Raw genomic sequence first — 102334 nt, 5'->3', positions numbered from 1 at the left:
ATTTCGATTCACCAACAACTTTCCCCGGACAGCCCTGCCACAAGGGGGAGGGGGACCTCGTGTCCGCCATGCCGCACGAAATCGTCGACAATTAGCGCCTGGCGGACATGCCAGCCAGTCCCCCTCCCCCTTGTGGGGAGGGGTTGGGGGTGGGGGTAAACTCAGATGCGATTGCCCTACCGGTAAGGGTGAGGGGCGGGATCGACGGTTCCAGTCCTGCGCTAACGCCGCCGCGCCGGGCCTGGCTTCGGGCGGTTGGCGAGGAAGGCGCGCACGCGGCTGCCCGGACCCGGCTTGCGGTCGACGGGCGGGCGCAGCACGAGGAAAGCCTCGAGGTCGACGGTCGGGCGCTCGCCGACCGCGTCGAAATGCTCCTCCAGCCAATCGCCGGCGGCGTTGCGGCCGAGGTCGCGCAGATATTCGAGGAAGGCCCATTCGGCGCTGACCTTCGAGGAGGCGGACAGTTCCCTGAACGCCTCGTCGGCGTCGATGCGGTGCAGGCGGATGTCGCGGTACTCATCCTTGGGCAGCCGCCCGGCGGCGATCAGTTCCTTGACGAAGGCGATCGCCCGGAATTCGCGCAGCAGCCCGGCGTTGAAGGTGATCTCGTCGATGCGGTTCTGGATCTCGTTGGCGCTGCGCGGCGTGCCCTCGCGCACGACAGGGTTGATCTGCACCAGCAGCACGTCCTCGGTCCTGTTGGCGTAGAAGAACGGGAAGATCGCCGGGTTGCCGCCATAGCCGCCGTCCCAGTAGGGCACGCCGTCGATCTCGACGGCGCGGAAGAGCTGCGGCAGGCAAGCCGAGGCCATCACCGCGTCGGCGGTGATCTCGTCGGGATTGAAGACGCGGATCTGGCCGGTCTCGACATTGGTGGCCGAGACGAAAACCTTCATCGCCCGGCAGGCGCGCACCCTGTCGAAATCGATCTCGGCCTCGACCACGTCGCGCAGCGGGTTGATGTCGAGCGGATTGACCAGATAGGGCGAAAAGGCCCGGCTCATCATGTCGTACCAGTAGTAGCCCGGCGAGTTCTCCACCGACCAGTTGCCGAGCAGCATGTCCCAGGGCGTCCGCTGGATCGGGCTGAAGCGGCCGTTGCGCGCCACCGCCTTCCAGAAGTCGTGCAGTTTTTCGCGCGCACCTTCCGGTCCGCCGCGCATCCAGCCGTCGACCAGCGCCACGGCGTTCATGGCGCCGGCGCTGGTGCCGGAGACGGCGTCGAAGGAGAGCCGGCCGTCCTCCAGGAGCCGATCGAGCACGCCCCAGCTGAAGGCGCCGTGCGAACCGCCGCCCTGCAGCGCGACGTTGATCGGCTTCTTCGCCGGGGTTTTGCCGTTGGCGGTCATGGCGCGTCCTTGTTCACGAGTTGGCGCGGCGGCGCGGAGCGTTTTTCCCCCCGTGAATGGCAGGGCAATCGCCTATGGAGTTACCCCCACCCCTAACCCCTCCCCTCAAGGGGGAGGGGGATCTTGCCGCAGTTGAGACAGCCATGAATCGATGACGATTTCGCTCGGCAATGGCGGCCGCAAAGTTCCCCTCCCCCTTGAGGGGAGGGGTTAGGGGTGGGGGTAACCCGCCGGCCGACGCTTCCAGAACTTCCATATGCGATTGCCCTGCCATGAAAGGAGAAGGGGCCTCACGCCGCCGTCCAGCCGCCGTCGACGGAGATATGCGTGCCGTTGACCTGCGCGGCCGCCGGCGAGCACAGGAACGACACGGTTGCGGCGATCTGCTCGACCGTGACGAACTCCTTGGTCGGCTGCTTGTCGAGCATGACCTCGCGGATGACGGTCTCGCGGTCCATGTTGTGCGCCTTCATCTGGTCGGGGATCTGCGCCTCGACCAGGGGGGTCAGCACATAGCCGGGACACACCGCGTTGCAGGTGATGCCGTCGCGCGCCACCTCCAGCGCGATGGTCTTGGTCAGGCCCATGATGCCGTGCTTGGCCGACACATAGGCCGACTTGAACGGCGAGGCGACCAGGCCGTGCGCCGAGGCGATGTTGACGATGCGGCCGTAGCCGGCCTTCTTCATCAGCGGGATCGCCGCGGCCGCGGTGTGGAAGGCCGACGACAGGTTGATGGCGATGATCTGGTCCCATTTGGCGATCGGGAACTCCTCGACCGGCGCCACATGCTGGACGCCGGCATTGTTGACGAGGATGTCGACCGTGCCGAACGCCTCGGCCGCCTGCGCCACCAGCGCCCGGCACTGGTCGGGCTTCGACATGTCGGCCTGCACGTAGATCGCCTTGACGCCGTGCTCCCTGGCGAGGCCGTCGGCGATGGCGCGGTCCCCGGGGCTGTCGCTGAAGGAGTTCAGCACCAGGTTGCAGCCCTCGGCGGCGAACTGTCTTGCGATGGCGAGGCCGATGCCGGAGGTCGAGCCGGTGACGACGGCGGTCCGGGGAGAGGTCTGGGCGGCAGGCATGGAAGCGGTCCTTCTGTCCGGGATACTGCACTGCAACACATATTGCGCCGCACAAAAATTGCCAGTGCGGCGTGCTGCGCCATCTGCTTGCCCGGCGGTCAAGGGTGCAACGGTTAGGATCGCCCGACGTTCTGGGCCAGCGGGTTCCACGCCTAGCCTGAAGACGCTATGACATCATGACACGCCAACGCGCCGTCATCCACGAGGAGGAAAGCCGCCGGTGACCGAGCGAACGTCGTCCCTGGCGCCCATGGGCTATCCGGTCTTCCGTGGCGTGTGGGCGGCGAGCCTGGCCTCCAATCTCGGTGGCCTCATCCAGGCGGTCGGCGCGGCCTGGCTGATGACCTCCATCTCCGGCTCGGCCGACATGGTGGCGCTGGTGCAGGCCTCGACCTCGCTGCCGATCATGATCTTCTCGCTGGCGTCGGGCGCCATCGCCGACAATTTCGACCGGCGTCGGGTGATGCTGATCGGGCAGGTGTTCATGCTGGTCGTGTCGCTGGGGCTGGCGGCGTGCACCTATGCCGGGGTGATCACGCCGTGGCTGCTGCTCGGCTTCACCTTCCTGATCGGCTGCGGCACGGCGCTCTACAACCCGTCCTGGCAGGCCTCCGTCGGCGAGATGGTGCCGCGCAGCGTGCTGCCGTCGGCGGTGGCGCTCAACAGCGTCAACTTCAACCTGTCGCGCAGCGTCGGGCCGGCGATCGGCGGCATCATCGTGGCGAGCTTCGGCGCCGCCGCCGCCTTCGCCGTCAATGCCGTCAGCTATCTGCCGCTGCTCTTCGCCATCGGCCGCTGGAAGCCGGCGGTCGCGGTGTCGACGCTGCCGCCCGAGACGCTCGGCTCGGCGATGACGGCGGGGCTGCGCTACGTCGCCATGTCGCCGCATATCGAAAAGGTGCTGCTGCGCGGCTTCGCCTTCGGCTTCACGGCGATCGTAGTGCTGTCGCTGCTGCCGCTCGCCTCGCGCGACCTGCCCGGCGGCGGGCCGCTGCTCTACGGCCTGATGCTCGGCTGCTACGGCATCGGCGCCATCGGCGGCGCCTTCCTCGGCGGCCGGGCGCGCGAAAGATGGTCGAACGAGACGGTGGCGCGCGCCGCCTTCATCGGCTTCGCCGTCTGCGCGGCCACCGTCGCGCTCAGCCCCAACGCCTGGATTGCGGGTCTCGGCATGGCGATCGGCGGCGTCTGCTGGGTGCTGGCGCTCGCCATGTTCAACGTCACGGTGCAATTGTCGACGCCGCGCTGGGTGCTCGGGCGGGCGCTGGCGCTCTACCAGACCGCCACCTTCGGCGGCATGGCGCTGGGAAGCTGGATATGGGGCGTGGTCGCCGACCGCTACGGCATCGACGCGGCGCTGCTGTCGGCCGCCGTGCTGATGCTGGGCGGCGCGGCGATCGGGCTTTGGCTGGCGCTGCCGGCCAAAACGCCGGACAATCTCGACCCGCTCGGCCGCTGGCAGATGCCGCATGTCGCGCTCGACCTGCGCGGCCGCAGCGGCCCGGTGGCGGTGCTGATCGAATACATCATCCGCGAGGAGGACACGCGCGCCTTCCTCGAAGCCATGCATGAGCGCCGCCGCATCCGCCGGCGCGACGGCGCCCGCCAGTGGGAGCTGCTGCGTGACACCGAGAAGCCGGAGGTGTGGATCGAATCCTACCATGTGCCGACCTGGACCGATTACGTCCGCCACAACCAGCGGCGCACCCAGGCCGACGCTGGCGTCGCCGACCGCATCCAGGCGCTGCACAGCGGCACGGAGCCGCCGAGGGTGCACCGGATGGTGGTGCGTCCGACCGACTGGACGGAGCCCGGCCTGCAGACCCGGACGCCTGTGGATCTGGGATAAAGGCGAGGTGCGGCTTCACCGCCGGACGCCGGTCCGGCGCAGCACCATGAGCGCCACGTCGATGAAGGCGCGCAGCTTCGGCTGCGTCTGGGCGCGGCTGGGAAAATACAGGAACAGGCCGGGAGACGTCGGCGAAAACGGCTCGAGCACCCGGACCAGGCGGCCGTCGCGCAGCTCGGCTTTTGCGCCTTCGCGGCCCTCGCCCTGGCCGGCGCATGGCCGCTTGCCCCGGCCGCCGGCGCAGCCGCGCTCCTGAAGGGACCGGTGGAGGCGCGCGTGCTGTCCGTTCTCGACGGCGACACCTTCCTGGCCGAGGCGCATGTCTGGCCGGGGCAGTATGTCGTCGTCAATGTCCGGGTGCGCGGCATCGATGCGCCGGAGATGAAGAGCCGCTGCGCCGCCGAGCGGCAGGCCGCTGAAGCGGCGCGGGACCTGCTGTCGGGCCTGCTCGCCCCGGGAACCGTATCGATCTCCAACATCGGCAGCGCCAAATATTACGGCCGGGTGCTGGCCGACGTGGTCACCGGAGACGGCAAGGTCGTCGCCCGCATGCTGCTCGACCGCGGCGCCGTCCGGCCCTATCGCGGCGGCAAGCGGGGCGGCTGGTGCGGATAGGACAAGCCGCGCTTCGCCGACATCCCTACAGCACGTCGCCTGAAAGGGACTCATGCGACGTGCCGTGGGCCTCGATTGCGCGCATATCTTTGCTTCCAAACCGCTGCACTCCTCGGGAGGCATTGCGATAGCGGGCTAGTCCCGGCGCGGCGCGGGAAGCATGGAAGGGGTCATCCGCCGTTCCATTGCGAGCGCATCAACTCGTACCAGACTTCGCCGTGCTCGCTGCCCGGAATGGGATCGGGCCAGTCGACGAAAACCGTGCGCGCGTAGTTCATGCCGATCTTTTCCATCACGCGGCGCGACGCGTGGTTCGCCGCCATCGTGGTCGCGACGATCTTGTCGTAGCCACCCGTTCCGAATCCCCAGTCGACGAGGGCCGAGGCCCCTTCCGAGGCCAACCCCTGCCCCCACGCCGCCCGGCGTAGGCGATAGCCGAGTTCGGCCAGTGTCGCGCTCTCCGGCCACAGGCAGAACCACCCGACGAACGCGCCGTCGGTCGTATGACGCGCCGTCCAGACGTGAGGCTCCGTTCCCCTCGGCCTGAGGAACGTCGCGTTCGGCTCGCCCCGCTCGGGGTCGACGGCATGTCCGCCGTTGAGAAAGCGCATGACCTCCGGGTCGAGCTCGAGATCGATGAAGTCGGCGCGGTCGCTCGGGCGGCAGGGACTGAGCGTCAGGTGCGTCGTCTGCAAAACGGTCACGTGCGAATATCCATCCATCGACCTAGAAAGGTGCCGCCGTCGAGCCGCGCCGGCCCGCCCCAAAAGAAAAGGACCGCTGCCTCCATAAGACAACGGTCCTTCCGTGGCTTTCGTCCAGCGCGGCCGTCAGCGGCGATCCATCAGGATTGCCAGCCGCACGTAATCGCGCTTCAGCGGGAAGGCTGCTCCCCGAAAAGGCGATCCGCCGAGACCTGACGCTGGGAAACGAAATCACTCGACATCGGATCACCTCCTTTCGATTGGTTGAACACGGCCTTATGATGGGGGCTCGCGACGGGTTTGACAAGGGCATCCGGTCGAGCCGGTTCGAATGTGGGTGGCAAATTTTCGCCGCCATCGTTCCCGCCGGCCCCGATGCTGCCCGATCCGGGGGGGACGCATGGACACAGGCAAGAGGGCCGTCCGCATCGTTCGCACCGTCATCGAGACGCTGAAGCCGGCGTTCGCGGTCAGGCTGTGGACCGGGGAGCGGATCGGCCCGGCGGCCGGGCCGGTTCTGGTCCTCAACGACAAGGACATCGTCTGGCGGGCGCTGCGCCGGCCCAACCTGTCGACGCTGATCGAGATGTGGGTGTCCAAGGCGGTCGACGTCGAGGGCGGCACGCTGTTCGACCTGTTCGAGCGGCGGGCAGAAGGCAAGTTGCGGGCGAAGCTCAAAACGCTGCCCAAGCTGCAGCTGCTGCGCGACCTGCCGGCCGTGCTCATCTCCGGAAGGCCGCGGGCGGGCCCGGCCGACCTCGCCGGCCGCGACCCGTTCGCCAGCGGCTCGAATGCCGAGGCGATACGCCACCACTACGACATCTCCAACGCCTTCTACCGGCTCTTCCTCGACGAGCGCATGGTCTACAGCTGCGGCTATTTCACCGATTTCGCCAATGGCATCGACCAGGCGCAGACGGACAAGCTGGAGCATATCTGCCGCAAGCTCCGGCTGAAGCCCGGCGAGCGCCTGCTCGACATCGGCTGCGGTTGGGGCGCCATGCTGATCTACGCCGCCAAGCACTACGGGGTGACCGGGCATGGCGTGTCGCTGTCGGAGCGGCAGACCGAGCTGGCGCGCGAGCGCATCCGCGCCGAAGGCCTGGAGGACCGCATCACCATCGAGATCAAGTCCTATGCCGACCTCGACGGAAGCTTCGACAAGATCTGCTCGATCGGCATGTTCGAGCATCTCGGCATCGCCAACCACGCGGCCTATTTCTCGGCGGTCCGGCGCTTGCTGAAGCCCGACGGCATCTACCTGCACCACGCGATCACCCGCCGCTCGAAGGGCACGATGCGCAGGACGCTGCGCAAGGGCGCCGAATACCGGGCGCTGATCAAATACATCTTCCCCGGCGGCGAGCTCGACACGATCGGCATGACGCTCTCCGGGCTCGAGACGCACGGCTTCCTCGTCTACGACGCGGAGAACCTGCGCGAACACTATGCCCGCACCTGCCGCCTGTGGGCCGAGCGGCTGCGGGACCGGTTCGAGCAGGCGATCGCCGAAGTCGGCGAGCCCCGGGCGCGGCTATGGCTGCTCTATCTGACCGGCTGCTCGATCACCTTCCAGCGCGGCTCGACCCAGATCTTCCAGACGGTCGCCGTCAGGCGCGGCAAGGGCCTGAGCATCCTGCCGCCGACGCGTGCCGACCTCTATCGGTAGCGACGCCTACAGGAAGCGCATCGGCGCGCCGGTCTCGATGCGGGCCGGCTGGTCGACGGTGCAGTAGATGCCGAGATTGTGGCCGTTGTGGCGGACCAGGTTGCGCAGGATGTTCGGATCGTTGTCGAAGCCGTCCTGGGCGATGATGGTGAAGCCGCAGCGGCGGCAGGGCTCCGCCACCGTGAGCTGCAGATCGCCGAGCGCGAGCCGCCGGCCGATCCATTCGGTTTCCGGAAACGACCCGTCGACCTCGGGCATGTCGACGACGATGTTCGGCCGGAAGCGGCGCTGGTCGGGATCGCCGGCCGGATGCAGCGCCTTCAGCCGCGCCAGCGAGGCGGTGGTGATGAGATGGATGGGCGATTTGCTGTAGCGCGCTTCCGTCAGCGGACCGGAGTAGCCGGCGTGCCGATGGAACGGACGGACCGACGCGGCGAAGCCGAGAAAGTCCGAGACGGCGCGGTCGCAGGGTTCGCCCGGCGCCGGCAGCCAGTCGCTTCCCGGCACCGCGACCTCCAGGCGCCCCTCGGCCGACAGCCGCGCCTTGATGCGCGGCACCGGATGCCATCGGCTGGCGCCATCCGGCCGGGCGATCTCGCCGCTCTCCGCATCGACCAGACCGAACAGCCGGTCGCCGACGACGCCGTCCGTGTCCACCGACAGGCTCGACATGGGCTCGCCGCCCAGCGAGCTCGCCGGATAGCGCCAGAGACCGGAGACATGGCCGAGTTCGCTCATTTCCGATCTCTCACGATGTGAAGGCGGCACCCACTACTGCAAGTGCCGAGCGATCGCCAGCAACGCGGAAGCTTCCGGGCTGATAACCTCGATGTGGTTACGTTCAAAAAGTGTGGAGACTTCCTGGAAAGCCTCGTCGGATGGGCCTGGTCCTGCGGGTCCCTCGACTGCAAATGTCACGTGTTCGGGCAATTGCCTTCTTAGGCGATTGACTCGAAAGAGCCACTTATTGGCGTGATCAAAAATGTTCATCGGCTCCTTCTGCCCCAGGTAGATGGGCTTGAGGACAATTCTGTCTTCGCCGTCTTTGTCGCCGACGAATGGAAACCGTGCGGTATAGAGTCCGTCGCTGTAAACCTTGCTCCTGAACCGCGCGCTGATTTGCTGGTTGCTCAGCAGCTGGCGGACATGCCGCTCCAGCAGCCTCTCCTTGTATTCGACATCCGCGAAGGCACGCGCGACGTAGTGATCGAACAGTTGGTCAAGCAGCGCTGCTGGATCGAGGTGCATTGCATAGCGAACGTCGCTATAGCGTATGATGCCTTCGCGATCCTTGGTCAGCGTGGCGAATAGGTGTTCAGCGCTTTCGCCTGGCATGAGGCTGAGGCGCGACTGTCCGGTACGATCGTACCCTGCAAGTGCTCGCAGCCGCTGAAGTTCAGATCGGCAATCACCCAAAACCTGCCGGATCAGGCGAGCGTCCAACGCATCGAAAAATGCCGTCAGACGTCCTATCCGTCTCGTCTCGATGCGAAAATCCAAGTAGCCCATTTCTGGGGCCACCAGGACTACGCCGATGTTGGCGAACTCCTCCGTCTCCACATGCGGCTGGAAGCGGATAATTGCGTAGCGTACGGCCAACCTGTTCATCATCGAGACCACATCGCGGCAGTATCAAATCGCCTAAGGATTGCCAAAGCCGCCGACGGATCAAAGCCACTGTCGACGGTAAGTTGATCGTCAAGATAACTCCAGCGCTCGGGAAGCGCACCGCAAAAGTCGTTCCATCTCCCCAAACACCGATCGCATTGTTCCGACCAAATGTCCTGGAGGGAAGGCGTATCGATGACCTCGGTAAGGAAAGTACCGAAGAGATGCTGGGCCTCGAGCCCAGCAAGGCTCACCGATTGGTCGAAGGCGAGATTGTGGTCGATCACGAACGGGCAGCCGAGGGAGACTTCCCAAAGGATATTGGGATTGCCTCCGTGTTCGGACAAGGTCCGATCCCCATTCATGATCCACCAGTCAAAGACCGCGATCCGTCGCTTCATTGCGTCGGGTATTTTTCCTGCTTCCGTCGTCGTTATCTCGTTCACGTTAGGAATCGCTTTCGATCCGAACACTGGACCATGCCCGAGATCGGCCAGCAGGCCATGGCGTCCCAACTCGTAGAGACCGCGAGGCACGTTGAGTATCGAGAAATTCGGGATAGGCAGCCCGAACACTTCCGCCAGCGAACCCGCCAACCATTCCTTTGCAAGTGACGCAAAACCGGCGCCCTTGCCCTTCACGAAATAAAGCGCGCCGTCCTCCGTCTTGCAGATATAAGGCTGTGTGACGCCCTGCTCCGTGCGGCGAATGACCTCTATGATGTCGATTGCCGTCTACCCCTTCTTGTTCTGCCGGTTCGTCACAAGGTCGTCGACCACCGCCGGGTCGGCCAGCGTCGAGGTGTCGCCGAGCGCGCCGAAATCGTCCTCGGCGATCTTCCTGAGGATACGGCGCATGATCTTGCCGGAGCGGGTCTTCGGCAGGCCGGGCGCGAATTGCAGCTTGTCCGGCGAGGCGATGGCGCCGATCTCCTTGCGCACATGCGCGACCAGCTCCTTGCGCAGCTCGTCGGAACCCTGCTCGCCAGCCATCAGCGTCACGTAGCAGTAGATGCCCTGGCCCTTGATGTCGTGCGGATAGCCGACGACCGCCGCCTCCGACACTTTTGGATGGCTGACCAGCGCCGACTCGACCTCGGCCGTGCCCATGCGGTGGCCGGAGACGTTGATGACGTCGTCGACGCGCCCGGTGATCCAGTAGTAGCCGTCCTCGTCACGGCGGCAGCCGTCGCCGGTGAAATATTTGCCCTTGTAGGTGGAGAAATACGTCTGCACGAAGCGCTCGTGGTCGCCATAGACGGTGCGCATCTGCCCCGGCCACGAATCGACGATGCAGAGATTGCCGTCGGTGGCGCCCTCCAGCACCTTGCCTTCGTTGTCGACGAGCTGCGGCTGCACGCCGAAGAACGGCCGCGTCGCCGATCCGGCCTTGAGGTCGGTGGCGCCGGGCAGCGGCGTGATCAGGATGCCGCCGGTCTCGGTCTGCCACCAAGTGTCGACGATCGGCACGTTGCCGTCGCCGACGACGTTGAAATACCACTCCCAGGCCTCGGGATTGATCGGCTCGCCGACCGAGCCCAGCACGCGCAGGCTCTTGCGCGAGGTCTTCTTAACCGGCGCGTCGCCGGCACCCATCAGCGCGCGGATGGCGGTGGGGGCGGTGTAGAAGATGTTGACCTTGTGCTTGTCGACCACCTCCCAGAAGCGCGACACCGACGGATAGTTGGGCACGCCCTCGAACATCAGCGTGGTGGCGCCGTTGGCGAGCGGCCCGTAGAGGATGTAGCTGTGGCCGGTCACCCAGCCGACATCGGCCGTGCACCAGTAGATGTCGCCGTCATGGTAGTCGAAGACGTATTGGTGGGTCATCGAGGCGTAGACGAGATAGCCGCCCGAGCTGTGCAGCACGCCCTTCGGCTTGCCGGTCGAACCCGAGGTGTACAGGATGAACAGCGGGTCTTCCGCGTTCATCCGCTCCGGCTCGTTGTCGGCCGACACCGCCGCGGTCTCCTCGTGGTACCAGAGGTCGCGGCCGTCGGCCCAGCCGATCCTGCCGCCGGTGCGGCGCACCACCAGCACGTTCTTCACCATGACGTGATGCCGGGCGGCGATGTCGACCGCCTTGTCGGTGTTCTCCTTCAGCGGGATGGCCTTGCCGCCTCGCAGGCCCTCGTCGGCGGTGATCACGAAGGTCGATTCGGCGTCGACGATGCGTCCGGCCAGCGAATCCGGCGAGAAGCCGCCGAACACCACCGAGTGCACGGCGCCGACGCGGGTGCAGGCGAGCATCGCATAGGCCGCCTCGGGGATCATCGGCATGTAGATGGTGACGCGGTCGCCTCGTCTGACGCCGTGCTTCTTCAAGACGTTGGCCAGCCGGCAGACTTGCTCGTGCAGCTCGCGATAGGTGATCTTCCTGTCCTCGGCCGGGTCGTCGCCCTCCCAGATGATGGCCACCTGGTCGCCGCGCGTCGCCAGGTGCCGGTCGATGCAGTTGTGGGAGACGTTGAGCTCGCCGTCCTCGAACCACTTGATCGAGACGGGGGCGTCGAAGGTGGTGTTCTTCACCTTGCCGTAGGGCTTGAACCAGTCGATCCGCTTGCCGTGCTCGGCCCAGAACCGCTCGGGATCCGCGACGCTCTCGGCGTACCATTTCTGATAGGTCTCGTTGTCGATCAGCGCGCGCTCCCTCCAGGCGGGCTGCACCTTGTGGACATGGACCTCGGACATGGAATTCTCCTCCCTTGCGGTCGATATGGGCGTGCCCTGCCGCCACATTCCGGACCGGCGATGCGGTTTTCGGGCGGCATTTATTATCAATTCGCCGGGAACCACAACATTAGACGTTCGGCCCGCGCGGCGGGATGCCGCAGCGCGTCATCGGGGAGATGCGCCGCACCTGTCAGCACTCGCTCGCATCGGCTGCTAAGACGTTGTTTTTGATGACGGAACCATGACAGCCGGGTAACATCGTTAACGTACAGGCAACGATTGCGTCGCACAATTTTCCTCAGGACGATTGTCCGGCGCTCTGAAGAGGACTGCCATGCGAACGACACCCGAAATGGAGCTGATGCTGCAGGGCTACGGGCTGACGACCGCCGAGATCCTGTACCGCTATCCCGACCACCCGCACCTGCTGCAGACCTATGTCTGGCAGGACTACGATCTTGCCCCGAAATTCCCGATCCTGTTCAGGTTCCTCGATTTCTGGACGAAGAAGCTCGACGGGCCGCTGCACTCGGTGGCCTATACGCATCGGCGGCTGATCGCGCCCAACGAGTGGCGCAATGTCAAGGGCGAGATCGCCCTGCACTGAGCCGTGACAATCGAAACCCGCCGGCTGGCCGATTGGCGGGTCGGCTCCCATGCATCATGTGCCGGGCTTCTACTCCAGTCTTGTGAGGAAAGAGCCATGAACAAGAAACTTTTCGCGGGCGTCGCACTCGCCGCCCTGCTGGCCCACGCGCCGCTTGCCTGGGCCGATATCGTGATCGGCGTCGTCGCCCCGCTCACCGGCCCGGTCGCCGCCTATGGCGAGCAGGTCAAGAACGGCGCCGAGGCCGCGGTCGAGGCCATCAACAAGAATGGCGGCATCGCGGGCGAGCAGGTGGTGATCAAGCTCGCCGACGATGCCGGCGATCCCAAGCAGGGCGTGTCGGCCGCCAACCAGCTGGTCGGCGAAGGCGTGCAGTATGTGGTCGGCCCGGTGACCTCCGGCGTCGCCATTCCGGCCTCCGACGTCTTCGCCGAGAACGGCATCCTGATGGTGACGCCGACCGCGACCGCCCCCGACCTGACGGCGCGCGGCCTGACCAACGTGCTGCGCACCTGCGGCCGCGACGACCAGCAGGCCGAAGTCGCCGCTGCCCATGTCCTGAAGAACCTGAAGGACAAGCGCGTGGCCATCATCCACGACAAGGGCACCTACGGCATGGGCCTGGCCAACGCCTTCAAGGCGGCGATCAACGCCGGCGGCCTCACCGAGGTGGCCTATAATTCGCTGACGCCGGGCGAGAAGGACCTGTCGGCGCTGGTCACCCGCCTCAAGGCCGACAATGTCGAGGTCATCTATTTCGGCGGCTATCATCCCGAGGGCGGCCTGCTCGCCCGCCAGCTCCAGGATGTCGGCGTCAAGGCGCTGATCATCGGCGGCGAGGGCCTGTCCAACACGGAATACTGGGCGATCGGCAACGAGGCCGCCGCCGGCACGCTCTTCACCAACGCCACCGACGCGCTGCAGAACCCGGATTCGGCCGAAGCCGTGAAAGTACTGAACGAAAAGGGGATTCCGCCGGAGGCCTTCACGCTGAACGCCTATGCGGCGGTCGAGGTGATCAAGGCCGGCATCGAGAAGGCGGGCAAGGCCGACGATCCGGCTGCGGTGGCCACCGCGCTGAAGTCTGGCGAGCCGGTGCAGACGGCCATCGGCAAGCTGACCTATGGCGAGAGCGGGGATCTCAGCTCGCCGAGCTTCTCGCTGTTCAAGTGGGAAGGCGGCAAGATCGTCGCGGCGGAATAACCGGGCCTATCTGCCCGATTCAAGCAAGGCCGGGGACTTTCCCCGGTCTTTTTTGTTTGTAAGAACACCAAAATTTCACTTAATCTTCGAACTTAATTGAAGGCCTCTTGCTATTTAGAACGGAAAGTACAAGAATTAATCAATCCCCATGCCTGCAGCATCTTGAATGCTTGCTGGATTCATATGATTATCTCTCAGAGAGGCCCAGAAGAAGCTTTCCGTCTATCATGCGGAGGAAAAGATGTCTGGGGTGCAGGATGAGTGGGTACTGATCTTCTCCGACGGCACCGGGCAGCGCGGCGTCCGCGCTGACGAGGTCCAGGAGCTCGAAGGGGAGAAGATCAAGAATACGAACATCTTCCAGATGTATTCGGCGATCGACGGGCAGCCGGGTATCAAGACTTTCTACGATGCCGGGCTCGGCGCGCCGGAAAAGGGCGAATGGGACTGGACGCGCACCTGCCGCAATCTGTGGAGCAAGGCGACCGGCTGGGGCATCACCGCCAATATCGTCGATTGCTACGAGGCGCTGATGAAGGATTGGCGGCCCGGCGCCAGGATCGGGCTGTTCGGCTTCAGCCGCGGCGCCTACACGGTGCGCTGCCTCGGCGGCGTCCTGGCGGTCTGCGGCGTCGCCGCTACGGATCGAGGCGCCCCCATCTCCAGTGACAAGACCGGAGCCGGTGCCGAGCGGCGGCGCGCCATCGCCCAGGAGGCGGTCGCGGCCTACAAGATCAAGGACGAGCACGAGCGAAGAAAGGCCGGCGATGCATTCGCGGCCCGCTATGCGTCCGAGGAAGTCGTGCCGTCGGTCGTCGGCGTGTTCGACACCGTGAAGGCGCTCGGCCTGCCGGGCATGATGAACACCATCAATCCCTACAAGCACGAATTCCACAACAGCGAGCTGTCGACCCGCGTGCCCGTCGGCTTGCAGGCGCTGTCGATCGACGAGAACCGCAAGGCCTTCGCCCCCGAACTGTGGGATGATGCCGACGGCAAGGGCAAGGCGGCGGGCCAGGTGATCGAGCAGATCTGGTTTCCCGGCGTGCATTCCGACATCGGCGGCGGCTACGAGGACGACACGCTGGCCAGTCTGAGCCTCGCCTGGATGCTGGAGCGGCTGCGCGTGCTCACCGGCCTGCATTTCCCGATCGTCGTCAACACCGACGGCAAGGTGCTCGGGCCGGCGCATGACGAGCGCACCGGTTTCGGCCAGTTCTGGCTGCCGGCGGCGCGTTCGATCCGGGGGATGGCGAAGGACACCGATCCGCTATGCGTCGACATCGAGAAGCGGTTCGCGCAGTTTTCGCCCGAATATCGGCCGAAACCGTTGCGGATTCACCCGAGAGTGAGGCATTTTTACCCTGAAAAACCCCGCCCGTCGGGCCTTTTCCGAGCGTTTTTCCGCACCGCCTGCTGACTCGCCTGTCAGGAGACGGCCGCGCCGGCCGTTGGCGGGCAGAACGGCGCGCGCTAGTCCTTGCCGCATCGCAACAGCAGGGGCGAAGCAGATGATCGCGGAAATGTGGCCGGCCGGCAGCGTGCCGCCGAATCCTGTTTTGAGGCCCGGCTACCGCCTCGACTTCGCCGAGGCCTTCAACGGCCCCGCCCTCGACCGGCGCAAATGGCTGCCCTACCATTTGCCGCACTGGAGCTCGCGCCGCCAGGCCGCCGCGCGGTACCGCTTCGCCAAGGGTTCCGTCGTGCTGGAAATCGACGACGGGCAGCAGCCCTGGTGCCCCGAATTCGACGGCACGGTGCGTGCGTCGTCGCTGCAGACGGGCGTCTATTCCGGGCCCGTGGACAGCGCCGACGGGCAGGCGCGGTGCAATCCCGACAGCCGCGTGCGCGAGCCGCAGGACAGGCAGCGCCTCTACGTGCCGCGCTACGGCTATTTCGAGATGCGCGCCAAGGCCGCGGCATCGCGCCTGAACCAGGTCGGACTGTGGCTGGTCGGTTTCGGCGACCGGCCGGAGCGGTCCGGCCGCATCTGCGTGTGCGAGATTTCCGGCGGCTTTGCCGGCACGCGGTCGACACGCATCGGCTATGGCGTCCACGCAGCCGGCGACCCGGCGCTGGCCGACGCCTGGTTCACCGATTTCGTGCCGATCGACGCCACCGAATTCCACATCTACGCGGCGGAATGGACGCCGCGCCATGTCGACGTCTTCGTCGACGACCGGCTGCTCAGGCGCATCCCCCAATCGCCCGCCTATCCGATGCAGGTCATGCTCGGCATCTATGAGCGGCCCGACGCTCCCGCCGGCCCGCTCAACCGCCAGCCGGGCTATCCGAAAACCTTCACCATCGACTATTTCCGCGGCTACCAGCCGCTGGACGGCTACGGACGTCGGTCGCCGCGCGCGGCGCCGTGAGCCGGGAGGCAGGTGAGGGGCAGCGCCAACGGCCAGGGTTACAGGAAGCCTGGCACGATCCAGGGATTGACCTCGATTCCCGAGCGCACCCGCGGTTTGGCGGGCGCCGCCGGGCTTCCGGTCTTCGGTGCGATCGACTGCGTGCTGGTCTGGTCGAGCACCGGCCGCTCGGCCGCGACGGGACGCTGCACGGGCGCCTTTTCGGCGGCGGTCCCCGCCGGACCGGCAAGCACCGGTCCGGTCGCACCCAGCACGAGAGCGACTGCAAGCGCGATCTTCTTCATTTCCGCGTCCTTTCTGGAGTCCGTACATGTATGCGATAATGTACATGTACAGAATGGAGATGCGGAAAGCAAGCTGTTTCGTACATGTACGAAGTTCGTGGTCAACCTGCCGGGCGGGAGACGAAAGGCCGCCTCGCTCAGCAGCGCGACGCCGTGCCGAGCGGCGCGACGGGGGCGCTGCGCAAGCCCGCCAGCACCACCTCGATGGTCCGCTCGACATAGGCGTCGCGCTCGCCGAACGGATAGCCGGGAAAGCTGATCAGCAGCGACACGGTGCCGTGGCCGAACGTCCACAGCAGGGTGGAGATGGCGAAGACGTCCCCTTCCAGCACACCGGCGTCCACGCAGGCCTGGACGCGCTTCAGCAGGAGTTGCAGCGCCGGGTTTTCCTTCTGCAGCTCGGCGGGATCTTCGTGCGGCATGCCGGCAGGATCCCGCGAGGTGAAGACGGTGCGGTATTCGTTGGGGTTGTCGAAAGCGAAGGCGGCGTATTCGCGCATCATCTTGATGAGCGCCTGCAGGGGATCGGCCGGGGCCTCGCGCTCCATGCGCCTTGCGAGGATGGCAAAGGCGTCCCGCGCCAGCGCGAACAGGATGGCGTGCTTGTCGGGAAAGTAGGAGTAGACGGACATCGGCGCGTAGCCCACGCGGGCCGCCAGCTTGCGGATGGTCAACCCCTCATAGCCTTCCTCCCTGACCAGGGCGTGCGCCGCCTCGACCAGCTCGGCCCGGACCTCGGCCTTTTGCAGTTCCCTGCGGCTGCGCGCATTCGCCATCGTTGCGCCCTCCCGGAATCACCATACACCGTACGGAAAATGCCTCAACGCGCCGCCGGTTGCGAGACGTCGCGCTTGACCGGCGGACGATTCCGGCCAGACTGGCACCGCCAGCCTGCACAGCGCATCCGAAGGGAAGCCAAAGATGTCCGGCGAGACCGACCTTGCCGCCCTGATCTCCGGAATGCGTCCGGACTTGCAGCCCGGCCTTTTCGTCTTCTGCACCCTGCCGGCGGACAGGCCCATACCGGCCGGAACGGATCCGGTCATGATCTTTCGCGAGGCGGAGGGCCGCACGCTGATCCTGCGCGAGGAGGAAGCGCGGGGCGCCGGGCTGCGGGAGACGTTCCCCTGCCGGATGATCACCCTTGAGATCCACTCAGCCCTCGAAGCTGTCGGCTTCCTGGCGGCGATCACCGCACGGCTGGCGGCGGCCGGCATGGGCGTCAACCCGGTCTCGGCCTTCTTCCACGACCATCTCTTCGTCCCGGCCGACCGGGCTGGCGAGGCAGTCGCCATCCTGGAGGCCATAGCGACGCCGCCGGCGGCGGAACCATCGCCGGACTGATCACCAGAGGTCGTAGCGCAGGCCCACCCGGACCTGATGGTAGTCGAGGCCCTTGCCGTATTCGGCGCCGTCATCGCCGATCTTCACGAAGGGCGCGTCGGGGGAGGACAGATACTGGTAGCCGACATCGACCGAGACGTTCTTGGCCACCTGGTAGGACGCGCCGGCGTTCAGCGTGTAGAGGAAGTTGTAGTCGCGGTCGCTATAGCTCGCGCTCAGGTCGCCGAGACGCGCGTCCAGCTCGATCTTCGAATAGAGCACGCCCACGCCGGCGCCGACATAAGGCGTCAGCCCGGCATAGGTGCCGAGGTCGATATAGCCGTTGGCGATGCCGGTCCAGTAGGTGTTCTCGGCGCTCGCGGAAGCATCGATGCCGTCGATCCGGCCGCCCGTGCTGAACTTCTCCCGCGGCAGCAGGCCGAGATTCACGTCGGCGCGCAGGAAATCGTTGAAGTGGTAACCGAAGCCGACGCTGCCGAAGACCGGCGTGTCGTCCTCCTCGAAGGAAAGGATGCGGATCGGGTCGAACGGCGCGAACTCGTCGACGGCGGTCACCGCGAGCTGGGTGTCGTCATAGCTATTGTCGAAGATGTAGCCGATGTCGCCGCGCAGATACCATCCGGAGCCGACCTCGACCGGCACGTATTCCTCGGCCTGCTCTACGAAGATCGGCGGCTCGTAGTCCGCCGCCCCGGCACCGGCAACCGGCATGAGGGCGCTGGCCGCGAACAGCAGGACGACACGTCTGACAAGGATCATACTGATAGCTCCCCTGGCGATGACGGCGCATAACTGTCGATCGCTACCGGGACCATTGTTAACCATAACGGTTAAGTGCCGGTTAACCCTAACGAAACGTCATCCAGGCCGCGGATTGGTGTTCGCACGGGACTGCCGGATTCCCAATCCCGGATTCGGCCCGGCGTACCATCGTGGAACTTCTTCGTCGGCTTTGGCTTCGCCATCTCCGAGGCCTGGATTCCCGACACTCTCCGCTCGCTTCGCTCGCTCACGAGGCCGGGAATGACGACATTGACTGAGGCCTCCGACAATCGCCACCGCCGGTGATCAGCCGAAGCGGCCCATGACTGTCGTCATTCTCGACCTCGTGAGCGAGCGAAGCGAGCGGAGAGTGTCGGGAATCCAGGCCTCGGAGTCGAAGAAACAAGGCCGGCGAGGAATCGGTTGCGTCGGGACCGTCGGAGAGCGAACGCCAGCCGGTGCGTGGGCGGAGACGCCGAGTTCGCGATAGATTCAGAGCTCGCTCGGGGGCCTACAAAAGCGGAACCGCCCGGCTTTCGCCGGGCGGTCGATGCATGCGGGACGATCGGGACTACTGCTTGTAGACCGGCGGCGGCTCGTAGGCGATCGGCTGCGGAGCAGGCTCGCAGCCATTGCTGCCGGTGAACTGGTAGCGCAGGCCGCCGCGCACCTCGTGCACGTCGAAACCGTCGTCGAAGCCGGGGCCGGCATTGTTGGCGTAGCCGAACATGTCGCCGCCCTCGATGCGCGAGTAGCGATAGCCGAAGTCGAGCTTGGTCCTGTTGGTCAGGCAGTAGGACACGCCGGCCATCGCCGCGTAGGCGAAGCGCCATTCGCTGCCGCCGTCATGCTCGGTGCGGCCGTTGTCGTCGTCGTTGACGAGCTTGTCCCATTTGATGTGGGCGCCGCCGATGCCGGCGCCGACATAAGGCGTGAAGCCGTGATAGGTGCCGAGATCGACATAGGCGTTGGCCAGAAGCAGGAACGCCGACATCGACGAGCGGTCGGTCGAGGTGCAGGGCACGCCGGCGCAGAAGCCGGAGGTGCTGCCTTCGAAATCGGCGTCGAAGAAGTAGTCGCCCGTCAGGTCGACGCGGAAATAGTCGTTGACCTGGTAGCCGATGCCGGCGCCGAGCGACATCGCGCCCTTGAGGTCGCCGTCGTCGAACTTGCCGCGCTGGCCAGGCGCGCCGTAGAGGATGTAGTCGCCGTTGCGGAAATTGGTCCAGTGATAGTCGATGTCGCCGCGGATGTACCAGCCGCCGACGTCCGGCGCGGCGTAGACCTCCTCGACCACCGGAGGCGCCTCGATCACCGGCGGCTCGATATAGTCCGCCGCCAGGGCGGGTACAGCGACGCTGCTTGCCAGGATGGCCGCGAGGCCTGACATTCCAAGTCTCACCATTTCCGATACCCCAGATTCCCTCGGGATCGAGCGTGCGCCCGAGCAAGGTTGAACTCATCGTGGATAATGAACGGCAAAGGTTAAGGCGCGCTTAACCCTGTTCCTTAACCACGATTCGGGTTCGATTCGACGCGCATCTCGTTCGCGGAAACGGCTGCGGGGCCGGCGCGCGTTCATCGCGCCGGCCCCGCAAGCGAGTGGTTCAGGACAGAGACGGCGCGCTGCGGGCGCGCCGACACATGGCCGCTACGCGGCCGAGCGAAGCTCCGAAATGACGCCGACCAGGTCGTCGACCACGGCCTCGACAAGCTTGTCGTCGTCGCCCTCGGCCATCACGCGGATCAGCGGCTCGGTCCCGGAGGGACGGATCACCAGCCGGCCCGCCTGGCCGAGCCGGCCGCGCGCCTCTTCGATCGCCGCCTGCACCGTGCTGTTCTCCAGGGGCTTGCCGCCGGATACGCGCACGTTCTTGAGCAATTGCGGTACCGGCTCGAACTTGCGGCACAGCTCGCTGACCGGCTTGTTCGAGCGCTTGACGCAGGCCAGCACCTGCAGCGCCGAGACCAGTCCGTCGCCGGTGGTCGAGAAGTCGGAGAGCACGATGTGGCCGGATTGCTCGCCGCCGACGTTGAAGCCGTGGGCGCGCATGTGCTCGACCACGTAGCGGTCGCCGACCTGGGTGCGGTGCAGCTGCAGGCCGAGCTCCGTCATGAAGCGTTCGAGCCCGAGATTGGACATCACCGTGGCGACCACGCCGCCGCCGGCGAGGCGGCCGTTCTGCTGCCAGGTCTCGGCGATCAGCGCGATGATCTGATCGCCGTCGATGACGGCGCCGTTCTCGTCGACGATGATCATGCGGTCGGCGTCGCCGTCGAGCGCGATGCCAATGTCGGCGCGCACCTCGTGAACCTTCTTCACCAGGGCGGCGGGATGGGTGGAGCCGCATTCCTGGTTGATGTTGAAGCCGTTCGGCTCGTTGTTGATGGTGAAGACCTCGGCGCCGAGTTCCCACAGCGCAGCGGGGGCCACCTTGTAGCCGGCGCCGTTGGCGCAATCGATGACCACGCGCAGCCCCGCCAGCGACATGGAGCGCGGCAGCGTGCGCTTGGCGAACTCGATGTAGCGGTCGTGCACGCCGTCGACACGCTTGGCGCGCCCGAGCCCGTCAGCCTCGGCGAGCGCGATGTCGATGTCGTTGTCGAGCAGGCTCTCGATGCGCATCTCGATCTCGTCGGAGAGCTTGTAGCCGTCCGGTCCGAACAGTTTGATGCCGTTGTCGTAATAGGGATTGTGCGAGGCGGAGATCATCACGCCGATGTCGGCCCGCAGCGAACGCGACAGCATGGCGACGGCCGGCGTGGGGATCGGCCCCAGCAGGAACACGTCCATGCCCGCCGCGCAGAAACCCGCGACCATGGCGTTCTCGATCATGTAGCCCGACAGGCGCGTGTCCTTGCCGAGCACGACGCGGTGGCGATGCTTGCCGCGCTGGAAGGAGAGGCCGGCGGCCATGCCGACCTTCATCGCAACCTCGGCTGTCATCGGGTGTTTGTTGGCGCGCCCCCGGATCCCGTCCGTTCCGAAGTATCTTCTTGTCATCAGGTAGTCCCCAACAAATCAGGCGACACAGCCTTGCCACAAATCGAGCGTCTCGGCCGCATCACAAAATATGAGTATACGTTACGAATCCCTTAGAAGTCATTGCCGGTTGCCCGATGCTCGACTTCCTCCGGCCATTCGCGGCTGAATGCGACGGCTTATACCCGTCTTGCCCCAATTTGAAGTCCGCTCCGTTCTCATGACCGCGTCATGGACGAAACGTAAAACTGCTTTTGTTTATCTTTGATGACACGAGGTTCCGAGGTCAAAGCCTGCAATCGGCCGGACACTCGAAACCACCCGGAATTGTATCGCTCCCCCTTACTCCTCACGATCATTCTTTCACGCAGAATGCGGCAGAGCCGTGGCAAAATTACGGCAAATTCAGGCGCAACGCCATAGTAACTTTATCTGGAGGGCAGAACAACATGGCGGAGACTTTCTCCGTCCCGGACAGATGCTGCCGCTGTACCTGTCAAAAGCATGTTTCCTTGGGCAAGCGGCCGTGTCAAAAAGAATTCGCCGCGCTGGCGGCGCGGCGAATTCTTCGCGCGGAAAAATCCTCAGCCCTGCGGCTGGGGCTCCATGCCGCTTTCGGGCTCTTCGCCGCCCTTCTTGCGGCGGCCGCCGGAGGCGCCCGCCTTCGGCACGGCGGAGCCGCGCGAGGGCGGGGTGTCGTCGCCGAGATCGCGCGACGGCTTCTGCCCGGCGATCAGCTGCTTGATCTCGTCGCCCGACAGCGTCTCGTATTCGAGCAAGCCCTCGGCGATGGCGATCCATTCCTTCTTCTTCTTGGTCAGCACCTGCTTGGCGAAGGAATAGGCCTCGTCGATCAGCCGGCGAACCTCGGCGTCGATGATCTGCGCGGTCTCCTCCGAGACGTTCTGGGTGCGGGCGACGGAGTGGCCGAGGAAGACCTCCTCCTGGTTCTCGCCATAGGCGACGTGGCCGAGCTTGTCGGAGAAGCCCCAGCGGGTGACCATGGCTCGCGCCAGCTTGGTCGCCTGCTCGATGTCGGAGGCGGCACCCGAGGTGATGTTCTCCTTGCCGAACTTGAATTCTTCGGCCACACGGCCGCCCATCATGATCGCGAGGCGCGAGACCATGTATTTGTAGCTCATCGAGTAGCGGTCGCCCTCGGGCAGCTGCATGACCATCCCGAGCGCACGCCCGCGCGGGATGATGGTTGCCTTGTGCAGCGGATCGGCGGACGGCACGTTGAGCGCCATGATGGCGTGGCCGGCCTCGTGATAGGCGGTCAGCTCCTTCTCGGCCTGGGTCATGGCGGTGGAGCGGCGCTCGGCGCCCATCATCACCTTGTCCTTGGCGTCCTCGAACTCCTGCATGGTGACGAGGCGCTTGTTTCGCCGCGCCGCCATCAGCGCCGCCTCGTTGACGAGGTTCATCAGGTCGGCGCCGGAGAAGCCCGGCGTGCCGCGTGCCACTACCTTGAGGTCGACGTTCGGCGCCAGCGGCACGTTGCGCACATGCACCTTGAGTATCTTCTCGCGGCCGTTGATGTCAGGGTTCGGCACCACGACCTGGCGGTCGAAGCGGCCGGGCCTGAGCAGCGCCGGGTCGAGCACGTCGGGCCGGTTGGTGGCGGCGATCAGGATGATCGATTCGTTGGACTCGAAGCCGTCCATCTCGACCAGCAGCTGGTTCAGCGTCTGCTCGCGCTCGTCGTTGCCGCCGCCCAGGCCGGCGCCGCGATGGCGGCCGACCGCGTCGATCTCGTCGATGAAGATGATGCAGGGCGCGTTCTTCTTGGCCTGGTCGAACATGTCGCGCACGCGGCTTGCGCCGACGCCGACGAACATCTCGACGAAGTCCGAGCCGGAGATGGTGAAGAACGGCACGTTGGCCTCGCCGGCGACGGAGCGCGCGAGCAGCGTCTTGCCGGTGCCGGGGGGGCCGACCAGCAGCACGCCGCGCGGGATCTTGCCGCCGAGGCGCTGAAACTTCTGCGGATCGCGCAAGAATTCGACGATCTCTTCCAGGTCCTGCTTGGCCTCGTCGACGCCGGCGACGTCCTGGAACGTCACGCGGCCATGCGCCTCGGTCAGCAGCTTCGCCTTGGACTTGCCGAAACCCATGGCGCGGCCGGAGCCCGACTGCATCTGACGCATGAAGAATATCCAGACGCCGAGGATGAGCAGCATCGGCAGCCAGCCGAGCAGCATCGAGAAGATCGAGCCGGAGCCGTCGGTTTCCGGGCGGGCATTGATGGTGACGCCCTTCTCCTCCAGCCGCGATACCAGCGTCGGATCGCCCGGCGAGTAGGTCTGGAAGCCGGCGGCGTTGTCGGTATAGCTGCCGCTGATGCGGTCGCCGACGATGGTGACGGCCTTGACGCGGCCCGACGAGAGGTCGGCCAGGAATTCCGAATAGGCCACCTCGGTGGAGGCGCCGCGCGTCTGCGGCGTCTGGAACAGATTGAACAGCGCGATCAGCAGTACGGCGATGATCGCCCACAGAGCGAGGTTGCGGTAATTCGGATTCATCAAGTGTCCCGTCCATGCCCGGTCATGGGCATGCGTCCAGAGTAAGAGCGTATTGCCCGTAACATAGGGAGGGCGGTCGATGTTGCCAAGCGAAACCCCCGCACGCGGTTAAGCTGGCGTGACATTGTGACCGGCCGATGGCGCTACCGGGACTGGCGGGGCGCCGACGGCGTCGGCGAGAGCCTGCGCGAGGTCCAGGTCGAAGCACGGCAGGAAGCGCGCCCAGGGGGCGAGGACGGATGTAGCCGTCCAACCCGCCGGCGCGGCCTGCGTGCTTCCGGACTCGCCGCGCTGCCGCTCGACATGGCCGATTTCCGGGCTTCCGCCGGATGAAATGATCGGCAAACCCGCTGTTGCCGTCCTCGCCAGACTTGGCGGCAAACCGTCATCGTTCTCAACTTGTCTGCCGCCGGCGCTCGCGGGCGCGATGACCGCCGCAGCGGCCCCGGCGGTGGCCGAAATGCGGAACCGGCCGTCCCAGATCAGGCCGTCCCGGGCAGGCTGCGGCTCCGGCAGGCCGCGCTCCTCGCGGCACAGCCAGACGCCGTCGCGCCGCGCCGCCACCAGCGCCCGCGACAAAGTAGCGCGACAGGGCGGCGCGGCCAGCCACAGGCAAAGCGCGCGCACCCTGCCCTCGTCCGGCAGGTGCGACGTGCCGCCGACGACCGCGAGCAGGGCGCGCAGCGTATGCACGGCGGCATCGTCGATGGCAGGTCGGAACAGGGCGGCATCGATCCGCATCAGGCCCGGGCCAGCCTTGCGAACATGGCGGCGGATGAGGTCCGCGGCGTCCCATCCCAGGTGACGGCGCCGGGTCGCGCCCTGCCGGGCAAGCGTCAGCAATCCGTCGATCGCGGCAGCGCCGGAGGCTTGCGGCGGGCCGGCCAGCTCCAGCCGCGCGCGCACGCGCTCCGACCGCCGGTCGGTATTGCTGGGATCATCGACCCAGCCGACGGCCTCGTCGCGCAGGAAGGTGCGCAGCGTCTCGCGTCGGATGCCGAGCAGCGGGCGGAGAATCCAGACGGAACCGTCGAACAGCGTCTCCGGAGCCATGCCGGCGAGGCCGGGCCCTTCGCCGCGCCGGCGGCGCATCAGCACCGTCTCGGCCTGGTCGTCGGCGGTGTGGGCGGTCAGAATCACGTCGGTGCCGGCATCCCGGGCGGCGCGCGCCAGCAGGTCGTAGCGCGCCTCGCGCGCCGCCGCGGCGAGGCCCGTGCCGGGCTTCGGTCCGCTCCAGGTCATGATCCGGTGATCGATGCCGCGCTCGGCTGATAACCGTGCCACGGCCTGTGCCTCGGCGGCCGCTTCCGGACGCAGCCCATGGTCGACGGTCACGGCGTGGAGGCGCGTGGACGGCGCTGCGTGGTCGAGAAAGCGTTTGAGAAGGAGAAGCAGGGCGGTGGAGTCGCTGCCTCCGGACACCGCGGCGATGACGGCGGGGCGGCTTTGCAGCCCGCAGGTCGAGAGCGTTTGAAGAAGGTCGCCCGAAGGGCTCAGCACGCCGCCTGCGCCTGTTCCTGCTTGACGCGCTCCTTGAGCGCGGCCGAGGCGTTCGGATAGCGCTTGCCGACCTCGCCGAAGGTGGCGCAGGCGACGTCGCGCTGCTTCAGCCCGACGAGCGAGACGCCGAGCTTGAGCAGCATGTCGGGCCCCTTCTTGGACTTGGGATACTGCTTGCTGGCGGCCAGGAACGTCTCGGCCGCATCGCGATACTTCTTCTGGCCGAGCAGCGCCTCGCCGAGCCAGAAATGCGCGTCGGAGGCGCGCTCGTTCTGCGGGAAACGCTCGATGTGATCGCGGAAACCGGTTTCGGCTGTCGCATAATCGCCGGACAGGATGAACTGGTAGGAGTTGCGGTAGAGTTCTTCCGGATCGTCCGTCGGCGGCAGAGCCGCGACGATCGAGCCGTTGCCGCCCGGCGCCGGGGTCGCGCCGGAACCGGCGGCCGGCGCCGTTCCGCTGGCGGGGCCGCTGTCCCCGAGCACCTTGACGTTGCCGTCCTTGTCGACGGTGATCGTCCCCAGCGTTCCGTCCGGCGCACCGGTATTGGGATTGGTGGTGCCGGGTGCCTCGCCGGCGATGACGTCCTCGACGCTGGACGGTTGCCCGCTGCCGCCGTTCGCCGCCGGCGGGGCGGCGGCGGTTGTGCGGTTGGACTTGCCGGAGCGCGCGTCGGAGCGCTTCTCCAGTTCCTGGAAGCGGAACTCGTTGTCCTCCTGCATCTTGCGCAGTTGCTCCTGCAGCTGGAGGATCTGGAAATTGAGCTCCTCGACGGTGCCGTTCAGGGCGCGGATCTGCTCTTCCAGCGCCACCACCCGGGGATCGGATGCCTGCGCGAGCTGAAAGCTCTCCTGCTGCCGCGGCTGGCCGAAGACGCCGGGAAGACCGGCGGCCGGGCGCTGCACGGCGATGCCGTGATCTGCCATCGCCGGAGCGGCGTCGCGCGCCGAAGCGGTGGCTGCTGAAAGCAGCATCGCGGCAAGCGTGCCGCTGAGGATCGTTCGAAAATACATGGGCGTCTCGCGGAAAGGTGGAACTGCGGCGTCACGCCTGCGGCGGGAAGAGCAAACCTGACGCTCCACGCCGGGGCGCTTCTCGGCTCCATATCAGGCCGGCAGACTTCGGCCAAATTTTGTTTGGCTTTACTGGACCAGCGAATGGCCTCAGTGACGGATGAACCAGGCAGCCGCCCATGGCCAGAACCGCTCAGTTCGTCTCGGTCGACGGCAGGTCGAGGTGAAGCTCGACGCGGCGCACGCGCGCCTCCAGCTCGCTGATCAGGACGCCATGGCCGATGACCGAGCTGTGATAGGCCGTCACCGCATGGCGCAGGCCGGAGATCTGCTCGCCCAGTTCCTTACGGGTTTTCTTGTCCTCCGCCTGCAGCATGGCGATATCGGAGGCGACGTCGGCCCGCAGGGAATTCACTTCCGAGCGCAAGGCCGCCCGGAGCATCTCCATCTCCGAGCGGAGATCGGCGATGTCGCTTTTGGTCGCCATTTCGGCGCGCATGTCGCGCAGCAGTCGAAGAATGAGGCTGTCCGGCTCGTCGCTCATGTGGCTTTCATACCACAGTGTTTTCCAAGTACAAACGGCGGCCCGAAGGCCGCCGCTCGAATTGGATGACCGCGTGGGCCGCGGCTCAGCTGCCGGCGCCGTTCAACGTGGTGACGGCGCGGCGGTTCTGCGACCAGCAGGAGATGTCGTCGCAGACCGCGACCGGCCGCTCCTTGCCGTAGGAGATCGTCTTCAGGCGGCCTCCGGCGACGCCCTGCGAAATCAGGTAGTCGCGCGTCGCCGCGGCGCGGCGGGCGCCCAGCGCCAGGTTGTATTCGCGCGTGCCGCGCTCGTCGGCGTGGCCTTCGACGACGATGCCGTAGTTGCGGTAGCGGTTGAGCCACTGGGCCTGGCGCGTCAGCGTCTGCTGGGCGTCGGCGCGGATGGCCGAGGAATCGGTGTCGAAGAAGATGCGGTCGCCGACATTGACGGTGAAGTCCTGCGCCGAGCCCGGGGTCGCGGCGCCGGCGCCGCCGAGGCCGAGGTCGGCCGCGCTGTTCGGCGTCTTCTTGTTGGCGCAGCCGGCCAGCGCCAGGCCGGCGACGAGCGCGATCATGACAGGATTCGTGGTGAGCTTTGCGATGCGGCGCATATCCCGCCTCTCCTTAAAATTCGAATGGCTGCGTTGAACATCGAGTAACCACGTTTGGGTTAACCGGTATTCAAGAGACATGGTTAACGATTGGTAGCAGGACGCCGTCCACCGCCTGCCCCTCCTAGGCCTGACCTCGCGTGGAGGCTGGGCGGAAATGCGACGAAAACGCGGCGAAGCCATGGAACTTCGCCGCGTTTCGTTCAACTTTATGCAAGCTTCCGTATTATTCGAGCAGCGGCGACCAGGCGGGGTCGGACGCGTAGTTGGAGGTCGGGATCGCCTGCTCGTTGCGGCCGGTCAGGTCGATCGAGTAGAGGCGCGGGCCGCCGGAGCCGGCCGCTTCCTTGAAGAACATGATGTATCGGCCGTTGGGCGCCCAGGTCGGGCCCTCCTGCTGGAAGCCGGAGGACAGGATACGCTCGCCCGAGCCGTCGGTGCGCATGACCCCGATCTGGAACTCGCCGCCGGTCTGCTTGGTGAAGGCGATGAGGTCGCCGCGCGGCGACCACACCGGCGTCGAATAGCTGCCGCCGCCGAAGGAGACGCGCGTCTGGCCGGAGCCGTCGGCGCCCATCACGTAGATTTGCGGCTGGCCGCCGCGGTCGGAGGTGAACACCACCTTGGAGCCGTCCGGCGAATAGGAGGGCGAGGTGTCGATGGCGTTGGAATTGGTCAGCCGCGTCGTCGTGCGGCTGCGCAGGTCCATGGTGTAGATGTTGGAATTGCCGTCCTCGCGCAGCAGGCTCATGATCACCTTCTGCCCGTCCGGCGAGAAGCGCGGCGCGAAGGTCATGCCCGGGAAATTGCCGACCAGCTCGCGCTGGCCCGTCTCGATCTGCAGCAGGTAGACCTTGGGCTGCCCGCTTTCATAGGACATGTAGGTGATTTCCTGCCGCGTCGGCGAGAAGCGCGGCGTCATCGACATGGCGCGTCCGTCCGACAGATAGCGCACGTTGGCGCCGTCCTGGTCCATGATGGCGAGGCGCTTGCGGCGGTCGTTCTTGGAGCCGGACTCGTCGATGAAGACGACACGCGTGTCGAAATACCCCTTCTCGCCGGTCAGCCGCTCGTAGATGGCGTCGGCGATGATGTGGGCGACCCGGCGCATATGCGTCTTGGACGAGAAGAACTGCTCGCCGACCAGCTGCTGGCCGGCAAAAGTGTCCCACAGGCGGAACTCGGCGCGCAGGCGCCCGTCGGCCTCCTCGGTGACGCGCCCCGTCACCAGCGCCTGGGCGTTGATGACCTTCCAGTCGTCGAAGCGCGGCGCTGCGTCCGGATTGGAGATCTTCTCGATGAAGGCACCTTTGTCGATCGGCGCGAACAGGCCGGAACGCTGCAGGTCGGCGGCCACGATTGATGATATCTCGGCGCCGATGCCGTTGCCCGAGATGAAATCGGTGATGGCGATCGGCAGCGGCTCGACGACGCCCTTGTTGACATCGATCTCCACCAGCGCCCGTGCCGGCAGCGTCGCCATCGCGGCAAAGCCAACCGCGACGGTCACGACCGTGAGAAGGGATGCCAGGAATTTCTTCATTCGGTTCAACCTCGTTCAAGATCCGCAGACGCTCAGAACATCTCACTGGGATCGAAATTGACGATGACGTCCGCCCAGGCCTCGTATTTCTCGGCGGGCAGCGTGTAAGGCGAGCAGCGCGCCACGGCCCGCCGCGCGGCTTCGGCGGCAGCCCTCTCGACGCCGCTGGAGCCGCCGCCCGAAATGATCTCCGGGCTGCCTTCGAGCGCGCCGGACGGGTCGAGCTTGAATTTCACCGAGACGCGCAGATTGCCACCGTCCATCGCGCCGGCCGGAATGTTCCAGCAGCGCTGCACCTGTCCGCGCAGGGCGTCCATCTCGCTCTGCGACAGTTTCGAGCCGCCGGTGGTCCGCTCGCCGCCGAGTGCGGCCTGCTGGTTGGAGCGCTTGGCGCCGCCGCCCTTCGACTTCTCCTTGTTGAGCAGGGCCTCGACCTGATTCTCGATGGAACCGGTGTCCTCCGACTGCGGCCGCGAGGAGGCTTCCCGCACCGGCTTCTCGGAGGTCTTGCGCTCCGGCGCCTTGGCGGTCTCGGCCGGCGCCGGGCGCGGCCGCGCCTCCGGCCGCGGCGCGCTGTCGGGCAGCTGCGCCATCTGCTCGGCCGGCTTCTCCTGCTCCTCGGCGATCGCCTCTGCCACAGCGTCGGGTTTCACCGGCTCGGCCGCCGCCGTCTCCTGCGGCTTCTCGGCCGGCTTGGGCTCGGGCTGCTTCACCGGTTCCGGCTTCGGCTCAGGTTCCTTCACCGGCTCCGGCTTCACCTCCTGCCTGGGCGCGGGCACCGGCGCGACCTCGGTCGCCGGCACCGGCTTCGGCTCCTCCGGCGGCTTCGGCGTGTCCTCGGTCTTCGGCTTCTCGACCGGCTTCGGCGCGGGCGCCGTCGCCTCCGCCGTCTTCACTGGTCTGGGCTTGTCCGCCGGTGTCGGCGGGTTGTCGGTGTCGATGTCGTTCTCGCCCACCTTCCGGGCGTCGGCGACGATGTCCGGCCGCTTGGTCGGCATCGGCGCCGGCGTCTCGGCCATCGGCGCCTTCTTGTCGCCCTGCTGGATCTGCGTCATCTCCTCGATCGGCACGATGTCGACCGGCAGCGCCTCGACATCGGCGACCTGGAGCGGCGCCGGCGCCGACAGCGACAGCAGGCCGAAGCCGAGCACGGCCGCATGCAGGACCACCGATGTTGTCAGGCCGGCCTTCATCGCCGATCAGGTGCCCTGTTCGGGCAGGCTGACAAGCCCGATGTTCTTGAAGCCGGCGGCGCTGATCTCGGCCATCACCTTCATGACGGTGCCGTAGTCGGCCAGCTTGTCGCCGCGGATGAAGATGCGTTCCTCGTAGCCGGTCTTGGCAATCGCCTGCAGCTTGGGCACAACCTCGTTGATCGGGATCACCGTCTCCTGCAGGTGGATTTCGCCAGCCTGGTTCACCGAGATGGTGATCGGCTGCGTGTCGGCATTCATCGCCTTGGCCTGCGTCTCCGGCAGGTCGATCGGCACGCCGACCGTGAGCAGCGGAGCCGCGACCATGAAGATGATGAGCAACACCAGCATCACGTCGACGAAAGGCGTGACGTTGATCTCCGACATCAGGCCGTGATGGCGGCCGCGCCGCCGGTGGCCGCGTCCGCCGCGACCCGACCGCGCTGCGCCTACAGACATTCCCATCGTCTAGTCCTCAGGCTGCCCGCTGCTGCGGTATCTTTTCATCGATTTGGCGCGACAGTATGGCCGAGAACTCGTCGGCGAAGCCTTCCATGCGCACCGCCAGCTTGCCCGCGTCGGACGACAGCTTGTTGTAGGCGATGACGGCGGGGATGGCGGCGAGCAGGCCGATCGCCGTGGCGAGCAGCGCCTCGGCGATGCCCGGCGCCACGACGGCAAGGTTGGTCGACTTCGAGCCGGCGATCGCCTGGAAGGAGGTCATGATGCCGATGACCGTGCCGAACAGGCCGATGAAGGGGCCGGCCGAACCGATGGTGGCGAGAAAGCCGAGCCGGCCCTCGAGCCGTTCCATCTCGCGGGTCAGCGCCAGGTCCATCGCCTTGTCGATGCGGTTCTGCAGGCCGATCGGCGAGCGCGCGCCCTTCTCGAAGCTCTTCTTCCATTCGCGCATGGCCGCCACGAAGATCGAGCCCATGCCGGTCGGCTTGCGGTCCGACAGCGTGCGGTAGAGCTCGTCGAGCGACTGTCCCGACCAGAACACCTGCTCGAACCGGTCGAGCGAGCGGCGCATGCGCGCGAAGCCCAGGACCTTGTCGACGATGATCGCCCAGGTCCATATCGAGGCGAACAGCAGGCCGATCATCACCAGCTTGACGACCCAGCCGGCCTGCCAGAAAAGTGCCCAAACCGACAACTGCACGCCCGGCTCGGCGAGAGGGAGGTTTTCCATAGTCAGACAATCCCTAAAGGTATCCGGGCATCGGCCCCCGGCCCGCCCATGGCAGCATTCCGTCGCTTAATCGCGACGCGACCAGGCGCGCCTGCCCCGAAATGTGCCGATGCGGCCTTTTCGGGGGAAAGTTTGGTAAAACCAAGGCGCGCACGGATCGCCGCGATTGTCATCGATTTCTTCATGGGCCGTTAAGGTTAAGGATGCGTTATGACAGGAGCGCCTGACGTGGCGTCGTATCGGCCATGCGGCGCATGGGGAGGGGTGGATGCTCTTTGGGATCACGGAAACTGCAAGATGGCTCGGTTGGCTGCGGCGGCCGATCGACCGCCTCCTGTTCAACAGGATGGGACGCCGGGGGCGACTCGTCGCCGGCGGGGTCCGCTCCCTGCGCGGCCGGGCGCGCGTTCGCGGCCGGGATACCATTGCAGCCGGCGAGGAGAACCGCGTCGAGTTCGGCAGGGACGCGGCGTTCAACGGCAGGATCGAGTTCCGCGGCAAGCAGAACATGCTGGAACTGGCCGCGGGCTCGCGGTTCGATGGCACGGCGAAGCTCCGCGGGAGTGGAAACCTGCTGCGCATCGCCGATGAGACGAGCTTCAGCGGATCGGTGGTCATCGGCGGCCAAGGCAACAGGCTGCTGATCGGCGCCCGATGCGACTATAACGGCAAGATTTTCATCAAGGGCTTCGGGCAGACCGTCGTCTTCGGCGACGATTCGGCCGCTGCCGACGTCACAATCCTGTGCGCTGAGGGAACCGACATCCGCATAGGAAAATGGTGCTTGCTCTCGCGCAGCATCGAGATCCGCAGCACCGACGCCCATTCGCTCATCGACCGGGAGACCCGCATGCGGACGAACCCGGCTGCCTCCGTGGAGATCGGCGATCACGTCTGGATCGGCGTCGGGGTGATCATCGCCAAGGGCGCGGCCGTGCCCGCCGACTCGGTCGTCGGCGCACGCTCCTTCGTCAACGGCCGCTTCGACGAGGAGGGCGTGGTGCTGGCCGGAGCGCCGGCCAGCATAGTCAAGCGCGGCATCACCTGGCACCGGGCGCGGAAGCCGAGATTTTCGGCTGCCGAGATGAATCACTGGAAGAGCTGAGCCCCCGACCCGCTATCACGATTTCGGCATGAAGGCGGGCAGCCATTCCTTCGGGAAGCGGCGCGGCCTGCCGCCCTCGCCGACGATGGCGGCCTCCACCCGCGCCCTGACCAGCACTTGGCCGCCGCGCGACAGCGTCTGCGCCATGGTGATGCGGGCGCCGGAAATCTCCTCGGTGCGGGTGTCGACGGTGAGGACGTCGTCGATGCGGGCCGGCGCGACGAAATCGATCTCCATGCGCCGCACCACCCAGATGATGCGCTCGCCATGCTTACCGTCGGCGAGCTCGGTGTGGTGGACGCCGGCGAGCCGCAGGAAATCCGAGCGGCCGCGCTCCAGGAATTCCAGGTAGCGGGCGTGGTAGACGACGCCGGAGAAGTCGGTGTCTGCATAATAGACGCGCGCCATCAGCCGGTGACCGGTCGCGGTGAGCACGCCGGAGAGCCCGGCGGCGAGCTGTTCACCATGATCGCCCATCGCACTTTCCTTTTGCACGGCTTGCTGACACCAATCGCGGCGGCGAACCGGATGGCACTTATGATCGGGATGTTCAAGACCTGCATTGCCGCGGCGATGCTGCTGCTTGCCTGGGCCGAGGCGGGGTCGGCCGCGAGCTTCTCGGCCCGGCGCGGCGTCAATCTCGACCTGTGGATCACCTGGCCGCCGGAACAGCGCTGGAGCGAGCCCGACGCCATCCTGCCCTATCCGGAATGGCGAAAGTTCCTGAAGGCAGCCGACCTCGAGGCGCTCAGGGCTGCCGGTCTCGACTTCGTGCGCATGCCGGTCGACCCCGTGCCGTTTCTGTCCGGGCAGTCGGCGCATCTGGTCGAGGACCTGTTCGACTCTGTCCGCGACTCGGCGCGCATGGTCAATGCCGCCGGCCTGAAGGTGGTGGTCGACATGCACATCGTGCCGGCCGGCGGTGGCCGGTCGATCGGCACGCAGCAGATCCTCGATGAACCCGCCCTGTTCGACCGCTACCTCGACGTGGTGCGCCGCATGGCGCGCACGCTGGCCGGCGAGGACCCGGCGCTGGTCGCGCTGGAGCTGATGAACGAGCCGACCAGCGGCTGCGAGGGCGCGGAGGCCGGAATCTGGGCGGACAGGCTGAAGCGCCTGTTCGCGGCGGCGCGCGCCTCGGCCACGCGGCTGACGCTGGTGCTGACCGGCGCCTGCTGGAGCAGCGCCGAAGGGCTTGCCGCGCTCGACCCGAAGGACTTTCCCGACGACAACCTGATGTGGGGCTTCCATTCCTACGACCCCTTCCTGCTGACGCATCAGGGCGCCACCTGGGCCGGCGACTTCATCCGCTACGTGACCGGCATCCCCTATCCGCCAAGCAGCGCGCCGCGCGCCGAGCTGGAGGCGGCGGTGGCGAAGGTGAAGAGCACGATCGACGCAGAGGCGCCATGGTCGCGCCGCGCCGGCATGAAGGCCTATCTGGACGAGCTGGTCGCCGCGATCGACACGCCGGAAAAGCTCTCGGCCATCATGGAAAAACCCTTCGCCACCGTCGATGCCTGGGCGAAAAAGCACGGCGTCGGCTCCGAAAGCATCCTGTTCGGCGAGTTCGGCATGATCCGGCAGGAATATCGCGGGCCGTATGTCGTCCCCGCCAGCGAGCGCGCCGCCTATTATCGCGACATGATCGCCCATGCCGAAAAGCACGGCTACGCCTGGTCGATGTGGAGTTATGGCGGGGCGTTCGGGGTGGTCGAGGAGTTCGATCGCCGGGCGGCCGAAAGCGACGTGCTGGACGTGGTGCGGAGCTTGCCGGACTGATCTCGGTCAAACGTCGCCGAGATCGATCTGCAGGATTTCCGGCGGCATGCCGAAGCGCACCGGCAGGATGCTGCACCCCAGCCCGCCGGAGACGATCAGGTGGCGGCCGTCCTCGACAATGTGGCCGTAGGCGTAGCGGTTGCCGAAGCGCGACGGCACCACGGGTGCATGGCCGAACAGCCGCACCTGGCCGCCATGGGTGTGACCCGACAGCGTCAGCGAGATGCGGTGCCGCACTTTCGGAAAGATGTCCGGCTCGTGCGCCAGCAGGATCGCCGGCGCGCCGTCGGTGATCTTGTCCAGCGTTGCGTCCAGATCGTCCACGCCGTGAAACCCCTTGCGGCCCCAGCGCTTGCCGGGGCGTAGCGCCAGCTGGTCGCCGAGGCCGGCGATCCAAAACGCCTGTCCATCCTTCTCCAGCCGGACCGCATCGTTGTGGAGCACCGAGATTCCCGCTTTCTCCAACGCGCGGTGTGCGATGGTCGGCCCTTGTCCGGCCTTCTGGGCGGTCAGATCCTCCCACCAGTCGTAATTGCCGAGCACCGCCTGCACACCGAGCGGCGCCTTCAGCCGGCCGAGCACCGGCGCCCATTCGGCGGCATCGACCCAGTCGGTCGCCAGCCAGGTGCCGCTGACATAGTCGCCGAGCAGCACGATGACGTCAGGCTCCAGCGTGTTGGCGCGCGCCACCAGCTTTGCGATGCGTTCCGGCGGCATCCACGGCCGGCAGGCGTGTATGTCGGCAAGCGCCACGATGCGCAGCCGAAGGTCGTCGGGCCAGCCCGGCGGTTTCAACGCATAGCGTTGCACCCGCGTCAGCAGCTGCGGCTCGACGCCGAAGGCGTAGCCGCCGAGCGCGAGCGTCGCCAGCAGCGAGCCGCCGGCAAGCCGTAAAAAACCGCGTCTGGTGATCATCGAGGTCCACTCGCAAGGGTTGCCGCGCCGCTTGCGAGGAGATGCCAGGCCAATGCGCCGGCATGGCGGCCGATTTCAGGAGATTTGGTGCAGGAAAACGACGTCGACGTCGCCGGTCAGCAAGACCTCAGGCGTCATCCTCGAAAAGGCTCGCCTGGGTCGCTGCCAGGTTGCGCGGCGCCTCCAGCCCGAGATGTTTCCAGGCATTGGCCGTCAGCAGGCGGCCGCGCGGGGTGCGTTGGATGAAACCCTGCTGGATCAGGTAGGGTTCGATGATGTCCTCGATGGCGTCGCGCGGCTCGGACAGGCCGGCGGAAATGGTCTCGACCCCGACCGGCCCGCCGCCGAAATTCTGCGCGATCATCGTCAGGTAGCGGCGGTCGAGCTGGTCGAGGCCGAGCGCGTCGACGTCGAGCCGGCGCAACGCCTCGTCCGCTACCTTGCGCGAGACGCGCTCGGCGCCGTCGACGCTGGCGAAGTCGCGCACGCGCCGCAAGAGCCGGCCGGCGATGCGCGGCGTGCCGCGGGCGCGCCGGGCGATCTCCGACGCGCCGTCGTCGGCCATCGGCAGCTGCAGGATGCGGGCGCCGCGCCGCACGATCTGCTCCAGCTCCTCGACCGTGTAGAAGTTGAGCCGGACAGGGATGCCGAAGCGGTCGCGCAGCGGATTGGTGAGCAGGCCGAGCCGCGTCGTGGCGGCGACCAGCGTGAACTTCGCCAGCTCGATCTTGACCGAGCGCGCCGCCGGTCCTTCGCCGATGATCAGGTCGAGCTGGAAATCCTCCATGGCCGGATAAAGAATCTCCTCCACCGCCGGGTTGAGGCGGTGGATCTCGTCGATGAACAGCACGTCGCGCTCTTCCAGATTGGTGAGCAGCGCCGCGAGGTCGCCGGCCTTGGCGATCACCGGGCCGGAGGTCGAGCGGAAGTTGACGCCGAGCTCGCGCGCCATGATCTGCGCCAGCGTGGTCTTGCCGAGGCCGGGCGGGCCGACGAACAGCACATGGTCGAGCGCCTCGCCGCGCGCCTTCGCCGCCTCGATGAACACCTTCAGATTGGCGCGCGCATCCGCCTGGCCGACGAACTCGTCGAGCGTCTGCGGCCGCAGCGTGGCATCGGCGTCCTCGCCGCGTTTTTCGGAGGAGATGAGGCGGGCAGGTTGGTTCACGACCTGTCGCTCCTAGAAGGGAGCGATCCCCACCTCTCCCTTGACCACTTGAAACCCTCTTTCAGGCCGATCCTCGCCAGCGTGGTCACCTTCAATCCCATCAACTTCCACCCTATGCCAGCAATTCCATCAACGGGATGGCCGACGCGGCGGCGGCATCGAACGTCACTGTGCGGGAGCAGCCTGCCCGCGCGGCGGAAGCGCGATCAAATGATCGGCCAGGTCTCCCGCCTTGACCTTCGAGCCGCGCAACAGCGTCGAGAGATGGTGCTGCTCCTCGAACACGAAAGCTGGAGACGACATCAAGCTCTCGATCACGAACACGACGCGATCCTGTGAGAATCGATAGCGGCTCCGAAGCACCCAGATGAACTCGACGAGAACGACGATGCTGACGAAGGCGGGGTCGTCGGCGTGGCGTGCACCGAAAAACGCAGCAGCTCGTTCCGATTCGCCGATGTCTTCTATGACCACGAAACGAAGCAGGACATTCGTATCCACCCCGATCATCTGTGGCGCTCTCGCCATTCACGCGAGATCCTCTCGTCGTCCTCTGCGACATATCGACCGATCGCTTCGTCGAAGTCTTTGAGCGTTGCGCCCGCGCCGGCCGGCGGTCTGCCGAGAATTCCGAAGAGATCGGCAACCGATTTGTTCTTGGGGATCATCATGGCGCCACCCTCCACGATGACGAACTCGACGCGATCGCCGGACTGCAGCCCGAAGTGCTCCCGCACTTCCAGCGGGATTGTCGTCTGCCCTTTTGTGGTAATCTTGGCGGAATAGCTCATTGACTTGCTTCCAAATTCTTACTCGGCGAGCATAGTAAGGATGGGGCCAGCTCGCAAGTTACCGCGCCAGCTCCCTCAGCCCCAGCCGGATCAGCTTCGCCGAATCCGCGCCTTCGCCAGCCGCCTTCAGCGCCGCCGCCACCGCATTTGCAGCCGTGTCGCGCGAATAGCCGAGATTGGTCAGCGCCGAGACGGCGTCGGCCACCGGTGCCGGGGCGACGCCCTCGCCGAGTTCCTGCTTCAGCCCGATCGTCCCCGATGCCGATCCGGCGAAAGCCGGCGCCTTGGTTCGGAGCTCGGTGACGATGCGCTCGGCCACCTTCTTGCCGACGCCCGGCGCCCGCGACACCATGGCGATGTCGCGCAGCGCGATGGCGTTGGCGAGGTCGGCCGGCTCCAGCGTCGACAGCACGGACAGCGCCACCTTGGCGCCGACGCCCTGCACATTGCCCATCAGTAGGCGGAACCATTCCCGCTCCAGAGCGGTGCGAAAACCGTAGAGACGGATCATGTCCTCGCGCACATAGGTCTCGATGAACAGCGTCACCGCTTCGCCGGCGTCGGGCAGCGTCGCCAGCGTGCGCGCCGAGCAATGCGCGACATAGCCGACGCCATGCACGTCGACCGTGCAATGATCCTCGCCGATCTCGTCGACGACGCCCTTGAGCTTGCCGATCATGGAAGGGTCCTCACATGCCGGGCGTGATCAGCTCGACGCCGGGAAAATAGTTCCTGAAGCCTGCCGGGTCGCGGGTCAGGATGGGATAGCCGCGAACGGCCGCGTGCGCACCGATCAGAAAATCGGGCAACACCCTTTCGCGCGCGCCGCCCTGCCGCCGATAGAGCGCAAAGGCCTTGGACGCGGCGAAGGCTGCCTCGAACGGAAGACCTTCGCGCCGGAATTCATCCTCCGGAAGCACGCTGTCAATCTCCGCGATTGTCGCGTAGCGCATGGCGAATTCAGCATAGATGATCTGATTGATCACCACGCTGCCGCGCTTTCGCGCCTGCTCGATCTGCGGCCGCGACCATCGCAGCCAGAGCGGATCACGAACGGCGATGTCAATGAGAACATTGGTATCGACCAGTGTTGCCACGCTCAGCGGTCCCGCGTCAGGGCCATGACGTCCTCGGCGCTCAGCGTCTGGTCGCCGCTTCCTTCCAGCCGGTCGAGCGCCGCCAGAAAGCTGGCGAGCCGCTCACGGTCGCTTTGCCGCCGGGGATCGTTCTTGGGCACGATGGTGATCTTGCCGCCTTCGATGCCGAACACGACCTCACTGTTGGCGTCGATGCCGAAGGTCTCGCGCAAGTCCCGCGGGATCGTCACCTGGCCCTTGCTGGTCACACGCATGGAGCATTCCTTCTTACCAGTAAGGAATATTCCAACCGTGAGAACAAGTCAAGAACAAGATTCTCCCGCCAGCGCCGCCAGCCGCGCGCCCAGCCCTTGCCGGTGATGCGCATGGCAGATGGCGATGGCCAGCGCGTCGGCGGCGTCGTCGCCGACGAAGGTCGCCTTCGGCAGCAGCACCTTCACCATCATGTGGATCTGCTTCTTGTCGCCGTGGCCGACGCCGATCACCGCCTTCTTCACCGCGTTGGGCGCGTATTCGGCAACGGCCAGCCCGGCGCGCGCCGGCACCAGCATGGCGATGCCGCGTGCCTGGCCGAGCTTCAGCGTGGCGGTGGCGTCCTTGTTGACGAAGGTCGCTTCCACCGCCGCTTCCTGGGGCGCGTGGGTGTCGAGCACCACGCAGAGCCCGTCATGCAGCTGGCACAGCCGCTCGGCCAGCGATGCCTTGTCGTCGGAACGCACCGTGCCCGAGGCGACGAAACGCAACGCATTGCCCCGCGCCTCGACCAGGCCCCAGCCGGTGCGCCGCAGGCCAGGGTCGATGCCGATGATGCGAATCGTTTCCTGCATGGACGAAACCTATCCTTTTCGCCGCATGCCTGTCAGGAAAATGTGAACGAAACGAAAACAGTGGATGCAGGACGCCCGGAGCGTCGGCCTCGGCTGCCCGCCTCAGCCGCGCGCGAAGGCGGTGTTGAGTAGGCTGATCTGGTCGGAAACCGGATTGCTGCGGCGCGCCAGCGGCTCGCCGGGGCCGTCGGGTGTGCGCCCGTAGATCTCCTCGTCCATGCGGCGCACCAGGTTCTGCAGGCTGAGCGAGCGCTGGACCAGCGACAGGAACGCCTCCGGCAGCTCGTTCCAGCCAGTCGCGTGGTCCGGCGCCGACGCCGTGTCGAGCCGCACCTTGCATTTTTCGGCCGCCACCTGGTCGCGCGTCATCTCGCCGGAATTGGCGGCGCGCTGCAGGAGCAGCCAGGAGGCTATCTGCATCAGCCGGGTGGTGAGGCGCATCGATTCGGCGGCGTAGAGCGTGGCGGCCATGCGCGACAGCTTGCGCGCCTCGCTGCGGCCCGGCCCGTCCAGATATTCGGCGGCGCGCTCCACCAGGCTCATGCCTTCGTTGTAGAGCGGCTTGAAAGAATCGGAGAAGACGCGCCGTTCGGCGAGCTTGATCGGTTGTCTGCTTTCCATGAAGGCTGTGCCCGTCGTCATTCTCCGGCCCGATGGAGGCCCGTGCCGGGCGTCAGCCGCCCTCTGCGGTCGCCTTCTTGCCGATTCCTCTCGAGCATGGAAGATGCGCCGCTGCGGAGGCGAAGGCAAGAGCATGTTTAACAAAGGGTTAACGGGCCGGTCCGGCACAAAAAAAAAGAGCCGCGGAAAGCGGCTCTCGAGAGTTTAACAGGGAGGCGTCAAACGAAGTGGCTCCAACCACTCGGTAAGAATCCAGATAACTGGATGCCCCCAATAAACGGCTGTAAAGCTTAATGGACGCTTAACGCGTCGGAGAATTTTTTACCGGCCGGCCTACGTCTGTGCCATCCAGATACACATCCGAGCCGGAAACCGCCGGCTTGTGCATCGTCGAGAAGGCGATGAAGGCGAACAGCAGCATACCGGCATAAAACGCCATCGAGCCGACGGCGACGATCGGCTCGACCGCGGCGTTGCCGGCAAGCAGGAAGTACAGCCCGACCATCAGCATGACGCCGCTAACCGCCGAGACCCAGAAATGCACCTGCGCCAGCCAGGACAGGCGGGCCGCCGGCACAAGATGGTAGAAGAAGGCGAACACCGCCGACATCAGCCACCCGGCCACCATCGCATGCGCGTGGACCGGCATCTGCGCGTGGTCGTGGGTGATCGACATATGCAGGCCGAGCGCCATGCCGCAGAGCGCATAGAGGATGGCCAGCGTGAAGAAGTTCCGTGCAACGCCTTGCATAGAGTGTCCTTTCAGTTCCGCGATCGATGGGGACGCGGCCCTGCCGGTCACCCCATCGCCCGCGGCTGTTAGACACCCCGCCTGTTTCCGAGCCGTGTCGGCTGGGCTCGAAAAAGGATACGGACGGTTACACCGGCGAAACCGAGGCAGGTAGCCCTCGTCCGCTCACCCCGCCTTCGCCATCTCGCGCAGCCGGAACTTCTGGATCTTGCCGGTCGAGGTCTTGGGGATCTCGACGAAGACCACCGCCTTCGGCACCTTGAAGCGCGCCAGCAGCTTGCGGCAGTGCTCGATGATCTCGGCCTCGGTCGCCGTCCTGCCGGGCTTGAGCTCGACATAGGCGACCGGCACCTCGCCCCATTTGTCGTCGGCGCGCGCGACCACGCCGCAGGACGCCACCGCCGGGTGCCTGTAGAGCGCGTCCTCCACTTCGATCGACGAGATGTTCTCGCCGCCCGAGATGATGATGTCCTTCGAGCGGTCCTTGAGCTGGATGTAGCCGTCCGGATGCTTGACGCCGAGGTCGCCGGAGTGGAACCAGCCGCCGGCGAAGGCTTCGTCCGTCGCCTTCCTGTTCTTCAGGTAGCCCTTCATGACGATGTTGCCGCGGAACATCACCTCGCCGATGGTCTGGCCGTCGGCGGGCGTCTCGCGCATGGTCGCCGGATCCATCACCGTCAGCCCCTCCAGCGAGGCGTAGCGCACGCCCTGCCGCGCCTTCTTGGCCGTGCGCGCACCCGCGTCGAGGCTGTCCCATTCGCCGTGCCATTCGTTGACCACGGCCGGGCCGTAGGTCTCGGTCAGGCCGTAGAGATGCGTGACGGCGAAGCCGGCCTCGGCCATGCCGGCCAGCACGGCCTCGGGGGGTGGCGCGGCGGCGGTGTTGAAGGTCACCGTCTGCGGGAAGTCGCGCCTATCCTCTTCGGATGCATTGATCAGCATCGACATGACGATCGGCGCGCCGCACAGATGGGTGACGCCGTGGTCGGCGATGGCGTCGTACATCGACCTGGCGCGCACCCAGCGTAGGCAGACATGGGTGCCGGCCTGCAGGGCGAGCGTCCACGGGAAGCACCAGCCGTTGCAGTGGAACATCGGCAGCGTCCACAGATAGACGGGATGCCTGCCCATGCCAGCATGGATGGTGTTGGTGGTGGCCATCAGCGCCGCGCCGCGATGGTGATAGACGACGCCCTTCGGGTTGCCGGTGGTGCCTGAGGTGTAGTTGAGCGCGATGGCGTCCCATTCGTCGTCCGGCATCGACCAGGCGAAGTCCGGATCGCCGGACTGCACGAACGCCTCGTAGTCGAGCGATCCGATCCGCTCGCCCTTCGGATAAGGCGCGTCGGCTGGATAGTCGGGATCGTCGTAGTCGATCACCAGCGGCTTCACCGCGGCGAGCGCCAGCGCCTCGCGCATGACGGCGGAGAATTCGCGGTCGACGATCACCACCTTCGCTTCGGCATGGTCGAGCTGGAAGGCGACCACCGCCGCGTCGAGCCGCGTGTTGAGCGAATGCAGCACCGCCTTCACCATCGGCACGCCGAAATGCGCCTCCAGCATCGCCGGCGTGTTGGAGAGCATGACGGTGACGGTGTCGCCCTTGCCGATGCCCTTCGCCGCCAGCGCCGAGGCGAGTTGCAGCGAGCGCCGCCAGAAATCGCGGTAGGAGAGGCGCAGGCCGCCATGGACGATCGCCGGTTGATCCGGAAAGGTCTTGGCTGCCCTTTCCAGCAGCGTCAGCGGCGTCAGCGGCTGGTGGTTGGCGGCGCTGCGGTCGAGGCCGACCTCGTAGATGCTGGGCAAGATTCGCTCCCCGGAACGGCTGGTGTTTGCGCCGATCCTAGAGCGCGCCGCGGCGGCGGGGAAGAAATTCCGTTCCTCGTACGGAGGGAAAGTGGACGAGGAAAGGAGGGCCGCCCGCCGTCAGGCGGGCCGCAGCCCGCGCCCCTCGTATGGCGTCGGCGGCGCGGCCGGTCGCGGCGCCGGTCGCTTGCCGCCCCAGCCGATCGTCGGCAGCCATTCCAGCCAGTACGCCAGCGTGAACTGCAGCGCGATGCCGGCGCCGATCAGGGCGGTGTCGAACAGCACGCCGCCGCCATAGACGACCTTCAGCACCTGTCCGGCCATGGCCAGCATCGTGCCGGCGATGAAGACCGGCAGCGAATGCCTGCCGAGCACCGCCAGCGGGCTGTTGGCGCCGGTGCGCGCCAGGTTGGAGAGCGACGGGATCGCGACGATCAGATAGGCCAGCGCCAGCACGTGCAGCAGCCGCGGCAGCGACAGGAAGGTCTTGTCGAAGCCGGAAAGCACCGGCGGCAGGTCGATGGACGCCTCCAGCCCCCAGAACGACCCGCGCACCCAGACGAAGGCCAGGACGATGAAGCCCAGCGACATCGCCGCCAGCGGGCGGCTGTAGCAGATCGCGCCGCCGCGCTTCACATGCAGCATGCAGGCCATGCCGATCACGAACAGGAACTGCCAGGACAGCGGGTTGAGGAACCAGAAGCCGTCGGTCGGATAGTTGGAGGGCGCGATCTGCCAGTAGCCGGCGGCGAACCAGACGAGGCCGGAGACGGTGACCATCAGCACCAGGCTGACGCGGCTGAGCAGCAGGAACAGCGGCAGCATGACGAGCACCGCGGCATACATCGACAGGATATTGTTGTAGCCGACCTGATGGCCAAGCGTGGCGAGGCCGACGAGCGCGCGCGGCGTATCCTCCACCAGCGCCGTGATGTTGATCATCTCCAGCAGCTTGGGGCGCGCGAACCACAGCGCCGCGGCCGAGAACATGGCCAGCGTCGCCACCGTGGTGACGATGTGGGCGACATAGAGCACGCAGGCACGCCGCCATGCCTTGAGCGTCATCAAAAGCCGGCTGCCCGGCTCGAACTTCAGGCCATAGGCGAGGCCTACGGCGATGCCCGAGATCAGCACGAAGGCCTCCGCCGAATCGGAGAAGCCGAAATTCTTGTGCGTGAGGTGCTCGAAGACCGTGCCCGGGACGTGGTTGACGAAGATCGTCAGCAGCGCCAGCGCGCGGAATACGTCGATGCGGGTATCCCGCGTGGAGGCTGTGTTGGTCGTCATCGCGGCGTAAAGTTCCAAACGCGAACAAAGTTCCTTGCCGCCCGCCCGGTGCGACATTGCGGGTGCGTCATGTGACGACCGTGTGGCGGCAGCATGCGTCGCGGCCGAATTCCCGCCAATTTCCCATCACGAAATGTTTCAGCTCAAAACAATTGCGCGACGCCGTCCCACAGCAGCTTCACCGCGATCAGCGCCACGGTGGCGTAGGTGAACGGATAGAAGACCTCCGGCCGCATCCGCCGCACCAGCCATGCGCCGGCCAGCGTGGCCAGCGGCGCGATCGGCATCAGCGCTGCGGAAGCGGCGAGATTGGTCGCGTCGAACTGGCCGAGCGCGAAATAGGGAACGAGCTTGATGGCGTTGGTGATGGCGAAGAAGATGACGGCTGTGCCGGTCAGCACCTTCGGGTCGAGCCGGAGCGGCAGCGCATAGACCTGGAAGGGCGGGCCGCCGACATGCGCGACGAAGCTGGTGAAGCCGGCGACCGTACCCCAGAAGGCCGCGAGCACAGGGTTGCGCGACGCCGCATGGCCGCCGCCATGGCGGATCTGCTGATAGATCCAGCGCAGCACGAAGACGAAAGCGACGGCGCCGACGATAAGGCGGACCATGTCAGCGGTGACCAGCGAGGCGGTGAGCCAGCCGGCGCCGATACCGACCAGCGCGCCGGGCATCATCGAGCGCAGCAGGTCGCGGTCGAAGACGCCGCGCCAGCTCCACAACGATACCAGGTCCATGAGGATCAGGATGGGCAGCAGAATCGCCGCCGCCTGCACCGGCGACATCGCCAGCGCCATCAGCGGCACGCCGGCGAAGCCGAAAGCACCGCCCAGGCCGCCCTTGGACAGGCCGACCAGGATGACCGCCGGCACGGCGGCGGCGTAGAACCACGGATCGGTGAGGAGAGCGGTCATGCAGGGAGGGCCTTTCGCCGCTGCATAACCCGGCCTGCCCCGCTTTGCATAGACCTGGCATGAAAGGCGCGGGCCGGAAGTATTGTATGTGCCAACTTGACGAACTCCGGAAATTCCGTAGCATGGGTCATGCAGACGGTCATCGAAACCAATGCTTATCTCGCGACCGCCAAGGCGGCCGGCATGACGGATGCCGAGCGAGCCGCAGCGATCGATCTGGTTGCGTGGGATCCGCACAGCGGCGACATCATGCAGGGCACCGGTGGTTGCCGGAAAGTCCGGCTCGCCGGCCGCAGCAAAGGAAAGAGCGGCGGATACCGGATCATCTTCGCCTTCGGCAGCGTCCACTTTCCCGTGTTTCTGATCACGGTGTTTGGCAAGGGCGAAAAGGACAACCTGACCAAAGCCGAGCGCAACAACTTGGCGAAGCTGACCAAGATACTGTTCGAACACTATGGAAGGTGAGCCAATGACAAAACACGCGTTCGAAAAGATCAAGGCGGGCCTGGAGGACGCCATCGCATTCGCCCAGGGCGATCAAGATCGCGGCGCACTCCATGTTCCGGAAACGATCGACGTACGGAGCATCCGCAAGGGTCTAGGATTAAGCCAGGAGCAATTTTCCGCGCAGTATGGCTTCGGGCTCGCGCGGTTGCGCGATTGGGAGCAGGGGCGGTCGTCACCCGACAGCGCGGCCCGGGCCTATCTGATCGTTATCCAGCGGGAGCGCGAGGCCGTCGACCGGGCGTTGCATGCCGCGTAGGCCAGCCTGTTCAAAGCGGGCAGCCTCGTCTATGTCAAAATGCAAACATGATCGCGCGGCATGGCTGCGCGCCTCCGTATAGCTCGAACCAAAGGCGTTCCGCCGCACCGACATGACCGACAGAACGCCCCCCAACCGCTGCCGCCTCGTGCTGATCGCGCCGTCCGGCGAAGACGCCGAGAGCTTCGGCCCGCGCCTGCTCGAAGCCGCCGCCGGCGGCGACGTCGCCTCGCTGATCCTGCCGGCCCGCGCCGGCGAGGCCGCCTTCCAGGATTTCGCCGCGCCGATCGTGCGCATCGCCCAGGAAGCCGGCATCGCCGCGATCGTTGCCGGCGACACGCGCATCGCCGGCAGGGTCGGGGCCGACGGTATCCATCTGGAGATGGCCAAGGACGAGCTGCGCCAGGCGGTGGAGCGCTGGCAGGGCAGGATGATCGTCGGGACGGGCGGCGCCACCACCCGCGACGACGCGCTGGAGCTCGGCGAGACGCAGCCCGACTACATGTTCTTCGGCCGCTTCGGCTTCGACACCAAGCCGGAGCCGCACCGGCGCAACCTGGCGCTCGGAGCCTGGTGGGCGGAGCTGGTGGAAATCCCCTGCATCGTGCTGGGCGGGTCGGACGTCTCTTCGGTCGAGGCTGTGGCCGCGACCGGCGCCGACTTCGTTGCGCTGTCGAGCGCGGTGTTCGGGCCGGACGCCGATCCGCGCGCTGCGGTGGAACAGGCGAACGCGATCCTCGACCGGACCGCGCCGCGGTTCGGGAACTGACGCCATGACCATGCGCGCGCCAAGGCTCCTCTCGCTGGCTGCGGCGGCCGCGGTCGCCATGGCCCTTCCCGTGCTTGCGGCCGAAAATCCGACCGACAACCGGCTGCCCAGCCCGGTCGATCCCGAGCGGTTCTCGGGCGGGCTGACGCGCGACGGCAATGTCGATCCCGAGCGCTTCGGCCAGCGCCAGCCCGACCAGGCCTTTGGCGCCTTCCAGCGCGGGCTCTACATGACCGCCTACAACCTCGCCCTGGTGCGCGCCGAGAACGGCGACCCGGCGGCGCAGACACTGGTCGCCGAAATCCTGTCGCGCGGGCTCGGCCGGCCGCGCGACGAGGCGGGCGCGGCGAAATGGTATCAGCTGGCATCCGAGCAGGGCATCCCGGAGGCGCAGTTCCAGTACGCGCTGCTTTTGCTCGACGGGCGCTTCGTCAAGAAGGACGACAAGCAGGCCTTCGCCCTCATGCAGGCGGCGGCCGAGGCCGGCAATTTGTTCGCGCAGTTCAACTTCGCGCAGATGCTGATCAAGCGCGAGCCCGACGAGCGCGGCCTCGCCAAGGCGGTTTCCTATTATGAGCGGGCGGCGCGGGACGGCCTGGCCGACGCGCAATACGCGATGTCGCAGATCTCCGCCAACGGCGTGGGCGGCAAGAAGGCCGACGACAAGGAGGCGCGCCGCTGGCTGCTCTTGGCCGCGCGCCAGAACTACGACACCGCCCAGCTCGACCTCGGCCACTGGCTGATGGAGGGCCGGGGCGGCGAGCGGAACCGCGCCGAGGGGTTCGCCTGGCTGCTCAGGGCGGCGCGCGGCGGCAACGTCGCGGCCCAGAACGACGTCGCCAAGCTTTACATGCAGGGCCTCGGCGTCGCGCCGGACACGGCCGCCGCCGCGTCCTGGTACCTGCTTGCCCGGCGCGCCGGCCTGGTCGATCCCATCATGGAGGATTTCTTCGACGGGTTGACCGACGAGGAGATCAAGCAGGCGCTGGAGCGGTCGAACCGGCTGCGCTGACCGCAGGCAGCGCATCCGCAACCGGCCGCTCTCTTGCCTCCCGCGGCGTTTTATGGTCTTGGAAGCCCCGAAAATCGCGACAGCAGCGAACTCTTTCCTCCGGAACAAGCACAAAATGGCCAAGATCAACGGCAACGAAATCCGTCCCGGCAACGTCATCGAGCACGATGGCGGCCTCTGGGTGGCGGTCAAGACCAACGCGGTCAAACCCGGCAAGGGCGGCGCCTACAACCAGGTCGAACTCAAAAACCTCATCAACGGCACCAAGCTCAACGAGCGCTTCCGCTCGGCCGAGACGGTCGAGCGCGTGCGGCTGGAGCAGAAGGATTTCTCCTTCCTCTACGAGCAGGGCGAGGCGCTGGTGTTCATGGACACCGAAAGCTACGAGCAGCTCGAGCTGCAGAAGGATTTCGTCGGCGAGCGCGCCGCCTTCCTGCAGGACGGCATGACCGTCACCGTCGAGCTCTACGAGGAGAAGCCGATCGGCATCGCCCTGCCCGACCAGGTGGTGCTGACCATCACCGAGGCCGATCCGGTGGTGAAGGGCCAGACGGCCGCCTCCTCCTACAAGCCCGCCGTGCTGGAGAACGGCGTCCGCGTGCTGGTGCCGCCCTTCATCGAGGCCGGCGAGAGGATCCTCGTCGACACCAACGAGATCACCTATCTGCGCCGCGCCGACTGACGGCCCGGGATAGTCACGATGGCGCGCTCCGCACTCCTCAATGTCATGGTCCAGGCGGCAATGAAGGCCGGCCGCTCGCTGTCGCGCGATTTCGGCGAGGTGCAGAACCTGCAGGTGTCGCTGAAGGGTCCGGCCGATTTCGTCAGCCAGGCCGACCGCAAGGCCGAGGACATCGTCTTTGCCGAGCTGTCGCGCGCCCGTCCGGGCTACGGCTTCCTGATGGAGGAGCGCGGCGTGGTGGCGGGCGACGACGACCAGCACCGCTGGATCGTCGATCCGCTCGACGGCACCACCAATTTCCTGCACGGCCTGCCGATCTTCGCCGTGTCGATCGCCCTGGAGCGCCAGGGCCAGGTCGTCGCCGGCGTGATCTACAATCCGGCCATGGACGAGCTCTACACCGCCGAGCGCGGCGGCGGCGCCTTCATGAACGACCGCCGCCTGCGCGTCGCGGCGCGCTCGAAACTGTCGGACACGGTGATCGGCACCGGCATGCCGCATCTCGGCCTCGGCCACCACGGCAACTACCTGGTCGAGCTGCGCAACGTCATGGGCGAGGTGGCCGGCATCCGCCGCCTCGGCTCCGCATCGCTCGACCTCGCCTATGTCGCGGCCGGCCGGCTCGACGGTTTCTGGGAAGACCCGCTGTCGCCCTGGGACATCGCCGCCGGCATGCTGTTGATCCGCGAGGCCGGCGGCTTCGTCTCCGACCGGCACGGCGAGCAGGGCATGTTCGACAACCGCTCGATCGTCGCCGGCAACGAGACGATCCACCGGGCCCTGCTTAAGACGCTGAAGAAGCCGGTGGCGGGGCGCTGAGCGCGAAGTTGCCGGCCTCGGGTTGACTGCGGTTATCGGGAAAACGGAATGCGCGCAATCCGCGTCTATGACAGGATTGCGCGCATTTCTCGGGATCGCCGGCCGACTTTGCAAGTCTCGGCTCCGGCCTGACGGACCTCGCTCAAAGTTGCACAAGGTTCTCCCGCGCGTGTTCGGACCGGCGGGACGAAGCACGCTTTAGCTGGACACTGTCTCGCGCTATTGGACCCTTTTCACCACAGGCGGCATCCAGCTTCCGTCGAGGATCGAGGGGCTGGTCTCCTTGGGCCAGTACATTCTGAGCATCGGTAGGAATGCGCCCTTCGGCGCAGGGAGCCAGTTCGCCTCTTTGTCCGAGCCCGGCGACTCGTTCTGGAAATAAAGCGTCAACGAGCCGTCTTCGTTGGGCACCGGATTGTTGCGCGGGCTGACCGTGAACTTGTTCAGCTTGTTCGGCACGAACCACCAGCCTTGGTCGATCTCGTACATGGTAATCGACCAGAAGCCGCTGACCGGCGGTTCCTCGCCCTTGGCAAAGGTCAGCGTGTACTTGTGCTCGCCGGAGAGCGGCTGGCCGTCGGCATCGCGCAGCGTGTAGGGATAAACCGCATCCTCCTGCAGGTTCGCCGGCCAGCCGAAGGCCGCGACGACCGCCCGCTTCATATAGTCGGTCCCATAGGCGCCGACCCCCTTGGTCATGGTCCAGCCGTTCACCTCGGAACCGAGTACGTGCTGGTTGTCGCCGATATGCCTGAGCGCGTCCTGCGGCAAGGTCTCGAGTGCCGCCGCGATCTCGGGGCCGAGTGCTGCGAGGTCGAAGTCCTTGCACGGCTCGAGGCCGATCTTCGCCATCCGCGCCAGCATCGGCGCGTCTTCCGCCGCCGGCGGTGCGGTCTTGCACATGAGATCGGCCATCCGATCGAAATAGCCTTCGGTGCCGAACCCCAGGATCACCGCCTGTGGCTTGTCGGCCATCGAAAACCCCGGCTCGGGATCGACCGGCGGCGCCTGGTAGACGTAGTCGGCCTTACCCACTGCGGATAGCGGGCGGATGTCGTACTGCGCCTGCAACGCGTTCACGGCCTCGTAGTCGGCGTCGGTGCCGTCTGCGTAGGTGCGGCCGAGGATGAGCATGTAGCGGGTCGGCACTTCGACGTGTGTCATCCCTTCGGGAACCTCGCCGCTCCAGCCGGGACCGGACAGCAGGAAGGTGTGGGCTTTCTCGCCGCTGGTGCGGCTGCCGCCGGAGTGGATGACCGGCATCCACAGACTGTACATTGGAAAGAGGAAGTAGCGCTTGCCCATGTCCGGATAGGACAAGACCCAGGGCTGGTCGCCGAGATCGAGCCACGCCGCAGAGTAGAGCGTATCTGCGTTCGGCGCGGAGACGCCGCGATAGTCGCCCGGCGGATAGCGCTTGACGTTGATGAACTGCCCCATCGGGCCGCGCAGTTCCTCGATCTTGTCGACATTGGTCATCTGCACCCGCGTCACCTCGGTGGTGATCAGGGAGTATCCGTAGACATAGGCATCCATGGCGATCGACTTGGCCTCATCGGCGGTCAGCGCGTTTGCGTTGCCGGAGCTGGCCGCGGTCGCCAGGCCAGTCATAAGAATGAATCTTGCCAGATACTTCGTTTTCATGCGCATATCTCCCTCATTGCAAGCCGCCTGCTCAGCTCACGGTTCAATCACTGTGAAGAACCAGATCCGCCAAGAAAATATCGCTGAACGGCATAAAGCCGGCAAGATCGAAGCGAAGCCTTACCTTGCTCCGTCAAGCTGTACATGATGCCTGATGTTGCTGACGAACCATTTTGCGCCATCGGCCCAGAAACTCCCGGCAAGCTCGAGGTTCGATTCGGTACCCGTCATTTCGGTGACCGCCTTGGCGGGCGTCCCCGCTTTCGTCCGTGGCGTCTTTGGCGACAAGCTGCTCAGGCAAGCCAACCGGGCGGCGATGCTCGACATCGAGGCGATCGAGGATCAGGATTGCTTCATCCCGCACGTCACGATGAGCGCCTTCGTCGACTCCATCGCCAGACTGACCGGCGAAGAATATTTCGGGCTGCTCTTGGCGCCCCATTTGACGGTCGCGAGCTACGGCTGCTGGGGCGAGTATGTCCTGGGGGCGTCCACGTTGGGCGACGCGATCCAGCGGGCCACGGCCACGATCGGTTTTCACAGCAAGGGTGACTCCCTGTCGCTGAACGTCATCGATGGGCAGGCGCGTCTCAGCTACACCAGCGCCGCAAAGGGGCTTGAGGGATATGCGCAAGTCGCCTGCGGTGCAGCCGGTGTCGTGGTGAACCTCTGCCGGTCATTCCTTCCCGCCCGTCCGCCTCTGCGATGCGTCGAACTCGACCTTCCGAAGCCGCGCCGGTCCGGCTCCTTCGAAGACGTATTCGGCTGCCCCGTGCTGTTCGACAGGCCGACCGTGACAATCTGCTTCGACGCTGCGGGACTCCACGCCGGCCGCGCACTGCGTGGGGAGGCGGCCCTCGTCACGGTCGACGATCTGGCGCGGGCGCGTGTGGACTGCCGGAAGCTCGGCGGACTTCGCGACATTCTCGCCGAGCAGATCTGGTCACAGGTGCTTGCGGGTAAGGTATCGATCGAAAGCGCGGCGCGATCTCTAGATACAAGCGTCCGCACCCTTCAGCGCGAGTTGAACCGCGAGGGCACGGATTTCCGGACGCTGGCGAACCTGGTGCGTAGCCGAAGGGCGCTTGAGCTGTTGCGCAGCTCCGATGCGTCCGTCACGCAGATATCCGGCTCGCTGGGTTATTCGGCACCGGCCCACTTCGCCCGCGCCCTCCGCAAGGCTACCGGGTTCAGCCCTCGGGAACTTCGTCAGCTTGTTTCGGTCAAGAATTCGACCTGACGTTGGAGCCGTTCATCACCCAGCCCGCCGCGGCAACAGGCTGGCGAGCGAAATCCTGCCCGCCCCGCCCGCGACCATCCGCCGCTTGCCAGTGCTGCCCAGCGATGTTGAAATCGCTGCTTGGGGTCCCGATAACGAATACGGCGACATGAGCCGACAGAGCGAGCTTTCCGACATTCCCTTCCGCGGGCGCTACGTCTACTCCAGGGCGGAACTGATCGCCGACGGCGTGGTGCATGGCATCGGCCTGGTGCTGGCGGTCTCGGCCGGCTCGATCCTGCTCGCCTTCGCCGCCTTCTCGACCGGACCTTGGGAATATGTCGCGACGCTGTTCTACGTCGTGTCGCTGCTGGCGCTGCTCTCCATCTCCTTCGCCTACAATCTGTGGCCGATCTCGCCGGTGAAGTGGGTGCTGCGCCGCTTCGACCATGCGGCGATCTACCTGCTGATCGCCGGCACCTACACGCCCTTCCTCGCCCAGCTCGACGACCCGGGGCTCGCCGCCACCATGATCGCGGTTGTCTGGGGCGCGGCCGCGCTTGGCATGGCGATCAAGATATGCCTGCCCGGCCGCTTCGACCGGCTGGCCGTGGTGTTCTATCTCGCCATCGGCTGGAGCGGCGCGGTGGTGGCGCGCACGCTGGTCGCTACGCTGCCCGAGACGACCCTCTGGCTGATCGTCGCGGGCGGCATCGCCTATTCCTTCGGCGTCGTCTTCTTCGTCTGGCAGCGCCTGCGCTTCCAGTCCGCCGCCTGGCACGCCTTCGTGGTGATCGGCGCCGGCTTGCATCTCGCCGCCATGCTGGACTGCCTGGTCATCGACCGGGTGTAGCGCGGCCCCGGGCGCGCCGCACCTTCTCGCGCAGCCGATGCGGCCGCTCGACAGACGCCGCCGGCAGCGCTGAGGGAAAGCGCCGTCAGATGACGACTGCCGACAGAGTCCCAACGGCGGCATGCAAGGCAATATCCCGCAACGCGAACTGGGTCCGCTGGAGGAGACGCGTTTGGCCGCAGGAATTTTCCTCTAAGATGTCTACAAAGATTATAGAATATCTAACCTGTGGCCCTTCGTGCGGAGTAGGGTTCGGCTCCTTTGCCTCAGGAGCCCCCGATGACGAGAGCGATCCGCTTCAACGCCTTCGACATGAACTGCGTCGGTCATCAGTCCCCCGGACTGTGGGCGCACCCTCGCGACAGGTCGTGGAAGTACAAGGACCTCGACTACTGGCAGGACCTGGCGCGCACGCTCGAACGCGGCGTATTCGACGGCATCTTCATCGCCGACGTCATCGGCTATTACGACGTCTACAAGGGCTCCAACCACCACGCGCTGCACCAGGCCGCGCAGATCCCGGTCAACGACCCGCTGCAGCTTGCCGCGCCGATCGCGCTCGCGACCGAGCATCTGGGCATCGGCATCACCGCATCGACCTCGTTCGAGCACCCCTACACCTTCGCCCGACGCATCGCAACCGCCGACCATCACAGCAAGGGCCGCGTCGGCTGGAACATTGTCACCTCCTATCTGGAGAGCGGCGCCAAGAACATCAGCCAGGGCGGCCTGCGCCGACACGACAACCGCTACGAGGTGGCCGAAGAGTATGTCGAGGTGCTCTACAAGCTTCTCGAGGGATCGTGGGAGGAAGGAGCGGTGGTGCGCGACCGCAGCAACCGCATCTTCACGAACCCTGAGAAGGTCCACGAGATCGGCCATCAGGGCAAGTATTTCACGGTCCCCGGCTATGGCCTGACCGAGCCCTCGCCGCAGCGCACGCCGGTGCTCTATCAGGCGGGCGCCTCCGGTCCGGGCAAGGCTTTTGCCGCGCAGCACGCGGAGTGCATCTTCGTCGCCGCCCCGACCAAGGCGGTGCTGAAGAACTATGTCGCCGAGATCCGGCAGCGCGCCGCCGCCGCCGGCCGCGACCCGAAGAAGCTATATATCTACACGCTGCTGACCATCATCACCGACGAGACCGAGGAGAAGGCGCAGAAGAAGTTCCAGGATTACCGGAGCTACGTCTCCTATGACGGGTCGCTGGTGTTCATGTCCGGCTGGAGCGGCATCGACTTCGGCCAGTATGCGCCGACCGACCTCGTCAGGAAGGTCGAAACCAACGCCATCCATTCCGTGGTCGAAAACCTCGCCGGCGGCGACAAGTCCTGGACCATCGACGAGCTTTCCCAGTTCGGCGGCATCGGCGGCCTCGGCCCGGTCGTCGTCGGTTCGCCGCAGCACATCGCCGACATCCTGCAGGAATGGGTCGACGAGACCGATGTCGACGGCTTCAACCTCGCCTACGCGGTCACTCCCGACAGCTTCGAGGACGTGGTCGGCTACATCGTGCCCGAGTTGCAGCGGCGCGGCGCATACCCCACTGCCTACAAGCCGGGCACTTTGCGCGAAAAACTGTTCGGCGACGGACCCTACCTGCCCGCCACGCATCCGGCGGCCGGCTATCGCGATATCGAGGCGGTGAAGCAGCGCGATGCCGAGCGCACCGCGCCGCTGCAGGTGCTCAAGTCGGTCATCGGCTGATGGCCGCGCTACTCGAACTCCACGATGTCTCGCTCTCCTTCCGCGGCGTGACCGCCATCGACGCGCTCAGCTTCTCGGTTGAACAAGGCTCCATCTGTGCGCTGATCGGTCCGAACGGCGCGGGAAAAAGCTCGCTGCTCAACGTCATCAACGGCGTCTACCGGGCGGACTCAGGCGACATCGTCTTCGACGGAGTGCGCTTCGAGGCCATCAGGCCAGGCGCCGCGGCGCGGCTCGGCATCGGCCGCACCTTCCAGCACAATGCCCTGTTCCGGCGCCTCTCCGTGCGGGAAAACGTGCTCGCCGGCCTATCCAGGCTTGGCCAGGCCTCCTTCATCGAGACCATATTCCGCGTCGGACGCGACGTGGCGGAGCGGCGCGCCTTCGCCGCCAGGGCCGACCGCGTGATCGCTTTCCTCGGGCTGGAGGCGCACCGCGACCGCATCGTCTCCACCTTGCCCTACGGCGTGCAGAAGCGCGTCGACCTCGCCCGCGCGCTCGTCTCGGAGCCGAAGCTGCTGCTGCTCGACGAGCCGATGGCCGGCATGAACCAGGATGAAAAGGCGGAGATGAGCCGCATCATCTCCGAGGTCAACCGGACATTCGGCACGACCATCGTGCTGATCGAGCACGACGTCGGCATCGTGCTGGGCCTCGCCCGGCACATCGTCGTGCTCGACTACGGCCGCAAGGTCGCCGACGGCGCGCCCGACCAGGTGCGCGACGATCCCGAGGTCATCGCCGCCTATCTCGGCACGGTTCACTGAGGACAAGCGGCCATGGCCTTCTTTCTCGAAACGCTGATCGCCGGCCTGTTCGCCGGCCTGATGTACGGGCTCGTCGCGATCGGCTTCGTGCTGATCTACAAGGCGTCGGGAGTATTCAACTTCGCGCAGGGGGCGATGGTCTTCCTGGCGGCGCTCGTCTTCGTCTCGCTGGTCGAGCGCGGCATCCCGTTCTGGGGCGCCTTCGCCCTGACCGCGCTGCTGATGGCGATCGTCGCGGTCGCCGTCGAGGCGCTGGTGCTCAGGCCGCTGCGCAACCGCGATCCGCTGACGCTGTTCATGGCAACCCTCGGCCTGTCCTTCGTCATCGACGGGACCGCGCAGTTCTTCCTCGGCACCGACGTGCACATGCTCGACCTCGGCATCAACGACATCGCCCAGGACTATGGCGGCATCCTCGTCAGCCGCTTCGACATCGTCGCGTCGCTGATCGTCATCGGTCTGGTCGCGGTGCTGGCCGCCGTCTTCAGCAAGACGCGCATGGGCATCTCGCTGCGCGCGGTCGCCGACGACACGCTCGCCGCGCAGTCGATCGGCATCCGCCTACCGGTTATCTGGCGCATCGTCTGGAGCGTCGCCGGCTTCGTGGCGCTGGTGGCGGGCCTGCTGTGGGGCGCGCGCCAGGGCGTGCAGTTCTCGCTGTCGCTGGTGACGCTCAAGGCCCTGCCGGTGCTGATCATCGGCGGTTTTTCCTCCATCCCCGGCGCGATCGTCGGCGGCCTGATCGTCGGCGCCAGCGAGGCGCTGGCCGACATCTACCTCGGTCCGATCGTCAACGGCAGCGTGTCGACCTGGTTCGCCTACATCCTCGCCGTCGCCTTCCTCCTCATCCGTCCGGCCGGCCTGTTCGGCGACCGCGAAATCGAAAGGGTCTGATCCATGGCCTCGATACAGGACAGCGCACCGGACGTCGCGCGCGTGGCGCCGGCCGTCTCCACCCCGGCGCTCATGCGCCTGGCGCTCGTCGCGACCGGTCTCGTGGTCGCCTTCGGCGTCGTCCCCGCCTATGCCACCGACTACTGGCTGAGCTCGATCATCATCCCCACCATCGTCATGGGGCTGGCTGGCATCTCGCTCAACCTGCTCCAGGGCTATGCGGGGCTGGTTTCGCTCGGCTCGGCCGCCTTCATGTCCGTCGGCGTGTTCTCGGCCTACAATCTGATCCTGCGCGCGCCGGACCTGCCGCTGCCGGTGGTGTTCGTGCTTGCCGGCCTCATCGCGGCTGCCGTCGGCGTCGTGTTCGGCCTGCCCGCGCTCAGGATCAAGGGCTTCTATCTCGCCGCCTCGACGCTCGGCGCGCAGTTCTTCTTTCAGTGGCTGTTCACCAACTATCCCTGGTTCTCCAACAACAGCCAATCCCTGACGATCTCGGCGCCCCGGCTCGAATTCCTCGGCTACGACCTCCAGTCCCCGCACGGCCGCTACCTGCTCGTCGTGAGCGTGACCGCATTGCTGATCGGGCTCGCCTTCCTCGTCGTGCGCAGCCGCCTCGGCCGCGAATGGATGGCGATCCGCGACATGGAGACCGCCGCGTCGGTTCTCGGCATCCGCGTCGCGCGCCGCAAGCTGCAGGCCTACGCCGTCTCCTCCTTCTTCCTCGGCATAACAGGCGTGCTGTGGGGTTTCGCCTATCTCGGTACCGCCGACGCGCACACCTACAATCTCGACAAGTCGTTCCAGATCCTCTTCATCGTGCTGATCGGCGGCACGGCGACGATCTTCGGCAACTTCCTCGGCGCGGCCTTCATCGTGCTGACGCCGATCGTGCTCGACCATCTCGTGCTGGCGTCCAACGTCGCCTACCTCAGCGACCAGGGCGCCATCACCAACCTGCAGCGCGTCATCTTCGGCGCGATCATCATCTTCATCCTGATCAAGGAACCCGACGGGCTCTCAGCCTGGATACGGCGGGGCGTGGAAGCCATCCGGGGGCGGCTGGCAAGCTAGGCTCCGCGCTCCCGCGCGGACCGGGCGTGGCGCCGGGCCCGTTCGCGCGCAGGCCCACAGACCCGGCACCGATCACCCCAGCGACCAATCAAGGAACCGCTAAATGTCCCTACTCTCGAGAACGATCGCCCTGGCGGCGGGGGCCGTATTGTCGGCTGCCGTCTTCTCCGGGCCGGCGATGGCGCAGGACGGCGCCGGCCAGCAGCTCTATCCGCTGTTCACCTACCGCACCGGCCCCTATGCCCCGTCCTTCATCCCGTTCGGCGCCGGCAACATCGACTATCTGCGCTACGTCAACGAGGTCGAGGGCGGCGTCAACGGCGTCAAGATCCTGATCCAGGAGTGCGAGACCGCCTATACGATCGAGCGCGGCATCGAGTGCTACGAGCGCTACAAGAACGGCTTCAACGGTGCGCTGACCGCCGCGATCTACCCGCATTCGAGCGGCCTGGACGTCGCGCTCACCGACAAGGCGCGCCTCGACAAGGTGCCGATCGTCAGCCCCGGCGGCGGCCAGAACATCGCCACCGACGGCCGCGTCTTCCCGTATCAGTTCCCGCTGATCTTCGACTACTGGAGCGAGGCCGAGATCATCGTCGACTACATCGCCGGGCAGGTCGGCGGCCATGACAAGCTGAAGGGCGTGAAGATCGCCACGCTCTACCACGACTCCGGCTACGGCCGCGACACGATCGAGCCGCTGGCGATCCTGTCGAAGAGGTACGGCTTCGAGGACATCCAGATCCCGGTGCCGCATCCGGGCGAGCAGCAGCAGGCGCAGTGGCAGCAGATCCGCCGCGCCGGCGCCGACTGGGTGTTCCTGCGCGGCTGGGGCGTGATGACGCCGGTCGCGATCAAGACGGCGGCGCGCGTCGGCTTCCCGGTCGACCGCATCATCGGCGACATCTGGAGCGGCTCGGAAGACGATGCCCGCCCGGCGGGCGCGGCGGCCAACGGCTACCTCGCGGTGTCGGTCTTCCCGCCCGGCACCGACTACGGCATCATCAGGAAGCTGAAGGAGCACATCGTCGACGCCGGCAAGTCCGACCTCAAGGACAACAGCAAGTTCGGCACCGTCTACTACAATTACGGCGTCATCGAAGCGATCACCTTCGTCGAGGCGCTGCGCACCGGCCAGGCCAGGTTCGGCAACCGCCCGCTCACCGCCGAGGAAGGCCAGTGGGCGCTCGAGAACCTGAACATCGACGACAAGCGCATCGCCGAACTCGGCGCGGAAGGCCTGATCAGCCCGCTCAAGACCTCGATCGACAACCATAAGGGCGAGCAGGTCGCAGCCAAGATCATCCAGTGGAACGGCGAGTCCTGGAACACGCTGACCGATTGGCTGAAGGCCGATCCGACCCTGTTCGCGGACGTGATCAAGGCCAAGGCGGCCGCCTACGCGGCCGAGAAGGGCATCACGCCCCGCGTCGACGCGAGCAACTGAACCGCGAGGGATCGAACGGCCATGACCGCTGAGAAGCCAGGCTTCCTCGAAGTCCGCAACGTGGAAGCGCTCTATGGTCAGGCGATCCTGGCCGTGCGGGACATCTCGCTCAAGGTCGAGGAGGGCAGCATCGTCGCCCTCCTCGGCGCCAACGGTGCCGGCAAGACCACGACGCTGAAGGCGATATCCAACCTGCTCGGCCCCGCCCGCGGACGCGTCAGCAAGGGCGACATCCGGTGGCGGGGCGAAGACGTCGGCGACCTCTCGGCCTCGCGCCTCGTCACCCGCGGGATCGTGCAGGTGCTGGAAGGCCGCCACGTCTTCCCGCAGTTGACCGTCGAGGAGAACGTGCTTGCCGGCGCCTTCGCGCGCCGGCCGTCTCGCTCCGCGCTGAACGAAAGCCTGGAACAGATCTATGCCTGGTTCCCGCGGCTGAAGCAGAAGCGCCGGACCAAGGCCGGGCTGACCTCCGGCGGCGAGCAGCAGATGGTGGCAATCGGTCGGGCGCTGATGACGAAGCCGAAGCTGGTGCTGCTCGACGAGCCGTCGATGGGTCTGGCGCCGATCATCGTGCAGGAGATCTTCGAGATCATCCGCACCCTCAACACGCAGTCGGGCGTCAGCTTCCTGCTGGCCGAGCAGAATGCCAATCTCGCGCTGAAATACGCCGACCACGGCTACATCCTGGAGATGGGCAAGGTCGCGCTTTCGGGCACCGCGGAGGAACTGCGCGCCCGCGACGACGTGCACGATTTCTACCTCGGCGGAGCGAAGTCGAACGTCGTCCACTGAACGAACTCACCAGCATTCATAGGAAGAGGATACCATGTCTCAGATCGACCTCGCCTGGGGCGAAGGACCGAGCGCGCGCTACGAAAGCCTCGCGGACCGGTTCCGTCCGCTGTTCGCCGAGATCGCCGCGGGAGCGATCGACCGCGAGCTTCGTCGCGGCCTGCCGGTGGAAGAGATCGGCAGGCTGAAGCAGGCGGGCCTCGGGGCACTCCGCGTGCCGCAGGTCGAAGGCGGCTTCGGCGCCACCATTCCCGAGCTTCTCAACATCCTTGTCGAGCTGTCGGAAGCCGATTCCAACATCACCCAGGCGCTGCGCGGCCATTTCGGCTTCGTCGAGGACGTCGTCAGCAAGACCGAGGGGCCGGACCGCAGGCGCTGGACCGAACGGATCGCGCGCGGCGAGATCGCCGGCAATGCCTGGACCGAAATCGGCAATGCCAGTCAGGAGGCCTTCTCCACCCGCATCCACGAGAAGGACGGCAGGCTGCTGCTGGAGGGCACGAAGTACTACACCACCGGCTCGCTGTTCGCCGACTGGATCGATGTCGGCGCAACCGGGCTGGACGGCAAGGGCATCGCCGTGCAGGTGCGCCGCGACGACCCGGCCGTCAACGTGATCGACGACTGGGACGGTTTCGGGCAAGTCCTCACCGCCAGCGGCACGACCACCTTCAGCGGCGCCGTGGTCGATCCCGGCGATGTCGTGGTCGACGACGACAAGTTCCGCTACGGAGCGGCCTTCTACCAGGCCGTCCATCTGGCGACGCTGGCCGGCATCGGCCGGGCGATCACCACCGAGACGGCGGCGCAGGTGGCGAAGCGGACACGCACCTATACGAACGCGGCCGGCCCGCGCTCGAGCCAGGACCCGCAGGTCCTGCAGGTCGTCGGCCGCATCCGCAGCAACGCCTACGCCGCCGGCGCAATCGTGCTGCAGGTCGGGCGTGCCATCGAGCGCGCCTTCCAGGCGCATTTCGCCGGGGACGCGGAGGCGGAGGAGCGTGCCAACGCGCTCGCGGAGCTGGAGACCTCGCAGGCGCTGAACATCGTCACCGATCTGATCCTGGAATCCGCCACCATCGCCTTCGACACGCTCGGCGCGTCGGCGACGCGCAAGCCGCTGGCGCTCGATCGGCACTGGCGCAACGCGCGCACGCTGTCGTCGCACAATCCGCGCATCTACAAGGACCGCATCGTCGGCGACTACGCCGTCAACGGCACGCCGCCGCCCTATCAATGGCGCATCGGCGTCGCCAAGGCGGGCTGAGCTGGAAAACAGAGCCGCGCAGCCGGGACGAGCCGGCATCGTCCCGGCTGCGCCGGCATCGCCTTGACCCCACTCTCCGGCCTCCACGCCGGAGAGAAAAGTCGTCATTTTCTACCTGATTTATGGAATTGATATTTTTTGCCTTCTGGAAGTCCCCGGGCGACGGTTAGTGTGCGCCGGAATAGGCGCCCGGCGCGCATGCGGAGACTCCTGTGAGTACAGACGTTCCAGAACGTATCAAAGTCCTGTGGTTCCTGCCCACCCATGGCGACAGCCGCTATCTCGGGACGTCCGAAGGCGGCCGGGCCGTCGACCTGCCATACCTCACCCAGATCGCGCAGGCGGCGGATTCGCTTGGCTATTACGGCGCCTTGCTGCCGACGGGCCGCAGTTGCGAGGATAGCTGGGTGATCGCGTCCGCGCTGGCTCCCCTGACGAAGCGCCTGCGCTTCCTCGTGGCGGTGCGCCCCGGCCTGCAGTCGCCAACGCTCGCGGCGCGCATGACCGCGACGCTCGACCGCATCTCCGAGGGCCGGCTGCTGATCAACGTCGTCACCGGCGGCGATCCGCAGGAGAACAAGGGCGACGGCATCTTCCTCAGCCATGCCGAGCGATACGAAGTGACGCGCGAGTTCCTCGACATCTACAAGGCGGTGCTGCGCGGCGAGACCGTGGAGCATATCGGCAAGCACTTCCGCATCGAGGACGGCAGGCTGCTCTTTGCGCCGCACCAGACGCCGCACCCGCCCCTCTATTTCGGCGGCTCCTCCCCGGAGGCCAACGACGTCGCGGCCGAGCAGATCGACAAGTACCTGACCTGGGGCGAGCCGCCGGCCGACGTGGCGCGCAAGCTCGAAACGGTGCGGGAGCTGGCGGAGAAGAAGGGACGCAATGTCTCCTTCGGCATCCGCCTGCACGTGATCGTGCGCGAGACCAACGAAGCCGCATGGGCCGCGGCCGACGCACTCATCAGCCGCCTCGACGACGCGACGATCGCCTCCGCCCAGGCGGTGTTCGCCCGCATGGATTCCGTCGGCCAGGCACGCATGAGCCGCCTGCATGGCGGGCGCCGCGACAAGCTCGAAGTCTCGCCGAACCTGTGGGCCGGGGTCGGCCTGGTGCGCGGCGGCGCCGGCACGGCGCTGGTCGGCGATCCGGATACGGTTGCCGAGCGGATCGACGAATATCGCCGGATCGGCATCGACACCTTCATCCTGTCGGGCTACCCGCATCTGGAAGAGGCCTATCGCTTCGGCGAACTCGTCCTGCCGACCCTGCCGCTCGATCATCCGATCCCGCAACGCGGCAATTCGGTGAACACCGGGCCGTTCGGCGAGACCATCGCGGGAGACCACCGGCCGGCGAAGAGGGTCGGCGCAAGCTGATGGCTCCTGCAGAGCAGGTCCCGACCGTCGTCATCGTCGGCGGCGGCTATACCGGAGCCGCCGTCGCATTTCACCTCGCAAGAGCGTTTGCCGCCGGTGCGCCGCGCATCCTGGTCGTCGAGCCGCGCGGCCGGCTTGGCGGCGGGCTGGCCTATTCGACGCACGACCCGGTGCACAGGATCAACGTGCCGGCCGGCCGGATGAGCCTCTTTTCCGACGAACCGTCGCATTTCGTGGACTGGCTCGCGGCGACCCACGCACTTGCGGACGATCCGGAGGCAATCACGGGCGAAGGCCTTGCCTACCCGCGCCGCCGCATCTTCGGCCGCTATGTCGCCGAACAGCTCGACCCGATGCTGGCGAGCGGCGCCATCGCCCATGTCCGGGACGAGGTGGTGTCGATCGACAAGCGGCCGGGGCGCTTCCAACTGACCCTCGCACATGGGGCGGACATCTCCGCCGATATCCTCGTGTTGGCGACAAGCCATCCGGCCCCCGCAGTTCCCCGGCCTCTGCGGCAACTGGCCGGACTGCCGGGCTTCGTCGCCGATATCCATGGCAGTGGCGGCCTCGGATCGATCGCTCCGGACGACCGTGTATTGCTGATCGGCAACGGGCTGACGGCCGCCGACGCCATCGCGTCGCTGGATTCGGCGGGCCATCGCGGCCGCATCCTGGCGCTTTCGCGCCGCGGCCTGCGCTCGCGCGGCCACGCCGTGACGCCGGCGGAGCCACGCGGCGACTTTTCCAGCCTGCCGGCGCGCACCGCACTCGCATTGCTGCGCAGGATCCGCCGCGAGGTGGCGGCGGCCGCCGGCGAGGGCATCACCTGGCACGCCGTCTTCGACGCGTTGCGCGAGCAGGCGCCGGCGATCTGGTCGGCACTCGCCCAGGCCGAGAGGGTGCGGCTGGTGCGCCATCTGCGCGTCTTCTGGGACGTGCACCGCTACCGCGCCGCGCCGCAGGTCGTCGCCGTGGCCGATCGCCGTATCGCCGGGGGCACGCTGACCGTGGCGGCGGGCCGGCTGCTGTCCGCGACGCGGCACGGCAAGGGCTTCGACATCGGCTACAGGCTGCGCGGCGCGTCATCGGCGGAGCACGGACGTTTCGACCGCATCGTCGTGACCACCGGGCCGGACCACGGCACGATCACCGACAGCAATCCCGCGATTGCGAGCCTGGCGGCGCAAGGCCATGTCCGCGTCGATGCATTGCGGCTCGGCCTGGACGTATCCGGGTCAGCCCGCGCCATCGACAGGCACGGCCGAGAGATCCCCAACCTGTTCGTCGCGGGTCCGCTGGCACGCGCAACCGTCGGAGAACTCATGGGTCTGCCGCAGGTGACCCGGCACGCCGAGCGCGTTGCCGCCGAGGTCGCGCGGATGGCGGCCGCCTCCATTCGGCGCGCCGGATAGCGATTGCCGACCGGCGGCCGAACCCGGCGGCTCGCTGCAGGCAGAAAGACGGCCCTCCCCGGCATTCCTTGCCCGGCGTGCCTTCCATTTTCGTCACATTTCCGTTTAGAGTCCCGCGCGACAGGAAGCGGGCAGGAATCGGGCACGGAATGACGTTCTTGAAGAATTTCCGGACTGGCGAGGCGGCGGAAGGATACGACCCCTACAAGCTGTCCAGCCCCCGGATGGCCCTGCTGTCCATGGTGATCTTCCTGGCGATCGTCGCCTTCATCGCGGCGATCCTGGCCCGGCAGATCGGTTCCGCCTTCGCCTCCAATCCCGGTCTCAATGGCCTCATCGCCGGCGTTCTTCTCGTCGGCATCCTGCTCGCCTTCGGCCAGGTCGTCCGGCTCTTCCGCGAGATCCAGTGGGTCAATTCCTTCCGCGCCGGCTCCGAGACCAGCGAGCCGGTGCTGCTGGCGCCGATGAAGGCGCTGCTCGGCCGCTCGTCCTCGATGGCGCTGTCGACGAGCTCGATGCGAACCATGCTGGACTCGATCGCCAACCGTCTCGACGAGAGCCGCGACGTGTCGCGCTACCTGGTCGGCCTGCTCGTCTTCCTCGGCCTGCTCGGCACCTTCTGGGGCCTGCTCGAGACGATCGGCTCGATTAGCGACACCATCCAGTCGCTCGATCCGGGCACGGGCGATGCCGCCGCCGTGCTCGACGCCCTCAAGTCCGGCCTGTCGGCGCCGCTGTCGGGCATGGGCACGGCCTTCTCCTCCTCGCTGTTCGGTCTCTCCGGCTCGCTCATCCTCGGCTTCCTCGACCTGCAGGCGGGCCGCGCGCAGACGCGCTTCTACACCGAGCTGGAGAACTGGCTGTCCTCGGTGACCGACCTCTCCTCCGACATCGCCGGCGTGCCCGACCCGGCGCGCGCCGGCACGGCCGACGAGCTCAAGGCTCTCGGCGAGCGGCTGCGCGCGCTGCAGGAGAACGGCGGCGCCAATCCGCGCGTCGCCACCGCCATGGCCAACCTCGCCGACGGCATTTCCGGCCTGGTCAAGAACATGCGCAGCGAGCAGCAGATCATGCGCGACTGGGTGGAAGCGCAGTCGCAGGAGCAGAAGGCGCTGCGCGCCACGCTGGACAAGATCGCCGAGGCGCTGAAGAACCGGGAGTTGAACTGACATGGCGCTGGCGCGGAGCCGCCGCGGCGACCGCCGCATCGACTACTGGCCGGGCTTCGTCGACGCGCTGTCGACGCTGCTGCTCGCCATCATGTTCCTGCTGTCGGTGTTCGTGCTGGCGCAGTTCCTGCTCAGCCGCGAGATCTCCGGCAAGGACGAGGTGCTCAGCCGCCTCAACTCGCAGATCAACGAGCTCACGCAACTGCTGGCTCTGGAGCAGTCGAACGCCCAGGACGCCGAGGACCAGCTGCTCAACCTGCGCGCCTCGCTGGACGTCGCCGAATCCGAGCGATCGCGCCTGCAGCAGCTGCTCGACCGCGGCGCCGGCGCGGGTGCCGCCGCCGACGCGCGCATCGGCACGCTGTCCGGCGAGCTGGATCAGCAGCGCCAGATCAGCCAGCAGGCGCTTTCGCAGGTCGAATTGCTCAATCAGCAGATCGCCGCCCTGCGCAAGCAGATCGGCGCGCTCGAATCGGCGCTCGACGTCTCCGAGCAGCGCGACCGCGAATCCAACACCAAGATCGCCGATCTCGGCCGGCGGCTGAACGTCGCGCTCGCCCAGCGCGTGCAGGAGCTTAACCGTTACCGCTCGGACTTCTTCGGCCGCCTGCGCGAGATTCTTTCGGACCGGGAAAACATCCGCATCGTCGGCGACCGCTTCGTCTTCCAGTCGGAAGTGCTGTTCCCGGTCGGCTCCGACGTGATCAACGAGGCCGGCCGCGTCGAGATGGCCAAGCTCGCCCAGGCGCTGATCGAGCTGCAGAAGGAGATCCCGCCGGAGATCAACTGGGTGCTGCGCGTCGACGGCCACACCGACAACCGGCCGCTGTCCGGCACCGGCCGCTACCGCGACAACTGGGAGCTGTCGTCGGCGCGTGCCACCTCGGTGGTGAAATTCCTGATCGCCGACGGCGTGCCGGCCAACCGCCTCGTCGCCGCCGGCTTCGGCGAATACCAGCCGCTCGAGGAAGGCGACAGCGACGAGGCGCGCAACCGCAACCGCCGCATCGAGCTCAAGCTGACGGAGCGATAAGGGCGCGATCGCCGTCTTTCGCAGCTCGGCCCGGACCATGCTGCTGATCCGCGGAGAGGGCTTTCGGCGGCAACCCGACGATAGATAGATCACTCTTTCGGCAGTCCGTCGGGATAACGATCCCTGATCAGTTCCAGCGCCAGCCCGTGCTCCAGCCAGGCCTTGGCCCCGGCGAGCACCAGCGTGAACCCTTCGGTGGAGCCGATCGCCTGCCCGGCCCGGCTTTCGGCGTCCCCGGCAAAGCCCCAGTTGCGGACGCCGACGAATGTCGTGCTGTCGGGCCGCGGGTCGAACCGCCACTCAACCGTAGTCGCCGGCTCGCCCCATCGCATCAGGATCTTCTCGTTCGCAACCAACTCGTCGACGACAACGTCGGTCGAAACGCCGTACATCGCCCAGTCCCAGCGGACCGGCCCGCCGCTGTCGAGCCGGCCGCTGCCGTGGGTGAACCAGAATTTCGTCGTGATCGCCGGATCGACGAAGGCTGCGAAGACCGTTTCGACGGGCCTGCGGATCAGCATCTCGGCGACCGCGACTGGCGTGTTTTCCGATTTCATCTCTTCCTCCATCCCGTGGTGTCGGCGACCCGGCAGGGGCCGGTCCGGCGGTTCTCCCATCTGGCGTCCCGAGGGACGCCTCACCAGGCGTCGGGTTGGCGCACCATGTGGACGATGTTGGCCGGGTTCATGATCCAGCCGCCGCGAAACCCTTCACCGAGCGGCTCGATCGCATCACAGCGCACGACGCCTGCCGCCTCGAAATGATCGAGGGCGCCCTTGTGGTCGTCGGTGAACAGCTCCAGCCACAGCTCGGCCTGGCTCATGGTCGGGTCCTCGTCGATCCACAGCCGGTTCGGGCCGAGCTCGAAGCCGATGGCGGGCTCCTTCGCGGTAAACGGCTTCAGGCCGACCACGTCGCGGTAGAAGCGGATGGTCGCCTCGTATTGATGGCTGGGCACCTTCATGGCGATGTTGATGCCGCCGGTGATCGTCGCGGTCATGATGTCCTCCTGACGGCCGATGCTCAGATGTTGTGTTCGCGCGCCGGCTCGCCCCGCATCTCCGAGCGGTAGTAGCCCTCGCGCAAATTGATACCGTATTCGAGATAGGCCTTCATGCAGCACAGCATCTGCGTCCAGCCCTCGCAGTTGAGGTATGACTTGCTGCGCCCGTTCTCATCCTCGACCCAGCCGGATTCGGCAATGGTGACCATGGTGGACCGGTCGTCGAGCGCATCGAACTTCATCTCGATGCGCGTCTTGTACGACGGTGCGCCGGCCGGTACGCCGGCGTCCCAGCGCAGCACGATGCGCTCCTCCGGCATGATCTCGTCGACCTCGACCGGGATGTCGCCCCACCAGGTGACGGTGGTGCCTTCCACCAGCGGCGCGCTGGCGCCGCCGATCGTGGTGAAATAGCCGCTGAGCTTCCTGGGGTTGACGACGGCGTCGAAGACCTCGTCGACGGGCTTGGCGATGCGGCCGGATATCTTGAATCCGAGTGACATATCCACAGCTCCTTCTTGTCTGACGGCATAATATGTTATAGATTTATAACATGTCAAGCGAAGTCAAGGACGACAGCGTTTTCAAGGCTTTGGCCAATGCCACGCGACGCGGCCTGCTCGACCGGCTGAAAGAGGCGCCGCAGACGACGGGCATGCTGTGCGAGGCGCTGCCGGAGCTCGACCGCTGCACCGTGATGCAGCACCTGAACGTGCTGGAGGAGGCGGGCCTGATCGTCGTCCGGCGCGACGGCCGCGAGCGCTGGAACCATCTCGACGCGCTGCCGATCAAGCGCATCCACGACCGCTGGATCAGCGGCTATGCCGGGCACGCGCTGTCGATCCTCGACCGGCTGAAGGGCGACATGGAAGGACCGCCGTCCGGGACGTGAACGGCTTCAACGTCCAGTTGCCGTCAAATCGCCGGGTTTTGCCGCTCCAGCCATTGCGCCGAGAGGAGACCGATTCCGCAATGAAGCGCTGGACCATCGCCGCCCTGACCCTCTGCGCCGCCGCCGGCGCGCTGTGGCTGGGCAATACGTCGCTGCTGTCCGGCCGGCCGCCGGGAAAGCCGATGGTGCTCGCGCATCGCGGCCTGGCCCAGGACTACGATCGCGCCGGTCTCGACGCCGAGACCTGCACGGCGGCAAGGATGCTGCCCCCGCGCCACGCCTTCCTGGAGAACACCATCCCTTCCATGGAAGCGGCGTTCGCGCTCGGCGCCGACGTATTGGAGCTCGATGTCCATCCAACCACGGACGGGCAGTTCGCCGTCTTCCACGACTGGACGCTGGACTGCCGGACGGAGGGAACCGGGGCCACCCGCGATCACGACATGGCGACGCTGAAGACGCTGGACATCGGCTACGGCTATACCGCCGACGGCGGCGTCACCTTCCCCTTCCGCGGCAAGGGTATCGGTCTGATGCCGTCGCTCGCCGAGGTGCTGGAGCGTTTTCCGGACCGCCGCTTCCACGTCAACGTGAAGAGCAACGATCCGGCGGAGGGCGGGAAGCTGGCCGCTTTCCTCGGAACGCTTTCGCCGGAGAGCCGTGCACGATTGACCGTCTATGGTGGCGACGAGCCGGTCGATGCGGTGAAGCAGGCTCTGCCAGACATGCGCGTCTTCAGCCGGCGATCGTTGAAAGCCTGCGTCCTGCGCTATGCCGCGCTCGGCTGGAGCGGCACCGTGCCGGAAGCCTGCCGCGGCACGACGCTGCTCGTCCCCGTCAACGTCGCGCCCTGGCTGTGGGGCTGGCCGAATCGCTTCCTCGACCGCATGGATGCGGCCGATACCCGCGTCTTCCTGCTCGGCCCCTATTCCGGCGGTTTTTCCCAGGGCCTGGACGCGCCGACCGCAATCGAAACGCTACCCGCCGGCTATTCCGGCGGCATCTCCACCGACGCGCTCGATATCGTCACGCCGGCGATAAAGGCCAGATCCGGCGGGTGACGGTTACACGCCGTCCAGGATCACGATGGTCGGCCGGTCGGGCAGGCTGCGCAGCGACACCGTGAGCGAGCGGCTGTTGCGGAAATCGACGGCGAAGGCGTCGCCCATCATGCCGAGGAATTCCGCCATCGGCGTCGAGTGGCGGTGCATCGGCAGCACGATCGACGATTGCAGCCGCGTGGTGATCTCGCTCATGCCGGTGAGCGACTGGGTCATGCCGCCGTCGATCGGCACCATCACGACATCGAGCCGGCCGATCGCGCCGTATTGGGCGTCGCTGAGCCGCGTATGCAGATGGCCGAGATGGCCGATGCAGAGGTCGGCGACCTCGAAGATGAAGATGGAATTGCCGTCGCGCTCGAGCTCGCCGCCCCAGTTGCGGATGTCGGTGGTGACGTTGCGGATGTAAACGTCGTCGACCACCTCGGCGTGGCGCGCCGGCCCGCCGGCCGGGTTCCAGCCGCGCAATACGTGCTCGATCGCCGGGTCCGGATCGTCGGTATAGTGGGTGCGGTGCGCCTTGTTCATGGTGGCGACGCGCGGCGGCGGGCTGCCGCCATAGACGCCGCTGAAATCGGTGGCGATGCGCACGCCGGCCGGCGTGTCGATCAGATAGGTCGAATGCCCGGCATAGGTGATGGCGACCTCGCCCTCGCCGGCGGCCTGGGCCGGCGTGAAGCTGGCATAGGTGACTTTTGGCAGGGCCTGCGCGATCGCCATGCATTTGCTCGGCACCGGCCCGTCCTCCTGCGCCGAGGCGGCGGGAGCCATGAACAGGAGCAGGCAGAGCGCGGCAAACAGGCGAACGGGCATGGCGGGCGGGCCTCGAAGGACGCTGCGCCGCACTATGCGGGCAATCCCCCGCCCTTGGCCATCGCTCGCGCTGCCGGTTTCCTGGCGGAAGCGATCAAACCTTCGCGAGCGCGCTACCGACCCGGCGCCGACGTGGGGCGGCGACATTCGTGCCGGCGGAGCAGGATTTCTGCTTGCATCACCTTTGGAGTGGCACCGCTTTCCCGCCGAAACAGAGCAATATTCTTTTAGCTCAGCTCAAGCGTCAACCGGACGAACAGTCTCGATTCATCACCGGAAGGCCTAGAAAATCAGCCGCTCAGCTCAGCGAGTCGATCTTGCGCTGCATGGCGGCGATCTGCTCCTTGAGTTCCGAAAGGTCGTCCGCCTTTCCCTGCTCCTTCTTCGGCGGCTCCGGCGTCGCGGCCGGGATCCCGCCGGGCAAGGCCGTGAACATCTTCATGGCGTTCTGGAACAGCTCCATGTTGCGGCGCGTCTGCTCCTCCAGCGCCTTCATCGGCGCCATCTTCATCATGTCCATCGGCGTCTTGCCGAGGCTCGACTTGAGCTGCTCGCGAAAACGTTCCTGCTCCTTGGCGAAGGCGCTCATCGACTGCTCCAGGAAGCTCGGCACGATCATCTGCATCTGGTCGCCATAGAAGGCGATGAGCTGGCGCAGGAACGGGATGGGCAGCATGTTCTGCCCGTCCTTGTTCTCCAGCTCGAAGATGATCTGGGTCAGCACCGGGTGGGTGATGTCCTCGCCGGTCTTGGCGTCCTGGACCGTGAAGTCCTCGTTGCGCTTGACCATGCCGGCCAGGTCTTCCAGCGTCACATAGGTGCTGGTGCCCGTATTGTAGAGGCGCCGGTTCGCATACTTCTTGATGACGACAGGGGCGTCCTTCGCGGCCATCAGCATCCTCCCCGGGAAGCACCGCCGCAGCGTAAGCGGCCGGTAACGATTTGGCGTCCGGTCAGGATATGCGCAAAGCCGTCGTAATTCCAAGCGGTTTGTGCGGTGCGGGATTCATTGCGTGGCGGTGCGGCAGAAAATTGCTGCGCAGCATGGGTGCAGCATGCGGCGGAGGCTCGGGCGAGCCGCCATTTTCCGGTTTGACTCCCCGTCCGGGGCGGGCCAGAACTGGTGAAAACCCGATAAAAACCCGACGGAGAAACAAATGTCTGCAGCCAACGCCATCGTCGTCGCCAGCGCGGCCCGCACCCCTGTCGGATCGTTCAGCGGCTCCTTCGCGGCGACGCCGGCGCATGAGCTCGGCGCCGTGGTGATCCGCGAGCTGCTGGCGCGCGCCGGCGTCGAAGCGGCGGAAGTCGACGAGGTGATCCTCGGCCAGGTGCTGACCGCCGCCCAGGGCCAGAACCCGGCCCGGCAGGCCTCGATCAACGCCGGCCTGCCGAAGGAGACGACCGCCTGGGGCCTGAACCAGGTGTGCGGCTCCGGCCTGCGCGCCATCGCCATCGGCATGCAGCAGATCGCCGCCGGCGACGCCAAGATCGTGGTTGCCGGCGGCCAGGAGTCGATGTCGCTGTCCACGCATGCGCAGCACCTGCGCGCCGGCGTGAAGATGGGCGACTACAAGATGATCGACACCATGATCAAGGACGGGCTGTGGGACGCCTTCAACGGCTATCACATGGGCGTCACCGCCGAGAACGTCGCAAAACAGTTCCAGATCACCCGCGACATGCAGGACCAGTTCGCGCTGGCCTCGCAGAACAAGGCCGAGGCGGCGCAGAAGGGCGGAAAGTTCAAGGACGAGATCGTCGCCGTCACGGTGCCCGGCAGGAAGGGCGACACGATAGTCGACGCCGACGAATACATCCGCCACGGCGCGACGCTGGACGCCATGCAGAAGCTGAGGCCCGCCTTCGACAAGGAAGGCACGGTGACCGCCGCCAACGCCTCCGGCATCAATGACGGCGCCGCCGGCGCGCTGCTGATGAGCGAGGCCGAGGCCGCCCGCCGCGGCCTCACCCCGCTTGTCCGCATCGTCTCCTGGGCGACCGCCGGCGTCGATCCGGCCGTCATGGGCACGGGGCCGATCCCCGCCTCGCAGAAGGCGCTGGAGAAGGCCGGCTGGAAGGTCGACGATCTCGACCTGGTCGAGGCCAACGAGGCCTTCGCCGCGCAGGCCTGCGCGGTCAACAAGGGCATGGGCTGGAACCCCGACATCGTCAACGTCAACGGCGGGGCCATCGCCATCGGCCACCCGATCGGCGCGTCCGGCGCGCGCGTGTTCAATACGCTGGTGTTCGAGATGCGCCGCCGCGGCGCCAGAAAGGGTCTTGCGACGCTGTGCATCGGCGGCGGCATGGGCGTGGCGATGTGCGTCGAGGCGATGAACTAAAAAGGCGAATAGCCAATAGGGAGTAGCGAATAGGGGAGGACGAGCGACGCGAGCGGGACAAATCCCAATTCGCTATTCGCTACCCGCTCTTCGCTCCTCCGACCAAAGGGAGGAGAAGAATCATGGCTCGTACAGCACTGGTCACCGGCGGTTCGCGCGGCATTGGGGCGGCCATCTCGATCGCTCTCAAGAACGCCGGCTATCAGGTCGCCGCCAACTATGCCGGCAATGACGAGGCGGCGCAAAAGTTCACCGCCGAGACCGGCATCAAGACGTATAAATGGTCGGTCGCCGACTACGACGCCTGCGTCGCCGGCATCGGCCAGGTCGAGGCCGATCTCGGGCCGGTCGACGTGCTGGTCAACAATGCCGGCATCACCCGCGACGCCATGTTCCACAGGATGACGCTGCAGCAGTGGCGCGAGGTCGTCGACACCAACCTCAACGGCGCCTTCAACATGACGCATCCGCTGTGGACCGGCATGCGCGACCGCAAGTTCGGCCGCATCATCACCATCTCCTCGATCAACGGCCAGAAGGGCCAGATGGGCCAGGCCAACTACTCGGCGTCCAAGGCCGGCGACATCGGCTTCACCAAGGCGCTCGCGCAGGAGGGCGCCCGCGCCGGCATCACCGTCAACGTCATCTGCCCCGGCTATATCGGCACCGACATGGTGATGGCGGTGCCGGAGAAGGTGCGGGAATCGATCGTCGCGCAAATCCCGGTCGGGCGCCTCGGCAAGCCGGACGAGATCGCGCGCTGCGTCGTCTTCCTCGCCTCCGACGAGGCCGGCTTCATCACCGGCTCGACGCTGACGGCCAATGGCGGGCAGTATATCGTGTAGCGTGCCGCGTCGCTCCGGGCAGCCGGAGCGACCGCTACTCCTTCCGCGCGGCCAGCTTCTCCGCCAGCACTTCCATGCGCTGGGCCAGTCCGGCGAGCGCGCCGGTGAGCGCCGCGTCGTTCTTGTCGGCCTTCATCAGCGCGTCGTCGCGGGTCTTGCGCAAGGTGAGTATCTCGCTCTCCATGCCCTTCACGCGCTTCTGCAGCTCGGTCAGCTCGTCCATGACCATGATGCCGGACATGACGGTGAGGCGCTGGTCGCCGATCTCGCCGAACGAATCCTTCAGATGGGAGACGTAGCGGTCGAAGCGCTGGGCAAGGTCGAGAAGGTGTTCCTCCTGGCCCTCGTCACAGGCCATTCGATAGGTCTTGCCGTCGATCGTGACCGTAACCTGAGCCATCCCAACCTATCTGTCGAGCACCGCGCGGATCGTCTCCATCGCCGTGACGAGGCGCCGCGACACCTCCTTGTTGGCCTCCTCCAGCCGTTCGGCGCGGGCCTCCGAAATGTCGAGCTCCTGCGCCAGCCGGCTGCGATCGGCGTTCATGCGCTGCACTTCCGCTTCGGCTTCCGAATAATCCTGCTCGTGCTCCAGCCGCGACGCGGCGGCATGTTCGAGCGTGTCCATCGCCTTGCCGAGGCGGATGATGACTTCCCTCAGCGTCGTTTCCCCGGTCATGGTACCCGTCTAAACTCCGCCAACTCCCGAATCACCGACGGATTAGAACCATTTATTCGGGAAAGATTAGGCCCTGTGCGAACAGGCCGTCAACAAAGCCGTCCGGCCTTTCCCCCGCAATCGCCCCGAGGGTCCGAAAAGCCGTTCGCGGCGGCGTTCCGGCCATGCTTTTGTTGACTCGGAGCCGGCGCCTGCTATGTGTCCCGCTGCCTCTTCCGGGGCAGCGCCTTCCTCCCCCACGTCACGAGCGAGCACGCCATGAGCAACCGCGAAAAGCACGACCGGATGGCCAATGCGATCCGTTTCCTGTCGATGGACGCCGTCGAGAAGGCGAACTCCGGACATCCCGGCCTGCCGATGGGCTGTGCGGACATCGCCACCGTGCTGTTCACGCGTTTCCTCAAATACGATCCGAAGAAGCCGCACTGGGCCGACCGCGACCGCTTCGTGCTGTCGGCCGGCCACGGCTCCATGCTGCTCTACTCGCTGCTCTATCTGACCGGCTACGAAGACATCACCATCGATGAGATCAAGAACTTCCGCCAACTCGGCTCGAAGACCGCCGGCCATCCGGAATACGGCCACGCCGCCGGCATCGAGACGACGACCGGCCCGCTCGGCCAGGGCCTCGGCAATTCGGTAGGCATGGCGCTGGCGGAGCGCATCCTCAACGCCCAGTTCGGCGACGGCCTGGTCGACCACTATACGTATGTGATCGCCGGCGACGGCTGCCTGATGGAAGGCATCAGCCAAGAGGCGCTGACGCTGGCCGGGCACCTGAAGCTCAACAAGCTGATCGTCTTCTGGGACGACAACAACATCTCCATCGACGGCGCGGTGTCGCTGGCCGACTCCACCGACCAGGCCGCCCGCTTCGCCGCCAGCGGCTGGAACACGCTCGCCTGCGACGGCCACGATGCCGACGAGATCGCCCGCTGCATCGAGCTCGCGCAGAAATCCGACCGCCCGACCCTGATCGCCTGCAAGACGACCATCGGCTTCGGCGCGCCGACCAAGGCCGGCACCAAGGCCGCGCACGGCTCGCCGCTCGGCAAGGACGAGATCGCCGCCACCCGTAAGGCACTCGGCTGGACGGCGGCGCCGTTCGAGGTGCCTTCCGACATCCTCGACGCATGGCGGCTCGCCGGACTCAATTCGGCGAAGAAGCGCCCGGAATGGGAGAAGCGGCTCGCCGAGACCGGCGCCGAGACCCGCGCGGAATTCGAGCGGCGCATGCGCGGCGACCTGCCGGTCGGCTTCGACGACGCCATCCTCGAATACAAGAGGAAGCTCGCCGCCGACAAGCCGAAGGTCGCCACCCGCAAGTCGAGCGAGATGGCGCTGGAGGTGATCAACGGCGTCGTGCCGGAAACCATCGGCGGCTCGGCCGACCTCACCGGCTCCAACAACACCAAGACCACGCAGACCAACGCCATCTCCGCCGGCAAGTACGGCAACCGTTATGTCCACTACGGCATCCGCGAGCACGGCATGGCCGCCGCCATGAACGGCATGGCGCTGCATGGCGGCGTCATTCCATATGGCGGCACCTTCCTGTGCTTCTCCGACTATGCGCGCCCGTCGATGCGGCTGGCGTCGCTGATGGGCATCCGCTCGATCTTCGTGATGACGCACGACTCGATCGGGCTCGGCGAGGACGGGCCCACCCACCAGCCGGTGGAGCATCTGGCGGCACTCAGGGCGATCCCCAATCATCTCGTCTTCCGCCCGGCCGACGCGACAGAGGCGGCAGAATGCTGGCAGATCGCGCTGGAGAGCACCAAGGCCCCGTCGACGCTGGCACTGACCCGCCAGAACCTGCCCGCCGTGCGCACCGACTTCGCCGACGAGAACCTGTGCCGCCTCGGCGCTTACGAACTCGCCACCGCCGACGGCGAGGCCGAGGTGACGATCTTCGCCACCGGCTCGGAGGTGGAGATCGCGCTTGGCGCGCGTGCCGAGCTGCAGAAGCGTGGTCATCCGACCCGCGTCGTCTCGGTGCCGTGCTTCGAGCTGTTCGAAGGGCAGAGCGCGGCCTACCAGGCGGCATTGATCGGCACCGCGCCGGTCAAGGTGGCGATCGAGGCCGGCATCCGGCTCAGCTGGGACCGCTTCATCGGCCTGGACGGCATCTTCATCGGCATGCACGGCTTCGGTGCGTCCGGCTCGATCGAGCAGCTCTATCCGCATTTCGGCATCACAGCCGAGGCCACGGTCAAGGTCGTCGAGGCCAGGCTGAGCACCAAGGGCTGAGCGCGCCGCCGGCGGTTTGACGCGGCTATCCCTGCTCGAACCGAGCCGGAGCCGTCAGGTAGTGGCTGCAGCTAATCGATTTAAACGGATGCGTTTGCCCGCTGGATTCTTGCCGCATCCGCCGCTATGAAGCGGCGGACGCGTTTTCCGCTCTCCCTTGCTCCCAGGAGGATCTCATGCCCGTCAGAGTCGCCATCAACGGATTTGGCCGCATCGGCCGCAACATCGTGCGCGCCATCTACGAGTCCGGCCGCAAGGACATCGACGTCGTCGCCGTCAATGACCTCGGTCCGGTCGAGACCAATGCTCACCTGCTGCGCTACGACAGCGTGCACGGCCGCTTCCCGCACGACGTGAAGGTCGACGGCGACACCATCAACATCGGCTCCGACAAGTTCAGGGTCACCGCCATCAAGGATCCGTCGCAGCTTCCCTGGAAGGAGCTCGGCATCGACATCGCGCTCGAATGCACCGGCATCTTCACCTCCAAGGAGAAGGCCTCCGCCCACCTCACCGCCGGCGCCAAGCGCGTCATCGTCTCGGCGCCCGCCGACGGCGCCGACATCACGGTCGTCTACGGCATCAATCACGACCAGCTGAGCAAGGATCACGTCGTGATCTCGAACGGCTCCTGCACCACCAACTGCCTGGCGCCGATGGCGCAGGTCGTGCACGAGCTGGTCGGTCTCGAGAAGGGAATGATGACCACCATCCATTCCTATACCGGCGACCAGCCGACGCTCGACACCATGCACAAGGATCTCTACCGCGCCCGCGCCGCGGCGCTGTCGCAGATCCCGACCTCGACGGGTGCTGCCAAGGCCATCGGCCTGGTCCTGCCGGAGCTCAAGGGCAAGCTGGACGGCATCTCGATCCGCGTGCCGACCCCGAACGTATCGCTGGTCGACCTGAAATTCATCGCCAAGCGCGCGACGACGGTGCAGGAGGTCAACGACGCGCTGATCGCCGCCTCCGACGGCAGGCTCAAGGGCGTGATGACCTACACCAACCATCCGCTGGTGTCGTCCGACCTCAACCACGATCCGCATTCGGCGACCATCCTGCTCGACCAGACCAAGGTGATGGACGGCAACTTCGTCAACATCCTCGGCTGGTACGACAACGAGTGGGGCTTCTCCAACCGCATGGCCGACGTTACCGCGGCCTTCGCCAAGACGATCGGCTAAGCCCCGGCACTTTCTGCTCAATTCTCGACGCCCGGCTTCGGCCGGGCGTTCTGCTTTTGCGCGCCGGCAAACGCGATTTGCTTGCCTTGCGCCTTGTCTTCGCCGCACTCTCAATGGAACGACGGAGTGCGGTTTGGGAACGAGGCTGCATGGATCAGGCAATCTATCTCGCGACGCTGGTCGGGACGGCCCTGGTGGTGGCCGCGGCGTTTTCGAGCCTGATCGCCTTCCGCTTCGGCGCCCCGCTGCTGCTGCTGTTCCTGGCGATCGGGCTCGCCACCGGCGAGGACGGGCTGGGCATCCAGTTCGACAATGCGCAGCTCGCCTATTTCGCCGGCTCGCTGGCGCTTGCCGTGATCCTGTTCGATTCCGGCTTCGGCACGCCGATCAAGATATTCCGCCAGGCTGCCGGCCCGGCCTTGACGCTTGCAACGCTCGGCGTCGGGCTGACGACGCTGCTGTTCGGAGTCGCGGCCGTCTATCTCACCAGCCTGACCTGGCTGGAATCCTTCCTGCTGGGCGCCGCGGTCGCTTCCACCGACGCCGCCGCGGTGTTCTTCCTGCTGCGCGCCGGCAACATCAACCTGCGCGACCGCGTGCGCGCCACGCTGGAGGTCGAGTCCGGCACCAACGACCCGATCGCCATCTTCCTGACGATCACCCTGGTCGAGGTGATCGCCCTCGGCGCCGATCCGGACGCCGAGCTGATCCTGCTCGACCTGGCGCTCGGCTTCGTCAGCCACATGGTGCTCGGCGCCGTGGTCGGCCTGCTCGGGGGCTTCGGCATCGTGCGGCTGGTCGACCGCCTGAACCTAGACAGCGGTCTCCTGCCCATCTTCGTCCTGACCCTGTCGCTGATGGTCTTCGCGGCGGCCGGCGCCATCGGAGGCTCGGGTTTCCTCGCCGTCTATCTCGCCGGCCTGGTCGCCGGCAATTCCGACATCCGCGCAGTCTCGGTGCTGCGCCGCTTCCAGGACGGCGTGTCGTGGCTGGCGCAGATCATCATGTTCCTGGTGCTCGGCCTGTTCGCGACGCCGTCGCAGTTCGTGCCCATCCTGCCGGCGGCGATCGTGCTCGGCTTGATCCTGATCTTCGTGGCGCGGCCGATCGCGGTCTGGCTCTGCCTCATTCCCTACAGCCTGCCGCGCCAGGAGACGGCCTTCATCTCCTGGGTCGGGCTGCGCGGCGCCGTCTCGATCCTGCTCGCCATCACGCCGATCCTCGGCGGCCTCGAGCATGGCCGGATGATCTTCAACGTCGCCTTCATCGTGGTGCTGGTGTCGCTGGTCGTACAGGGCTGGACGGTCGGACCGCTGGCGCGTTTCCTCGGCCTCATCGTGCCGGCGCGTCTGGGGCCGCTGCAGAAGGTCGAGCTGGAGCTCCCGGGCTCGGCCCATCACGAGCTGCTCGCCTATACGGTGGTGGCCGGCAGCCCGGTGCTGCGCGGCCAGCGCATCCCGCGCTGGGCGCGGCCGTCGCTGGTCGTGCGCGAAGGACGCTCGATCAAGTTCCAGGATGCCGGCCGGCTGATGGCCGGCGACCATGTCTACATCTTCGTGCCGGACCGCTACCCGCGCCTGCTCGACCGGCTGTTCGCCAGCCGCACCGAAGTCGACCCCGAGGACGAGGACTTTTTCGGCGCTTTCGCCGTCGATCCGGCGCGCCCGGCCTCCGACCTCGAAGCCGCCTACGAAGCCAAGCTCGGCGAAGACGAGCGGGCGCTGCCGATCAGCGCGCTGATGGACGCCAGGCTCGGCGGCCATGCCGAATATGCCGACCGCGTCAATCTCGGCCCGATCGAGCTGATCGTGCGCGACGTCGACGAGAAGGGGCGCATCGTCAGCGTCGGCGTGGCGCTGGAGCCGGCACCGCCGCAGCCGGCCATCCCCGCCTTCCTGGGCGCCGCCGAGATCCGCGACCGGCTGCGCGACGTCCTGCGGCGCCGGCTGGAGAAACGGTCGGCATCGCGCAAGGAGCCGGAAGATACCGCCGCTGGGTAGCGGCGGTCCGCCATGCCGGCGCCGCGACCATCACGCCGCCGCTTGCATCGCCGGCCCGGCACGGTAAAGCACTAAGCAAGGACCATCCTCTGGAGACGCTGCCCATGACCGCCTTCAAGACCCTCGACGATATCGCCGACGTGAAGGGCAAGCGCGTGCTGGTGCGCGTCGACCTGAACGTGCCGGTCGCCGACGGCAAGGTCACCGACGCGACCCGCATCGAGCGCGTGGCGCCGACCATCACCGAACTCGCCGGCAAGGGCGCCAAGGTGATCCTGCTCGCGCATTTCGGCCGGCCGAAGGATGGGCCGACGCCTGAATTCTCGCTGGAGCCGATCGCCCATGCCACCGCCGCGGTGATCGGCCGGCCGGTCGGCTTCGCCGCCGACTGCATCGGCGAGAAGGCCGCTTCGGCGGTGTCGGCGATGAAGGACGGCGACATTTTGCTGCTCGAGAACACCCGCTTCCACAAGGGCGAGGAGAAGAACGACAGGGCCTTCGCCGAGGCGCTGGCGAAAAACGGCGACCTCTACGTCAACGACGCGTTTTCCGCCGCCCACCGGGCGCATGCCTCGACCGAGGGGCTGGCCCATCTGCTGCCGGCCTATGCGGGCCGCACCATGCAGGCCGAACTCGACGCGCTTGAGGCCGGGCTCGGCAATCCGAAGCGGCCGGTGGTGGCGATCGTCGGCGGTGCCAAGGTGTCGACCAAGATCGATCTCCTGATGAACCTGGTGAAGAAGGTGGACGCGCTGGTGATCGGCGGCGGCATGGCCAACACCTTCCTGGCCGCGCGCGGCACCGCCGTCGGCAAGTCGCTCGCCGAGCACGACCTCGCCGACACCGCCAAGCAGATCATGATCGAGGCGGCGACCGCCGGCTGCGCCATCATCCTGCCGTCCGACGGCGTGGTGGCGCGGGAGTTCAAGGCGGGCGCCGCCAGTGAGGTGGTCGCGGTGGAATCGATCCCCGCCACCGGCATGATCCTCGACGTCGGCCCGAAGACGGTCGAGAAGGTTGAGGAGTGGATCGACCGTGCCGCCACGCTGGTGTGGAACGGGCCGCTCGGCGCCTTCGAGATCGAACCCTTCGACAAGGCCACCGTCGCGGCCGCGAAGGCCGCCGCCGCGGAAACCAGAGCCGGCAAGCTGGTCTCGGTCGCCGGCGGCGGCGACACCGTGGCGGCGCTCAACCATGCCGGGGTCGCCGACGACTTCACCTATGTCTCGACCGCCGGCGGCGCCTTCCTGGAGTGGATGGAAGGCAAGCCGCTGCCCGGCGTCGAGGTGCTGAAGAAGGGGTGACGCCGCGCCCCCCTTGTGCGTTTGCGGCAGGCCAATCTGACCTATGAGGGCGGCGCCACCGGCGCCGCCAGCCTGAACGCATCGATGCCGTCGCAGGCCGCCTCGACCGCCAGGACGCGCGGCATGGCCGAAAGATCGACCTGCCAGCGGCGCGCGTTGTAGAGCTGCGGCACCAGGCAGAGGTCGGCGATCGTCGGCCGGTCGCCATGGCAGAAGCGGCCGGTCGCCGGATGGCCGAGCATCGCCTCGAAGGCGGCAAGCCCTTCGGCGATGACACCGTGCATCCAGCCGGCGCGGGCCGCCTCGCCGTCCTCGACCAGCGTCATCAGGCGCCCGACGACCCTGGTGTTACAGACCGGGTGGATGTCCATGGCGATCGCATGGGCGAGAGCCCGCACGCGGGCGCGTCCGACCGGATCGGCAGGCAGTAGGCCACTGCCGGGCCGGGTCTCGTGAAGGTATTCGACGATGGCGAGCGACTGGGTGAGCCGCAGCCCGTCGATGTCGAGCACCGGCACCAGCCCCTGCGGGTTGCGCCCGAGATGGTTCGGCGCCCGCTGCTCGCCGGCAAGCAGGTTCACCGGCACGGCCGCGTAGGCGATCCCCAGCAGGTTCAGGGCGATGCGCACCCGATAGCTCGCCGACGAGCGCCAGTAGTCGTAGAGAACGGCCTCGGCCATGGGCTTTCCTCCCGCTTCGCTCAATCGCTCCAATCGCCTTCCATCGTGCCGTTGAAACGCTTCTTCAGCGCCGTCCAGCAGTCGATGTAGTCGTCCTGCAGCGCCTCGCTCTCGGCGGCGAAGCCCGTCGGCATCTGCGGGAAGCGCGTCTCGAACATGAACGCCATCGTGTGGTCGAGCTTGACCGGCTTGAGCTCGGCGCGCGACGCCTTGTCGAAGCCGAAGGCGTCCGGGCCATGCGCCAGCATCATGTTGTGCAGGCTGACGCCGCCGGGGACGAAACCCTTCTCCTTGGCGTCGTACTGGCCGCGGATCAGGCCCATGAACTCGCTCATGACGTTGCGGTGGTACCAGGGCGGCCGGAACGTGTCCTCCGCCACCAGCCAGCGCGGCGGGAAGATGACGAAGTCGATGTTGGCGGTGCCCTCCTCGCCCGATGGTGCGGTCAGCACGGTGAAGATCGACGGGTCGGGATGGTCGAACAGGATGGCGCCGACCGGCGAATAGGTGGCGAGGTCGTATTTGTAGGGCGCGTAATTGCCGTGCCAGGCGACGACGTCGAGCGGCGAATGGTCGAGCTCGGTGGCGTGGAAGGCGCCGCACCATTTGACGATCAGCCGGCAGGGGCTCTCCTTTTCCTCGAACCAGGCGACCGGCGTCTTGAAGTCGCGCGGGTTGGCGAGGCAGTTGGCGCCGATCGGCCCGCGGTCGGGCAGCGTGAACTTCGCCCCGTAGTTCTCGCAGACATAGCCGCGGGCCGGCGTGTCGATCAGCTCGACCTTGAAGGTCAGCCCGCGCGGCAGCACGGCGATCTCGCCGGGCGCGAGCTCGATGACGCCCATCTCCGTGACGAAGCGGACACGGCCCTCCTGCGGCACGACCAGCATCTCGCCGTCGGCGTTGAAGAAATGGTCGTCCGTCATCGACACGTTGGCGGCATAGACATGGGCGGCCATGCCGGCCTGGCCGAGCGCGTCGCCGGCGGTCGTCATGGTGCGCATGCCGGCGACGAAGTCGGTCGGCTCAACCGGCATCGGCAACGGGTCCCAGCGGTACTGGCCGAGCGCCAGCGCATGGTCGCCGGAATGCGGCGCCGTCTTCCAGAACGGCATCTCGATGGCCCGGAAGCGCCGATGATGCTTGACGCTCGGCCGGATGCGGTAGAGCCACGAGCGCTCGTTGGTGCCGCGCGGCGCGGTGAAGGGCGAGCCGGAGAGCTGCTCGGCATAGAGGCCGTAGGCCGGCCGCTGCGGCGAGTTGCGGCCCTGCGGCAGCGATCCGGGCAAGGTCTCCGTCTCGAAGTCGTTGCCGAAGCCCGGCATGTAGGAACGGGTCATCGTCTTCCTCCCTGGCATTGCTCAGAGGCGAGTTCGTTGCAAGTGTAACCATCCGTTTGTAACCATCAACGGCGGCCCTTGCATCGCGACCCGCGGCGAGTAGTCTCTCGTCTGAAATCCGGCGGCTTGCGACGCAAGGGTCCGTACCGTCCGCCGTTCCGCATGCTTTCGGAACACACAGGGGAGGAGTCTGACGTGAGTTGGGTCGTGATCGCCAAGGAGCCTAACGGAACCAAGCACCGCATCGCCTGCGAGACCGCCGCGCAGGTGGCCGACCAGTTCGTCGAGCAGCGCAGGCTGGGCCGGACCGTCACCGTGGAGGAAGCCGGCGGCAAGGAGGTTTCCGCCGCCGAGTTCGGCATCAAGGGCGACACTGCCTGAACTTTGGGTCGCCAGCCGAACAACTGGCCTCGAGTGACCGGGATCGGCAGCGGCGCCGGTTGGCCTTCTCCAGCGCGCCGCGACGACATCCGATTCACGACGTATGGTGTTGCGCTCAGGCCCTCTACGCGACCTTCTGTGCCTCCTGGCAAATCCACCGGCAGAACTGTCGAACCGCTCGCCTGTCCGAACGGCGGATGAAACGGTAACTGCCGAGTTCGACAGGCGAAAAGGTCGACAATTCGACCAAGGCACCGGAGGTGATCTGCCGCCGGGTCAGCAGCGGTGGGCCAAGCATCATTCCGAGCCCTGCGACACAGGCATGAAGCGCGGCGTCGTCAGTATCGAACTCGTGGGTGAAGGTCATGCATTCGAACGGAACGCCCGTGTTCGCGCACCATAACCGCCAGTCCCAGTTGTCACGCGCACATTGGATCGCCGGTACCTTGGGCAATATGGCGGCGCCTTCTGTCGTCTTCAAAAGGCCCGGCGCCACAACGACCCTGCTGACGTCCGGAGCGAGAATGTCCCAGTCGCCGGTCTGTTCCCCCGCGCGAAAGTAGCGGATCGCGATATCGGCGGTCGGGCCGATTTGAGACCCCGCCGCGAGTCCTGTTTCAATCCGCACCCGTGCATTTGGATAGGCAGCCCGAAACCGATCGAGAGACGGGATCAACCAGCGGACGGCCAGTGATGTCGAAGCGTGCACGCCGACTTCGTTCTCGTCGCGGCGCAAGGCGTCGGCCGATCTTTCGATCAGGTCGACCGCCGGGGCTACCTCCTCAAAGAACCGCTTTCCCGCGTCGGTAAGGGCGATCGAATTGTTGCTCCTCGTGAAAAAGGAGACGCCCAACTGATCCTCAAGCTTCTTGATCCGATGGCTAATGGCGCTCGATGTGACGCCTATTTCTTCTCCGGCGATGGTCAGGCTGCCGGTGCGGGCAACGATCGTGAAGAGGCGCACGGCGTTCAGCGACAATCGGGTTTTCTGCATGCATAAATCTCATGCTACCTGAAGATTCAGCATTTGAAGATGCCCTTCGATTCCAGCACAAGGCGCTGTAGAAAACTCTTTCAGGAAAACACGTTGCGCACAACTACCCTTACGGGCAATGCCGAAGCGATCGGTTGGGTGACCATTGGAACCGCATTATTTTCTTTGATCTATGCGTCCGGAAAATTCGCCGAGGCCGGAGTATCACCGCTTCAAATACTGTTCCTCCGCTATGTCGGCGGTTTCGGGACCCTGTTGCTGGTGGTTGCGCGCAGCCGGAGTCCATTGCGTGCCTATCGCAGCATGAGGCCGTTTTCGCATTTCATGCGTGCCGTGTTCGGTGCGTCAGGCGGAGGAGCGCTGATCTATGCATCGGCCAATATGCCGATCGTCGACGCGACCGCAATCGGGCTGCTCTATGTCGTCTTCGTCATTCCGCTCGGCATATTGATGCTCGGAGAGCGCGTCACGCGATGGCATTGCATAGCCATCGCGGCCTGCTGTACCGGTGCCGCGATCGTCATGGCGTCGCGAGGAGCCTTTACCCAGTTCCAACCAGCCTACCTGCTGACCGCAGGCGTTGCCGTTGTCGGTGCGGTGCTGCTGGCCTTGAAGGATTGATGATCAAGACGCTGGCGCAAGCCGATCGCCCGATGACGGTCCTGCTCTACGTCAACGGATTCGGCGCCCTGCTGATGGCGTTGCCTGCAGTGGTGCTGTGGGTGCCCGTTTCGACGGAGACGGCCCTAGGTTTTATCGGGCTTGGTCCAATCGCCGTCACCGCGCAATACTGCATCGTCCAAGGCTATCGTCTCGCGCCGCTGTCCATCGTTGGGCCGGTCGATTACACTTGGCTGATCTTCGCGGGGTTGATCGGCTTCCTGTTTTTCGATGAGCAAATGACGCAGGGGGCTGTTGCCGGCTCGCTCATCATCGTCGTCGGCGGCACGATCCTCACCAGAATCAAAACCGCGGGTGACTAGCCGAAACCAGCGGCACGCCGGCACATGGATACGGAGCCATGAAGCTCACCTACGCCGCCTTCGTTCTCCTCGGCCTGCTCTGGGGTTCCAACTTCATCTACATGAAATGGGCGGCGGAACTCATTACGCCGGCACAGATCACGTTGCTGCGGGTGTTCTTCGGCTTCCTGCCGCTCGCATTCGCGGCTTGGCGCAAGGGAGTGATCGAGCGCCGCCAATTACGGCATCTCGGCCATTTCCTTGTGATGGCGGCTCTGGCGACCGCCCTCTACTACTTTGCCATCGCCAAGGGGACGGCGCTGATTCCTTCCGGTGTCGCCGGCGTGCTGGGCGGTTCAATCGCCCTGTTCACAACCTTGGCGTCGCTTCTGTTCCTGCGCTCCGAAAAGCTCAACGGACTGATGGCGGTCGGCGTGCTTTTCGGCTTTGTCGGCATCGTCCTGATCGCGCGCCCGTGGCAAGGCGCGGACAGAGCCATCGACATGGCCGGCGTCTCCTGGATGCTGGCCGCCACGGCGATTCTCGGCTTCTCCTATGTTTATGTCCGCCGCTTCCTTTCTCCGCACAATCTGCCTCCGCTGGCGCTTGCCACATGGCAGACAGGACTGGCGCTGCTGCTGCTCCTGCTGGTGACCGACCGCAGCGGAATGGGGAGGATTACCGAGGACTGGCACGCCGCAGCCGGCGTGGCGATCGGGCTCGGCGTTTTTGGGACCGGCATCGCTTTCCTGATCTACTATTTCCTGCTGCGGGAACTGGGCGCGGTAGCGGCCTCCGGAGCGACCTACATCACGCCGGTCGTCGCGCTGCTTATCGGCCGGGCTGTCGGCGAGCCGCTCGGCATCCTGGAGGTCGGCGCCGTCGTTCTGATCCTCGGAAGCATCGCAATGTTGCAGATTGGGCGGCTGTGCAGCAGTCGCGCGCCCGAACGCCATCCTTGACTTTCCGCCAAAACTCCTGTTCAAGCCGCGATAATTCAGCGACGAGTTGACACTCCGAGCCGCCGACCGGGACCCCTAGAGGTATAAATCGATCCCGGAGGCCAACACCCGGCAGCGCGATGCGCCCCCGGGTGCTTTTTGGTTTGGCGGTTGGTGCTGGGACGCGTTGCGACCGGGGACAGTTTACTTTCTTGCCCCGGAAAGGCCGAAGCGGCTGCGATGTCGCGCAAGGGGCAAAAAGTAAACTGTCCCCTGCGCTTCCCGGTTGGGACTTCGCCGCAAAGACACTACCTCTCGGGCATCGCGGTGATGCCAGAGAAAGAGGAAACCGGATGTTCGAAAGCCTACAGGAACGGCTTGGCTCCATCCTGAACGGCCTGACCGGCCGCGGCGCGCTGTCGGAGGCGGACGTCTCCGCCGCGCTGCGCGAGGTGCGGCGCGCGCTGATCGAAGCCGACGTGGCGCTGGAAGTCGTCCGCTCCTTCGTCGACAAGGTGCGCACGAAGGCCGTCGGCGCCGAGGTGCTGAAGTCGATCAAGCCCGGCCAGATGGTCGTCAAGATCGTCCATGACGAGCTGGTCGACATGCTCGGCGCCGAAGGCAGGACGATCGACCTCAATGCGCCGGCTCCGGTGGTCGTCATGATGGTCGGCCTGCAGGGCTCGGGCAAGACCACGACCACGGCCAAGATCGCCAAGCGCATGACCGAGCGCCAGGGCAAGAAGGTCTTGATGGCCTCGCTCGACACGCGCCGTCCGGCTGCGCAGGAGCAACTGCGCCAACTCGGCGAGCAGACCAAGGTCGCGACGCTGCCGATCGTCGCCGGCCAGTCGCCGGTCGACATCGCCAAACGCTCGGTGCAGGCGGCAAAGCTCGGCGGCCACGACGTGGTGATCCTCGACACCGCCGGCCGCACCCATATCGACGAGCCGCTTATGGCCGAGATGGCCGAGATCAAGGCCGTCTCCAGCCCGCACGAGATCCTGCTGGTCGCCGACTCGCTGACCGGCCAGGACGCCGTGAACCTCGCCAGGAGCTTCGACGAGCGCGTCGGCATCACCGGCCTGGTGCTCACCCGCATGGACGGCGACGGGCGCGGTGGCGCCGCACTTTCGATGCGTGCCGTCACCGGCAAGCCGATCAAGCTGATCGGCGTCGGCGAGAAGATGGACGCGCTGGAGGAGTTCCACCCGCGCCGCATCGCCGACCGCATCCTCGGCATGGGCGACATCGTCAGCCTGGTTGAGAAGGCGGCCGAAAACATCGACGCGGAAAAGGCCGCGGCGATGGCCAGGAAGATGCAGTCGGGGAAGTTCGACCTGAACGACCTCGCCGATCAGCTCGGCCAGATGCAGAAGCTCGGCGGCATGGGCGGCATCATGGGCATGATGCCCGGCATGGGCAAGATGAAGGACCAGATGGCCGCCGCCGGTCTCGACGACAAGATGTTCGGCCGTCAGCTCGCCATCATCTCGTCGATGACCAAGGCGGAGCGTGCCAACCCCGATCTCCTCAAGCACAGCCGCAAGAAGCGCATCGCCGCCGGCTCCGGCACCGACGCCGCCGAGATCAACAAGCTTTTGAAGATGCACCGCCAGATGGCCGACATGATGAAGGCCATGGGCGGCAAAGGCAGGGGCGGCGGCCTGATGCGCGGCATGATGGGTGGGCTCGCCTCCAAGATGGGGCTGGGCGGCATGATGCCGGGCATGGGCGGCATGCCCGACCTGTCGAAGATGGATCCGAAGCAGCTGGAAGCCTTGCAGAAGCAGGCGGAAGCGTCCGGCCTCGGCGGCGGCCTGCCCAAGGGCCTGCCGCCGACTTTCCCGGGCCTCGGCGGCGGTGGCGGCCTTCCAGGCCTGCCCGGCGGCCTGAAACTGCCTGGTCTCGGCGGTCCGGGCGGCTTGCCCGGCCTCGGCAAGAAGAAGTGAGGGGGACGGCATGAGCGACACGGCCGATGTCCGGGGTATCCTCGCGCAGTACCGCGCCTCGATCGACAACATCGATGCGGCGCTGATCCACATGCTGGCCGAACGCTTCCGCTGCACCCAGGCGGTCGGCGTGCTTAAGGCCGCTCACGGCCTGCCGCCCGCCGATCCGGCGCGCGAGGCCCAGCAGATCGAGCGGTTGCGCCGGCTCGCCCAGGAGGCGCAGCTCGATCCCGATTTCGCGGAAAAGTTCCTGAACTTCGTCATCAGGGAAGTGATCCGCCACCACGAACAGATCGCCGCCGGCAACGGCGCGACTGCACCCGGCGCTGAGGGCGCCTCCACCAACGGCTGACCTCAGCCACCGAACCAGAGCTCAGGAGTAAAGAAATGGCACTGAAGATCCGACTGGCCCGCGCGGGCTCCAAGAAGCGTCCCTACTACCACATCGTCGTCGCCGACGTGCGCAGCCCGCGCGACGGCCGCTTCATCGAGGCGATCGGCGCGTGGAACCCGACCCTGGCCAAGGACGCCGAGCGCGTGAAGCTCGACGCCGACCGCGTCCAGCATTGGCTCGGCAACGGCGCGCTGCCGACCGACCGCGTCGCCCGCTTCCTCGACCAGGCGGGTCTCGCCAAGCGCGAGGCGCGCGCCAACCCGACCAAGGCGCTGCCGGGCAAGAAGGCGCAGGCCCGCCTCGACGCCATCAAGAAGGCGCAGGACGAGGCAGCCGCGGCGATCGCCGCCGCCACCGCCGCTCCGGCCGAGGAAGCCGCGGCGTCCTGATCCGGCGCGCTCCGCGATCGAACAGCGAACGGCGGGCATTGGCCCGCCGTTCGTGTTTTGAGAGACGTAAGGGTGCAAGTGCCGGGGACAGTTTACTTTTTTCGGCCTGCGCGAGGCCTGAACCGCAGCGGCCTTTCGGCCGAAAGAAAGTAAACTGTCCCCTGCGGTTCCCTTCTGCCCACGTCGACCTTGCCCCACGAATTTTCGGCTCATTGGGTGGGCTACCCAGCACTACGGCTCCTCACGGCGCCTCAGGTGCATCGAGAAACGGCGTGATGATTTGCGCCGAGTCCTTAGGGAATTCCCAGATCATGTTGTGGCCGGCGCCGGCGAACACCTCGAAGCGCGCGTCGGGATAGGCCTTTTCCAGCTTTTCCTGGTGGGTGAGGTCGAACAGCGGGTCCTTCTCGCCCCACAGCACCAGCACCGGCGCCTTGACGATCGGGGCGGCGAAGGTCAGGTCGCCGACGATGGTGCCCCACAGCACGCCGTTCCAGACATGCAGCGGCATGGCGGCGCTCTCGGTGCGCTCGCGCCTCAGAAAATCCTCGTCGACGGGATTGGGGTTGGAATACCAGTCCAGCATGAACTGGCTGTTCGGGTCGATGGGCGCCTTGAGCAGGGTTATGTTGTCCCACAGCCAGGAGCCTGGCCCGCCGCCGATCTGCGTGGTGGAGGAGACGAGCACCAGCTTGCCCACCTTGTCCGGATGCTGGGCGGCGAGCAGCTGGCCGGTCAGCGAGCCGAGCGAATGGCCGATCACGTCGGCCCTGGCAATGCCGAGGGCGTCGAGGAACAGGGAGGCGTCGTCGGCGAGGTCGGTATAGGCGTAGCAACAGGCCGGCGCGTCCGACTTGCCGTGGCCGCGCAGGTCGATGGCGAGCAGCCGGCGATCCTTCAGGAACGGCGCGATCAGCGACCAGGCGCGGCTGTTGTCGCTGTAGCCGTGGATCAGCAGCGTCGGCTTGCCGTCCGTGTCTCCCGTCTCGACATAGGCGAGCGTCAGGCCGTTGGCGAGTTTCACGCTTTTCTTGGCATCCGCCCACTCCGCCTGCGTCGGCACCGGGATCTGCTCCGCCCGCGCCGCCGACGCGACCAGCGGCGCCGCGACTGCCAGCGCGGCCATCAGGTGCAGAAGCTGTCGGCGCATGGATGATCCTCCTTCATGTGAAGCAATGGACGCCGCAGCGCGGCCCCCGATGCGAAGTCTTCCAGAATGGTCCGGCGCCGTCGAGCCCATGACTTCCGTCGCCAACGAAAAACGGCGCCCGCGGGCGCCGTTCCGGATCGAGGCCGCGGTGCGAGGATCAGTCGTCGTCGCCGAAGGCCGCCTTGTGGACGATGCCGGCGATCGCCGCGCCGACGATCGGCGCCACCCAGAACAGCCAGAGCTGCGACAGCGCCGCGCCGCCGACGAAAAGCGCCGGGCCGGTCGAGCGGGCCGGGTTGACCGAGGTGTTGGTCACCGGGATCGAGATCAGGTGGATCAAGGTCAGCGCCAGGCCGATGGCGATCGGCGCAAAACCCGCCGGCACGCGGCCGTGGGTGGCGCCGAGAATGATGATCAGGAACATGAAGGTCAGCACCACCTCGATCACCAGCGCCGAGAGCAGGTTGAACTTGCCCGGCGACTGCTCGCCATAGCCGTTGGTGGCGAATCCGCCGATACCGGCGAAGTCGGCCTTGCCGCTGACGATCAGGTAGAGCACCGCCGATGCCACGATGGCGCCGACCACCTGCGCGACGATGTAGGGCAAGAGGTCCTTGGCCTCGAAACGGCCGGCGGTGAACAGGCCGATCGAGACGGCGGGGTTGAAGTGCCCGCCCGAGATGCCGCCGACCGCATAAGCCATGGTCAGCACGGTCAGACCGAACGCAAACGCAACTCCGACAAAGCCGATCCCGAGCTCGGGAAAGGCGGCGGCGAGCACGGCGCTGCCGCAGCCGCCGAATACAAGCCAGAACGTACCGAGAAATTCAGCGAACAGTCGCTTCGACATGGCAAACAATCCCTCCTTGAATGCGACTCACATTCTACCCTCGCTTGCATTCGAACAACAGCGGCTGCGTCGATCGGAGGGGTTGACATAGGGAGGAATCGGTTGCGCCACCGGACGGAGTCAAATTCCGATTCTGGATCAGCGGGATAGCTCCGCGAAGGCGTCTCCGGGCGAACGGAACAAACCCTGAATCACCCGAAGTCAGCGATTCGTCGCCGATTCGTTCGGGACTCGTTCCGCCGTTTCTTTCCGCTCGGGTTGCGGACGTCACTCCGCCGGCGGCCAATCGGAGAGCAAGGTGATGCCGAATCTTGGCGCAGCCTCGCGCAGCCGCTCGATCTCCGCAGGGGTCGGCGGTCCGACGACTTCGTCCGGCCGACGCTCGTGGCCGGCCTCCTCGAGAAATCGGTCGAACAGCGCGGGGGTGCCGATCAGGATGTATCTGCAGGGTTTGCCGCTCGTGTTCATGAGCTGGTGCGCCAAACCGCGCTGCAGGAAGATGCTCTCGCCCGCAGCCAGGCGCTGCGGCTGGCCGTCGACCACCGCCGTCAGCTCGCCTTCGATGATGTAGACCGTCTCGTCGTCCTTGGCGTGGACATGGATCGGCGTCTTCGTGTTTCCGTCGCTTCTGTTCTCGAAGAGGCAGAACTGCCCTGCGGTCTGTTGTCCGCAGAGCAGGCGCTTCATGACCACGCCTGCAAGGACGAATTCCGTGCTGTCGGTATGGCTCATCGTCGTTTCCTTCTCATGAATCGTGCAGCCGAAGGCCGGCGGGATCCCTTCGGCGGCATTGGCATGGACATGCCCGACCTGCCGACCGATGGCTCATGTCGGTCGGGGGCTTTCACTTGGAACGCCTGGAGCACGGGCCGGTTCGGATCCGGAGCGGAAATTCGAGCCCAAACACGACCGATTTGCGCTTTCGTTTGCGCCGGGAAGTGCCTATCTGTCTCGGACGAGGTCTTGACCGAACCTCCGCGACAAGCGGCTCCACGCCGCCAAAGCCGAAGGGCCGATTTCCGAGCCGATGAACTTTTCCCAGATCAAGACCGAGCCGCTGATCCTGTCGGGACGCGACGTGACGGCGGTGCTCGGGCCCACCAATACCGGCAAGACCCATCTCGCCATCGAGCGCATGGTGGCGCATGAAAGCGGCGTCATCGGCCTGCCGCTCAGGCTGCTGGCGCGCGAGGTCTACCAGCGGGTGAGCGACAAGGTCGGCGCCGCCAAGGTGGCGCTGATCACCGGCGAGGAGAAGATCGTTCCGGCCGGCGCGCGCTACTCCGTCTGCACCGTCGAGGCGATGCCGCGCCACACCGACGCCGCCTTCGTCGCCATCGACGAGATCCAGCTCGCCGGCGATCTCGAGCGCGGCCACATCTTCACCGACCGCATCCTGCATTTGCGCGGGCGGCAGGAGACGCTGCTGCTCGGAGCGGCCACCATGCGCGGCATCCTGGAAAGGCTGCTGCGCGGCATTTCGGTGGTGACGCGGCCGCGCCTGTCGCATCTCGCCTATGCCGGCTCCAAGAAGCTGACGCGGCTGCCGCGCCGCTCGGCCGTCGTCGCCTTCTCGGCCGACGAGGTCTATGCCATCGCCGAGCTGATCCGCCGCCAGCGCGGCGCCGCCGCCGTCGTGCTCGGGGCGCTTTCGCCACGTACCAGAAATGCCCAGGTGGCGCTCTACCAGTCCGGCGACGTCGACTTTCTGGTGGCCACCGATGCCATCGGCATGGGACTCAACCTCGACGTCGACCACGTCGCCTTCGCGCAGAACCGCAAGTTCGACGGTTTTCAGTACCGGCCGCTGACGGCTGCCGAACTCGGCCAGATCGCCGGCCGCGCCGGACGGCACCTGCGCGACGGCACCTTCGGCGTCACCGGCCAGGTCGACCCGCTCGACGACGAACTGGTGGAGAAGATCGAGGGCCATGACTTCGAGCCCGTGAAGGTGTTGCAATGGCGCACCGCGCAGTTCGACTTGTCGAGCGTCGACACGCTGCGCCGCTCGATCGAGACGCCGGCGCCGGTGGAGGGCCTGACGCGGGCGCTGCCCGCCACCGACGCGCAGGCGCTGGAGCGGCTCGCCGGCGATCCCGACATCCGCCGCCTTGCCACCGGGCGCGAGCGGGTGGCGCTGCTGTGGGACGTCTGCTCGCTTCCCGACTATCGCAGGATCGCGCCGGCGCAGCATTCCGATCTGGTGAGCTCTCTCTTCCTCGATCTCGCCCGGCACGGCCATGTCGACGAAAGCTACATGGCCGAGCAGGTGCGGCGCGCCGATTCCACCGAGGGCGACATCGACACGCTGTCCGGCCGCATCGCCCAGATCCGCACCTGGACCTATGTGTCGAACCGTCCTGGCTGGTTGGCCGATGCGCGCCACTGGCAGGAAAAAACGCGCGAGATCGAGGACAGATTGTCGGATGCGCTGCATGAGCGGTTGACGAAACGCTTCGTAGACCGCAGGACTTCCGTCCTCATGCGGCGCCTCAGAGAAAATACGATGCTTGAAGCCGAGATAGACCCGTCCGGAACCGTCAATGTCGAAGGCCACCATGTCGGCGACCTGCAGGGCTTCCGCTTCACTGCCGACCAGGCTGCCGAGGGCGAGGACGGCAAGGCGGTGCGCGCCGCCGCGCAGAAGGCGCTGGCTGCCGAGTTCGAGGCGCGCGCCGAACGGTTTTCCGCCTCCGGCAACCACGACATCGCGCTCGCTTCCGACGGCATCCTGCGCTGGATCGGCGCGCCCATCGGCACGCTGGCGGCAACCGACGACGCGCTGCGGCCGCGCGTCATCCTGCTCGCCGACGAGCAGCTGACCGGCCCGGCGCGCGATAAGGTCGCGCAGCGCGCCGAGCGCTTCGTCGGATACCAGATCGAGACGCTGCTGAAGCCGCTTTTCGACCTGCGCCAGGCCGACCAGCTGACCGGCATCGCCCGCGGCATCGCCTTCCGCCTGGTCGAGCAGTTCGGGCTGATCAACCGCCGCGACATCGCCGACGAGGTCAAGTCGCTCGACCAGGAGAGCCGCGCGGCGCTGCGCCGGCTGGGGGTGCGCTTCGGCGCCTACCACATCTTCGTGCCGGCGCTGGTCAAGCCGGCGCCCGCCAGCCTCGTCACGCTGCTGTGGGCGCTGAAGAACGACGGCAAGGACAAGCCCGGCTTCGGCGACATCGTGCACATGCTGGCCGCCGGCCGCACCTCGGTGCTGGTCAACGCCGCCTTCGACCGCGCCTTCTACGGCCTCGCCGGCTTCCGCATGCTTGGGCGCCGCGCCGTGCGCGTCGACATTCTCGAGCGGCTGGCCGACCTGATCCGCCCGGCGCTGGCGTGGCGACCGGGGGCCGGCGGCACCCGCCCGGACGGTGCCTATGACGGCAACGCCTTCATGGTGACGCCGGCGATGATGTCGATCCTCGGCGCTACCGGCGAGGACATCGAGGACATACTGAAGGGGCTCGGCTATCGCGCCGAGCCGAAACCCGCCGCGGACGTCAAGGCGCGGCTGGACGCGCTGGACGTTGCCGCGCGCGAGGCGGCCGCCAAGGCTGCCGCGGAGCGGGCGGCGGCGCAGGAAGCCGCTGCGGCGGCGGCCGCGGCCGGCCCGGCGGATGGTGAAGCTGCCGCGTCCGAGGCTTCCGCCGCCGTATCCGCGCAGGCCGAGGCCTCCGAACCCGCTTCCGCCGACGAGCCGGTCGTGGCGGCAACGGATGCCGAAGCGACCGACGGTGCGGAAGCCGCGATGGCGAGCCGGAGCGACGGTGAAGCCGCGGTCTCCGACGATGCCGTTGCCGAGTCCGCAGGGCAGGAGGCCGAAGCCTCCGAGCCCGCTCCCGCGGACGAGATCGATCCGGCGAAGGATGCCGAAGCCGGTTCGGATACGGTCGAAGCAGCGGCGGAAGTCGACGCAAACGTTGTCGACGACGATGCGGGCGCTGCGGGCGCTGCCGAGCCGGTTTCCGTGGACGCCGAACGGGCCGACGACGACGCGACGCCGCAAGCCGACGCGGCCGAGGACGGGGAAGCCGCGCCTGCTCCGTCCGAGGCCCTTGCGGCTTCCGACACGTCCGACCTGCCGGCCGGTACCGATGAAGTCGTCGCGTCCGCGGATGGCGGCGCGGAGATAGTGTCCGAGGCGGCGTCCGATGCCGCGGTCGAAACGCCCGCCGAGGAGCCGAAGCCGATCCTGCTGTGGCGGCCGGCGCGCTTCGAGCAGCGTCCGCGCCATCGTCATGGCGACCGCAATCGCCAGCAGCAGGGGCAGCAGCAGCGGGATGGCCAGCGCGACGGGCGCGGCCAGCGCGGCGATCGTCCCGAGAACGGCGCCGCGGCAGCCGGCGAGCGGCAGGGCGGCAAGTTCGACCGCAACCGCTTCAAGGGCGGCGGCAAGCCCGACGGCAATCGTCCAGACCAGGGCAAGCGGCAAGGCGACCGGCCGGATCACCGGCGCAAGGACGGCGGCGGCAAGCCGGCGTTCCAGGGCAAGCCGCGCGAGGAGAGGGCGCCGCGGTTCGACCCGGATTCGCCCTTCGCCAAGCTCGCCGCGTTGCGTGACCAGCTGAAGAAGTAGATGGCCGAGGCCCGGCAGCGCGTCGACAAATGGCTGTTCTTCGCGCGCGTCGTCAAATCCCGCTCCCTCGCTGCCAAGCTGGCGCAGGCCGGCCGTGTCAGGATCAACGGTGAGAAGACCGACCAGGCGGCCGACACGGTACGGCCGGGCGACACGCTGACCATCACGCTGGAGCGCCGCATCCTCGTCTACCGCGTGCTGGCGCCGGGCACGCGGCGTGGACCGGCGGAGGAGGCACGGCTGCTCTACGAGGATCTGTCGCCGCCGCCCGCCGACAATCGGAATGCTCTCCCGGACGCGGTGCCCCCCGTCCGCGCACTGGGCAGCGGACGGCCCACCAAGAGAGAACGGCGGCAGACCGACAGGCTGCGCGAAAGTTGAGGGACGGACTTCGAAGGAGATCGCGTGCCGGGAAATCTCTTTCCCGCCTGCGGCTTCCCGGCGCAATGCCGACCCTTGCCAGCGTGCGGCAAAGCAACTAGGTCACAACCGAGACCACGAACGGCAAGATCGCCGGAGCAGACCATGACCTACGTCGTCACCGACAACTGCATCAAGTGCAAGTACATGGACTGCATCGAAGTGTGTCCGGTCGACTGCTTCTACGAAGGCGAGAACATGCTCGTCATCCATCCCGACGAGTGCATCGACTGCGGCGTCTGCGAGCCCGAATGCCCGGCCGACGCAATCAAGCCCGACACCGAGCCGGGCCTGGAGAAGTGGCTGGAGCTCAATACCGAATACGCTTCCAAATGGCCGAACATCACGGCCAAGAAGGAGCCCCCGGGCGACGCCAAGGAGTTCGACGGCGTCGAAGACAAGCTCGAGAAGTATTTTTCGGCGGAGCCCGGCACGGGCGACTGATGCCGCCGCCGAAGGCGAGGCGCATGGCCTCGCCATCACCGGATTGCAGCCGATGCGTTCGAAAGTCGCGATCAAGGTCGTCGGATGCCATGCCGAAGGCGAGATCGGCGACGTGATCGTCGGCGGCGTCCTGCCGCCCGCCGGCAAGACGATGATGGACAGGATGATCGCCATGGAGCGCGATCACGACCACATCCGGCGGATGCTGATCTGCGAGCCGCGCGGCAGCGTCGCCCGGCACGTCAACCTGCTGGTGCCGCCGACGCGCGACGACTGCGTGGCCGGCGCGATCATCATGGAGCCGACCGAATACGTTCCGATGTCGGGATCGAACACGATCTGCGTCGCCACCGTGCTGCTGGAAACCGGCATGGTGCCGATGCAGGAGCCCGAGACGCGCTTCAATCTTGACATGCCGGGCGGCGTGATCGCGGTGCGGGCCGAATGCCGCGACGGCAAATGCGTGTCTGTCACCTTCCGCAACGCCCCGGCATTCGCCGAACGTCTCGATGCGCGGCTGGAGGTCGAGGGCGTCGGCACGATCACGGTCGACGTTTCTTATGGCGGCATGTTCTACGCCATCGCCGATGCCAAGGCTCTGGGCTTTTCGGTGACCCCCGACGAGGCCCGCGATCTCGGCCTGTTGGGCGAGAAGATCCGGCTCGCGGCGCGCGACCAGTTCGACGTCGTCCACCCGCGTTTCGCGCATGTGCGGGGCGTATCGATCGTGCAGTTCGCCATGCCTTTCCAGGGACCGGGCAAGGTGACGCGCAACACCTGCATCGTCTCGCCCGGCCGCTCCGACCGCAGTCCGACCGGCACCGGGACTTCTGCGAGGATGGCCGTCCTGCAGGCGCGCGGCCTCATGCGCGAGGGCGACGTCCTGATCCATGAATCCATCATCGGCTCGCGCTTCACGGGACGCATCCTTGCGCTCACCGAGATCGACGGGCGCAAGGCGATCGTTCCGGAGATCAGCGGCCGCGCCTGGATTACCGGCGAGCACACCTATTATCTCGATCCCACCGATCCTTATCCGCAAGGCTACGTGCTTTCCGACACGTGGGGCGTGGGAACCTCGACGAAGCAGTAGCCGACGCATGGCCATCGAACGCGCCGCGCGAAGCTGCTAAAAAAGTACTGCTCTCTTGTCGGCGGAAAGTTTCGGTGCGGCATCGAGGTTTGTCGAACTATATCGCTGCCTCGATTGAGCCGCCGTCTTGGCATGATCACCTCGGGATCGCGGTGCAGAGCCTGTTTGATTGCCCCTCGGATCGCGGCTTCGGGCGCGTGAGTAATGCCCGATATGCAGCAAATTCTTGATTCTTGCCCATTTTTGTGCTATCCCGAAAAAACATGCCGCAGACACATCGTCGTTTAATGGCGAAGAGCCCTTTTCACTGAAAGGTGGAACCTCCGTTCCGGACCAAGGCGACTTGGGCCCGCGTTGACCGTTTTGCGGTTGGCCGGGGTCGGCTTTCCGGAAAGGCTTTTGTGCTGTCTTTGGCGGCTCACGTTCGGCGAAAGGCCGATCCCCTCGCTGGCCGGCGTGGAACGCCGACGGTGCAACAGGAGTTCAGGGCGTAATGGCAACTATGCAGGCACAGAAGAAGTCCCCGGTCCGTCATGGGTTCAAGAGCGGGGAGTTCATAGTCTATCCGGCCCACGGCGTCGGTCAGATCGTATCGATCGACGAGCAGGAAGTGGCCGGGCACAAGCTCGAACTCTTCGTTATCGATTTCGCCAAGGACAAGATGCGTCTCAAGGTTCCGGTGGCGAAGGCCACTGCGATCGGCATGCGCAAGCTGTCCGAGACCGACTATGTCGACCGCGCGCTCAAGGTTCTGCAGGGCCGCGCCCGCGTCAAGCGCACCATGTGGTCGCGGCGTGCGCAGGAATATGACCAGAAGATCAACTCGGGCGACCTTATCTCGATTTCCGAGGTGGTCCGCGATCTCTATCGCGCCGAGAACCAGCCGGAGCAGTCCTATTCGGAGCGCCAGCTCTACGAGGCGGCGCTGGACCGCATGGCGCGCGAGATCGCCGCGGTCAACCGGGTCTCCGAGACCGAGGCCGTCCGCATGATCGAGGCGAACCTCGCCAAGGGCCCGAAGCGCGGCGCCAAGGCCGACAACGAGGAAGCCGAGCAGGAAGAGGCGGCGTAAGCCCGTCTTTCCCGTCTAATCTGTGCAAAAAACCCGGCCTCGCGCCGGGTTTTTTGTTCGCTTTCACCGATTTTTCGGTCGGTTTCTTCGAATTTTTCCGTGGTTTCACCCGAATTTTCGGGCCGCATCCAGCGCCAGGCCCAGCCCGACGCTGCCGAACATATCGCCGTGCACCACGCGTGCGCGGGGGAACATGTCGAGGACACGTTCGCGCACGAGCGGGATCGCCGTCGAGCCGCCGGTGAGGAACAGCGTGTCGATCCGCTCGGCCGGGACGCCCGCGTCGCGCAGCGTTGCGGAGATCGTCGCGGCGACGCGCTCCAGCGCCGTATCGATGGCCGCGGCGAGGTCGCCGGCCGTCACGGGCAGGCTCAGCTTCTCCTCCAGCATGTCGAGCACGATGGCTGCCTCCGGCCGGTCGGTGAGCGCGATCTTGGCCGCCTCGACCCGCGCCGCCAGCGCGTGACCCTGGCGATGGCGCACGACGTCGATCATGCGCTCGACCAGTTCCGGCCTTGCCGCCTCGTAGCAGATCTGGCGCAGGTCGCTCATGGCCTTCTGCGTGTAGAGCAGGTTGATGCGCTGCCAGGTGGCGAGGTCGAAGAAATAGCCGGCCGGCAGGTTGCGCTTGCCGTCCCTGGTCGGCGTGCCGAAGCCGAAATGCGGCATGACGGCGGCCATGGACAGCAGCCGGTCGAAATCGGTGCCGCCGATATGCACGCCGGCATTGGCGAGGATGTCGTCGCGGCGGTCGGCGGCTCGCGCCCGCTCCGGCGAAACCCGCACGATGGAGAAGTCTGAGGTGCCGCCACCCATGTCGACGATCAAGGTAAGCTCCTCGCGCTCCTCGCGCTCCACGCTCTGCTCGTAGTCGAGCGCGGCGGCGATCGGCTCGAACTGGAAGGCGATGGCGCGGAAGCCGCGGCTGCGCGCCGCCTTCTCCAGCTCGGCCGCGGCCTCGGCATCCGCCTTCGGATCGTCGTCGACGAAATGCACGGGGCGGCCTAGCACGATGTCGTCCACCGGCCTGCCGGCTTCTTCCTCCAGCCGGTGCTTCAGGTAGCCGACGAAGCCGCCGATGATGTCGGAGAAAGCGATGGAATGCGCCTTTATGCGGGTCTTCTCGCGGATCAGCGAGGTGCCGAGCACGCTCTTCAGAGCACGCAACAGCCGCCCTTCCGAGTTCGCCGTATAATCCTCGATGGCACGGCGGCCGAAATAGGTGCGGTCGTCCTCGAAGTTGAAGAAGACGGCGCTGGGGATGGTGACGTGCGCGTCCTCGAGCGTCACCAGGCGCGGCTTGCCCCGGTCGAGGAAACCCGCCGTCGAATTGGACGTGCCGAAATCGATGCCGCCGTGTCTCGGCTTCATGGCCAATGCCTCGAGGTTCGTGATGCGCCGGCTGGGCGGGAGCGGAGCCGCTACACCAGCCGGACGCCGCTGTCGACCCTGCAGATGATGGGCAAGCGCTAAGAGTTACCCCCACTCCTAACCCCTCCCCTCAAGGGGGAGGGGGACTTTGCGGCCGCCATGCAACTCGAAACCATGGACGATTGGCGCCTGGCTGAGAGGTCCGCCAGTCCCCCTCCCCCTTGAGGGGAGGGGTCAGGGGTGGGGGTAAGTTCGATCGGCCGCCCCTCGTAGAGGGTGGGGATAATTTCCAAGCAAATGACCCCGCACGGCGCGCCGTGTCGCGGTGACAGTGCGGGCGAAGGCCGCTATTAGGAAGGCATGGGGACGATGAGGGCCATTCTGAGGGACAGGCTGCTGCGCGGCGCGCTGGCGGCGTTCCTCGGCTATTTCCTGGTCCTGCAGGCCTTCGTCGGCGGCTTCTCGTCCGGCGCGATGGCGGCTGCCTTCGACGATGCCGGCATGGTCATCTGCGCGCCCTCGGGCGAGATGCCGCCGGATGACGGCGACAGGTCGCACGACCGGAACTCCTGCCCCTGCGCCATCTCCTGCCAGGCCGCCGGCCTGGGCGGCCTTCCGGTTCGGGATGCCGCGTCGATCCTGCTGCGGCGCCAGCCGGAGCGCATCGCCTTCACAGTCTCGACCGACAAGCCCGCGCCTGCCTGGCCGGGCGACCTCGTCCTTGGGGCCCGCGCGCCACCGCCTTCCGTTCACTGACGACCGAAGCCTGCCGCGAGCCGTTCCGCCTTCCCGTCCGGGAGGCGCGCGCGCTTCGGCAACGACATCCGACTTCCGTTTGGTGAATTTCCATGACCGACATTTCCCTCGACCGGGCGACAGGCCCGGCGGCCGCGCGCGCGGCCACCGACTTTTACCGGGCCGTCTGGCGCTGGCATTTCTATGCCGGCCTGCTGGTGCTGCCCTTCCTGATCACGCTTGCCGTCACCGGCGCGCTCTATCTGTTCCGCGACGAGATCGACGCGATCGTCCATGGCGACCTCAAGCGCGTGGCGGTCCAGACCGAGCGGGTCGCGCCGTCCGCGATGGTCGCCGCGGCAACCGCCGCGGTCCCCGGCACCGCCGTGAAGCTGACGACGCCCGGCGCGCCGGCGTCGTCGGCCGAGATCAGCGTGAGGACTGCCGCCGGCGACAGGCAGACCGTCTATGTCGATCCCTATACCGGCACGGTGCTCGGCTCGCTGCCGCATGAAGGCACGATCATGTGGCTGGTGCGCTCGCTGCACAGCCTCGACTTCTTCGGCAACGCCGGCCGCGTCGTCATCGAGATCGCCGGCGGCTGGTCCATCCTCCTGGTCGGCACCGGCATCTATCTGTGGTGGCCGCGCAAGGGCCGCGGCGGCGTCGTCAGCATCCGCGGCAAGCCGCGGCAGCGCATGTTCTGGCGGGACCTGCACGCGGTGACCGGCATCTTCGTCGGCGGTGTCATCGTCTTCCTGGCCGTCACCGGAATGCCGTGGTCGGTCTTCTGGGGCGCCACCGTGAACCAATGGGCCAATGGCAGCAATTCCGGCTACCCCTCCGGGGTGTTCGTCAACGTCCCGGTGTCGGACGAGCATCTCGGCCATCTCGGCGAGACCGGGTGGTCGATGCAGCAGGCGGCGGTTCCGCAATCGCCCAACCAGGGAGCAGTCGCGATCGGCATCGACCGCGCCGTTGCGATCTTCGACGGGCTCGGCATGGCGGCAGGCTATGCGGTGAACATCCCGAGCAAGTCCGACGGCGTCTACACCGCCTCCATCTTTCCCGACGACCTCGCGCAGCAGCGGACCATCCACCTCGACCAATATTCGGGGGCGACGCTTCTCGACATACCCTTCGCCAGCTACGGACCGGCCGCCAAGGCGATCGAATGGGGGATCAACGTGCATCTCGGTCAGCAATACGGGCTGGCGAACCAGTTGATCCTGCTGGCGGCGTGCATGGCGATGGTCGCGCTCGCGGTCGCGGCCGCCGTCATGTGGTGGAAGCGGCGGCCGGCGGGCAGCCTGGGCGTTCCGCCCTTGCCCGACGAGCGCCGCAAGCTTGCCGGCGTCGCCGCCATACTCGCGGTCGGAGGTGCCATCTACCCGCTCGTCGGCGCCTCGCTGCTGGCGGTGCTGGCGCTCGACTGGCTGGTGGTGCAGCGCATGTCGGCGGCCAGATAGCGTCGCCGGCCGGGCCGGATCAACGGATCGACCGGGTTCGATCCGTCGGTTTCCGGCGCCGCGACCAAAGGGAGACGATGTTCCAGCTTGCTGTGGACATGCTCCCTTGATTCTGCTAACAGACGCCGCAATTCGCGGTGTCCGCACCGTGGAGGCATATGGCTATGAGCCTATGTCTCGTTGACCCCGATAACCGAAAGACAGGATTGCCCGTGCAGGTACTCGTCCGCGACAACAATGTTGATCAGGCGCTTCGCGCGCTCAAGAAGAAAATGCAGCGCGAAGGCATCTTCCGCGAGATGAAGATGCGCGGACATTACGAGAAGCCCTCCGAGAAGCGCGCCCGCGAGAAGGCCGAGGCCGTGCGCCGCGCCCGCAAGCTCGCCCGCAAGCGCGCGCAGCGCGAGGGTCTGCTGCCGTCGACGCCGCGTCCGGCGCCGACCGGCCCGGGTGCACCCCGTCCGGCGCGCTGACCGCCCATATTTCGTCTTTTTCGGGAACTAGCGGGAGGTGGGGCGATGACAATCGCTGCCGCCTCTTTCGCTTTGCGCAAGCAGGTTCGGCCACGTCGTCCTGCTGTGCAGGCTGCTGAACGGGGAACCGCAGGAATGGAAGCACGCGCCGGCCATCGCTCGACAACCGCCCGCGGCCTCGCCGCGATGGCCGTCCTGGCGTCGGTGCTCGCCGTCGCCGGATGCGAGACCGGCCCGTCGGGCGAACTCACCAGCGTCGACGTCGCGCAGGGCTCCAGCCAGAACATCTCGTCGCTGAGCGCGGTCATCCAGCGCAACCCGAGCGATCCCGAAGCCTACAACGTGCGCGGCTCGGCCTATGGCCGCGGCGGCCGCTACCGCGAGGCGCTGCGCGACTTCGACAAGGCGATCGAACTGCGCCCGAACTTCTACCAGGCCTATTCCAACCGGGCGCTGATCCACCGCTTCCTCGGCGACCAGCAGGCGGCGCTGGCCGACTACAACCGGTCGATCCAGATCAACGCCAATTACGACGCCGCCTATATCGGCCGCGGCAATCTCTACCGCCGGGCCGGGCAGAACCAGCAGGCCTTCAACGATTTCCAGAAGGCGATCCAGCTCGACACGACCGACCCGCGCGCCTACCACAACCGCGGCCTGCTCTACCAGGCGCAGGGCCAGCACGCCTTCGCCATCGAGGATTTCTCGACCGCCATCTCGCTGGCGCCGGACGCCGCCGAGCCTTACAACGGCCGCGGCCTCTCCTATCTCGCCACCAACGACGAGGACAACGCCTTCGCCGACTTCAACACGGCGATCAAACTGGACGGCACGATCGCCGAGAGCTGGGCCAACCAGGCGCTCGTCTACGAGCGGCGCGGCGAGAAGCAGAAGGCCGCCAAGTCCTACGCGGAGGCCGCCAGGCTCGACCCGGAATATGCGCCGGCCCGCGAGGGGCTGGCCCGCACCCGCGCCGGCTGATCCCGGCCTCGATTCCGCCGGCCGGCAGGGTAATTGCGCCTGAAATCACCCCCACCCCTAACCCCTCCCCACAAGGGGGAGGGGAACCGGCCGGCCTCCCCGCCAGGCGCCAAACATCGATGGCCCTCGCGCGACAGGGCCGCCGCAAGTTCCCCTCCCCCGTGGGGGGGGGGGGGGGGGGGGGGGGGGGGGGGGGGGGCACGCCCCCCCCCCCCCCCGCCCGCCGCGCCGCCCCCGGCCACCCCACCCCCAGCGCCACCCCCACCCCCCCCCCCCCCCCCCCCCCCCCCCCCCCCCCCCCCCCCCCCCGG

At 66.6% G+C, this 102334-nt stretch carries 104 protein-coding genes; 53 read left to right on the top strand and 51 right to left on the bottom strand.

What is annotated here, in order from left to right:
* Nucleotides 1-221: 221 nt before the first annotated feature.
* Together AC5JDC_RS07700 and AC5JDC_RS07695 are read right to left on the bottom strand one after the other, a co-directional pair.
* Entirely contained in the window at nt 222-1349 is a 1128-nt protein-coding gene (locus AC5JDC_RS07700; RefSeq protein WP_495840565.1) for a patatin-like phospholipase family protein, read from the bottom strand.
* A gap of 290 nt (nt 1350-1639) precedes the next feature.
* Nucleotides 1640-2434, bottom strand: a complete 795-nt coding sequence (locus tag AC5JDC_RS07695; protein ID WP_495840563.1) for a 3-hydroxybutyrate dehydrogenase — start codon at nt 2432-2434, stop codon at nt 1640-1642.
* Nucleotides 2435-2654: 220 nt separating this feature from the next.
* Here AC5JDC_RS07695 and AC5JDC_RS07690 point away from each other — a divergent pair, with 220 nt between their 5' ends.
* Complete coding sequence (locus tag AC5JDC_RS07690; RefSeq protein WP_495840561.1) at nt 2655-4283, top strand: MFS transporter; 1629 nt, start codon at nt 2655-2657, stop codon at nt 4281-4283.
* Between the two features lie 15 nt (nt 4284-4298).
* On the opposite strand, the gene AC5JDC_RS07685 is transcribed toward AC5JDC_RS07690, so the two are convergent.
* Nucleotides 4299-4604, bottom strand: a complete 306-nt coding sequence (locus AC5JDC_RS07685; RefSeq protein ID WP_495840559.1) for a hypothetical protein — start codon at nt 4602-4604, stop codon at nt 4299-4301.
* On the opposite strand from AC5JDC_RS07685, the gene AC5JDC_RS07680 reads away from it, so the two are divergent.
* Nucleotides 4560-4898, top strand: coding sequence for a thermonuclease family protein (locus tag AC5JDC_RS07680; RefSeq protein WP_495840557.1), 339 nt, complete (start codon nt 4560-4562; stop codon nt 4896-4898). The two genes, AC5JDC_RS07685 and AC5JDC_RS07680, sit on opposite strands and share 45 nt — an antisense overlap.
* 170 nt (nt 4899-5068) lie before the next feature.
* On the opposite strand, the gene AC5JDC_RS07675 is transcribed toward AC5JDC_RS07680, so the two are convergent.
* Nucleotides 5069-5602 (bottom strand): GNAT family N-acetyltransferase, encoded by a 534-nt coding sequence (locus AC5JDC_RS07675; protein WP_495840555.1) that lies wholly within the window; start codon nt 5600-5602, stop codon nt 5069-5071.
* Between the two features lie 400 nt (nt 5603-6002).
* Here AC5JDC_RS07675 and AC5JDC_RS07670 point away from each other — a divergent pair, with 400 nt between their 5' ends.
* The gene (locus tag AC5JDC_RS07670; RefSeq protein WP_106773762.1) at nt 6003-7271 is read left to right on the top strand and encodes a class I SAM-dependent methyltransferase; all 1269 of its coding nucleotides are present in this window, start codon (nt 6003-6005) and stop codon (nt 7269-7271) included.
* A gap of 6 nt (nt 7272-7277) precedes the next feature.
* On the opposite strand, the gene AC5JDC_RS07665 is transcribed toward AC5JDC_RS07670, so the two are convergent.
* The 4 genes from AC5JDC_RS07665 to acs are packed head-to-tail and all read right to left on the bottom strand — an operon-like array spanning nt 7278 to nt 11569.
* A complete protein-coding gene (locus tag AC5JDC_RS07665) occupies nt 7278-8009 on the bottom strand; it encodes an MOSC domain-containing protein (RefSeq protein WP_495840553.1) in 732 nt (243 codons plus the stop codon).
* Between the two features lie 33 nt (nt 8010-8042).
* Nucleotides 8043-8882, bottom strand: a complete 840-nt coding sequence (locus tag AC5JDC_RS07660) for a DUF3037 domain-containing protein (RefSeq protein WP_495840551.1) — start codon at nt 8880-8882, stop codon at nt 8043-8045.
* The gene (locus AC5JDC_RS07655; protein ID WP_495840570.1) at nt 8879-9589 is read right to left on the bottom strand and encodes a HipA family kinase; all 711 of its coding nucleotides are present in this window, start codon (nt 9587-9589) and stop codon (nt 8879-8881) included. Before AC5JDC_RS07655 ends, AC5JDC_RS07660 begins: the two co-directional genes overlap by 4 nt.
* A gap of 24 nt (nt 9590-9613) precedes the next feature.
* Nucleotides 9614-11569 (bottom strand): acetate--CoA ligase, encoded by a 1956-nt coding sequence (acs, locus tag AC5JDC_RS07650; protein WP_495840550.1) that lies wholly within the window; start codon nt 11567-11569, stop codon nt 9614-9616.
* A 316-nt stretch (nt 11570-11885) separates the two neighbouring features.
* Between acs and AC5JDC_RS07645 the strand changes: the two genes are divergently transcribed.
* The 4 genes from AC5JDC_RS07645 to AC5JDC_RS07630 all read left to right on the top strand — a co-directional run bounded on the left by AC5JDC_RS07645 (nt 11886) and on the right by AC5JDC_RS07630 (nt 15736).
* Nucleotides 11886-12158: an usg protein gene (locus AC5JDC_RS07645; protein ID WP_106773744.1), complete on the top strand. Its 273-nt coding sequence runs from the start codon at nt 11886-11888 to the stop codon at nt 12156-12158.
* A 96-nt stretch (nt 12159-12254) separates the two neighbouring features.
* Nucleotides 12255-13361, top strand: coding sequence for a branched-chain amino acid ABC transporter substrate-binding protein (locus AC5JDC_RS07640; protein WP_495840548.1), 1107 nt, complete (start codon nt 12255-12257; stop codon nt 13359-13361).
* 241 nt (nt 13362-13602) lie between these two features.
* Nucleotides 13603-14781 carry a T6SS phospholipase effector Tle1-like catalytic domain-containing protein gene (locus AC5JDC_RS07635; RefSeq protein ID WP_495840546.1) on the top strand — a complete coding sequence of 393 codons (1179 nt, stop codon included), beginning with the start codon at nt 13603-13605 and terminating at the stop codon, nt 14779-14781.
* Between the two features lie 91 nt (nt 14782-14872).
* The gene (locus AC5JDC_RS07630) at nt 14873-15736 is read left to right on the top strand and encodes a glycoside hydrolase family 16 protein (protein ID WP_495840544.1); all 864 of its coding nucleotides are present in this window, start codon (nt 14873-14875) and stop codon (nt 15734-15736) included.
* 38 nt (nt 15737-15774) lie between these two features.
* On the opposite strand, the gene AC5JDC_RS07625 is transcribed toward AC5JDC_RS07630, so the two are convergent.
* Entirely contained in the window at nt 15775-16020 is a 246-nt protein-coding gene (locus AC5JDC_RS07625) for a hypothetical protein (RefSeq protein WP_495840542.1), read from the bottom strand.
* 137 nt (nt 16021-16157) lie between these two features.
* Nucleotides 16158-16796 carry a TetR/AcrR family transcriptional regulator gene (locus tag AC5JDC_RS07620; RefSeq protein WP_495840540.1) on the bottom strand — a complete coding sequence of 213 codons (639 nt, stop codon included), beginning with the start codon at nt 16794-16796 and terminating at the stop codon, nt 16158-16160.
* A gap of 145 nt (nt 16797-16941) precedes the next feature.
* Between AC5JDC_RS07620 and AC5JDC_RS07615 the strand changes: the two genes are divergently transcribed.
* On the top strand, nt 16942-17364 hold the full coding sequence (locus tag AC5JDC_RS07615; RefSeq protein WP_495840538.1) for an ACT domain-containing protein: 423 nt from the start codon (nt 16942-16944) through the stop codon (nt 17362-17364).
* Here AC5JDC_RS07615 and AC5JDC_RS07610 read toward each other — a convergent pair whose 3' ends face one another.
* From AC5JDC_RS07610 to tolQ, 12 genes are all read right to left on the bottom strand, one after another.
* Nucleotides 17365-18123 (bottom strand): outer membrane protein, encoded by a 759-nt coding sequence (locus AC5JDC_RS07610; RefSeq protein WP_495840536.1) that lies wholly within the window; start codon nt 18121-18123, stop codon nt 17365-17367.
* Nucleotides 18124-18697: 574 nt separating this feature from the next.
* Entirely contained in the window at nt 18698-19516 is an 819-nt protein-coding gene (locus AC5JDC_RS07605) for an outer membrane protein (protein ID WP_495840534.1), read from the bottom strand.
* A 261-nt stretch (nt 19517-19777) separates the two neighbouring features.
* Nucleotides 19778-21130 (bottom strand): phosphoglucosamine mutase, encoded by a 1353-nt coding sequence (glmM, locus tag AC5JDC_RS07600; RefSeq protein WP_106773734.1) that lies wholly within the window; start codon nt 21128-21130, stop codon nt 19778-19780.
* A gap of 563 nt (nt 21131-21693) precedes the next feature.
* Nucleotides 21694-23634 (bottom strand): ATP-dependent zinc metalloprotease FtsH, encoded by a 1941-nt coding sequence (gene ftsH, locus AC5JDC_RS07595; RefSeq protein ID WP_106773733.1) that lies wholly within the window; start codon nt 23632-23634, stop codon nt 21694-21696.
* A gap of 108 nt (nt 23635-23742) precedes the next feature.
* The gene (gene tilS / locus AC5JDC_RS07590) at nt 23743-25134 is read right to left on the bottom strand and encodes a tRNA lysidine(34) synthetase TilS (protein ID WP_495840531.1); all 1392 of its coding nucleotides are present in this window, start codon (nt 25132-25134) and stop codon (nt 23743-23745) included.
* Nucleotides 25128-26147 carry a tol-pal system protein YbgF gene (gene ybgF, locus AC5JDC_RS07585; protein ID WP_495840529.1) on the bottom strand — a complete coding sequence of 340 codons (1020 nt, stop codon included), beginning with the start codon at nt 26145-26147 and terminating at the stop codon, nt 25128-25130. The genes tilS and ybgF overlap by 7 nt, the downstream gene beginning before the upstream one ends.
* Before the next feature lie 193 nt (nt 26148-26340).
* Nucleotides 26341-26691 (bottom strand): hypothetical protein, encoded by a 351-nt coding sequence (locus tag AC5JDC_RS07580; protein ID WP_495840527.1) that lies wholly within the window; start codon nt 26689-26691, stop codon nt 26341-26343.
* Between the two features lie 85 nt (nt 26692-26776).
* Nucleotides 26777-27283 (bottom strand): peptidoglycan-associated lipoprotein Pal, encoded by a 507-nt coding sequence (gene pal / locus AC5JDC_RS07575; RefSeq protein ID WP_106773730.1) that lies wholly within the window; start codon nt 27281-27283, stop codon nt 26777-26779.
* Nucleotides 27284-27509: 226 nt separating this feature from the next.
* Nucleotides 27510-28826: a Tol-Pal system beta propeller repeat protein TolB gene (gene tolB, locus AC5JDC_RS07570; protein WP_106773729.1), complete on the bottom strand. Its 1317-nt coding sequence runs from the start codon at nt 28824-28826 to the stop codon at nt 27510-27512.
* Nucleotides 28827-28858: 32 nt separating this feature from the next.
* On the bottom strand, nt 28859-30019 hold the full coding sequence (gene tolA / locus AC5JDC_RS07565) for a cell envelope integrity protein TolA (protein WP_495840524.1): 1161 nt from the start codon (nt 30017-30019) through the stop codon (nt 28859-28861).
* Between the two features lie 6 nt (nt 30020-30025).
* Nucleotides 30026-30484: a protein TolR gene (gene tolR, locus AC5JDC_RS07560; protein ID WP_106773727.1), complete on the bottom strand. Its 459-nt coding sequence runs from the start codon at nt 30482-30484 to the stop codon at nt 30026-30028.
* A gap of 10 nt (nt 30485-30494) precedes the next feature.
* Complete coding sequence (gene tolQ, locus AC5JDC_RS07555; RefSeq protein ID WP_106773726.1) at nt 30495-31211, bottom strand: protein TolQ; 717 nt, start codon at nt 31209-31211, stop codon at nt 30495-30497.
* 268 nt (nt 31212-31479) lie between these two features.
* On the opposite strand from tolQ, the gene AC5JDC_RS07550 reads away from it, so the two are divergent.
* Nucleotides 31480-32316, top strand: a complete 837-nt coding sequence (locus AC5JDC_RS07550) for an acyltransferase (RefSeq protein ID WP_495840521.1) — start codon at nt 31480-31482, stop codon at nt 32314-32316.
* A gap of 15 nt (nt 32317-32331) precedes the next feature.
* Here AC5JDC_RS07550 and ybgC read toward each other — a convergent pair whose 3' ends face one another.
* The gene (ybgC, locus tag AC5JDC_RS07545) at nt 32332-32793 is read right to left on the bottom strand and encodes a tol-pal system-associated acyl-CoA thioesterase (RefSeq protein ID WP_495840519.1); all 462 of its coding nucleotides are present in this window, start codon (nt 32791-32793) and stop codon (nt 32332-32334) included.
* A 51-nt stretch (nt 32794-32844) separates the two neighbouring features.
* Here ybgC and AC5JDC_RS07540 point away from each other — a divergent pair, with 51 nt between their 5' ends.
* Complete coding sequence (locus tag AC5JDC_RS07540; protein WP_495840517.1) at nt 32845-34098, top strand: glycoside hydrolase family 5 protein; 1254 nt, start codon at nt 32845-32847, stop codon at nt 34096-34098.
* 6 nt (nt 34099-34104) lie between these two features.
* Here AC5JDC_RS07540 and AC5JDC_RS07535 read toward each other — a convergent pair whose 3' ends face one another.
* The 13 genes from AC5JDC_RS07535 to AC5JDC_RS07475 form a co-directional block, all read right to left on the bottom strand.
* Nucleotides 34105-35013 carry a metallophosphoesterase gene (locus AC5JDC_RS07535; protein WP_495840515.1) on the bottom strand — a complete coding sequence of 303 codons (909 nt, stop codon included), beginning with the start codon at nt 35011-35013 and terminating at the stop codon, nt 34105-34107.
* Between the two features lie 127 nt (nt 35014-35140).
* Entirely contained in the window at nt 35141-36181 is a 1041-nt protein-coding gene (ruvB, locus tag AC5JDC_RS07530; RefSeq protein ID WP_495840513.1) for a Holliday junction branch migration DNA helicase RuvB, read from the bottom strand.
* A 165-nt stretch (nt 36182-36346) separates the two neighbouring features.
* On the bottom strand, nt 36347-36691 hold the full coding sequence (locus AC5JDC_RS07525; protein ID WP_495840511.1) for a type II toxin-antitoxin system VapC family toxin: 345 nt from the start codon (nt 36689-36691) through the stop codon (nt 36347-36349).
* The gene (locus AC5JDC_RS07520; protein WP_495840509.1) at nt 36688-36972 is read right to left on the bottom strand and encodes an AbrB/MazE/SpoVT family DNA-binding domain-containing protein; all 285 of its coding nucleotides are present in this window, start codon (nt 36970-36972) and stop codon (nt 36688-36690) included. The genes AC5JDC_RS07525 and AC5JDC_RS07520 overlap by 4 nt, the downstream gene beginning before the upstream one ends.
* Nucleotides 36973-37030: 58 nt before the next feature.
* Nucleotides 37031-37651 (bottom strand): Holliday junction branch migration protein RuvA, encoded by a 621-nt coding sequence (gene ruvA / locus AC5JDC_RS07515; protein WP_495840507.1) that lies wholly within the window; start codon nt 37649-37651, stop codon nt 37031-37033.
* A gap of 10 nt (nt 37652-37661) precedes the next feature.
* Nucleotides 37662-38069 carry a type II toxin-antitoxin system VapC family toxin gene (locus AC5JDC_RS07510; RefSeq protein ID WP_495840505.1) on the bottom strand — a complete coding sequence of 136 codons (408 nt, stop codon included), beginning with the start codon at nt 38067-38069 and terminating at the stop codon, nt 37662-37664.
* A 2-nt stretch (nt 38070-38071) separates the two neighbouring features.
* Nucleotides 38072-38323 (bottom strand): AbrB/MazE/SpoVT family DNA-binding domain-containing protein, encoded by a 252-nt coding sequence (locus AC5JDC_RS07505; protein WP_495840503.1) that lies wholly within the window; start codon nt 38321-38323, stop codon nt 38072-38074.
* Between the two features lie 48 nt (nt 38324-38371).
* Nucleotides 38372-38896: a crossover junction endodeoxyribonuclease RuvC gene (ruvC, locus tag AC5JDC_RS07500; RefSeq protein ID WP_495840501.1), complete on the bottom strand. Its 525-nt coding sequence runs from the start codon at nt 38894-38896 to the stop codon at nt 38372-38374.
* Nucleotides 38897-38998: 102 nt separating this feature from the next.
* Nucleotides 38999-39517: a protease adaptor protein RcdA gene (rcdA, locus tag AC5JDC_RS07495; protein ID WP_106773716.1), complete on the bottom strand. Its 519-nt coding sequence runs from the start codon at nt 39515-39517 to the stop codon at nt 38999-39001.
* A gap of 301 nt (nt 39518-39818) precedes the next feature.
* Nucleotides 39819-40268 (bottom strand): hypothetical protein, encoded by a 450-nt coding sequence (locus AC5JDC_RS07490; protein WP_245428493.1) that lies wholly within the window; start codon nt 40266-40268, stop codon nt 39819-39821.
* Nucleotides 40269-40433: 165 nt separating this feature from the next.
* The gene (locus AC5JDC_RS07485) at nt 40434-42074 is read right to left on the bottom strand and encodes an acyl-CoA synthetase (protein ID WP_495840498.1); all 1641 of its coding nucleotides are present in this window, start codon (nt 42072-42074) and stop codon (nt 40434-40436) included.
* Between the two features lie 120 nt (nt 42075-42194).
* Nucleotides 42195-43361, bottom strand: coding sequence for an OpgC family protein (locus tag AC5JDC_RS07480; RefSeq protein WP_495840497.1), 1167 nt, complete (start codon nt 43359-43361; stop codon nt 42195-42197).
* A gap of 143 nt (nt 43362-43504) precedes the next feature.
* Nucleotides 43505-44275, bottom strand: coding sequence for a sulfite exporter TauE/SafE family protein (locus AC5JDC_RS07475; RefSeq protein ID WP_495840495.1), 771 nt, complete (start codon nt 44273-44275; stop codon nt 43505-43507).
* Between the two features lie 129 nt (nt 44276-44404).
* Between AC5JDC_RS07475 and AC5JDC_RS07470 the strand changes: the two genes are divergently transcribed.
* The 6 genes from AC5JDC_RS07470 to AC5JDC_RS07445 all read left to right on the top strand — a co-directional run bounded on the left by AC5JDC_RS07470 (nt 44405) and on the right by AC5JDC_RS07445 (nt 48320).
* Nucleotides 44405-44740 carry a type II toxin-antitoxin system RelE/ParE family toxin gene (locus AC5JDC_RS07470; protein ID WP_495840493.1) on the top strand — a complete coding sequence of 112 codons (336 nt, stop codon included), beginning with the start codon at nt 44405-44407 and terminating at the stop codon, nt 44738-44740.
* Nucleotides 44741-44744: 4 nt separating this feature from the next.
* Nucleotides 44745-45038, top strand: coding sequence for a helix-turn-helix domain-containing protein (locus AC5JDC_RS07465; protein WP_106773711.1), 294 nt, complete (start codon nt 44745-44747; stop codon nt 45036-45038).
* Between the two features lie 112 nt (nt 45039-45150).
* The gene (locus AC5JDC_RS07460; protein ID WP_106773710.1) at nt 45151-45807 is read left to right on the top strand and encodes a thiamine phosphate synthase; all 657 of its coding nucleotides are present in this window, start codon (nt 45151-45153) and stop codon (nt 45805-45807) included.
* Nucleotides 45808-45811: 4 nt separating this feature from the next.
* Complete coding sequence (locus tag AC5JDC_RS07455; RefSeq protein ID WP_495840490.1) at nt 45812-46819, top strand: tetratricopeptide repeat protein; 1008 nt, start codon at nt 45812-45814, stop codon at nt 46817-46819.
* Nucleotides 46820-46934: 115 nt separating this feature from the next.
* Nucleotides 46935-47501 (top strand): elongation factor P, encoded by a 567-nt coding sequence (gene efp, locus AC5JDC_RS07450; protein WP_106773708.1) that lies wholly within the window; start codon nt 46935-46937, stop codon nt 47499-47501.
* A gap of 18 nt (nt 47502-47519) precedes the next feature.
* The gene (locus AC5JDC_RS07445) at nt 47520-48320 is read left to right on the top strand and encodes an inositol monophosphatase family protein (protein ID WP_106773707.1); all 801 of its coding nucleotides are present in this window, start codon (nt 47520-47522) and stop codon (nt 48318-48320) included.
* Between the two features lie 219 nt (nt 48321-48539).
* On the opposite strand, the gene AC5JDC_RS07440 is transcribed toward AC5JDC_RS07445, so the two are convergent.
* Nucleotides 48540-49964: a DUF1254 domain-containing protein gene (locus AC5JDC_RS07440; protein WP_495840488.1), complete on the bottom strand. Its 1425-nt coding sequence runs from the start codon at nt 49962-49964 to the stop codon at nt 48540-48542.
* A 154-nt stretch (nt 49965-50118) separates the two neighbouring features.
* Between AC5JDC_RS07440 and AC5JDC_RS07435 the strand changes: the two genes are divergently transcribed.
* From AC5JDC_RS07435 to AC5JDC_RS07375, 13 genes are all read left to right on the top strand, one after another.
* Entirely contained in the window at nt 50119-51204 is a 1086-nt protein-coding gene (locus AC5JDC_RS07435) for an AraC family transcriptional regulator (RefSeq protein ID WP_495840486.1), read from the top strand.
* A gap of 148 nt (nt 51205-51352) precedes the next feature.
* Nucleotides 51353-52036 carry a PAQR family membrane homeostasis protein TrhA gene (gene trhA, locus AC5JDC_RS07430; RefSeq protein ID WP_495840484.1) on the top strand — a complete coding sequence of 228 codons (684 nt, stop codon included), beginning with the start codon at nt 51353-51355 and terminating at the stop codon, nt 52034-52036.
* A gap of 279 nt (nt 52037-52315) precedes the next feature.
* Complete coding sequence (locus AC5JDC_RS07425; protein ID WP_495840482.1) at nt 52316-53740, top strand: LLM class flavin-dependent oxidoreductase; 1425 nt, start codon at nt 52316-52318, stop codon at nt 53738-53740.
* Complete coding sequence (locus AC5JDC_RS07420) at nt 53737-54507, top strand: ABC transporter ATP-binding protein (RefSeq protein WP_495840568.1); 771 nt, start codon at nt 53737-53739, stop codon at nt 54505-54507. The genes AC5JDC_RS07425 and AC5JDC_RS07420 overlap by 4 nt, the downstream gene beginning before the upstream one ends.
* A 12-nt stretch (nt 54508-54519) precedes the next feature.
* Entirely contained in the window at nt 54520-55401 is an 882-nt protein-coding gene (locus tag AC5JDC_RS07415) for a branched-chain amino acid ABC transporter permease (protein WP_495840480.1), read from the top strand.
* 3 nt (nt 55402-55404) lie between these two features.
* A complete protein-coding gene (locus AC5JDC_RS07410) occupies nt 55405-56472 on the top strand; it encodes a branched-chain amino acid ABC transporter permease (RefSeq protein WP_495840478.1) in 1068 nt (355 codons plus the stop codon).
* 103 nt (nt 56473-56575) lie between these two features.
* Nucleotides 56576-57919: an ABC transporter substrate-binding protein gene (locus AC5JDC_RS07405; RefSeq protein ID WP_495840476.1), complete on the top strand. Its 1344-nt coding sequence runs from the start codon at nt 56576-56578 to the stop codon at nt 57917-57919.
* Between the two features lie 21 nt (nt 57920-57940).
* Nucleotides 57941-58711: an ABC transporter ATP-binding protein gene (locus AC5JDC_RS07400; protein ID WP_495840474.1), complete on the top strand. Its 771-nt coding sequence runs from the start codon at nt 57941-57943 to the stop codon at nt 58709-58711.
* A gap of 34 nt (nt 58712-58745) precedes the next feature.
* Nucleotides 58746-59978 carry an acyl-CoA dehydrogenase family protein gene (locus AC5JDC_RS07395; RefSeq protein WP_495840472.1) on the top strand — a complete coding sequence of 411 codons (1233 nt, stop codon included), beginning with the start codon at nt 58746-58748 and terminating at the stop codon, nt 59976-59978.
* A 212-nt stretch (nt 59979-60190) separates the two neighbouring features.
* Nucleotides 60191-61363, top strand: a complete 1173-nt coding sequence (gene ssuD, locus AC5JDC_RS07390) for an FMNH2-dependent alkanesulfonate monooxygenase (protein ID WP_495840470.1) — start codon at nt 60191-60193, stop codon at nt 61361-61363.
* Entirely contained in the window at nt 61363-62778 is a 1416-nt protein-coding gene (locus tag AC5JDC_RS07385; protein WP_495840468.1) for an FAD/NAD(P)-binding protein, read from the top strand. The genes ssuD and AC5JDC_RS07385 overlap by 1 nt, the downstream gene beginning before the upstream one ends.
* Before the next feature lie 149 nt (nt 62779-62927).
* Nucleotides 62928-63947 (top strand): MotA/TolQ/ExbB proton channel family protein, encoded by a 1020-nt coding sequence (locus AC5JDC_RS07380; protein ID WP_106773695.1) that lies wholly within the window; start codon nt 62928-62930, stop codon nt 63945-63947.
* A gap of 1 nt (nt 63948) precedes the next feature.
* The gene (locus tag AC5JDC_RS07375; RefSeq protein WP_495840466.1) at nt 63949-64980 is read left to right on the top strand and encodes a peptidoglycan -binding protein; all 1032 of its coding nucleotides are present in this window, start codon (nt 63949-63951) and stop codon (nt 64978-64980) included.
* Nucleotides 64981-65069: 89 nt separating this feature from the next.
* Here AC5JDC_RS07375 and AC5JDC_RS07370 read toward each other — a convergent pair whose 3' ends face one another.
* The 3 genes from AC5JDC_RS07370 to AC5JDC_RS07360 form a co-directional block, all read right to left on the bottom strand.
* Nucleotides 65070-65537, bottom strand: coding sequence for an SRPBCC family protein (locus AC5JDC_RS07370; RefSeq protein ID WP_495840464.1), 468 nt, complete (start codon nt 65535-65537; stop codon nt 65070-65072).
* Nucleotides 65538-65617: 80 nt separating this feature from the next.
* Nucleotides 65618-65980 (bottom strand): VOC family protein, encoded by a 363-nt coding sequence (locus AC5JDC_RS07365; RefSeq protein WP_495840462.1) that lies wholly within the window; start codon nt 65978-65980, stop codon nt 65618-65620.
* Nucleotides 65981-66003: 23 nt separating this feature from the next.
* Nucleotides 66004-66486, bottom strand: coding sequence for an SRPBCC domain-containing protein (locus AC5JDC_RS07360; RefSeq protein WP_495840460.1), 483 nt, complete (start codon nt 66484-66486; stop codon nt 66004-66006).
* Between the two features lie 50 nt (nt 66487-66536).
* On the opposite strand from AC5JDC_RS07360, the gene AC5JDC_RS07355 reads away from it, so the two are divergent.
* Together AC5JDC_RS07355 and AC5JDC_RS07350 are read left to right on the top strand one after the other, a co-directional pair.
* Nucleotides 66537-66875, top strand: coding sequence for an ArsR/SmtB family transcription factor (locus tag AC5JDC_RS07355; RefSeq protein WP_495840458.1), 339 nt, complete (start codon nt 66537-66539; stop codon nt 66873-66875).
* Nucleotides 66876-66955: 80 nt separating this feature from the next.
* Nucleotides 66956-67936 (top strand): glycerophosphodiester phosphodiesterase family protein, encoded by a 981-nt coding sequence (locus AC5JDC_RS07350; RefSeq protein WP_495840456.1) that lies wholly within the window; start codon nt 66956-66958, stop codon nt 67934-67936.
* A gap of 3 nt (nt 67937-67939) precedes the next feature.
* On the opposite strand, the gene AC5JDC_RS07345 is transcribed toward AC5JDC_RS07350, so the two are convergent.
* Nucleotides 67940-68749, bottom strand: coding sequence for an MBL fold metallo-hydrolase (locus AC5JDC_RS07345; protein WP_495840454.1), 810 nt, complete (start codon nt 68747-68749; stop codon nt 67940-67942).
* A 298-nt stretch (nt 68750-69047) separates the two neighbouring features.
* Complete coding sequence (gene phaR, locus AC5JDC_RS07340; protein WP_495840452.1) at nt 69048-69641, bottom strand: polyhydroxyalkanoate synthesis repressor PhaR; 594 nt, start codon at nt 69639-69641, stop codon at nt 69048-69050.
* 265 nt (nt 69642-69906) lie between these two features.
* On the opposite strand from phaR, the gene AC5JDC_RS07335 reads away from it, so the two are divergent.
* The gene (locus tag AC5JDC_RS07335) at nt 69907-71094 is read left to right on the top strand and encodes an acetyl-CoA C-acetyltransferase (RefSeq protein ID WP_495840450.1); all 1188 of its coding nucleotides are present in this window, start codon (nt 69907-69909) and stop codon (nt 71092-71094) included.
* Between the two features lie 122 nt (nt 71095-71216).
* Nucleotides 71217-71939: an acetoacetyl-CoA reductase gene (gene phbB / locus AC5JDC_RS07330; protein ID WP_495840448.1), complete on the top strand. Its 723-nt coding sequence runs from the start codon at nt 71217-71219 to the stop codon at nt 71937-71939.
* A gap of 34 nt (nt 71940-71973) precedes the next feature.
* On the opposite strand, the gene AC5JDC_RS07325 is transcribed toward phbB, so the two are convergent.
* Together AC5JDC_RS07325 and AC5JDC_RS07320 are read right to left on the bottom strand one after the other, a co-directional pair.
* Entirely contained in the window at nt 71974-72339 is a 366-nt protein-coding gene (locus AC5JDC_RS07325) for a cell division protein ZapA (RefSeq protein WP_106773685.1), read from the bottom strand.
* A 6-nt stretch (nt 72340-72345) separates the two neighbouring features.
* Entirely contained in the window at nt 72346-72618 is a 273-nt protein-coding gene (locus tag AC5JDC_RS07320; RefSeq protein ID WP_106773684.1) for a DUF4164 domain-containing protein, read from the bottom strand.
* Nucleotides 72619-72876: 258 nt separating this feature from the next.
* On the opposite strand from AC5JDC_RS07320, the gene tkt reads away from it, so the two are divergent.
* The 4 genes from tkt (at nt 72877) to AC5JDC_RS07300 (ending at nt 79362) form a co-directional block, all read left to right on the top strand.
* The gene (gene tkt, locus AC5JDC_RS07315; RefSeq protein WP_495840445.1) at nt 72877-74871 is read left to right on the top strand and encodes a transketolase; all 1995 of its coding nucleotides are present in this window, start codon (nt 72877-72879) and stop codon (nt 74869-74871) included.
* Between the two features lie 176 nt (nt 74872-75047).
* Nucleotides 75048-76058: a type I glyceraldehyde-3-phosphate dehydrogenase gene (gap, locus tag AC5JDC_RS07310; protein WP_495840443.1), complete on the top strand. Its 1011-nt coding sequence runs from the start codon at nt 75048-75050 to the stop codon at nt 76056-76058.
* A 149-nt stretch (nt 76059-76207) separates the two neighbouring features.
* A complete protein-coding gene (locus AC5JDC_RS07305) occupies nt 76208-78058 on the top strand; it encodes a potassium/proton antiporter (RefSeq protein WP_495840441.1) in 1851 nt (616 codons plus the stop codon).
* A 104-nt stretch (nt 78059-78162) separates the two neighbouring features.
* Nucleotides 78163-79362 carry a phosphoglycerate kinase gene (locus tag AC5JDC_RS07300; RefSeq protein WP_495840439.1) on the top strand — a complete coding sequence of 400 codons (1200 nt, stop codon included), beginning with the start codon at nt 78163-78165 and terminating at the stop codon, nt 79360-79362.
* Between the two features lie 41 nt (nt 79363-79403).
* On the opposite strand, the gene maiA is transcribed toward AC5JDC_RS07300, so the two are convergent.
* Together maiA and hmgA are read right to left on the bottom strand one after the other, a co-directional pair.
* Complete coding sequence (gene maiA, locus AC5JDC_RS07295) at nt 79404-80042, bottom strand: maleylacetoacetate isomerase (protein ID WP_495840437.1); 639 nt, start codon at nt 80040-80042, stop codon at nt 79404-79406.
* Between the two features lie 20 nt (nt 80043-80062).
* Nucleotides 80063-81379, bottom strand: a complete 1317-nt coding sequence (gene hmgA, locus AC5JDC_RS07290) for a homogentisate 1,2-dioxygenase (RefSeq protein ID WP_495840435.1) — start codon at nt 81377-81379, stop codon at nt 80063-80065.
* Nucleotides 81380-81574: 195 nt separating this feature from the next.
* Between hmgA and AC5JDC_RS07285 the strand changes: the two genes are divergently transcribed.
* The gene (locus tag AC5JDC_RS07285; protein WP_133170115.1) at nt 81575-81760 is read left to right on the top strand and encodes a hypothetical protein; all 186 of its coding nucleotides are present in this window, start codon (nt 81575-81577) and stop codon (nt 81758-81760) included.
* 124 nt (nt 81761-81884) lie between these two features.
* Here AC5JDC_RS07285 and AC5JDC_RS07280 read toward each other — a convergent pair whose 3' ends face one another.
* Nucleotides 81885-82754: a LysR family transcriptional regulator gene (locus AC5JDC_RS07280; RefSeq protein WP_495840433.1), complete on the bottom strand. Its 870-nt coding sequence runs from the start codon at nt 82752-82754 to the stop codon at nt 81885-81887.
* 39 nt (nt 82755-82793) lie between these two features.
* Between AC5JDC_RS07280 and AC5JDC_RS07275 the strand changes: the two genes are divergently transcribed.
* The 6 genes from AC5JDC_RS07275 to rpsP all read left to right on the top strand — a co-directional run bounded on the left by AC5JDC_RS07275 (nt 82794) and on the right by rpsP (nt 87392).
* Nucleotides 82794-83375 (top strand): DMT family transporter, encoded by a 582-nt coding sequence (locus tag AC5JDC_RS07275; protein WP_495840567.1) that lies wholly within the window; start codon nt 82794-82796, stop codon nt 83373-83375.
* On the top strand, nt 83375-83737 hold the full coding sequence (locus AC5JDC_RS07270; protein WP_495840431.1) for an EamA family transporter: 363 nt from the start codon (nt 83375-83377) through the stop codon (nt 83735-83737). The genes AC5JDC_RS07275 and AC5JDC_RS07270 overlap by 1 nt, the downstream gene beginning before the upstream one ends.
* Nucleotides 83738-83775: 38 nt before the next feature.
* Nucleotides 83776-84678, top strand: coding sequence for a DMT family transporter (locus AC5JDC_RS07265; RefSeq protein WP_495840429.1), 903 nt, complete (start codon nt 83776-83778; stop codon nt 84676-84678).
* A gap of 332 nt (nt 84679-85010) precedes the next feature.
* Complete coding sequence (gene ffh / locus AC5JDC_RS07260) at nt 85011-86609, top strand: signal recognition particle protein (RefSeq protein ID WP_495840427.1); 1599 nt, start codon at nt 85011-85013, stop codon at nt 86607-86609.
* A gap of 10 nt (nt 86610-86619) precedes the next feature.
* A complete protein-coding gene (locus AC5JDC_RS07255) occupies nt 86620-86961 on the top strand; it encodes a chorismate mutase (protein WP_106773673.1) in 342 nt (113 codons plus the stop codon).
* 35 nt (nt 86962-86996) lie between these two features.
* Nucleotides 86997-87392 carry a 30S ribosomal protein S16 gene (rpsP, locus tag AC5JDC_RS07250; RefSeq protein ID WP_106773672.1) on the top strand — a complete coding sequence of 132 codons (396 nt, stop codon included), beginning with the start codon at nt 86997-86999 and terminating at the stop codon, nt 87390-87392.
* 241 nt (nt 87393-87633) lie between these two features.
* Here the strand turns inward: rpsP and AC5JDC_RS07245 are convergent, their stop codons facing one another.
* From AC5JDC_RS07245 to AC5JDC_RS07235, 3 genes are all read right to left on the bottom strand, one after another.
* Nucleotides 87634-88542: an alpha/beta fold hydrolase gene (locus tag AC5JDC_RS07245; RefSeq protein ID WP_495840425.1), complete on the bottom strand. Its 909-nt coding sequence runs from the start codon at nt 88540-88542 to the stop codon at nt 87634-87636.
* Between the two features lie 157 nt (nt 88543-88699).
* Entirely contained in the window at nt 88700-89392 is a 693-nt protein-coding gene (gene aqpZ, locus AC5JDC_RS07240; RefSeq protein WP_106773670.1) for an aquaporin Z, read from the bottom strand.
* Between the two features lie 267 nt (nt 89393-89659).
* Nucleotides 89660-90124, bottom strand: a complete 465-nt coding sequence (locus AC5JDC_RS07235) for a cupin domain-containing protein (RefSeq protein WP_495840422.1) — start codon at nt 90122-90124, stop codon at nt 89660-89662.
* 295 nt (nt 90125-90419) lie between these two features.
* Between AC5JDC_RS07235 and AC5JDC_RS07230 the strand changes: the two genes are divergently transcribed.
* From AC5JDC_RS07230 to AC5JDC_RS07210, 5 genes are all read left to right on the top strand, one after another.
* Complete coding sequence (locus AC5JDC_RS07230) at nt 90420-93965, top strand: helicase-related protein (RefSeq protein ID WP_495840420.1); 3546 nt, start codon at nt 90420-90422, stop codon at nt 93963-93965.
* Nucleotides 93966-94346: an RNA-binding S4 domain-containing protein gene (locus tag AC5JDC_RS07225; RefSeq protein ID WP_495840418.1), complete on the top strand. Its 381-nt coding sequence runs from the start codon at nt 93966-93968 to the stop codon at nt 94344-94346.
* A 144-nt stretch (nt 94347-94490) separates the two neighbouring features.
* The gene (gene fdxA, locus AC5JDC_RS07220) at nt 94491-94829 is read left to right on the top strand and encodes a ferredoxin FdxA (protein ID WP_495840416.1); all 339 of its coding nucleotides are present in this window, start codon (nt 94491-94493) and stop codon (nt 94827-94829) included.
* Nucleotides 94830-94881: 52 nt separating this feature from the next.
* Nucleotides 94882-95922, top strand: coding sequence for a proline racemase family protein (locus AC5JDC_RS07215; RefSeq protein WP_495840415.1), 1041 nt, complete (start codon nt 94882-94884; stop codon nt 95920-95922).
* A gap of 493 nt (nt 95923-96415) precedes the next feature.
* Nucleotides 96416-96994 carry a CarD family transcriptional regulator gene (locus AC5JDC_RS07210; RefSeq protein WP_106773665.1) on the top strand — a complete coding sequence of 193 codons (579 nt, stop codon included), beginning with the start codon at nt 96416-96418 and terminating at the stop codon, nt 96992-96994.
* 105 nt (nt 96995-97099) lie between these two features.
* Here the strand turns inward: AC5JDC_RS07210 and AC5JDC_RS07205 are convergent, their stop codons facing one another.
* Nucleotides 97100-98365 (bottom strand): Hsp70 family protein, encoded by a 1266-nt coding sequence (locus AC5JDC_RS07205; RefSeq protein ID WP_495840412.1) that lies wholly within the window; start codon nt 98363-98365, stop codon nt 97100-97102.
* Between the two features lie 369 nt (nt 98366-98734).
* On the opposite strand from AC5JDC_RS07205, the gene AC5JDC_RS07200 reads away from it, so the two are divergent.
* The 4 genes from AC5JDC_RS07200 (at nt 98735) to AC5JDC_RS07185 (ending at nt 102023) form a co-directional block, all read left to right on the top strand.
* Nucleotides 98735-99121 carry a hypothetical protein gene (locus tag AC5JDC_RS07200; protein ID WP_495840410.1) on the top strand — a complete coding sequence of 129 codons (387 nt, stop codon included), beginning with the start codon at nt 98735-98737 and terminating at the stop codon, nt 99119-99121.
* A gap of 92 nt (nt 99122-99213) precedes the next feature.
* The gene (locus tag AC5JDC_RS07195; protein ID WP_495840409.1) at nt 99214-100569 is read left to right on the top strand and encodes a PepSY-associated TM helix domain-containing protein; all 1356 of its coding nucleotides are present in this window, start codon (nt 99214-99216) and stop codon (nt 100567-100569) included.
* A gap of 212 nt (nt 100570-100781) precedes the next feature.
* Entirely contained in the window at nt 100782-101042 is a 261-nt protein-coding gene (gene rpsU, locus AC5JDC_RS07190) for a 30S ribosomal protein S21 (RefSeq protein WP_106773757.1), read from the top strand.
* A 135-nt stretch (nt 101043-101177) separates the two neighbouring features.
* Nucleotides 101178-102023 (top strand): tetratricopeptide repeat protein, encoded by an 846-nt coding sequence (locus AC5JDC_RS07185; protein ID WP_495840406.1) that lies wholly within the window; start codon nt 101178-101180, stop codon nt 102021-102023.
* The last annotated feature ends 311 nt before the right edge of the window (nt 102024-102334 follow it).

The organism is Kumtagia sp. (assembly GCF_059502445.1).
The sequence above is the reverse complement of the archived record's forward strand: the minus strand, read 5'-3'. Positions and strand labels throughout refer to the sequence as shown.

Excerpts from the sequence above, each read along its gene's own strand:
- AC5JDC_RS07535 (WP_495840515.1), bottom strand. The coding sequence starts at position 35,013 with ATGATCACCAGACGCGGTTTTTTACGGCTTGCCGGCGGCTCGCTGCTG.
- AC5JDC_RS07325 (WP_106773685.1), bottom strand. The coding sequence starts at position 72,339 with ATGGCTCAGGTTACGGTCACGATCGACGGCAAGACCTATCGAATGGCC.
- AC5JDC_RS07265 (WP_495840429.1), top strand. The coding sequence starts at position 83,776 with ATGAAGCTCACCTACGCCGCCTTCGTTCTCCTCGGCCTGCTCTGGGGT.
- ybgC (WP_495840519.1), bottom strand. The coding sequence starts at position 32,793 with ATGGGCGATCATGGTGAACAGCTCGCCGCCGGGCTCTCCGGCGTGCTC.
- AC5JDC_RS07400 (WP_495840474.1), top strand. The coding sequence starts at position 57,941 with ATGACCGCTGAGAAGCCAGGCTTCCTCGAAGTCCGCAACGTGGAAGCG.
- AC5JDC_RS07445 (WP_106773707.1), top strand. The coding sequence starts at position 47,520 with ATGGCGCGCTCCGCACTCCTCAATGTCATGGTCCAGGCGGCAATGAAG.
- AC5JDC_RS07205 (WP_495840412.1), bottom strand. The coding sequence starts at position 98,365 with ATGAAGCCGAGACACGGCGGCATCGATTTCGGCACGTCCAATTCGACG.
- rcdA (WP_106773716.1), bottom strand. The coding sequence starts at position 39,517 with ATGGAAAGCAGACAACCGATCAAGCTCGCCGAACGGCGCGTCTTCTCC.
- AC5JDC_RS07280 (WP_495840433.1), bottom strand. The coding sequence starts at position 82,754 with ATGCAGAAAACCCGATTGTCGCTGAACGCCGTGCGCCTCTTCACGATC.
- AC5JDC_RS07615 (WP_495840538.1), top strand. The coding sequence starts at position 16,942 with ATGTCCGGCGAGACCGACCTTGCCGCCCTGATCTCCGGAATGCGTCCG.
- acs (WP_495840550.1), bottom strand. The coding sequence starts at position 11,569 with ATGTCCGAGGTCCATGTCCACAAGGTGCAGCCCGCCTGGAGGGAGCGC.
- AC5JDC_RS07360 (WP_495840460.1), bottom strand. The coding sequence starts at position 66,486 with ATGTCACTCGGATTCAAGATATCCGGCCGCATCGCCAAGCCCGTCGAC.
- AC5JDC_RS07185 (WP_495840406.1), top strand. The coding sequence starts at position 101,178 with ATGGAAGCACGCGCCGGCCATCGCTCGACAACCGCCCGCGGCCTCGCC.
- AC5JDC_RS07245 (WP_495840425.1), bottom strand. The coding sequence starts at position 88,542 with ATGCGCCGACAGCTTCTGCACCTGATGGCCGCGCTGGCAGTCGCGGCG.
- AC5JDC_RS07425 (WP_495840482.1), top strand. The coding sequence starts at position 52,316 with ATGACGAGAGCGATCCGCTTCAACGCCTTCGACATGAACTGCGTCGGT.
- AC5JDC_RS07225 (WP_495840418.1), top strand. The coding sequence starts at position 93,966 with ATGGCCGAGGCCCGGCAGCGCGTCGACAAATGGCTGTTCTTCGCGCGC.
- AC5JDC_RS07235 (WP_495840422.1), bottom strand. The coding sequence starts at position 90,124 with ATGAGCCATACCGACAGCACGGAATTCGTCCTTGCAGGCGTGGTCATG.
- AC5JDC_RS07625 (WP_495840542.1), bottom strand. The coding sequence starts at position 16,020 with ATGAAGAAGATCGCGCTTGCAGTCGCTCTCGTGCTGGGTGCGACCGGA.
- tolB (WP_106773729.1), bottom strand. The coding sequence starts at position 28,826 with ATGAAGAAATTCCTGGCATCCCTTCTCACGGTCGTGACCGTCGCGGTT.
- AC5JDC_RS07355 (WP_495840458.1), top strand. The coding sequence starts at position 66,537 with ATGTCAAGCGAAGTCAAGGACGACAGCGTTTTCAAGGCTTTGGCCAAT.
- AC5JDC_RS07395 (WP_495840472.1), top strand. The coding sequence starts at position 58,746 with ATGTCTCAGATCGACCTCGCCTGGGGCGAAGGACCGAGCGCGCGCTAC.
- AC5JDC_RS07695 (WP_495840563.1), bottom strand. The coding sequence starts at position 2,434 with ATGCCTGCCGCCCAGACCTCTCCCCGGACCGCCGTCGTCACCGGCTCG.
- maiA (WP_495840437.1), bottom strand. The coding sequence starts at position 80,042 with ATGGCCGAGGCCGTTCTCTACGACTACTGGCGCTCGTCGGCGAGCTAT.
- fdxA (WP_495840416.1), top strand. The coding sequence starts at position 94,491 with ATGACCTACGTCGTCACCGACAACTGCATCAAGTGCAAGTACATGGAC.
- tkt (WP_495840445.1), top strand. The coding sequence starts at position 72,877 with ATGAGCAACCGCGAAAAGCACGACCGGATGGCCAATGCGATCCGTTTC.
- AC5JDC_RS07525 (WP_495840511.1), bottom strand. The coding sequence starts at position 36,691 with ATGATCGGGGTGGATACGAATGTCCTGCTTCGTTTCGTGGTCATAGAA.
- ruvC (WP_495840501.1), bottom strand. The coding sequence starts at position 38,896 with ATGCAGGAAACGATTCGCATCATCGGCATCGACCCTGGCCTGCGGCGC.
- AC5JDC_RS07215 (WP_495840415.1), top strand. The coding sequence starts at position 94,882 with ATGCGTTCGAAAGTCGCGATCAAGGTCGTCGGATGCCATGCCGAAGGC.
- AC5JDC_RS07380 (WP_106773695.1), top strand. The coding sequence starts at position 62,928 with ATGACGTTCTTGAAGAATTTCCGGACTGGCGAGGCGGCGGAAGGATAC.
- AC5JDC_RS07470 (WP_495840493.1), top strand. The coding sequence starts at position 44,405 with ATGCAGACGGTCATCGAAACCAATGCTTATCTCGCGACCGCCAAGGCG.
- AC5JDC_RS07195 (WP_495840409.1), top strand. The coding sequence starts at position 99,214 with ATGACCGACATTTCCCTCGACCGGGCGACAGGCCCGGCGGCCGCGCGC.
- AC5JDC_RS07665 (WP_495840553.1), bottom strand. The coding sequence starts at position 8,009 with ATGAGCGAACTCGGCCATGTCTCCGGTCTCTGGCGCTATCCGGCGAGC.
- AC5JDC_RS07210 (WP_106773665.1), top strand. The coding sequence starts at position 96,416 with ATGGCAACTATGCAGGCACAGAAGAAGTCCCCGGTCCGTCATGGGTTC.
- AC5JDC_RS07685 (WP_495840559.1), bottom strand. The coding sequence starts at position 4,604 with ATGCGCCTCGGCCAGGAAGGTGTCGCCGTCGAGAACGGACAGCACGCG.
- AC5JDC_RS07620 (WP_495840540.1), bottom strand. The coding sequence starts at position 16,796 with ATGGCGAATGCGCGCAGCCGCAGGGAACTGCAAAAGGCCGAGGTCCGG.
- tolQ (WP_106773726.1), bottom strand. The coding sequence starts at position 31,211 with ATGGAAAACCTCCCTCTCGCCGAGCCGGGCGTGCAGTTGTCGGTTTGG.
- AC5JDC_RS07460 (WP_106773710.1), top strand. The coding sequence starts at position 45,151 with ATGACCGACAGAACGCCCCCCAACCGCTGCCGCCTCGTGCTGATCGCG.
- AC5JDC_RS07475 (WP_495840495.1), bottom strand. The coding sequence starts at position 44,275 with ATGACCGCTCTCCTCACCGATCCGTGGTTCTACGCCGCCGCCGTGCCG.
- AC5JDC_RS07370 (WP_495840464.1), bottom strand. The coding sequence starts at position 65,537 with ATGAAATCGGAAAACACGCCAGTCGCGGTCGCCGAGATGCTGATCCGC.
- AC5JDC_RS07520 (WP_495840509.1), bottom strand. The coding sequence starts at position 36,972 with ATGAGCTATTCCGCCAAGATTACCACAAAAGGGCAGACGACAATCCCG.
- AC5JDC_RS07505 (WP_495840503.1), bottom strand. The coding sequence starts at position 38,323 with ATGCGTGTGACCAGCAAGGGCCAGGTGACGATCCCGCGGGACTTGCGC.
- AC5JDC_RS07305 (WP_495840441.1), top strand. The coding sequence starts at position 76,208 with ATGGATCAGGCAATCTATCTCGCGACGCTGGTCGGGACGGCCCTGGTG.
- AC5JDC_RS07630 (WP_495840544.1), top strand. The coding sequence starts at position 14,873 with ATGATCGCGGAAATGTGGCCGGCCGGCAGCGTGCCGCCGAATCCTGTT.
- AC5JDC_RS07365 (WP_495840462.1), bottom strand. The coding sequence starts at position 65,980 with ATGACCGCGACGATCACCGGCGGCATCAACATCGCCATGAAGGTGCCC.
- AC5JDC_RS07300 (WP_495840439.1), top strand. The coding sequence starts at position 78,163 with ATGACCGCCTTCAAGACCCTCGACGATATCGCCGACGTGAAGGGCAAG.
- AC5JDC_RS07385 (WP_495840468.1), top strand. The coding sequence starts at position 61,363 with ATGGCTCCTGCAGAGCAGGTCCCGACCGTCGTCATCGTCGGCGGCGGC.
- AC5JDC_RS07455 (WP_495840490.1), top strand. The coding sequence starts at position 45,812 with ATGACCATGCGCGCGCCAAGGCTCCTCTCGCTGGCTGCGGCGGCCGCG.
- AC5JDC_RS07410 (WP_495840478.1), top strand. The coding sequence starts at position 55,405 with ATGGCCTCGATACAGGACAGCGCACCGGACGTCGCGCGCGTGGCGCCG.
- AC5JDC_RS07490 (WP_245428493.1), bottom strand. The coding sequence starts at position 40,268 with ATGCAAGGCGTTGCACGGAACTTCTTCACGCTGGCCATCCTCTATGCG.
- AC5JDC_RS07230 (WP_495840420.1), top strand. The coding sequence starts at position 90,420 with ATGAACTTTTCCCAGATCAAGACCGAGCCGCTGATCCTGTCGGGACGC.
- aqpZ (WP_106773670.1), bottom strand. The coding sequence starts at position 89,392 with ATGTCGAAGCGACTGTTCGCTGAATTTCTCGGTACGTTCTGGCTTGTA.
- rpsP (WP_106773672.1), top strand. The coding sequence starts at position 86,997 with ATGGCACTGAAGATCCGACTGGCCCGCGCGGGCTCCAAGAAGCGTCCC.
- AC5JDC_RS07375 (WP_495840466.1), top strand. The coding sequence starts at position 63,949 with ATGGCGCTGGCGCGGAGCCGCCGCGGCGACCGCCGCATCGACTACTGG.
- AC5JDC_RS07435 (WP_495840486.1), top strand. The coding sequence starts at position 50,119 with ATGTTGCTGACGAACCATTTTGCGCCATCGGCCCAGAAACTCCCGGCA.
- phbB (WP_495840448.1), top strand. The coding sequence starts at position 71,217 with ATGGCTCGTACAGCACTGGTCACCGGCGGTTCGCGCGGCATTGGGGCG.
- AC5JDC_RS07645 (WP_106773744.1), top strand. The coding sequence starts at position 11,886 with ATGCGAACGACACCCGAAATGGAGCTGATGCTGCAGGGCTACGGGCTG.
- AC5JDC_RS07610 (WP_495840536.1), bottom strand. The coding sequence starts at position 18,123 with ATGATCCTTGTCAGACGTGTCGTCCTGCTGTTCGCGGCCAGCGCCCTC.
- efp (WP_106773708.1), top strand. The coding sequence starts at position 46,935 with ATGGCCAAGATCAACGGCAACGAAATCCGTCCCGGCAACGTCATCGAG.
- tolA (WP_495840524.1), bottom strand. The coding sequence starts at position 30,019 with ATGAAGGCCGGCCTGACAACATCGGTGGTCCTGCATGCGGCCGTGCTC.
- ybgF (WP_495840529.1), bottom strand. The coding sequence starts at position 26,147 with ATGTATTTTCGAACGATCCTCAGCGGCACGCTTGCCGCGATGCTGCTT.
- AC5JDC_RS07320 (WP_106773684.1), bottom strand. The coding sequence starts at position 72,618 with ATGACCGGGGAAACGACGCTGAGGGAAGTCATCATCCGCCTCGGCAAG.
- AC5JDC_RS07345 (WP_495840454.1), bottom strand. The coding sequence starts at position 68,749 with ATGCCCGTTCGCCTGTTTGCCGCGCTCTGCCTGCTCCTGTTCATGGCT.
- AC5JDC_RS07405 (WP_495840476.1), top strand. The coding sequence starts at position 56,576 with ATGTCCCTACTCTCGAGAACGATCGCCCTGGCGGCGGGGGCCGTATTG.
- tolR (WP_106773727.1), bottom strand. The coding sequence starts at position 30,484 with ATGGGAATGTCTGTAGGCGCAGCGCGGTCGGGTCGCGGCGGACGCGGC.
- ftsH (WP_106773733.1), bottom strand. The coding sequence starts at position 23,634 with ATGAATCCGAATTACCGCAACCTCGCTCTGTGGGCGATCATCGCCGTA.
- trhA (WP_495840484.1), top strand. The coding sequence starts at position 51,353 with ATGAGCCGACAGAGCGAGCTTTCCGACATTCCCTTCCGCGGGCGCTAC.
- ffh (WP_495840427.1), top strand. The coding sequence starts at position 85,011 with ATGTTCGAAAGCCTACAGGAACGGCTTGGCTCCATCCTGAACGGCCTG.
- AC5JDC_RS07275 (WP_495840567.1), top strand. The coding sequence starts at position 82,794 with ATGCCCTTCGATTCCAGCACAAGGCGCTGTAGAAAACTCTTTCAGGAA.
- AC5JDC_RS07540 (WP_495840517.1), top strand. The coding sequence starts at position 32,845 with ATGGCACTTATGATCGGGATGTTCAAGACCTGCATTGCCGCGGCGATG.
- AC5JDC_RS07335 (WP_495840450.1), top strand. The coding sequence starts at position 69,907 with ATGTCTGCAGCCAACGCCATCGTCGTCGCCAGCGCGGCCCGCACCCCT.
- ruvA (WP_495840507.1), bottom strand. The coding sequence starts at position 37,651 with ATGATCGGCAAGCTCAAGGGCGTCGTCGACGAGATCGGCGAGGATCAT.
- AC5JDC_RS07660 (WP_495840551.1), bottom strand. The coding sequence starts at position 8,882 with ATGATGAACAGGTTGGCCGTACGCTACGCAATTATCCGCTTCCAGCCG.
- AC5JDC_RS07440 (WP_495840488.1), bottom strand. The coding sequence starts at position 49,964 with ATGAAAACGAAGTATCTGGCAAGATTCATTCTTATGACTGGCCTGGCG.
- AC5JDC_RS07480 (WP_495840497.1), bottom strand. The coding sequence starts at position 43,361 with ATGACGACCAACACAGCCTCCACGCGGGATACCCGCATCGACGTATTC.
- AC5JDC_RS07700 (WP_495840565.1), bottom strand. The coding sequence starts at position 1,349 with ATGACCGCCAACGGCAAAACCCCGGCGAAGAAGCCGATCAACGTCGCG.
- AC5JDC_RS07605 (WP_495840534.1), bottom strand. The coding sequence starts at position 19,516 with ATGTCAGGCCTCGCGGCCATCCTGGCAAGCAGCGTCGCTGTACCCGCC.
- gap (WP_495840443.1), top strand. The coding sequence starts at position 75,048 with ATGCCCGTCAGAGTCGCCATCAACGGATTTGGCCGCATCGGCCGCAAC.
- AC5JDC_RS07670 (WP_106773762.1), top strand. The coding sequence starts at position 6,003 with ATGGACACAGGCAAGAGGGCCGTCCGCATCGTTCGCACCGTCATCGAG.
- AC5JDC_RS07415 (WP_495840480.1), top strand. The coding sequence starts at position 54,520 with ATGGCCTTCTTTCTCGAAACGCTGATCGCCGGCCTGTTCGCCGGCCTG.
- AC5JDC_RS07255 (WP_106773673.1), top strand. The coding sequence starts at position 86,620 with ATGAGCGACACGGCCGATGTCCGGGGTATCCTCGCGCAGTACCGCGCC.
- AC5JDC_RS07465 (WP_106773711.1), top strand. The coding sequence starts at position 44,745 with ATGACAAAACACGCGTTCGAAAAGATCAAGGCGGGCCTGGAGGACGCC.
- glmM (WP_106773734.1), bottom strand. The coding sequence starts at position 21,130 with ATGACAAGAAGATACTTCGGAACGGACGGGATCCGGGGGCGCGCCAAC.
- AC5JDC_RS07550 (WP_495840521.1), top strand. The coding sequence starts at position 31,480 with ATGCTCTTTGGGATCACGGAAACTGCAAGATGGCTCGGTTGGCTGCGG.
- AC5JDC_RS07635 (WP_495840546.1), top strand. The coding sequence starts at position 13,603 with ATGTCTGGGGTGCAGGATGAGTGGGTACTGATCTTCTCCGACGGCACC.
- AC5JDC_RS07270 (WP_495840431.1), top strand. The coding sequence starts at position 83,375 with ATGATCAAGACGCTGGCGCAAGCCGATCGCCCGATGACGGTCCTGCTC.
- phaR (WP_495840452.1), bottom strand. The coding sequence starts at position 69,641 with ATGGCCGCGAAGGACGCCCCTGTCGTCATCAAGAAGTATGCGAACCGG.
- pal (WP_106773730.1), bottom strand. The coding sequence starts at position 27,283 with ATGCGCCGCATCGCAAAGCTCACCACGAATCCTGTCATGATCGCGCTC.
- AC5JDC_RS07640 (WP_495840548.1), top strand. The coding sequence starts at position 12,255 with ATGAACAAGAAACTTTTCGCGGGCGTCGCACTCGCCGCCCTGCTGGCC.
- AC5JDC_RS07580 (WP_495840527.1), bottom strand. The coding sequence starts at position 26,691 with ATGAGCGACGAGCCGGACAGCCTCATTCTTCGACTGCTGCGCGACATG.
- AC5JDC_RS07350 (WP_495840456.1), top strand. The coding sequence starts at position 66,956 with ATGAAGCGCTGGACCATCGCCGCCCTGACCCTCTGCGCCGCCGCCGGC.
- AC5JDC_RS07200 (WP_495840410.1), top strand. The coding sequence starts at position 98,735 with ATGAGGGCCATTCTGAGGGACAGGCTGCTGCGCGGCGCGCTGGCGGCG.
- hmgA (WP_495840435.1), bottom strand. The coding sequence starts at position 81,379 with ATGACCCGTTCCTACATGCCGGGCTTCGGCAACGACTTCGAGACGGAG.